The sequence below is a fragment of the Streptomyces sp. NPDC007929 genome, assembly GCF_042959065.1.
Classification (GTDB): Bacteria; Actinomycetota; Actinomycetes; order Streptomycetales; family Streptomycetaceae; genus Streptomyces.
In genome coordinates this window covers 1-114,567 of sequence record NZ_JBIBKD010000011.1, presented here as the reverse complement: position 1 = coordinate 114,567, position 114,567 = coordinate 1, and the positions used below count along the sequence as shown (strand labels likewise).

The 114,567-nt window shown below is 71.4% G+C and carries 100 protein-coding genes and 3 pseudogenes (1 of these 103 only partly in view); 56 read left to right on the top strand and 47 right to left on the bottom strand.

Features of this window, described 5'->3' with window-relative positions; translation table 11 throughout:
* The 8 genes and pseudogenes from ACFZDE_RS32025 to ACFZDE_RS31990 form a co-directional block, all read right to left on the bottom strand.
* On the bottom strand, positions 1-26 hold the 5' end (the start) of the coding sequence (locus ACFZDE_RS32025; RefSeq protein WP_391205908.1) for an ATP-binding cassette domain-containing protein. It extends 838 nt beyond the left edge of the window; 26 of the gene's 864 nt are visible here — the first part of the coding sequence; its start codon is at positions 24-26; its stop codon lies beyond the left edge, outside the window.
* A gap of 4 nt (positions 27-30) precedes the next feature.
* Positions 31-1,845, bottom strand: coding sequence for a branched-chain amino acid ABC transporter permease (locus ACFZDE_RS32020; protein ID WP_391205905.1), 1,815 nt, complete (start codon positions 1,843-1,845; stop codon positions 31-33).
* A gap of 4 nt (positions 1,846-1,849) precedes the next feature.
* The gene (locus ACFZDE_RS32015; protein WP_391002230.1) at positions 1,850-2,779 is read right to left on the bottom strand and encodes a branched-chain amino acid ABC transporter permease; all 930 of its coding nucleotides are present in this window, start codon (positions 2,777-2,779) and stop codon (positions 1,850-1,852) included.
* Between the two features lie 134 nt (positions 2,780-2,913).
* Complete coding sequence (locus ACFZDE_RS32010; RefSeq protein ID WP_391002417.1) at positions 2,914-4,143, bottom strand: ABC transporter substrate-binding protein; 1,230 nt, start codon at positions 4,141-4,143, stop codon at positions 2,914-2,916.
* Between the two features lie 555 nt (positions 4,144-4,698).
* Positions 4,699-5,157: pseudogene (locus ACFZDE_RS32005) on the bottom strand (trypsin-like serine protease); the annotation flags it as partial.
* A complete protein-coding gene (locus tag ACFZDE_RS32000) occupies positions 5,139-5,288 on the bottom strand; it encodes a hypothetical protein (protein WP_391205902.1) in 150 nt (49 codons plus the stop codon). The gene ACFZDE_RS32000 and the pseudogene ACFZDE_RS32005, both read right to left, overlap by 19 nt.
* Before the next feature lie 83 nt (positions 5,289-5,371).
* Positions 5,372-5,860: a hotdog fold thioesterase gene (locus ACFZDE_RS31995; RefSeq protein ID WP_391205899.1), complete on the bottom strand. Its 489-nt coding sequence runs from the start codon at positions 5,858-5,860 to the stop codon at positions 5,372-5,374.
* A 56-nt stretch (positions 5,861-5,916) separates the two neighbouring features.
* Complete coding sequence (locus ACFZDE_RS31990) at positions 5,917-8,196, bottom strand: FdhF/YdeP family oxidoreductase (protein WP_391205896.1); 2,280 nt, start codon at positions 8,194-8,196, stop codon at positions 5,917-5,919.
* A gap of 376 nt (positions 8,197-8,572) precedes the next feature.
* Here ACFZDE_RS31990 and polA point away from each other — a divergent pair, with 376 nt between their 5' ends.
* Positions 8,573-11,299, top strand: coding sequence for a DNA polymerase I (gene polA, locus ACFZDE_RS31985; protein WP_391205893.1), 2,727 nt, complete (start codon positions 8,573-8,575; stop codon positions 11,297-11,299).
* A 280-nt stretch (positions 11,300-11,579) separates the two neighbouring features.
* A complete protein-coding gene (locus tag ACFZDE_RS31980) occupies positions 11,580-12,323 on the top strand; it encodes a hypothetical protein (protein WP_391002240.1) in 744 nt (247 codons plus the stop codon).
* Here the strand turns inward: ACFZDE_RS31980 and ACFZDE_RS31975 are convergent.
* Entirely contained in the window at positions 12,229-13,098 is an 870-nt protein-coding gene (locus tag ACFZDE_RS31975; protein ID WP_391205890.1) for a DUF4184 family protein, read from the bottom strand. The two genes, ACFZDE_RS31980 and ACFZDE_RS31975, sit on opposite strands and share 95 nt — an antisense overlap.
* Positions 13,099-13,438: 340 nt before the next feature.
* Between ACFZDE_RS31975 and ACFZDE_RS31970 the strand changes: the two genes are divergently transcribed.
* From ACFZDE_RS31970 to ACFZDE_RS31960, 3 genes are all read left to right on the top strand, one after another.
* Positions 13,439-15,229 (top strand): lytic murein transglycosylase, encoded by a 1,791-nt coding sequence (locus ACFZDE_RS31970; RefSeq protein ID WP_391205887.1) that lies wholly within the window; start codon positions 13,439-13,441, stop codon positions 15,227-15,229.
* 149 nt (positions 15,230-15,378) lie between these two features.
* Positions 15,379-15,513 carry an SPW_0924 family protein gene (locus ACFZDE_RS31965; protein ID WP_107426737.1) on the top strand — a complete coding sequence of 45 codons (135 nt, stop codon included), beginning with the start codon at positions 15,379-15,381 and terminating at the stop codon, positions 15,511-15,513.
* 26 nt (positions 15,514-15,539) lie between these two features.
* Positions 15,540-16,532: a porin PorA family protein gene (locus tag ACFZDE_RS31960; RefSeq protein ID WP_391205883.1), complete on the top strand. Its 993-nt coding sequence runs from the start codon at positions 15,540-15,542 to the stop codon at positions 16,530-16,532.
* On the opposite strand, the gene hrpB is transcribed toward ACFZDE_RS31960, so the two are convergent.
* Both hrpB and ACFZDE_RS31950 read right to left on the bottom strand, forming a co-directional pair.
* Entirely contained in the window at positions 16,522-19,062 is a 2,541-nt protein-coding gene (hrpB, locus tag ACFZDE_RS31955; RefSeq protein WP_391205880.1) for an ATP-dependent helicase HrpB, read from the bottom strand. The two genes, ACFZDE_RS31960 and hrpB, sit on opposite strands and share 11 nt — an antisense overlap.
* A 45-nt stretch (positions 19,063-19,107) precedes the next feature.
* The gene (locus ACFZDE_RS31950; protein WP_391205877.1) at positions 19,108-19,968 is read right to left on the bottom strand and encodes a methyltransferase domain-containing protein; all 861 of its coding nucleotides are present in this window, start codon (positions 19,966-19,968) and stop codon (positions 19,108-19,110) included.
* Between the two features lie 315 nt (positions 19,969-20,283).
* Between ACFZDE_RS31950 and rpsA the strand changes: the two genes are divergently transcribed.
* The 4 genes from rpsA (at position 20,284) to ACFZDE_RS31930 (ending at position 24,066) form a co-directional block, all read left to right on the top strand.
* Positions 20,284-21,783: a 30S ribosomal protein S1 gene (gene rpsA, locus ACFZDE_RS31945; protein WP_298556888.1), complete on the top strand. Its 1,500-nt coding sequence runs from the start codon at positions 20,284-20,286 to the stop codon at positions 21,781-21,783.
* 235 nt (positions 21,784-22,018) lie between these two features.
* Positions 22,019-22,957 carry a PAC2 family protein gene (locus ACFZDE_RS31940; RefSeq protein ID WP_391205874.1) on the top strand — a complete coding sequence of 313 codons (939 nt, stop codon included), beginning with the start codon at positions 22,019-22,021 and terminating at the stop codon, positions 22,955-22,957.
* Between the two features lie 57 nt (positions 22,958-23,014).
* The gene (coaE, locus tag ACFZDE_RS31935) at positions 23,015-23,635 is read left to right on the top strand and encodes a dephospho-CoA kinase (protein WP_391205871.1); all 621 of its coding nucleotides are present in this window, start codon (positions 23,015-23,017) and stop codon (positions 23,633-23,635) included.
* Between the two features lie 50 nt (positions 23,636-23,685).
* Positions 23,686-24,066, top strand: a complete 381-nt coding sequence (locus ACFZDE_RS31930) for a tetratricopeptide repeat protein (protein ID WP_391002256.1) — start codon at positions 23,686-23,688, stop codon at positions 24,064-24,066.
* A 19-nt stretch (positions 24,067-24,085) separates the two neighbouring features.
* On the opposite strand, the gene ACFZDE_RS31925 is transcribed toward ACFZDE_RS31930, so the two are convergent.
* Positions 24,086-24,349, bottom strand: a complete 264-nt coding sequence (locus tag ACFZDE_RS31925) for a DUF6343 family protein (protein WP_391205868.1) — start codon at positions 24,347-24,349, stop codon at positions 24,086-24,088.
* A gap of 73 nt (positions 24,350-24,422) precedes the next feature.
* On the opposite strand from ACFZDE_RS31925, the pseudogene ACFZDE_RS31920 reads away from it, so the two are divergent.
* The 4 genes and pseudogenes from ACFZDE_RS31920 to ACFZDE_RS31905 all read left to right on the top strand — a co-directional run bounded on the left by ACFZDE_RS31920 (position 24,423) and on the right by ACFZDE_RS31905 (position 27,885).
* Positions 24,423-25,333: pseudogene (locus ACFZDE_RS31920) on the top strand (acyltransferase domain-containing protein).
* 211 nt (positions 25,334-25,544) lie between these two features.
* Positions 25,545-26,222 carry a methyltransferase domain-containing protein gene (locus tag ACFZDE_RS31915; RefSeq protein WP_391205865.1) on the top strand — a complete coding sequence of 226 codons (678 nt, stop codon included), beginning with the start codon at positions 25,545-25,547 and terminating at the stop codon, positions 26,220-26,222.
* Between the two features lie 9 nt (positions 26,223-26,231).
* Positions 26,232-27,293, top strand: a complete 1,062-nt coding sequence (locus ACFZDE_RS31910; protein WP_391205862.1) for a protein kinase family protein — start codon at positions 26,232-26,234, stop codon at positions 27,291-27,293.
* A gap of 127 nt (positions 27,294-27,420) precedes the next feature.
* Positions 27,421-27,885 carry a DoxX family protein gene (locus tag ACFZDE_RS31905; protein ID WP_391205859.1) on the top strand — a complete coding sequence of 155 codons (465 nt, stop codon included), beginning with the start codon at positions 27,421-27,423 and terminating at the stop codon, positions 27,883-27,885.
* A 116-nt stretch (positions 27,886-28,001) separates the two neighbouring features.
* On the opposite strand, the gene ACFZDE_RS31900 is transcribed toward ACFZDE_RS31905, so the two are convergent.
* Entirely contained in the window at positions 28,002-28,595 is a 594-nt protein-coding gene (locus tag ACFZDE_RS31900; protein WP_391205856.1) for a S4 domain-containing protein, read from the bottom strand.
* A gap of 123 nt (positions 28,596-28,718) precedes the next feature.
* Between ACFZDE_RS31900 and ACFZDE_RS31895 the strand changes: the two genes are divergently transcribed.
* The 3 genes from ACFZDE_RS31895 to ACFZDE_RS31885 all read left to right on the top strand — a co-directional run bounded on the left by ACFZDE_RS31895 (position 28,719) and on the right by ACFZDE_RS31885 (position 31,503).
* Positions 28,719-29,399: a helix-turn-helix domain-containing protein gene (locus tag ACFZDE_RS31895; RefSeq protein WP_391205853.1), complete on the top strand. Its 681-nt coding sequence runs from the start codon at positions 28,719-28,721 to the stop codon at positions 29,397-29,399.
* Positions 29,396-30,712: an MFS transporter gene (locus tag ACFZDE_RS31890; RefSeq protein WP_391205850.1), complete on the top strand. Its 1,317-nt coding sequence runs from the start codon at positions 29,396-29,398 to the stop codon at positions 30,710-30,712. Before ACFZDE_RS31895 ends, ACFZDE_RS31890 begins: the two co-directional genes overlap by 4 nt.
* A gap of 86 nt (positions 30,713-30,798) precedes the next feature.
* Positions 30,799-31,503: a uracil-DNA glycosylase family protein gene (locus tag ACFZDE_RS31885; RefSeq protein ID WP_391205847.1), complete on the top strand. Its 705-nt coding sequence runs from the start codon at positions 30,799-30,801 to the stop codon at positions 31,501-31,503.
* On the opposite strand, the gene ACFZDE_RS31880 is transcribed toward ACFZDE_RS31885, so the two are convergent.
* Positions 31,500-32,156 (bottom strand): FCD domain-containing protein, encoded by a 657-nt coding sequence (locus ACFZDE_RS31880; RefSeq protein WP_391205844.1) that lies wholly within the window; start codon positions 32,154-32,156, stop codon positions 31,500-31,502. The two genes, ACFZDE_RS31885 and ACFZDE_RS31880, sit on opposite strands and share 4 nt — an antisense overlap.
* A gap of 176 nt (positions 32,157-32,332) precedes the next feature.
* On the opposite strand from ACFZDE_RS31880, the gene ACFZDE_RS31875 reads away from it, so the two are divergent.
* Both ACFZDE_RS31875 and ACFZDE_RS31870 read left to right on the top strand, forming a co-directional pair.
* Complete coding sequence (locus ACFZDE_RS31875) at positions 32,333-33,784, top strand: cytosine permease (protein WP_391205841.1); 1,452 nt, start codon at positions 32,333-32,335, stop codon at positions 33,782-33,784.
* A 5-nt stretch (positions 33,785-33,789) separates the two neighbouring features.
* Positions 33,790-34,512, top strand: a complete 723-nt coding sequence (locus ACFZDE_RS31870) for an aspartate/glutamate racemase family protein (protein ID WP_391205838.1) — start codon at positions 33,790-33,792, stop codon at positions 34,510-34,512.
* Between the two features lies 1 nt (position 34,513).
* On the opposite strand, the gene ACFZDE_RS31865 is transcribed toward ACFZDE_RS31870, so the two are convergent.
* The gene (locus ACFZDE_RS31865; RefSeq protein WP_391002276.1) at positions 34,514-35,119 is read right to left on the bottom strand and encodes a gamma carbonic anhydrase family protein; all 606 of its coding nucleotides are present in this window, start codon (positions 35,117-35,119) and stop codon (positions 34,514-34,516) included.
* A gap of 9 nt (positions 35,120-35,128) precedes the next feature.
* Positions 35,129-35,554 (bottom strand): Rid family hydrolase, encoded by a 426-nt coding sequence (locus ACFZDE_RS31860; protein WP_391002278.1) that lies wholly within the window; start codon positions 35,552-35,554, stop codon positions 35,129-35,131.
* 152 nt (positions 35,555-35,706) lie between these two features.
* Here ACFZDE_RS31860 and ACFZDE_RS31855 point away from each other — a divergent pair, with 152 nt between their 5' ends.
* A complete protein-coding gene (locus ACFZDE_RS31855) occupies positions 35,707-36,471 on the top strand; it encodes a nucleotidyltransferase domain-containing protein (protein ID WP_391205835.1) in 765 nt (254 codons plus the stop codon).
* Here the strand turns inward: ACFZDE_RS31855 and ACFZDE_RS31850 are convergent.
* Complete coding sequence (locus tag ACFZDE_RS31850; RefSeq protein ID WP_391205832.1) at positions 36,458-37,417, bottom strand: expansin EXLX1 family cellulose-binding protein; 960 nt, start codon at positions 37,415-37,417, stop codon at positions 36,458-36,460. The genes ACFZDE_RS31855 and ACFZDE_RS31850 overlap by 14 nt on opposite strands.
* 301 nt (positions 37,418-37,718) lie before the next feature.
* On the opposite strand from ACFZDE_RS31850, the gene ACFZDE_RS31845 reads away from it, so the two are divergent.
* Positions 37,719-39,611 carry an FUSC family protein gene (locus ACFZDE_RS31845; RefSeq protein ID WP_391205829.1) on the top strand — a complete coding sequence of 631 codons (1,893 nt, stop codon included), beginning with the start codon at positions 37,719-37,721 and terminating at the stop codon, positions 39,609-39,611.
* A gap of 101 nt (positions 39,612-39,712) precedes the next feature.
* Here ACFZDE_RS31845 and ACFZDE_RS31840 read toward each other — a convergent pair.
* Positions 39,713-40,668: pseudogene (locus tag ACFZDE_RS31840) on the bottom strand (endonuclease/exonuclease/phosphatase family protein).
* Positions 40,669-40,802: 134 nt separating this feature from the next.
* Here ACFZDE_RS31840 and ACFZDE_RS31835 point away from each other — a divergent pair.
* The 3 genes from ACFZDE_RS31835 to ACFZDE_RS31825 all read left to right on the top strand — a co-directional run bounded on the left by ACFZDE_RS31835 (position 40,803) and on the right by ACFZDE_RS31825 (position 43,292).
* Positions 40,803-42,167: an amidohydrolase family protein gene (locus tag ACFZDE_RS31835; RefSeq protein ID WP_391205826.1), complete on the top strand. Its 1,365-nt coding sequence runs from the start codon at positions 40,803-40,805 to the stop codon at positions 42,165-42,167.
* Positions 42,168-42,264: 97 nt separating this feature from the next.
* Positions 42,265-42,954: a DUF899 family protein gene (locus ACFZDE_RS31830; protein ID WP_391205823.1), complete on the top strand. Its 690-nt coding sequence runs from the start codon at positions 42,265-42,267 to the stop codon at positions 42,952-42,954.
* Between the two features lie 155 nt (positions 42,955-43,109).
* Positions 43,110-43,292: a hypothetical protein gene (locus ACFZDE_RS31825; protein WP_010039591.1), complete on the top strand. Its 183-nt coding sequence runs from the start codon at positions 43,110-43,112 to the stop codon at positions 43,290-43,292.
* A 9-nt stretch (positions 43,293-43,301) separates the two neighbouring features.
* Here the strand turns inward: ACFZDE_RS31825 and ACFZDE_RS31820 are convergent, their stop codons facing one another.
* The 3 genes from ACFZDE_RS31820 to ACFZDE_RS31810 form a co-directional block, all read right to left on the bottom strand.
* Positions 43,302-45,257 carry an ATP-binding cassette domain-containing protein gene (locus ACFZDE_RS31820; protein WP_391205820.1) on the bottom strand — a complete coding sequence of 652 codons (1,956 nt, stop codon included), beginning with the start codon at positions 45,255-45,257 and terminating at the stop codon, positions 43,302-43,304.
* A 216-nt stretch (positions 45,258-45,473) separates the two neighbouring features.
* The gene (locus ACFZDE_RS31815; RefSeq protein WP_391205817.1) at positions 45,474-45,908 is read right to left on the bottom strand and encodes a hypothetical protein; all 435 of its coding nucleotides are present in this window, start codon (positions 45,906-45,908) and stop codon (positions 45,474-45,476) included.
* Complete coding sequence (locus ACFZDE_RS31810) at positions 45,905-46,702, bottom strand: ATP-binding protein (protein WP_391205814.1); 798 nt, start codon at positions 46,700-46,702, stop codon at positions 45,905-45,907. Before ACFZDE_RS31810 ends, ACFZDE_RS31815 begins: the two co-directional genes overlap by 4 nt.
* A gap of 215 nt (positions 46,703-46,917) precedes the next feature.
* Between ACFZDE_RS31810 and ACFZDE_RS31805 the strand changes: the two genes are divergently transcribed.
* From ACFZDE_RS31805 to ACFZDE_RS31795, 3 genes are all read left to right on the top strand, one after another.
* Positions 46,918-47,778: a Scr1 family TA system antitoxin-like transcriptional regulator gene (locus ACFZDE_RS31805; protein WP_391205811.1), complete on the top strand. Its 861-nt coding sequence runs from the start codon at positions 46,918-46,920 to the stop codon at positions 47,776-47,778.
* Positions 47,779-48,033 (top strand): DUF397 domain-containing protein, encoded by a 255-nt coding sequence (locus ACFZDE_RS31800; RefSeq protein WP_391002301.1) that lies wholly within the window; start codon positions 47,779-47,781, stop codon positions 48,031-48,033.
* A 79-nt stretch (positions 48,034-48,112) separates the two neighbouring features.
* On the top strand, positions 48,113-48,931 hold the full coding sequence (locus ACFZDE_RS31795) for an SAM-dependent methyltransferase (RefSeq protein WP_391205808.1): 819 nt from the start codon (positions 48,113-48,115) through the stop codon (positions 48,929-48,931).
* 221 nt (positions 48,932-49,152) lie between these two features.
* Here ACFZDE_RS31795 and ACFZDE_RS31790 read toward each other — a convergent pair whose 3' ends face one another.
* The gene (locus ACFZDE_RS31790; protein ID WP_391205805.1) at positions 49,153-50,583 is read right to left on the bottom strand and encodes an aminotransferase class I/II-fold pyridoxal phosphate-dependent enzyme; all 1,431 of its coding nucleotides are present in this window, start codon (positions 50,581-50,583) and stop codon (positions 49,153-49,155) included.
* Between the two features lie 47 nt (positions 50,584-50,630).
* Between ACFZDE_RS31790 and ACFZDE_RS31785 the strand changes: the two genes are divergently transcribed.
* Positions 50,631-51,149 (top strand): carboxymuconolactone decarboxylase family protein, encoded by a 519-nt coding sequence (locus ACFZDE_RS31785; protein WP_391205803.1) that lies wholly within the window; start codon positions 50,631-50,633, stop codon positions 51,147-51,149.
* Positions 51,150-51,228: 79 nt separating this feature from the next.
* Here the strand turns inward: ACFZDE_RS31785 and ACFZDE_RS31780 are convergent, their stop codons facing one another.
* The 3 genes from ACFZDE_RS31780 to ACFZDE_RS31770 form a co-directional block, all read right to left on the bottom strand.
* Complete coding sequence (locus ACFZDE_RS31780) at positions 51,229-52,719, bottom strand: glutamate synthase small subunit (protein WP_391205800.1); 1,491 nt, start codon at positions 52,717-52,719, stop codon at positions 51,229-51,231.
* A 170-nt stretch (positions 52,720-52,889) separates the two neighbouring features.
* On the bottom strand, positions 52,890-53,369 hold the full coding sequence (locus ACFZDE_RS31775) for an anthrone oxygenase family protein (protein WP_391205797.1): 480 nt from the start codon (positions 53,367-53,369) through the stop codon (positions 52,890-52,892).
* 238 nt (positions 53,370-53,607) lie between these two features.
* Positions 53,608-54,306: a DUF2293 domain-containing protein gene (locus tag ACFZDE_RS31770; protein WP_391205794.1), complete on the bottom strand. Its 699-nt coding sequence runs from the start codon at positions 54,304-54,306 to the stop codon at positions 53,608-53,610.
* Between the two features lie 123 nt (positions 54,307-54,429).
* Here ACFZDE_RS31770 and ACFZDE_RS31765 point away from each other — a divergent pair, with 123 nt between their 5' ends.
* Together ACFZDE_RS31765 and ACFZDE_RS31760 are read left to right on the top strand one after the other, a co-directional pair.
* The gene (locus tag ACFZDE_RS31765; protein ID WP_391205790.1) at positions 54,430-55,071 is read left to right on the top strand and encodes a uridine kinase; all 642 of its coding nucleotides are present in this window, start codon (positions 54,430-54,432) and stop codon (positions 55,069-55,071) included.
* 140 nt (positions 55,072-55,211) lie between these two features.
* A complete protein-coding gene (locus ACFZDE_RS31760; protein WP_391205787.1) occupies positions 55,212-55,640 on the top strand; it encodes a CBS domain-containing protein in 429 nt (142 codons plus the stop codon).
* A 55-nt stretch (positions 55,641-55,695) separates the two neighbouring features.
* On the opposite strand, the gene ACFZDE_RS31755 is transcribed toward ACFZDE_RS31760, so the two are convergent.
* The gene (locus tag ACFZDE_RS31755; RefSeq protein WP_391002320.1) at positions 55,696-56,823 is read right to left on the bottom strand and encodes a CorA family divalent cation transporter; all 1,128 of its coding nucleotides are present in this window, start codon (positions 56,821-56,823) and stop codon (positions 55,696-55,698) included.
* A gap of 253 nt (positions 56,824-57,076) precedes the next feature.
* On the opposite strand from ACFZDE_RS31755, the gene ACFZDE_RS31750 reads away from it, so the two are divergent.
* A complete protein-coding gene (locus ACFZDE_RS31750) occupies positions 57,077-57,868 on the top strand; it encodes a methyltransferase (protein ID WP_391002322.1) in 792 nt (263 codons plus the stop codon).
* Between the two features lie 291 nt (positions 57,869-58,159).
* On the opposite strand, the gene ACFZDE_RS31745 is transcribed toward ACFZDE_RS31750, so the two are convergent.
* Positions 58,160-59,125: a PfkB family carbohydrate kinase gene (locus ACFZDE_RS31745; RefSeq protein ID WP_391205784.1), complete on the bottom strand. Its 966-nt coding sequence runs from the start codon at positions 59,123-59,125 to the stop codon at positions 58,160-58,162.
* A 2-nt stretch (positions 59,126-59,127) separates the two neighbouring features.
* Positions 59,128-60,036 (bottom strand): pseudouridine-5'-phosphate glycosidase, encoded by a 909-nt coding sequence (locus tag ACFZDE_RS31740; protein WP_391205781.1) that lies wholly within the window; start codon positions 60,034-60,036, stop codon positions 59,128-59,130.
* Positions 60,037-60,142: 106 nt separating this feature from the next.
* Here ACFZDE_RS31740 and ACFZDE_RS31735 point away from each other — a divergent pair, with 106 nt between their 5' ends.
* Positions 60,143-60,571 carry a VOC family protein gene (locus tag ACFZDE_RS31735; RefSeq protein ID WP_391002328.1) on the top strand — a complete coding sequence of 143 codons (429 nt, stop codon included), beginning with the start codon at positions 60,143-60,145 and terminating at the stop codon, positions 60,569-60,571.
* A gap of 13 nt (positions 60,572-60,584) precedes the next feature.
* Here ACFZDE_RS31735 and ACFZDE_RS31730 read toward each other — a convergent pair whose 3' ends face one another.
* Positions 60,585-61,139 carry a methylated-DNA--[protein]-cysteine S-methyltransferase gene (locus ACFZDE_RS31730; RefSeq protein WP_391002330.1) on the bottom strand — a complete coding sequence of 185 codons (555 nt, stop codon included), beginning with the start codon at positions 61,137-61,139 and terminating at the stop codon, positions 60,585-60,587.
* A gap of 52 nt (positions 61,140-61,191) precedes the next feature.
* The gene (locus ACFZDE_RS31725; protein WP_391205778.1) at positions 61,192-62,064 is read right to left on the bottom strand and encodes a glycerophosphodiester phosphodiesterase family protein; all 873 of its coding nucleotides are present in this window, start codon (positions 62,062-62,064) and stop codon (positions 61,192-61,194) included.
* A gap of 290 nt (positions 62,065-62,354) precedes the next feature.
* Here ACFZDE_RS31725 and ACFZDE_RS31720 point away from each other — a divergent pair, with 290 nt between their 5' ends.
* The 6 genes from ACFZDE_RS31720 to ACFZDE_RS31695 all read left to right on the top strand — a co-directional run bounded on the left by ACFZDE_RS31720 (position 62,355) and on the right by ACFZDE_RS31695 (position 70,735).
* Positions 62,355-63,221: an MHYT domain-containing protein gene (locus ACFZDE_RS31720; protein WP_391002334.1), complete on the top strand. Its 867-nt coding sequence runs from the start codon at positions 62,355-62,357 to the stop codon at positions 63,219-63,221.
* Positions 63,222-63,261: 40 nt separating this feature from the next.
* Positions 63,262-65,406, top strand: a complete 2,145-nt coding sequence (gene uvrB / locus ACFZDE_RS31715; protein WP_391002335.1) for an excinuclease ABC subunit UvrB — start codon at positions 63,262-63,264, stop codon at positions 65,404-65,406.
* Positions 65,407-65,545: 139 nt separating this feature from the next.
* A complete protein-coding gene (locus ACFZDE_RS31710) occupies positions 65,546-66,124 on the top strand; it encodes a TerD family protein (RefSeq protein WP_031109141.1) in 579 nt (192 codons plus the stop codon).
* Positions 66,125-66,199: 75 nt separating this feature from the next.
* Positions 66,200-68,209, top strand: coding sequence for a TerD family protein (locus ACFZDE_RS31705; protein ID WP_391205775.1), 2,010 nt, complete (start codon positions 66,200-66,202; stop codon positions 68,207-68,209).
* Between the two features lie 222 nt (positions 68,210-68,431).
* On the top strand, positions 68,432-69,427 hold the full coding sequence (locus ACFZDE_RS31700) for a TerC/Alx family metal homeostasis membrane protein (RefSeq protein ID WP_391002340.1): 996 nt from the start codon (positions 68,432-68,434) through the stop codon (positions 69,425-69,427).
* Positions 69,428-69,634: 207 nt separating this feature from the next.
* Positions 69,635-70,735 (top strand): calcium:proton antiporter, encoded by a 1,101-nt coding sequence (locus ACFZDE_RS31695; protein WP_391002342.1) that lies wholly within the window; start codon positions 69,635-69,637, stop codon positions 70,733-70,735.
* 403 nt (positions 70,736-71,138) lie between these two features.
* On the opposite strand, the gene ACFZDE_RS31690 is transcribed toward ACFZDE_RS31695, so the two are convergent.
* Entirely contained in the window at positions 71,139-72,230 is a 1,092-nt protein-coding gene (locus tag ACFZDE_RS31690) for an LD-carboxypeptidase (protein WP_391205772.1), read from the bottom strand.
* Positions 72,231-72,332: 102 nt separating this feature from the next.
* Between ACFZDE_RS31690 and aroQ the strand changes: the two genes are divergently transcribed.
* Positions 72,333-72,806, top strand: coding sequence for a type II 3-dehydroquinate dehydratase (gene aroQ, locus ACFZDE_RS31685; RefSeq protein WP_391205769.1), 474 nt, complete (start codon positions 72,333-72,335; stop codon positions 72,804-72,806).
* Between the two features lie 47 nt (positions 72,807-72,853).
* Here the strand turns inward: aroQ and ACFZDE_RS31680 are convergent, their stop codons facing one another.
* From ACFZDE_RS31680 to ACFZDE_RS31660, 5 genes are all read right to left on the bottom strand, one after another.
* Positions 72,854-73,606: an ATP-binding cassette domain-containing protein gene (locus tag ACFZDE_RS31680; RefSeq protein ID WP_391205766.1), complete on the bottom strand. Its 753-nt coding sequence runs from the start codon at positions 73,604-73,606 to the stop codon at positions 72,854-72,856.
* The gene (locus tag ACFZDE_RS31675) at positions 73,603-74,499 is read right to left on the bottom strand and encodes an ABC transporter permease subunit (RefSeq protein WP_391205763.1); all 897 of its coding nucleotides are present in this window, start codon (positions 74,497-74,499) and stop codon (positions 73,603-73,605) included. Before ACFZDE_RS31675 ends, ACFZDE_RS31680 begins: the two co-directional genes overlap by 4 nt.
* The gene (locus tag ACFZDE_RS31670; protein WP_391002350.1) at positions 74,496-75,365 is read right to left on the bottom strand and encodes a transporter substrate-binding domain-containing protein; all 870 of its coding nucleotides are present in this window, start codon (positions 75,363-75,365) and stop codon (positions 74,496-74,498) included. The genes ACFZDE_RS31675 and ACFZDE_RS31670 overlap by 4 nt, the downstream gene beginning before the upstream one ends.
* A 296-nt stretch (positions 75,366-75,661) precedes the next feature.
* Positions 75,662-76,318 (bottom strand): MBL fold metallo-hydrolase, encoded by a 657-nt coding sequence (locus ACFZDE_RS31665; protein WP_391002352.1) that lies wholly within the window; start codon positions 76,316-76,318, stop codon positions 75,662-75,664.
* 10 nt (positions 76,319-76,328) lie between these two features.
* Positions 76,329-77,018, bottom strand: a complete 690-nt coding sequence (locus tag ACFZDE_RS31660) for a maleylpyruvate isomerase family mycothiol-dependent enzyme (RefSeq protein WP_391205760.1) — start codon at positions 77,016-77,018, stop codon at positions 76,329-76,331.
* Positions 77,019-77,240: 222 nt separating this feature from the next.
* Here ACFZDE_RS31660 and uvrA point away from each other — a divergent pair, with 222 nt between their 5' ends.
* Positions 77,241-80,294 carry an excinuclease ABC subunit UvrA gene (uvrA, locus tag ACFZDE_RS31655; protein WP_391205757.1) on the top strand — a complete coding sequence of 1,018 codons (3,054 nt, stop codon included), beginning with the start codon at positions 77,241-77,243 and terminating at the stop codon, positions 80,292-80,294.
* A 186-nt stretch (positions 80,295-80,480) separates the two neighbouring features.
* On the opposite strand, the gene ACFZDE_RS31650 is transcribed toward uvrA, so the two are convergent.
* The 4 genes from ACFZDE_RS31650 to ACFZDE_RS31635 form a co-directional block, all read right to left on the bottom strand.
* Positions 80,481-81,389 (bottom strand): PfkB family carbohydrate kinase, encoded by a 909-nt coding sequence (locus tag ACFZDE_RS31650; RefSeq protein WP_391205754.1) that lies wholly within the window; start codon positions 81,387-81,389, stop codon positions 80,481-80,483.
* Positions 81,386-82,429 carry a substrate-binding domain-containing protein gene (locus tag ACFZDE_RS31645; protein ID WP_391205750.1) on the bottom strand — a complete coding sequence of 348 codons (1,044 nt, stop codon included), beginning with the start codon at positions 82,427-82,429 and terminating at the stop codon, positions 81,386-81,388. The genes ACFZDE_RS31650 and ACFZDE_RS31645 overlap by 4 nt, the downstream gene beginning before the upstream one ends.
* A 210-nt stretch (positions 82,430-82,639) precedes the next feature.
* Positions 82,640-83,587, bottom strand: coding sequence for a hypothetical protein (locus tag ACFZDE_RS31640; protein WP_391205747.1), 948 nt, complete (start codon positions 83,585-83,587; stop codon positions 82,640-82,642).
* Between the two features lie 251 nt (positions 83,588-83,838).
* The gene (locus tag ACFZDE_RS31635) at positions 83,839-84,012 is read right to left on the bottom strand and encodes a hypothetical protein (RefSeq protein ID WP_391002364.1); all 174 of its coding nucleotides are present in this window, start codon (positions 84,010-84,012) and stop codon (positions 83,839-83,841) included.
* A gap of 252 nt (positions 84,013-84,264) precedes the next feature.
* On the opposite strand from ACFZDE_RS31635, the gene uvrC reads away from it, so the two are divergent.
* The 12 genes from uvrC to pgi all read left to right on the top strand — a co-directional run bounded on the left by uvrC (position 84,265) and on the right by pgi (position 99,989).
* A complete protein-coding gene (gene uvrC, locus ACFZDE_RS31630) occupies positions 84,265-86,412 on the top strand; it encodes an excinuclease ABC subunit UvrC (RefSeq protein WP_391002366.1) in 2,148 nt (715 codons plus the stop codon).
* Positions 86,409-87,368: an RNase adapter RapZ gene (gene rapZ / locus ACFZDE_RS31625; RefSeq protein ID WP_391002368.1), complete on the top strand. Its 960-nt coding sequence runs from the start codon at positions 86,409-86,411 to the stop codon at positions 87,366-87,368. The genes uvrC and rapZ overlap by 4 nt, the downstream gene beginning before the upstream one ends.
* A complete protein-coding gene (gene yvcK, locus ACFZDE_RS31620) occupies positions 87,365-88,459 on the top strand; it encodes a uridine diphosphate-N-acetylglucosamine-binding protein YvcK (protein ID WP_391002370.1) in 1,095 nt (364 codons plus the stop codon). Before rapZ ends, yvcK begins: the two co-directional genes overlap by 4 nt.
* Positions 88,450-89,439 (top strand): DNA-binding protein WhiA, encoded by a 990-nt coding sequence (gene whiA / locus ACFZDE_RS31615; protein ID WP_030852771.1) that lies wholly within the window; start codon positions 88,450-88,452, stop codon positions 89,437-89,439. The genes yvcK and whiA overlap by 10 nt, the downstream gene beginning before the upstream one ends.
* A gap of 151 nt (positions 89,440-89,590) precedes the next feature.
* Positions 89,591-92,545 (top strand): M14 family zinc carboxypeptidase, encoded by a 2,955-nt coding sequence (locus tag ACFZDE_RS31610; protein ID WP_391205744.1) that lies wholly within the window; start codon positions 89,591-89,593, stop codon positions 92,543-92,545.
* 227 nt (positions 92,546-92,772) lie between these two features.
* Positions 92,773-93,780 carry a type I glyceraldehyde-3-phosphate dehydrogenase gene (gap, locus tag ACFZDE_RS31605; protein WP_391205741.1) on the top strand — a complete coding sequence of 336 codons (1,008 nt, stop codon included), beginning with the start codon at positions 92,773-92,775 and terminating at the stop codon, positions 93,778-93,780.
* Positions 93,781-93,923: 143 nt separating this feature from the next.
* Positions 93,924-95,135, top strand: coding sequence for a phosphoglycerate kinase (locus ACFZDE_RS31600; RefSeq protein ID WP_391205737.1), 1,212 nt, complete (start codon positions 93,924-93,926; stop codon positions 95,133-95,135).
* 6 nt (positions 95,136-95,141) lie between these two features.
* Positions 95,142-95,918, top strand: coding sequence for a triose-phosphate isomerase (gene tpiA, locus ACFZDE_RS31595; protein ID WP_033310745.1), 777 nt, complete (start codon positions 95,142-95,144; stop codon positions 95,916-95,918).
* Positions 95,919-96,059: 141 nt separating this feature from the next.
* Entirely contained in the window at positions 96,060-96,296 is a 237-nt protein-coding gene (secG, locus tag ACFZDE_RS31590) for a preprotein translocase subunit SecG (RefSeq protein ID WP_078615370.1), read from the top strand.
* Between the two features lie 208 nt (positions 96,297-96,504).
* Entirely contained in the window at positions 96,505-96,840 is a 336-nt protein-coding gene (locus ACFZDE_RS31585) for an RNA polymerase-binding protein RbpA (RefSeq protein WP_003957010.1), read from the top strand.
* Between the two features lie 123 nt (positions 96,841-96,963).
* Positions 96,964-98,262 (top strand): MFS transporter, encoded by a 1,299-nt coding sequence (locus ACFZDE_RS31580; protein ID WP_391205734.1) that lies wholly within the window; start codon positions 96,964-96,966, stop codon positions 98,260-98,262.
* 74 nt (positions 98,263-98,336) lie between these two features.
* Complete coding sequence (gene pgi, locus ACFZDE_RS31575) at positions 98,337-99,989, top strand: glucose-6-phosphate isomerase (protein WP_391205731.1); 1,653 nt, start codon at positions 98,337-98,339, stop codon at positions 99,987-99,989.
* Positions 99,990-100,111: 122 nt separating this feature from the next.
* Here pgi and ACFZDE_RS31570 read toward each other — a convergent pair whose 3' ends face one another.
* From ACFZDE_RS31570 to ACFZDE_RS31560, 3 genes are all read right to left on the bottom strand, one after another.
* Positions 100,112-102,394, bottom strand: a complete 2,283-nt coding sequence (locus ACFZDE_RS31570; RefSeq protein WP_391205727.1) for an FtsX-like permease family protein — start codon at positions 102,392-102,394, stop codon at positions 100,112-100,114.
* 87 nt (positions 102,395-102,481) lie between these two features.
* A complete protein-coding gene (locus ACFZDE_RS31565) occupies positions 102,482-103,240 on the bottom strand; it encodes an ATP-binding cassette domain-containing protein (RefSeq protein ID WP_391002385.1) in 759 nt (252 codons plus the stop codon).
* Positions 103,237-103,752, bottom strand: a complete 516-nt coding sequence (locus ACFZDE_RS31560) for a helix-turn-helix transcriptional regulator (RefSeq protein ID WP_391002387.1) — start codon at positions 103,750-103,752, stop codon at positions 103,237-103,239. The genes ACFZDE_RS31565 and ACFZDE_RS31560 overlap by 4 nt, the downstream gene beginning before the upstream one ends.
* 122 nt (positions 103,753-103,874) lie before the next feature.
* On the opposite strand from ACFZDE_RS31560, the gene ACFZDE_RS31555 reads away from it, so the two are divergent.
* From ACFZDE_RS31555 to ACFZDE_RS31535, 5 genes are all read left to right on the top strand, one after another.
* A complete protein-coding gene (locus ACFZDE_RS31555; RefSeq protein ID WP_391002389.1) occupies positions 103,875-105,146 on the top strand; it encodes an extracellular solute-binding protein in 1,272 nt (423 codons plus the stop codon).
* A gap of 166 nt (positions 105,147-105,312) precedes the next feature.
* Positions 105,313-106,968 carry an alpha-amylase family glycosyl hydrolase gene (locus ACFZDE_RS31550; protein WP_391205724.1) on the top strand — a complete coding sequence of 552 codons (1,656 nt, stop codon included), beginning with the start codon at positions 105,313-105,315 and terminating at the stop codon, positions 106,966-106,968.
* Positions 106,969-107,033: 65 nt separating this feature from the next.
* The gene (locus ACFZDE_RS31545; protein WP_391205721.1) at positions 107,034-108,359 is read left to right on the top strand and encodes an extracellular solute-binding protein; all 1,326 of its coding nucleotides are present in this window, start codon (positions 107,034-107,036) and stop codon (positions 108,357-108,359) included.
* 6 nt (positions 108,360-108,365) lie between these two features.
* On the top strand, positions 108,366-109,727 hold the full coding sequence (locus ACFZDE_RS31540; protein ID WP_391002395.1) for an ABC transporter permease subunit: 1,362 nt from the start codon (positions 108,366-108,368) through the stop codon (positions 109,725-109,727).
* Positions 109,724-110,563 carry an ABC transporter permease subunit gene (locus ACFZDE_RS31535; RefSeq protein WP_391205718.1) on the top strand — a complete coding sequence of 280 codons (840 nt, stop codon included), beginning with the start codon at positions 109,724-109,726 and terminating at the stop codon, positions 110,561-110,563. The genes ACFZDE_RS31540 and ACFZDE_RS31535 overlap by 4 nt, the downstream gene beginning before the upstream one ends.
* A gap of 51 nt (positions 110,564-110,614) precedes the next feature.
* On the opposite strand, the gene pgl is transcribed toward ACFZDE_RS31535, so the two are convergent.
* From pgl to ACFZDE_RS31515, 4 genes are all read right to left on the bottom strand, one after another.
* Positions 110,615-111,400: a 6-phosphogluconolactonase gene (gene pgl, locus ACFZDE_RS31530; RefSeq protein ID WP_391205715.1), complete on the bottom strand. Its 786-nt coding sequence runs from the start codon at positions 111,398-111,400 to the stop codon at positions 110,615-110,617.
* On the bottom strand, positions 111,397-112,488 hold the full coding sequence (gene opcA / locus ACFZDE_RS31525) for a glucose-6-phosphate dehydrogenase assembly protein OpcA (RefSeq protein ID WP_391002401.1): 1,092 nt from the start codon (positions 112,486-112,488) through the stop codon (positions 111,397-111,399). Before opcA ends, pgl begins: the two co-directional genes overlap by 4 nt.
* On the bottom strand, positions 112,485-114,008 hold the full coding sequence (zwf, locus tag ACFZDE_RS31520; protein WP_391002403.1) for a glucose-6-phosphate dehydrogenase: 1,524 nt from the start codon (positions 114,006-114,008) through the stop codon (positions 112,485-112,487). Before zwf ends, opcA begins: the two co-directional genes overlap by 4 nt.
* 4 nt (positions 114,009-114,012) lie before the next feature.
* Positions 114,013-114,567: transaldolase family protein (locus ACFZDE_RS31515; RefSeq protein ID WP_391205712.1), on the bottom strand; the 555-nt coding region annotated here is incomplete at its 5' end.

Sequence of the window (114,567 nt, the reverse complement as noted above, 5' to 3'; positions counted from 1 at the left end):
CGTGCTTCGAGTACTGGTGTGGTCATGTTCTTACGCCCCCGCCTTGGTGACGGCCGGTTCGTCGGTCAGCGTGGTCTGTTTGGGTACGTCGAGTTGGCCGGTCTCGTGGAATTCGAGTTGGCGCCGGCGGTTGGCGATGATGCCTTCGGGGCGGAAGCGCATCAGGAGGACGAGCGCGATGCCGAAGGCGAGGAGTGACTTGTCCTGGAGGAAGACCAGCTTCTCGGGGAGCAGGTAGAGCAGGGCGGCGCCGAGGAGTGGTCCGGCGACGGTGCCCATGCCGCCGAGGACGACCGCGGCCAGGAGGAAAGCGGAGTTGGGCGGGGTGGAGCCGGCGAACTGGTACGGCGTGGGGACGACGCTGTAGGTGACGTGGGCGCTGACGGTGCCGGCGAGGCCGGCGAGGGCGGCGCCGAGGGCGAAGGCGACGAGCTTGACGCGGAAGCCGTTGATGCCCATGGCGGTGGCGGCGGTCTCGTCCTCGCGGATGGCGATCCAGGAGCGGCCGATGCGGGAGTCCGCGGCGCGTGTGTAGACGAGGACCACGATGGCCATGATGAGGACCATCAGCAGGTAGTAGTTGGCGAAGCGGCCGAGGGTGAATCCGCCGATGTCGTGGGCTTGGCCGAAGTTGAAGCCGAAGAAGTTCAGGTCGGGGATGTTGGCGATGCCGTTGGGGCCGTTGGTGACGTCCGGTCCGGAGTCGCCGTCCATGTTGTTGACGGCGATGCGGAAGATCTCTCCGAAGCCGAGGGTGACGATGGCGAGGTAGTCGCCGCGCAGTCGCAGGGTCGGGGCGCCGATGAGGACGCCGAAGACCAGGGATGCGGCGGCGCCGGCCAGTGCGGAGGCCCAGAACGGCAGGTGGACGCCGGAGATGGTGGAGAACTCGGAGCCGGAGACGAGTGCGGCGGTGTAGGCGCCGACGCCGAGGAAGGCGACGTATCCGAGGTCGAGGAGTCCGGCGAGGCCGACGACGATGTTGAGGCCGAGGGCGACGGTCCCGAAGATCAGGATGTTGACGCCGATGTTGGCGTAGTGGTCGTCGGTCTGGGTGAAGGGGAAGGCGATGGCCGCGGCGAAGCCCATGGCGAGGGTGAAGCTGCGGTTGGCGGCGACGAGTGCGGAGAAGCGGTCCATGAGGCCTGCGGTGTGCAGGGCCCACATGGCGAAGGTGACCACGAAGAGGTAGCCGATGAAGAGTTCGCCGTACTCGGTGTCGATGCCGTAGGTGAAGACGCCGAGGCCGATGATGGTGACCACGGTGATGACGGCCCGCTGGATCCAGGGCGCGGTGGACTGGGCGGCGGGGATGCGGTCGGGTTTGGCGAGGTAGGCCTTGATGGCCTCCTTGGTGCCGTCGGTGCCGGTGCGATCCTGGGGGAGGGCGAAGGCGCCGAGGACGGGCAGCAGGGAGGCGATGGCCGCGATCCAGCCGCCGGGTTCGAGGTTGACGACGCCGCCGAGGTTGGCGCTGATGGCGATGACGGTGAACCAGGTGACGCTGAAGCCGCCGAGGGCGGTGAGGGCGAGGGGTGCGTTGTTGCGGGCGGGCAGGAGCCAGCCGAGGCCTCGGATGCCGTAGGAGGCGAGGGCGAACAGCGCGGTGAGGACGCCGGCGGTGAAGGTCAGCCACTGCAGGCCACCGGGGTAGCCGTTGATGGTGAGGTTGCCGGGGAATTCGGAGGTCCAGGTCCAGGCGAGGAACGCGGAGGCGGCGGTGGCGATGCCGCCGGCCAGGAGCAGGGCGCGGGCGGCCGGCGCGGGCAGCGGTATGAGACCGCGCAGTGCGGGCGTCGGGGTGGGGACGGCGTCCGGGACTGGCGTCTTGGTCGTCTCGGTCATGTGATCACGCCCTGTCCGCGACGCGCTCGCCCAGCAGGCCTTGTGGCCTGAAGAGGAGTACGAGGATGAGGAGGCAGAAGGCCCAGACGTTGGCCCAGCTCTGGCCGCCGAGCTGCTGCATGCCCGGGATCTCGTCGATGTAGGCGGAGGCGAGGGTTTCGGCGATGCCGAGGACGACGCCGCCGAGCATGGCGCCGTAGATGTTGCCGATGCCGCCGAGGACGGCCGCGGTGAAGGCCTTGAGGCCCATGAGGAAGCCCATGCGGTAGTCGACGTTGCCGTACTTGAGTCCGTAGGCGACGGCGGCGACGGCGGCGAAGAAGCCGCCGATGGCGAAGGCGATGACGATGATGCGGTTGGTGTCGATGCCCATGAGCTGCGCGGTGTCGGGGTCCTGCGCGGTGGCCTGCATGGCGCGGCCGGTGCGGCTGCGGCGGACGAAGAGCGCGAGGGCGGCCATGCACAGGACGGCGGCGAGGATGAGGAAGATGTCGGCGTCCTTGATGGTGACGGAGCCGATGTCGTGGGTGGCGTCGAGGCCGGGGAAGGCGCGGGCGCGGTCGGCGCCGGGGTAGAAGTTGCGCACGACCTCCTGGAGGGCCAGGGAGAGGCCGATGGCGGTGATGAGCGGTGCCAGGCGTGGTGCTCCGCGCAGGGGGCGGTAGGCGAACCGTTCCGCTCCGACGGCGATGAGGATGGCCACGAGGGCGCCGCCGAGGAGCATCATCGGTACGGCGATGGCCATCGAGGTGCCGTCGGGCAGGATGTAGAAGTAGACCGTGAGGGCGCCGAAGGCCCCGGTCATGAAGATCTCGCCGTGCGCGAAGTTGATGAGCTGGACGATGCCGTACACCATCGTGTAGCCGATGGCGATCAGCCCGTACATCGAGCCGAGGAGCAGCCCGTTGGCCAGCTGCTGCGGCAGGGTGTTCACCGCATGGCCTCCATGTCGCTGGTGGTCGTGTGCACTGGATGTGTGCGTGGTCGTGTGGTGCGGGTGTGGAAACGGGCCGCGCGGTCGGGGTCCCCTTCCGCGCGGCCCGGGGTGCGGCGCTGTGGTGGGCCGGACTACTGGAGGTCGGCGGTGCCGGTTTCCACGTCGTTCCAGGCACCCTTCTCGACCTGGTAGACCGTCAGCTGCTTGTTGGTGGTGTCGCCGTACTCGTCGAAGGCGATCTTGCCGGTGAGGCCTTCGAAGTCGGACTTCTGGACACCGTCGACGACCTTGGAGCGCAGGTCGTTGATGTCGCTGGGCACCTTGCCGCCGTTGGCGTCGGCCGCGGCCTTGACGGCCTTGATGATGGCGGTGGTGGCGTCGTAGGCGTAGGCGCCGTACGCGCCGTAGTCGCCCTTGTAACCCTTGTCCTTGTACGTCTGGATGAACGTCTTGGCCGCGGGCAGGGTGTCGGCGGGGACACCGATGGCGGTGGCGAGGTCGCCCTCGGAGGACTTGCCGGCGGCCTCGATGTAGGTCGAGGCGAACATGCCGTCGCCGCCGAACAGCGGGATCTTGACGCCGGCGTCCTTGAGCTGCTTGGTGATCAGCGCGGACTCGTCGTACTGGCCGCCGTAGTAGAGCAGGTCGGCGCCGGAGTTCTTGATCTTGGTGACGAGGGAGCCGAAGTCCTTGTCGCCGGTGTTGACGTGGTCGCTGCCGACGACCTTGCCGCCGAGCTTCTTGTACTGCTCGTTGAAGATCTTCGCGAGGCCGGCGCCGTAGGTCTGCTTGTCGTCTACGACGAAGGCCTTCTTCTTCTTGAGGCCGTTGTAGGCGTAGCCGGCGGCGAAGCTGCCCTGCAGCTCGTCGGTGGTGGAGGTGCGGAAGTAGGTCTTGAACGGACGCTTCTTGTCCGTCTGCCAGTCCTTGCCCTGGGTCAGCTCGGGCGCCGTGTTCGCCGGGGAGATCTGGACCATGTTGGCCGAGGCGAAGACCTGCTGCATCGTCTGGGCGACGCCGGAGTTCAGCGGGCCGACGGCGCCGACGGCGGTCTTGTCGCCGACGATGCTGGTGGCGTTGGACTGGCCGGTGGCGGGCTGCGCCTTGTCGTCCAGGGCCTTGAGCTTGAACTTCACGCCCGGGACCCAGTTGTTCTTGTTGGCGTCGTCGATGGCTATCTGGGCGCCGTACTGGATGCCGAGGCCGGTGGTCGAGTTCTCACCGGAGAGCGGGGCGTCGATGCCGATGGTCAGCGTCGTACCGCCTCCGCTGTCTCCGCCCTTGTCACCGCTGTCGTCTCGGGAACCGCAGGCGGTGAGAGTCAGAGCTCCGGTCGTGAGAACGGAGGTAAGAATCACCAAGGAACGCTGTCGCACAATCAGTCCTTTCACAGGCAGGCCCCGCCCTGGTCGGGGGGTGAGTGCCGCGCTGGTACCGAACTCCCGATGGAGCGGTGACTGGCCGTGACTCTAAGCCCGGGGTAAGGGCAGGGTCAGCGGCGCGGGCTCGCTTGTGACTTTCTTGTTATGACGGGGTGGATGCCTGGTCTCGGCCGGTGCCCCTCTCGGCGGGTTTGGTGGATTTTCGCCGAGGTCCGCATTCTGAGAACGTGCACTTCCGGTTGGCCATGGCTGAGATCATGTGGTGCTCGGGTCGTGGGCGGTCCGGAAGGGATCGGAAAGGCCCCGGGCGTGAGCGCGGCCGAAGATGAAACCGGGGTGTTGTTTTGCGCGCGCGTTACGGAGCGTTACGTCGAGAAAAGGGAGATCGACTTCCTGGGGGAGCGCCGGGCAATCGGAAACGGTGATTTCCATTGTGATGGTGTGGGGTGTGGGGTGTGCCGGGAACGGACCCCGCTTGGGCGTCCTGGGCAGCCGGACGCCCAACCCGGCTCCCATACAGGCCGGTTCTGCGGGTTACGGCAGCTTCGTGAAGGGCGAGAGGAACGCGCGGGCGCCTGGCGTGTCCAGGCGGTGGGTCACGTTGGTCGCGTAGCAGGGGGTGCCGCCGGTGATGGTGGTGGCGGCGAGGACGCTCCGGCCGTCCAGGACAGCGAAGTTGGGGCCACCCGAGTCGCCGTAGCAGGCGCCTCCGTTGCCCTGCGGTGCGGTCATCGCGAGCCGGGCCCCAGGGGTTGTTGAGGGCGCTGAAGGTGACGGTGCCTTCGTCCTGACGCCGCCGCCCGGGTGGGACTGGCCGCCGGGGCCGTTGACGGCCTCCTGGGTGCCGTATCCGGTGACGGTCCGGTCGGTGCCGTGCAGGCCCCGTGGGCCCAGCTCGCCGGGATGGTTCGCGGTGGGCAGGGTGGCCGGCGTGCAGCTCCAGCGGGCTTTCATCTCGGCGGCGGGCAGCTGGATCACGGCGATGTCGTGGGTGTCGGAGGCGGGCCCGGGGTGGTCGGGGTGCGGGTGGGCGGTGCGCCCCGGACGGCGGCGGCGACGGCGGCGGCCTGTGCGGCCGGATCGCCCGGGTGCTTCTTCGCCGCCGCGTCGAGCCCGGAGTGCACGTCCTGGTCGAGGGAAACGTCTTCTCCGCGTCTTCTCTCTGTCGTGTCTGCGTCTTCCTCTGTGCCGAACCGGGCCGAGGGGGTCAGTTCGCGCCGCGGATGAGCTCCTCGTCGCTCGGCTTGACGTCCCGCAGAAGGCAGGTCAGCCGGGCCGTGCAGACCCTTTTGTCGTTTTCGTCCGTGATGACGATCTCGTAGGTGGCGGTCGAACGCCCCCGGTGCACGGGCGTGGCCACGCCCGTGACCAGGCCGGAGCGCACCCCCCGGTGATGGGTGCAGTTCAGGTCGACGCCCACGGCGATCTTGGAGCTGCCGCCGTGCAGCATCGACCCGATCGAGCCGAGGGTCTCGGCCAGCACCGCGGAGGCCCCGCCGTGCAGCAGCCCGTAGGGCTGGGTGTTGCCCTCCACTGGCATTGTGCCGACGACCCGGTCCGCCGACGCCTCGGAGATCTGGACGCCCATCCGGTTCCCGAGATGCCCCGCGGAGAACAGGGCCAAGAGGTCGACGCCGAGCGCGGCGTACTCGTCGATGACCTCTTGCGGGAACTTCACATGCTGCTGCTCACCCATCGGGCCCGGCTCCGTTCGTCCTCGTCACTCGGCTGCCTGTATCACTGAGCGAACGCTCAGTCGGTTGCCGATTGTTCCAGACGTACCACCACGGACTTGCTGGCCGGGGTGTTACTGGTGTCCGCGGTGGCGTCCAGCGGCACCAGCACGTTGGTCTCCGGGTAGTACGCGGCGGCGCAGCCCCGGGCCGTCGGGTAGTGCACGACCCGGAAACCGGGGGCCCGGCGCTCCACACCGTCCTTCCACTCGCCGACCAGGTCGACGTACGACCCGTCCGCCAGCTTCAGGGCCCGCGCGTCCTCGGGATGCACCAGCACCACCCGGCGGCCGTTCCTGATGCCCCGGTAGCGGTCGTCGAGGCCGTAGATCGTGGTGTTGTACTGGTCGTGCGAGCGCAGCGTCTGGAGCAGCAGGCGGCCCTCGGGCAGCTCCGGGTACTCCACGGGCGCGGCGGTGAAGTTGGCCTTGCCGGTGGCCGTGGGGAAGCGGCGCTCGTCGCGCGGGGCATGGGGCAGGGCGAAGCCGCCGGGGCGGGCCACGCGCGCGTTGAAGTCCTCGAAGCCGGGGATCACGCGCGCGATGCGGTCCCGGATCGTCGCGTAGTCCTTCTCGAACTCCTCCCACGGCGTGCGGCTGTTCTCGCCGAGCACGCGGCGGGCGAGCCGGCTGACGATGGCCGGCTCCGACAGCAGGTGCCGGCTCGCGGGCTCCAGGCGGCCCCGCGAGGCGTGCACCATGCCCATCGAGTCCTCGACCGTCACGAACTGCTCGCCGCTGCCCTGGAGATCGCGCTCGGTGCGGCCCAGCGTCGGCAGGATCAGGGCCCGCGCGCCCGTGACCGCGTGCGAGCGGTTCAGCTTCGTCGACACGTGCACGGTCAGCCGGGCCCGGCGCATGGCCGCTTCCGTGACGTCCGTGTCGGGGGACGCCGCCACGAAGTTGCCGCCCATGGCGAAGAAGACCTTCGCCTCCCCGTCGCGCAGGGCGCGGATGGCGCGTACGACGTCGTAGCCGTGCTCGCGCGGGGGTGCGAAGCCGAACTCCTTCTCCAGGGCGTCCAGGAACGCCGGGGCGGGCCGCTCGAAGATGCCCATCGTGCGGTCGCCCTGCACGTTCGAGTGCCCGCGCACCGGGCACACGCCCGCACCCGGACGGCCGATGTTGCCGCGCAGCAGGAGGAAGTTGACGACTTCCCTGATGGTGGGGACCGAGTGCTTGTGCTGGGTGAGGCCCATCGCCCAGCACACGATGGTGCGTTCGGAGGCCAGGACCATCTCCAGGGCCTTCTCGACGTCCTGGCGGGTCAGACCGGTCGCCGTGAGCGTCTCGTCCCAGTCGGCGGCGCGGGCGGCCTCGGTGAACTCCTCGTAGCCGTGCGTGTGCTCCCGTACGAACGCCTCGTCGACCGCTCCGTCCGTCTGCAGGATCAGCTTGTTCAGCAGGCGGAACAGGGCCTGGTCGCCGCCGATGCGGATCTGCAGGAACAGGTCGGTGAGCGCGGCGCCCTTGACCATGCCCTGCGGGGTCTGCGGGTTCTTGAAACGCTCCAGACCCGCCTCCGGCAGCGGGTTGACGCTGATGATCTTCGCGCCGTTGTCCTTGGCCTTCTCCAGCGCGGACAGCATGCGCGGGTGGTTCGTCCCCGGGTTCTGCCCGGCGACGATGATCAGGTCCGCCTTGTAGAGGTCCTCCAGCAGGACGCTGCCCTTGCCGATGCCGATCGTCTCCGACAGGGCCGATCCGGACGACTCGTGGCACATGTTCGAGCAGTCCGGCAGGTTGTTCGTGCCGAGCTCGCGGGCGAACAGCTGGTACAGGAACGCGGCCTCGTTGCTGGTGCGGCCGGAGGTGTAGAACAGGGCCTCGTCGGGGGACGCGAGCGCGGCGATCTCCTCGGCGATGATGTCGAAAGCGCGCTCCCAGGTGACCGGCTCGTAGTGCGAGCCGCCCTCGGGCAGGTACATGGGGTGGGTGAGGCGGCCCTGCTGCCCCAGCCAGTAGCCACTGCGGCGGGCCAGGTCGGCGACCGGGTGCGCGGCGAAGAACTCGGGCGTGACCCGGCGCAGGGTGGCCTCCTCGGCCACGGCCTTCGCGCCGTTCTCGCAGAACTCCGCCTTGTGCCGGTGCTCCGGCTCGGGCCAGGCGCAGCCCGGGCAGTCGAAGCCGTCCTTCTGGTTCACGCTCAGCAGCGTCAGCGCGGTGCGCTTCACGCCCATCTGCTGCTGGGCGATCCGCAGCGTGTGCCCGATGGCCGGCAGCCCCGCGGCCGCGTGCTTCGGCCCGGCGACCTGCGGCGCGTCCTGGACCGGATCGCTCTTGGGCGGCTTCGACGCCATCGCACACTCTCCTTCGACTGCGCTGTGAGGTATGCCTCCGATCCTCGCACGCGGCGCGGTCGGGCCGGGAGGGGCGATCAGGGGAGTGAGCAATGCGTCGGGGTGTGACAGAGGGGGTGAGGGGTGAACCCGTGGGGTGCGACGGAGAACGGTGAGGGGCGAGCCCGTGGGATGTGACAGCGGGGGCGAGTGGGTTCCCGGGGCGGCATCGTGGACGAGCGGGCCCCGGGGCGGCAGCGGGACGAGCGGGCAGCGGAGGTGGGTGCGTCCTCGGGGGCGCGACAGCGGAGGTGGCGGGGCCCGGTGAGGGTGCGTCCGAGTCCGGCAGTCGTGGGGGCGGGGCCGAGTGTCAGTGGGGCGTGGCAGGATCGGGGGCGTGGCAGAGACAGCATCGAAGACGACCGACCAGACCTCCGGCGGCAGCCGGCCGCGACTGATGCTCATGGACGGGCACTCGCTGGCCTACCGCGCGTTCTTCGCGCTGCCCGCGGAGAACTTCACCACCGCGACGGGCCAGCCGACGAACGCGATCTACGGCTTCGCGTCGATGCTCGCCAACACGCTGCGCGACGAGGCGCCCACGCACTTCGCGGTCGCCTTCGACGTCTCCCGCAAGACCTGGCGGTCCCAGGAGTTCACGGAGTACAAGGCGAACCGCTCCAAGACCCCGGACGAGTTCAAGGGCCAGGTCGAGCTGATCGGCGAGCTGCTGGACGCGATGGGCGCCCAGCGCTTCGCCGTGGACGGCTTCGAGGCCGACGACGTCATCGCCACCCTCGCCACCCAGGCCGAGGCCGAGGGCTTCGAGGTGCTGATCGTCACCGGCGACCGCGACTCCTTCCAGCTGGTCAGCGAGCACACCACGGTGCTGTACCCGACCAAGGGCGTCTCCGAGCTCACCCGCTTCACCCCGGAGAAGGTATTCGAGAAGTACGGGTTGACGCCCGCGCAGTACCCCGACTTCGCGGCCCTGCGCGGCGACCCCTCCGACAACCTCCCCGGCATCCCCGGCGTCGGCGAGAAGACCGCCGCGAAGTGGATCAACCAGTTCGGCTCCTTCGCCGAGCTCGTCGAGCGCGTCGAGGAGGTCAAGGGCAAGGCCGGCCAGAACCTCCGCGACCACCTGGAGTCCGTCAAGCTCAACCGCCGGCTCACCGAGCTGGAGCGCCAGGTCGAGTTGCCCAAGGGCGTCACCGACCTGGAGCGCGCGGCCTACGACCGCAAGGCCGTCGCGATGATCCTGGACACCCTGGAGATCCGTAACCCGTCGCTGCGCGAGCGGCTCTTCGCCGTCGACCCGGGGGCCGAGGAGGCCGAGACCACCCCGGTCAGCGCCGAGGGCGTGGAGCTGGACGGAAAGGTGCTCGGCACCGGCGAGCTGTCCGCCTGGCTCACCGAGCACGGCGGACAGCCCCTCGGCATCGCCACGGTCGACACCTGGGCGCTGGGCACCGGCTCGGTCGCCGAGGTCGCCCTCGCCGCGCCCGAGGGCCCCGCCGCCTGGTTCGACCCCTCCGAGCTCGACGAGGCCGACGAGCGTGCCTTCGCGACCTGGCTCGCCGACGCCGAGCACCCCAAGGTCCTCCACAACGCCAAGGGCGCCATGCGCGTCTTCGCCGAGCACGGCTGGAGCGTCGAGGGCGTCACCATGGACACCGCGCTCGCCGCCTACCTGGTCAAGCCGGGTCGCCGCTCCTTCGACCTGGACGCGCTCTCCCTGGAGTACCTGCACCGCGAGCTGACCCCGGCGGCCGCGGCCGACGGCCAGCTCGCCTTCGGGGCGGACGACGGCGCCGAGGCCGAGGCCCTGATGATCCAGGCCCGTGCCGTCCTCGACCTGGGCCAGGCCTTCGAGGGCCGCCTGGAGGAGGTCGGCGCCGCCGACCTGCTGCGGGACATGGAGCTGCCCACGTCCGCGCTGCTCGCCCGCATGGAGCGGCACGGCATCGCGGCGGACCGGTCCCACCTGGAGGCCATGGAGCAGATGTTCGCCGGCGCGGTCCAGCAGGCGGTCAAGGAGGCCCACGCGGCGGCCGGGCACGAGTTCAACCTCGGCTCGCCCAAGCAGCTCCAGGAGGTCCTCTTCGGCGAGCTGGCCCTGCCCAAGACCAAGCGGACCAAGACCGGCTACACCACGGACGCCGACGCCCTGGCCTGGCTCGCGACGCAGACGGACAACGAGCTTCCGGTGATCATGCTCCGCCACCGTGAGCAGGCCAAGCTCCGCGTCACCGTCGAAGGCCTGATCAAGACGATCGCCGCGGACGGCCGCATCCACACCACGTTCAACCAGACGGTCGCCGCCACCGGCCGCCTCTCCTCGACCGACCCGAACCTGCAGAACATCCCGGTCCGCACCGACGAGGGCCGCGCCATCCGCCGCGGGTTCGTCGTCGGCGAGGGCTTCGAGTCGCTGATGACGGCCGACTACAGCCAGATCGAGCTGCGCGTGATGGCGCACCTCTCCGAGGACGAGGGCCTGATCCAGGCCTTCACCTCCGGCGAGGACCTGCACACCACGGCCGCCTCCCAGGTCTTCGCGGTCGAGCCGACCGGCGTCGACGCCGAGATGCGCCGCAAGATCAAGGCCATGTCGTACGGCCTGGCCTACGGACTGTCCGCCTTCGGCCTCTCCCAGCAGCTGAACATCGAGGCGGCGGAGGCCCGCGCCCTGATGGACGCGTACTTCGAGCGGTTCGGCGGCGTACGGGACTATCTGCGCCGGGCGGTCGACGAGGCCCGGGCCACCGGCTACACGGCGACACTCTTCGGACGCCGCCGCTACCTCCCCGACCTCAACAGCGACAACCGCCAGCGTCGTGAGGCGGCCGAGCGTATGGCCCTCAACGCGCCTATCCAGGGCACCGCAGCCGACATCGTCAAGATCGCCATGCTCAAGGTCGACGACGCCCTGAAGGAAGCGGGCCTCGCCTCCCGCATGCTCCTCCAGGTCCACGACGAAATCGTGCTGGAGATCGCCCCCGGGGAGCGGTCCGCCGCCGAGGAGCTGGTCCGCCGAGAGATGGCGAACGCCGTCCACCTCCGCGTCCCCCTGGGCGTCTCGGTGGGCGCTGGTCCCGACTGGGAGTCGGCGGCGCACTAGCCCTCCCGGGGGGATTCGCGGGGGAGGCCCGGGGGCACGAGTTCCGTGGCCCGAGCCCCCTCCCGTCCCGCCCCGACCCGCCCCGTCCCGTCCCGTCCCGGCGGGCAGGGGTGCGGGGTACTGCCTTGGCCGACCCGGGGATGCCGTCGTACGGACGCAGCCAGGGGCTGGGCGCTCGCCCCGGTCACCTGCCCCGCCCCGCCTCGCCCCCCACTGATCCATCACTCGCGTGGCCCCCGAGAAGGCGCCCCGTGTCACGGGGCTCGCAAAGATGCGGGGCATGGGTATACGCACGCTCCTCAGCCGCACGGCGTCAGGCGTGGCACTGCCGCCGGTTCCGGCGTTCGAGGCCGCCGCGAGTACGGTTCGCGTCCCCGTCACCCTCACCTCGGCTCTGCGCCACGCGACGGCGGACCTCCGGCAGCGCCTGGCCCGGGGGCGGCACACCACCGGCTCCGCCGCCACCGGTGCCTTGGGCGCCGAGGCGGCATTTCCGGGTCCGGACGGCCCGACCACCGCCCCCGCCCTCGCCGCCCCCGAGGCCCTGGCCGTCCTCGCCGCGCTCGCGGGCCCCGAAGCACTGTCCGCCCTGACGGGTGTCGCCGACCCGGAAGCCCTGGCCGTCCTGGCCGGCCTCGCCGACACCGAGACCCTCGACGCCCTGACCGGCACCGACGCCCTGGCTCTCCTCGCCGGTGTCATCGGCGTCGACAGCACGACGGCCGTTGCCGATCCGGACGGTGTCACCGGCAAGGCCCCGGCCGAGGCGATGCCCCCCTGCACCCCCGAGCCCCCGCCCCCGGGCAAACCCTCCCGCCCCTGGGCCCGGCTGGCCCGCGACTACCTGGCCCTCGCCCTCACCCTGCTTCCACGCCCCCGCCCCGCGCACACCACGATCACCGTGTACATCAGGACGACCGGCGGCGCCCTCAGTGAGCGGCCGGGCGGCTCGGCTCCGACTCGGCGACAGGGGCAGGGACAGCGGCAGGACCGGCCTGGACCGGAACCGGGCGCAGTACCCTGACCCCCACGGCGTAGAGCAGCAGCGCCGGGACGAGGCCCGCGCCCGCGCCGAAACACACCGTCGGAACGATCTCCCACGGCTTGGCGGCCGAGCCCCAGTACGCCCACCACCGCGACGCCCGCTGCACCGCCCCCACCAGCGCGAAGCCGCCGACGACGGCAGCGGCCGCCCAACGGTCCCGTACCACCAGCACGGGAACACCCACCGGCTCGCCCACGGGCACCCGCCGCAGCGCCCGCGCCACGAACACGGCGATCACGACCGCTGCCACCGCCGAACCCCCGTACTGCAGGTACCAGTACAGCGGTGAGCCGGCCACCTCACGGCCCAGCACCGGAAACAGCCGCATGCCCCACCGGTCGAGATGCGTGAACGCGTCCCACACCACATGGGTCAGCGCCCCGAGCACCGCGGAGACGTACCAGCGAACCACCAGCGACGGCCGCACCCGCGCCCGGGGCGCCCCGCACCGCAGCAGGGCCGCCACTCGTCCCTGCCGGGCCCGCGGCAGCAGCGCGACGAGCGGCTCACGCATCAGCAGCCACAGCCCCACCAGTGCCCAGGCGATGAGCACATCGACCGTGACGACACCCGCAACCGAGTGCGTGACCTCGCCGAACTCCATCGCCCCGGACAGCACACTCGCCGCGTAATAGGTCATGTCGGGCGCCAGGGACCCCGCCACGAGCACGGCGGGCACCAGTGCGCCCCGGCCGGTGCCGTCCGTGCGGACGGCGGGCAGTACGGCCGCCGCGTGGCTCAGCGTGAACGGCAACTCGGCTCCTCGCGACACTCGTTGCACCAGGCGGCGAGGCCCGGCGGTCAGTGGCCCAGTATGCGGGATGCCACCAGGTCGAGGGCGTCATGAACGCACATGGCCAACTGGTGAAAAACGGTCACGAACGGGTGCCCGAGCAAAGGAAGTTGCCGTAGGGTCGCCACAGTCGCCGCGCGGGGAGCGCGTCGCACACGTGACCGCGGTGAAGAACTGAACACGCAAGAGACAGTGTCGTGGCCGTCGGAGGGCAACCACTCGGGCGGTTGGATCGTCACAACAGGGCGAACACTGCAGACGTAGACCGGACGCTCGGGCGTCCACGGGAGGGGTTCACTCTATGGCGGCGCAATTCGGCAGGAGGCTGCGCAAGGGGGCGGCGACCACCGCCGTGGCCGCGGTGGCGGTCGCGGCCCTGTCCGCCTCCCAGGCTCCGGGCGTGAACGACCACGGCAGACAGAGCGCCGCCGACGCCACCCCCTCACCCGAAGCGAGCACCTCCGACGGCAGCGCCACCGGCAACTCGCCGTACTACACGGACCTGCCCCCGCTCAAGAGCCCGAACCCGTCCCCCTCCACGGGGCCCGCCCCCGGCGGCACGGGTGCCACCGAAGCCGGTATCCCCGCGACCGTCCTCGACGCCTACAAGAAGGCCGAGGCCGCGCTGCGCGAGAAGAAGCCCGGCTGCAACCTGCCCTGGCAACTCCTGGCCGCCATCGGCCGGGTGGAGTCGGGACAGGCCCGCGGCGGCCGGGTCGACGCCGACGGCACCACCCTCAAGCCGATCCTGGGCCCGCAGCTCGACGGCAACGGCTTCGCCCTCATCAAGGACACCGACGACGGCGCGTACGACGGCAACAGCTCGTACGACCAGGCCGTCGGCCCCATGCAGTTCATCCCCTCCACCTGGGCCTGGGCCGGCCGCGACGGCAACGCCGACGGCAAGAAGGACCCGAACAACATCTACGACGCCGCGCTCGCCGCCGGGCACTACCTGTGCCGCAACAACTGGGACCTGTCCCAGCAGGGCGACCTCGACCGGGCGATACTCAGCTACAACAACTCGCGCGAGTACCTGAACCTCGTCATGAGGTGGCTGGAGTACTACCGCAAGGGTGCGCACGAGGTTCCGAACGGCACCGGCACGCTCCCCGGCAACCGTAGCGACGGCCGCGCGAACGGAAGCCCGACGACCACCGTCCCGGGCGCGACGTCCCCGGCGGGCTCGACGCCCGAGCCCGGTCCCAAGCCCGGCCCCAACCCCGGGAAGTCCGAGACACCCGACAAGCCCGGCGGTGGCGGCAGCACGACCCCGAAGCCGCCCACCACACCGCCCGGCACGCCGTCCACACCGCCCACCACGCCTCCCACTCCCACCGACACGGTGGCTCACCTGGAGGACGCCGGAACGGGGAAGCTCACCGCCATGGCCGGCGACGCGTTCGGCCGCCGGATCAGCACCCGCGCCGAGACGGAGGCCGGCAAGTCCGTCGCCAAGGTCAGGGTCCGCTTCACGATCGTCGGCGACACGGACACCACCTTCACCGGCGGCGAGCACGTGGCCACGGTCGCCACCAACAGTTCCGGTGTGGCCGTGGCGCCCGAACTGCGGGCGGGGGAGAAGACCGGGACCGTCACCGTCCGCGCCACCGTGGTGGGCCGTACCGTCCCGGGGCTCGACTACAAGGCCACGGTCACCGAGCGCGCCGCCGACGCCCTCGCTCGCACCGATGACGCCGCGCTGACCTGCACACCGGGCGGCACGTTCGCCGACCAGGTCGAGGTGAAGGCCACGTACAAGGGCGCCGTCGCCGACGGTGTCGCGGCCACCGCCACGCTGATCAAGTCGGCGGACGACCCGGCCGTCACCGACAAGGGCCCCTACTTCAAGGACGCCGACGGCAAGACCGTCCGCACCCTCACGGGCCTCAAGACGGACGCCAAGGGCCTGCTGAAGCTGCCCAAGCTGTACGCGGACGACGCGACCGGCACCTTCCTGCTCCGCGTCACCACGGCGGGCGGTGCGGCACTCACCGTCGAACTGACCGTCGCGGCGGCCGAGACGTCCTCGCCGAGCCCGAGCCCGAGTCCGACCCCGAGCACGAGCCCGTCGGACAGCCCGAGCGCGTAGCTCTCGGGTACGACAGACGACGCCCCTCTTATAAGGAGGGGCGTCGTTGTGTGTGCAACGTGTTCTCATCTCCGCCGTGCGTTGCTACGGTGCCGAACAACCTGACGGTGCATCAGTTCCGGCCGTCACGACCCGTGGGGAGGCTCCGTATGCGCGCCCTCATCGCCGCCGCCACCGGGCTCGCCCTCGCGTTCGCCGTGGTCCTGACGCTGACCGCCCTCGGTTCCCCCTCGGGCGGGACATCTCCGAAGCCGCTGCTGACGACCGTGCCCGCACACCCCTGACCGCCCCGCCCGGGAGGGAGGCCGAGATGCGCCGCAAGTCCGGCCTGGTCCTGCTCGCCCTCGCCGTGTTCTTCGCGGCCCTGTCCCCGCTGCTGCGCTGGTACGCCTTCCCCCGCCTCGCCAAGGTCCCCGCGAACCAGTACCAGGACATGGTGCTGGAGGCGAAGGACGCCACCCTTCTCGACTACGGCACGATGAAGGCCAAGAAGGTCTCCAAGGTCACCATCGTCCAGACCCTCAAGGGCGACGTGGAGGCCTCCGAGCGGATCGAGGAGTCGGCGGGCCGCGACGTCGTCGTCTGGGACGGCCTGTCCTACGTCGTCGGCCCCGACGGCAGGATGGTCTCCAGGATCCCCGAGCGCTACATCTTCGACGCCCACACCCAGGAACCCGTCCACGCCACCGGCGAGATGGTCGACGGCGACCCGGTGCGCCGCGAGGGCATCGAGTTCAAATGGCCCTTCCTGACCGAGAAACGGGACTACGAGTACTTCGACGCGCAGGCCCGCGTCACCGCGCCCATCACCTACGAGGGCACCCAGGACTTCCGCGGCCTGGAGGTCTACTACTTCGAGCAGACCATCCCCTGGACCGAGGTGAGGATCCCGAAGACCCTGCCCGTGAAGGGCCTCACCCGCGAGGCGGTGGAACGGACCGGCACGACCCGCTGGTACACCACCGTCCGCAAGTTCTGGGTCGAACCGCTCACCGGCGCCCCCGTGTACGGCGAGGAGATCCACCAGGAGGAACTGCGCGGCGGCGCCCTCCTCGGCGACCGCGACAAGGTGACCGCGTTCGCCGGACACGTGAAGATGCGCGAGGACTACATCACGCACACCGTCGACCTGGTGAAGTCCCAGCGCCTGCTCATCGCACTGATGACGTCCTACCTGCCGTGGGGCTCCCTGACCCTCGGCGTCCTCCTGCTCGCCCTCGCGCTGTACCTGGAGGCCCGCGCCCGCCGCCCCTCGGGAGCGGACCCCTCGCCGGCCGAAGAAGTGCCGTCCGTCAGCGCCTGAGCCGCGCGCTGGTGTGCCGGGTCGGCTCGGCCGCCGCCGGGTCCTCGGGCCACGGATGCTTCGGATAGCGCCCCCGCAGCTCCGCCCGCACGCCGCTGTAGCCGTCCCGCCAGAACGAGGCGAGGTCGGCGGTGACGGCCGCCGGCCGCCCGGCCGGGGACAGCAGGTGCACGAGCAGCGGCACCCCGGCGACCCGGGGCGACTCGTGCAGCCCGAACATCTCCTGCAACTTCACCGCCAGCACGGGCTGCTCGGGCCGCGAGTAGTCGATCCGGATCCTCGAGCCGCTCGGCACGGTCATCCGCTCCGGGGCCAGCTCGTCGAGGCGCCCCGCTTCCCCGGAGGCCCAGGGCAGCAGCCGGGCCAGCCCCTGCCCGGCGTCGATCCGCGCCAGGTCTGCCCGGCGCCGCGCCCGGCCGAGCTCCGGCTCCAGCCACTCCTCCACGCGCGCGTGCAGCGCGCCGTCGGACACGTCCGGCCAGGGCGCCCCGAGGTGCAGTCGCAGAAAGGCCAGCCGCTGCCGCAGGACCTCGGCCTCCGCCGACCAGCGCAGCAGCCCGAACCCCTCCCGCCGCAACCCGTCGAGCAACGCCTCGCGCACCGGTCCCGCGGCGGCGTCCCTCAGCGCCCGCACCGTCAGCTCCACGGCACCCAGCCGCTCCACGTGCCGCGCCACGACGTCCCCGCCGTCCCAGCGGACCTCGTCCCGCTCCTCCAGCAGCGCCCCCGCCGCGAGCCGGGCCGTCCCCTCGTCGACGACAGCCCCGAGCTGCACACGCGCGTGCCCCTTGCCGACGGGCCGGTCGGCCACGGCGACAGCGATCCAGGTGGCATGGTGCAACCCGCCGGCCGCACCGACCTCGGCTCGGGTGCCGGAGACCATGAGGTACGACGCCCCGTCCCGCTTGGCGACCCGTTCGGGAAAGGCGAGAGCGGCGACGAGCCCGGCCTGTGCCTCTTCCGAGGTGTTCGCCCACGCGTCGACCCGCGCCTCCGCACGCGAGATGGGCGCGGGTGGGTGGGAGACGCCCGAAACGACGGCCCGCAGCCGCCGAACCTCCGTCCGCCACCGCGAGGAATAGGCGTCACCCCCACGCCGGGCGCGACGCAGAGCACCGGCCAGATCGTCTCCGTACTCCCGCGGAGCCTCCTCGCTCAACAGCGCCACGACCTCCGCGGCCCGCTCGGCTCCCGTGAATGGGACGGAGTCGAGCAGTGCCCGCCCCAGCCGGGGATGCAGCCCCAGCCGGGACAGCGCGACACCCCGCTGTGTGGCCCGCCCGGCGGAGTCCACCGCCCCCACCGCCGCCAGGACCTCGCGTGCCGCCGCCATGGCCCCGCTCGGCGGCCCGTCCAGCAGCGCCAGCCCGGACGCCTCCGGATCCCCCCAGCACGCCACCTGCAAGGCGAACGCCGTCAGATCGGCCACCTTGATCTCCGGCGACGGATGACGCGGCAGACGCGCGTCCTCGGCCTCCGCCCAGCAGCGGTACACCGCCCCCGGCGCCTCACGCCCGGCGCGCCCCGCCCGCTGCCGCCCGGCCGCCTGGGAGGCCCGCACCGTCGTCAGCGCGCTCAGCCCGCGCGCGTGGTCCACCCGCGGCTCACGCGCCAGCCCCGAGTCCACCACCACCCGCACCCCGGGCACGGTCAGCGACGACTCCGCGACGGACGTCGCCAGCACGACCCGCCGCCGTTCCCCGGACGCCAGCACCGCGTCCTGCACGGCCGCCGGCGCCCGCCCGTGCACCTGGAGCACCTCGACGTCACCCGGCGCGCCGAGCTGCCCGGCGACCCGGGCGATCTCGCCCACGCCCGGCAGGAAACACAGCACGTCCCCGTCCCGCTCGGCCAGCGCCCGCCGCACCACGGACGCCACATGGGTCAGCAACGCCGGGTCGACCCGCATCCCGTGCGGCGGGCGCACCGGCCGCGCCGGGGGCGTCCACACCGTTTCCACCGGGTGGGCCGTGCCGTGCGCCTCGACCACCGGTGCCCCGCCCAGCAGCCGCGCCCACCCCTCGGCGTCGGTCGTCGCCGAGGCGGCCACCAGCCGCAGCTCCGGACGCAGGGTCTCGCGCACGTCCCACAGGAATGCCGCCGCCGTGTCCGCGTCCAGGTGCCGCTCGTGGCACTCGTCGAGCACCACCACATCGGCACCGGACAGCTCCTGGTCACGTTGCAGCCGCTGCACCAGCACACCGGTCGTGACGACCTCCACGCGCGTGTGCCGCCCGACGACCCGTTCCCCGCGCACGGTGTAGCCGACGCTCTCGCCGGGCTTCTCGCCCAGCAGCCACGCCATCCGCCGCGCCGCGGCCCGGGCCGCGATCCGCCGCGGCTCGGCCACGATCACCCGCCGCCCGGGTCCCTCCCCGAGCAGCCCCGCCAGCGCCAGCGGCACCAGGGTGGTCTTGCCGGTGCCGGGCGGCGCCACGAGGACGGCGGTGCCGTGCCCCTGCAAGGCGTCGTCCAGGGCGGGCAGGGCAGCGCGTACGGGCAGGGACTCCAGGGCGTCGTAACGGATCACGCCATCAGTGTCGTACGCCGGGGGCGAGGCCCCACGCGCGCGTGCTCAGTCGCGCTCGCACACGAAGATCGCCGTACCCGGGATCAGGTTCCCGCGCAGCGGCGACCAGCCGCCCCACTCGGAGGTGTTCCACGCGGGCCACTCCGGTTCCACCAGGTCGACGAGGCGGAAGCCCGACGCGGCGACATCGCGGACGCGGTCGCCCAGCGTGCGGTGGTGCTCGACGTAGACCGCCCGGCCCTCGTCGTCCTGCTCGACATAGGGAGTGCGGTCGAAGTACGAGCCCGACACCGACAGCCCCTCCGGTCCCGGCTCGTCCGGGAAGGCCCAGCGGATCGGATGCGTCACCGAGAAGACCAGACGGCCCCCGGGACGCAGCACCCGGCGCACCTCGCGCAGGACCAGGCGCGGATCGGCGACGAAGGGCAGCGCCCCGTACGCCGAGCAGGCCAGGTCGAAGGAGCCGTCCGCGAAGGGGAGCGCGCCGGCGTCGGCGCACACCAGGGGGAAGGAGCCGCCGATGCGCAGCGCGTGCTGCAACTGCCGGTGCGAGATGTCCAGGGCGACCGGGCGCGCACCCTGCGCGGTCAGCCAGCGCGAGCACTGGGCGGCGCCGGCCCCGATCTCCAGGACGTCCCGGCCCTTCAGCTCCTCCGGCGGGCCGAGCAGCTCGGCCTCCACCTCGTCCAGGCCCTCGGGGCCCCACACGAAGCGGTCGTCGCCGAGGAACGTGCCGTGCTCGACCTGGTACTCGTCCGCGTTGCGGTCCCACCAGCCACGATTGGCCCGGGAGCTCTCCGTGACATCGGCTTCGCGCCGGGTGGCCTCGGGTTCGGACGCTTCGGACTCTTGGATGATCGGCTCCCTCGTCGTACTCTTCCGTCCAGCCGGCCCCGGCGGTGGCACAAAGGGGGCGTCGTACGGCCTGTGTGGCCTCGAACGACAGGACTTGTGCCGGGTATGCGGCGATCCGCCCCGCGTGGGCGGCTTCGCGCATTGACCCTGCCCGGCTGCCCCCGTATGCTACAAGTTGCGCTGCGGGCCTGCGCACCTCAGACGTAGCAGGCTGCGCTCGCATCTGTATGTATGTCCCCTCGGTTGTCGAGGCGCCACCGTTTTTTGAGTGGCGCTTCCTTGGCTGTCCGGCTTCTGCAGAGCGAAACGGGCTCCCGGCGTAGCAGTACCTACGACTTCAATGTCCGTACCGGAGCCCTTTCCCACATGACGAGCAGCACCGAGACCACCGCCACCACCCCGCAGGTAGCGGTCAACGACATCGGTAACGAGGAAGCCTTCCTCGCCGCGATCGACGAGACGATCAAGTACTTCAACGACGGCGACATCGTCGACGGCGTCATCGTGAAGGTCGACCGGGACGAGGTCCTGCTCGACATCGGTTACAAGACCGAAGGTGTGATCCCGAGCCGCGAGCTCTCGATCAAGCACGACGTCGACCCGAACGAGGTCGTCGCCGTCGGTGACGAGATCGAGGCCCTCGTCCTCCAGAAGGAGGACAAGGAAGGCCGCCTGATCCTCTCGAAGAAGCGCGCCCAGTACGAGCGTGCCTGGGGCACCATCGAGAAGATCAAGGAAGAGGACGGGATCGTCACCGGTACCGTCATCGAGGTCGTCAAGGGTGGTCTCATCCTCGACATCGGCCTCCGTGGCTTCCTCCCGGCCTCCCTGGTCGAGATGCGCCGCGTTCGCGACCTCCAGCCCTACGTGGGCAAGGAGCTCGAGGCCAAGATCATCGAGCTGGACAAGAACCGCAACAACGTGGTCCTGTCCCGCCGTGCCTGGCTGGAGCAGACCCAGTCCGAGGTCCGCCAGACGTTCCTCACGACCCTCCAGAAGGGTCAGGTCCGTTCCGGCGTCGTCTCCTCGATCGTCAACTTCGGTGCCTTCGTGGACCTGGGTGGCGTCGACGGCCTGGTTCACGTCTCCGAGCTCTCCTGGAAGCACATCGACCACCCGTCCGAGGTTGTCGAGGTCGGCCAGGAAGTCACCGTCGAGGTCCTCGACGTCGACATGGACCGCGAGCGTGTCTCCCTGTCGCTGAAGGCGACCCAGGAAGACCCGTGGCAGCAGTTCGCCCGCACCCACCAGATCGGCCAGGTCGTGCCCGGCAAGGTCACGAAGCTGGTTCCGTTCGGTGCGTTCGTCCGCGTGGACGAGGGCATCGAGGGTCTGGTCCACATCTCCGAGCTGGCCGAGCGCCACGTGGAGATCCCGGAGCAGGTCGTCCAGGTCAACGACGAGATCTTCGTCAAGGTCATCGACATCGACCTCGAGCGCCGTCGCATCAGCCTCTCGCTGAAGCAGGCCAACGAGTCCTTCGGTGCCGACCCGGCCTCGGTCGAGTTCGACCCGACCCTGTACGGCATGGCCGCGTCCTACGACGACCAGGGCAACTACATCTACCCCGAGGGCTTCGACCCCGAGACCAACGACTGGCTCGAGGGCTACGAGACCCAGCGCGAGGCGTGGGAGACCCAGTACGCCGAGGCGCAGCAGCGCTTCGAGCAGCACCAGGCGCAGGTCATCAAGTCCCGCGAAGCGGACGAGAAGGCCGCTGCCGAGGGTGGCGAGGCTGCCGCTCCGGCCGCGTCCGGCGGTGGCGGCGGTTCGTACTCCTCCGAGGGCCCGGACAACTCCGGTGCGCTGGCCTCGGACGAGGCGCTTGCCGCGCTGCGCGAGAAGCTGGCCGGTGGGCAGAGCTGAACGCCCACTGAGCTGTAGCTCCTGACCGAGGGGCCGTACCTTTCGAGGTGCGGCCCTTTGGCGTTGCTGTACGCAGGCCCTCGGTCGGCTGCGGGCCGACGGGGGCTCGTCGCGCCGTTCCCGCGCCCCTTCAGTGCGCTGTCCCGAGCCACAAGATCAATGTCCGCCTCCTTTCCGGGAATGCCCGCGCCCGCAACGACGTTGTGAGGTGTGAACACGAGGAGGAGCGGTCACTGTGCTTGATCCGCAGGGTTTGTACGCCTGGGAGCCGAAGGGGCTGGCCGTCGTCGACATGGCGCTCGCCCAGGAATCGGCCGGACTTGTCATGCTCTACCACTTCGACGGATACATCGACGCCGGCGAGACGGGCGATCAGATCGTCGACCGGGTGCTCGACTCCCTGCCCCACCAGGTCGTCGCCCGCTTCGACCACGACCGGCTCGTGGACTACCGCGCCCGCCGCCCGCTGCTGACCTTCAAGCGCGACCGCTGGACCGACTACGAGGACCCCGCCCTCGAGGTGCGGCTCGTCCAGGACGCCACCGGCGCGCCCTTCCTGCTGCTGTCCGGCCCCGAGCCGGACGTGGAATGGGAGCGCTTCGCCGCCGCCGTGCAGCAGATCGTGGAGCGGCTCGGCGTCCGGCTCTCCGTGAACTTCCACGGCATCCCCATGGGCGTCCCGCACACCCGACCCGTGGGCCTCACCCCGCACGGCAACCGCACCGACCTCGTCCCGGGCCACCCCAGTCCGTTCGAGGAGGCGCAGGTGCCCGGCAGCGCCGAGTCCCTCGTCGAGTACCGCCTGCTCCAGGCGGGGCACGACGTGCTGGGCGTCGCCGCCCACGTCCCGCACTACATCGCACGCTCCCTGTACCCGGACGCGGCCCTGACGGTCCTGGAGGCCATCACGGCGGCGACCGGACTGGTCCTGCCCGGCATCGCCCACGCCCTGCGCTCGGACGCCCACCGCACCCAGACGGAGATCGACCGGCAGATCCGCGAGGGCGACGACGACCTCAGCGCGCTCATCGAGGGCCTGGAGCACCAGTACGACGCCGTCGCGGGCGCCGAGACCCGGGGCAACATGCTCGCCGAACCGGTGGACATCCCGTCGGCGGACGAGATCGGCCAGGAGTTCGAGAAGTTCCTGGCGGAGCGCGAAGGCGACAGCTGATCGCGTCACCCGGCCCGGGCGAGGGCCCTGTCGGTGGCAGGGCCTAAGCTGCGGAGCATGCTGAAGGTGGGCCTGACCGGCGGCATCGGTGCCGGCAAGAGTGAGGTGTCACGGCTTCTCGTCGCGTGCGGGGCCGTGCTGATCGACGCGGACCGCATCGCGCGGGAGGTCGTCGCACCGGGGACGCCCGGGCTCGCCGCGGTCGTCGAGGCCTTCGGGGAGGAGATCCTCGCCGCCGACGGCAGCCTGGACCGCCCTCGCCTCGGCGCCATCGTCTTCTCCGACGCGGAGAAGCTCGCCACCCTCAACGCGATCGTGCACCCCTTGGTGGGCGCTCGTTCCCGCGAGCGGGAGGAGGCCGCCGCCGAGGACGCGGTGGTGCTCCACGACGTCCCGCTCCTCACGGAGAACGGCCTGGCGCCGCTCTACGACCTGGTGATCGTCGTCGACGCCGCCCCCGAGACCCAGCTCGACCGGCTCGTCCGGCTGCGCGGCATGACCGAGGAGGACGCCCGGGCACGCATGGCCGCCCAGGCGACGCGCGAGCAGCGCCGGGAGATCGCGGACATCGTGATCGACAACGACGTGCCGCTGGAGGAGCTGGAGCGGCGCGTGAAGGACGTGTGGGCCGAGCTGGTGCGCAGGTCACAGGCGTCCGGGCCGTCTGACACGGAATAGCGGCACCGCGCGGGGGCGTTGAACCGGTGCAGTGAGGGAAGGACTTCGCCGTGCCCGAAACCAGCGGTTCCACCGGACGTACCCCGGAGACACACGTCATCGACTTCCGTGCCGCCGAGCAACTGCTCGCGGCCCGGGACCCGCGGGGCGCGGTGAAGCTGCTCGACGGCGTCATCGCCACGCACCCGGAGAACACCGCGGCCCGGCTGCTGCGGGCGCGGGCCTTCTTCGCCGCGGCGCAGCTGAGGCCCGCCGAGCTCGAATTCCAGATCGTGCTGGAGCGGGAGCCGGACAACGCGTTCGCACACTTCGCGCTCGCCCGCACGTTCGAGCGTCAGGGTCGTCCAGACCAGGCGAGGCGGCACTTCCGGCTGGCGGCCGCGCTGGATCCGAACCCGGAGTTCCTGAAGGCCGCGCGCTTCGACTCATGACCAGCGGCTTTCGCCCTGGTCAGGGGCGCTCGTCCGGCGGCCGGTAGGGCGGGATGTCCCGACCCGGCTGGTAATGCGGGCCCTGGCGGATGTGCCGCAGGACGACGGCCATGTCGATCGTGACGATCAGGAGCAGCACACCGCAGGCGATGGCCCAGCCGCTCCGCCCGGCGATCGCGAACGCCACCGTCCCGAAGAACGCCCACACCAGCCCCCACAGGCTCAGCCAGAACCGCGCCCGCAGGGCACTGCGCGCGGTCCGCGGTTCACTGCCGGTACGCATCGCCGATCACCACTCCTGCTTGCAACGTACTCTTCGTGGCGAGGGATCACCAAGGTCGACTGGGGGGTCGCGCATGCTGCCGGACGCCGACGCACTGCCCGAGATCCTGCTCGATCTGGCGGTGCCGCACGAGGACATCAACGACCTGGTCGCCCTGCGGCGGACACTCACCGCCGATGTCCGCGCCATGGGGCTCCTGGCGGAGTGCGTCGAAGACCTGGTACGGGACATCGGCGAGGTCGGCATCGAGGTGCCGCTCGCCGAGCGCGTCGCCGAAGCCCCGGCCGCGCTGGGCCGGTACTTCGCCGTGTTCGTGTTCGTCGCGGCGTTGCCCCACACGCGTGCGTATCACCGCGAGCGGGGTGTCACGGCCGACGTCAGCCGTCGGACCCTCGCCGACCTGGGGCGGAACATGGCATTCCACCGCGGCGGCGCGGCAGCGGAGGGGTGGAGGTCCCCCAGTGGCTCACGCACCACTTCCGTGGCGAGCTGTACCAACTGGGACGGCTCCAGTTCGAGCGTGCCCGCCTCGGGCAGCGGTCGGGGCGGGCGGTGGCGGCGGCCGGGCTGGACGCGGCACCGGGGGAGCCCTGTCTCAACCTGCACATCCCGGACTTCCACGGGCCGCTGTCACCGGCGGCCTGCGACCGTTCCCTGGAACTCGCGCGGGAGTTTTTCGCATGTCATTTTCCGCGGGAGCGGCATCGGGTCGCGGTGTGCCACTCCTGGCTGCTCGACCCGCAGCTGAAGCGTCACCTCGACCCCGAGTCGAACATCGTCCGGTTTCAGGGACGCTTTGAGCCCGGGTGTGACCCCGGTGAAGAGCCGGAGCCGGCGGACGGCGAACCGGTCCGCTTCGTCTTCGGGGACCCGGACCTGCCGGTGGCCGGGCTGCCGAGGCGGACGTCCGTGGAGCGGGCGGTGGGGGATCACCTGCGGGCGGGCGGTCACTGGCACATGGGGCACGGCTGGTTTCGGCTGTAGCCGATGGGTCCGCTGTAGCCGACGGGGTCCGCTGTAGGCGACGAGGTCCGCTCTGGCCGACGGGGTCCGCGGGGCTTCGCTGTGGGGCCACCTCGTCGGCGGTGTGCCTCAACTCCCCTCCCGCCCCGTCTCGTTCACTCGGACGGGTGAAGTGGGGCGTTGCGGGAACGGGTGTGCGGATGCGGTCCGTTGGACGGGCATGGAGATGAAAATGCGTGAGGGGTACGAGGGGACGGGACCCGGGGCCATCACCCCGGACGGCTGCGCGGTGGAGCTCTACTCACGGCTGCCCGTCGGGCACGAACCGGAGATCATCGCCGCCGCGGTCCCCGAGGGCGCGCGCATCCTGGAGCTCGGCAGCGGGGTGGGCCGCATGACGCACGCCCTGCTGGAGCGCGGGTTCACGGTCACGGCGGTGGACGAGTCCGCGCCGATGCTGGAGCGCGTGCGCGGCGCGCGGACGATTCGCAGCCCGATCGAGGACCTCGACCTGGGGGAGACGTTCGACGTGGTGCTGCTCGCGTCCTTCCTCGTGCACGCGGGGGACGTCGAGGTGCGGCGGGGTCTGCTGCGGACCTGCGCGCGCCATGTCGCGGAGGGCGGCTGCGTGCTGATCCAGCGGGAGGGCGAGGACTACCACGACAACGTGCCGCGCGAGCGCAAGGACCCCACCGGCTTCACTCTGCGGATCGCGTCCGCGGAGCCGCTCGGCGACGGGGTCAACTCGGTCCGCGCGGAGTACGAGTTCCCGGACGCGGTCTGGACCCATACGTTCCGGGCACGGCCACTGACCAAGGAGCAGTTCGAGGAAGCCCTGGCGGAGGCGGGCCTGAGAGTGGACCGCTACCTGACGGAGGACCGGATATGGGTGCGGGCGGTGGTGGTCTAGGCGGGCCGGATGCGTGGGATCCCTCCTGCGGGAACGGAGCCGGGGCGTCTGAGCGACTACGACACGGTCGCGACCTCCCTGGCTCTGCTCGGGGACACCGAACTGCGCGAACTGCTGGACCTTGCTGTGCCGTTGGGTGCGGGCATCGGCGGAACGTCGGCCCGGCTGGACGTGTCCGGCACGCCGGTCTTCGTGAAGCGCGTACCCCTCACGGACCTGGAACAGCGGCCGGAACACCGCCGGTCCACGGCCAACCTGTTCGGGCTGCCCATGATCTGCCAGTACGGCATCGGTGGGCCCTCGTTCGGGGCGTGGCGGGAGGTCGCCGCCCACGCCATGACCACGAACTGGGTGCTCTCCGGGCAGTTCCAGGGGGCTCCGCTGATGTATCACTGGCGGGTGCTGCCGGACGAGGCACCCCGTCCGGCGGAGGAACTCGCCGAGGTGGAGAAGGTCGTGGCCTATTGGGGAGGCAGCGCTGGCGTGAGACGGCGGGTCGAGGCCCTGCAGCAGTGCTCGGCGAGCATCGCTCTCTTCCTGGAGTACATACCCCAGACCCTGCACACGTGGCTCACGGTGCGGGTGAGAGCCGGCGGCCAGGAACTGGACCGGGCGTGCTCGCTGGTGGAGAAGGAACTGGCCGCCGGCACCTCCTTCATGAACAGCCGTGGGCTGCTCCACTTCGACGCCCACTTCGAGAACATCCTGACCGACGGCCGGCTCCTGTACTTCGCCGACTACGGCCTGGCCCTGTCCACCCGCTTCGCCCTCACACCCACCGAAGCCGACTTCTATGACCGGCATCGCGCCTACGACCGCTGCTACACCGCCAGCTGGCTCGTGAACTGGCTGACCAGCGCACTGTACGGAGAAGACTGGGAGACACGTGGAGAACTGATACGAGCCTGGGCCCAGGGAAGGCGACCCGCCGGGGCGCCACCAGGGACAGCGGAGATCCTCACCCGCAACGCCCCCGTCGCGGCCGTGATGACCGACTTCTACCGCACTCTCCAGAGGGAAAGCCGGACGACTCCCTACCCGGAGGAGAGGCTCCAACGGCTCTGCCCTTGACGGGCGGTGAAGTAAGAGGGCCGGAGTGACACTCCCCTCGACGTCTCCCCAGCGGCGATGAGTTCAGGGACGCGGACCGGTCTACCTCTCCGACACCAGCACGGACCGCTTCCCCCAGGAGACCTTCATGCCGGAGACCACCGTCACCGCCGACCGCACCCCGGCCGGCGTCGTCATCGCCGAGTCCGCTACCGCTCGCGGACGGCGTGCCCGGATCGCGCTGCGCACGCTGCAGGTGCTCATCGCCCTCTTCTACGCCATTCCGAGCGCCCTGCCCAAGCTGATCGGGCACCCGTCGGCTGCCGAGTCGTTCGAGCGGCTCGGCTGGGGCAGCGCGGGTATGTACACCATCGGCGCGCTCGAACTGGCCGGTGCGATCGCCCTGTTGATCCCGGTGCTCCAGTCGGTGGCGGCGATGGCACTGAGCGGGTTGATGGTGGGAGCGTTCGTCGTGCAGATGGCCGTCTTCGACGGACAGTACGCGGCGACGCCGTTGATCCTGATGGTGCCGCTCCTCCTCATAGCCTGGGCGCGCCGGGGGCACAACGCGGAGCTGCTGCGGCTGATGCGCCTGCCGCGGCGACGGGGGTGACCAGGCGTGACCGGGTGCGCCCGGGGTGCCTTCGAGACTCCGGCTGCGTCCGGAGTGGGGCCGAGGGCCGGTCCCCGGACGCCGGACCGAGGGGTATTGCGGGCTCCTCGCCCTGCTCAGGGCCTCGGTTTGCCCGGGGCGCTGCTGAATCCCTTGCCGGGGACAGGGCCGGGGCCGGACACGCTGCCCGGCCCGGTCACTCCGCGCAGGCGTTCCATCTCGCGGCGGTCGCGCTTCGTCGGACGGCCCGCGCCGCGGTCGCGGATGCCGGCGGGGGCGACGGCCTCGCGGGGCGGGGGCGGCGGGGAGTTGTCGATGTAGCACTGGGTGGCCACGGGAGGCCCGACCCGTTTGCGGATCAGCCTTGTGACGACGACGACCCGCTCCCGGCCCTCGTGCCGCAGCCGGACCTCGTCGCCGACGCGGACGCCGTGTGCGGGCTTCACGCGCTCGCCGTTGACGCGTACGTGGCCGCCCCGGCAGGCGGTGGCGCCCATGGAGCGGGTCTTGACCAGGCGGACGGACCAGATCCAGCTGTCGACGCGGACGGTCGAGGCGCCCTGCGGGCCCGCGGCCTCGGCGGCGGCGATCGCGGCGGCGACCTTCGGGTCCAGGGGCTTCGGGTCCACTGACTGCGAGTCGACGGCCTTCGGGTCGGTTCCGTCCGTGGTTCCGTCCGTCTCCTTGTGCGGTGCACCTTCAGAAGCCATGTTCCCGACCTTAGTCCTCCGGGACGCCCCGTCAGGCGGAATATCGGTTCCTCGTTCAACTCTGCCAAAGTAGTTTTGCAAAAAGTCTTTTGCTAACTGGGTCGGGCGGCCTAACCTCCCCCCATGGACAGCGACGAGCACAAGCGCGTACTCGATCCCGAGCACGACACCGCCGCCCTGAAGGCCCTCACCCACCCCCTGCGCATCCAGCTGCTCGGGCTGCTGAGGCAGGACGGGCCCGCCACGGCGAGTGAGCTGGCCGCGCGGACGGGGGAGTCGTCGGCGTCTGCCAGCTACCACCTGCGGGTGTTGGCGAAGTACGCGTTCATCGCCGAGGCCGAGCATCGCGACGGGCGGGAGCGGCGCTGGCGAGCGCTGCACACCGTCACGTCCTGGAGCAACGAGACGATGGAGGCCACCGCGGCCGGCCGGGCCTTCGTCAGCCTGGCGCGGCGACGGCAGATCGAGCATCTGGAGAAGTCCCTGGTCCGGCACGAGGCCGACATGGCCGCCGGGCGGCTCGGCGAGGAGTGGGTGGAGCCGTCGGGCATCAGCGACCTCATGCCCCGGCTGACGGCAGCGTCGCTCACCGAGCTCTTCGACACGGTCGCCGCGAAGCTGGAGGAGCTGACCGCCCGGGACGCGGAGGATCCGCGCGCCGAGAACGTGGTGTTCGTCGCCGCCGGGCTGCCCCTCGCCCCACACCATCCCGCCGACTCCGACTCCGCCTCCTCGTCCGACTCCGACGATCCCGCACCCACAGCCCCTGCCCCCGCCCCCGTTTCAACGGACCTCAACGCATGACCGGGCTCGTGACCGAGTCCCCGGCCGAGGAGCGGATCGCTCGGCGGCGGTACGTCACCGTCAGCGCGCTGCTCTGGCTGCCACCGGGCCTCGGTCTGGCCACGATGGTTCTGCTGTTCGGCGAGCGGGGCATGTCGCTCGCCGCGATCGCCGGGCTGTTCGCCGTGCACTCGCTGACCGTGGCCGCGCTGGAGCTGCCCACCGGAGGGCTGTCCGACGTCCTCGGGCGCCGGCCGGTCCTCGCCGCGGCCGGTGTGCTCAACATCGTCGCCTTCGCCCTGGTCGGCGTCGGCACCACCGTCTGGTCGCTCACCGCCGGCATGGTCCTCATGGGCGCGGCCCGGGCCGTGGCCAGCGGTACGGCCGAGGCCTGGTACGTCGACACCGTCCAGGCGTGTTCCGGTCCCGACGCCGAGCTGCGCACGGGCCTGGCCCGTGGCGGCACCGCGTCCTCCGCCGCGCTCGCGGCCGGCATTCTGCTCGGCGGCGCCCTGCCGTGGCTGCTCGGTCTGGGACCCGACCTCGGTGCCCGGCTGAGCGAGGCGACCTCCGGGACGGTGCTGCCCCTGTCCGTCCCGCTGCTGCTCGGGGCCGCGCTGCGGATCGTCTTCGTCGCCTATGTGCTGACCGCTCTGCGGGAGCCCCCGCGGCCACCGGCGACCCTGCGCTCGGTGCTGCGCGGCGTCCCCGTCACCGTGCTGGACGGACTCCGGATGGGCGGCCGGGACACGGTCGTGCGCCGGGTCCTGCTCGGCGCCGCGGCGACCGGCAGCGCCCTGGCCGCGATCGAACTGCTCGTGCCGGGCCGTACCGCCGCACTGACCGGCGCGACCGGCTCCGCGGCGATGGTCTACGCCGCCCTGTCCTGCGCGGGGTTCGTCTGCTCCGGCGTCGGCAGCCACCTCGCTCCGCTCACCGCCCGGGTGGCGGGCAGCGGCGAACGGGCCGTGCTGGTCAGCCTCGCGGCCGGTGCGGGTGGTCTGCTGCTGCTCGGCGTCACCGCGTCCTCCGTCCACCCGGTGGCCACGGCCCTCGCGGTCGTCGGCTTCGGCCTGGTCTACCTCGGTCTCGGCGCGGCGGCCCCGAACGAGAACGACCTGCTGCACCGCAGAGTCTCCGGCGCGGGCCGCGCCACCGCCCTGTCCGTGCAGTCCCTCGCCCAGCAACTGGTCGGAGCGCTCACCGGCCTGGCCGTCGGCGTGCTGCGCCCGGGCCCGCTGCCCTGGCTGCTGACCAGTGCCGTACTGCTGTCCGGGGCCCTGCTCTGGCTCCGTCGGAGCGGTGAGCGGGCCGTGCGGGTCACCGGCGTCTGAGCCCATGTGCGGGGCAGCTCGCGACCGCTCCCCGTGGATCTCGCCCCCGTGACGACGGTGACCTCACCTGCGCCTACGGTGGAGTGATGGACGCCAGCGGTCTCCCCCTCCTCGACCAGCGCATCACGGACTGCCGGGCCTGCCCGCGGCTGGTCTCCTGGCGCGAGGAGACGGCCCGTGCCAAGCGGGCGGCTTTCGCGGACTGGACGTACTGGGCCCGGCCGGTCCCCGGTTTCGGGCCGGAGGACGCCCGTCTGCTGATCGTGGGGCTGGCCCCCGCCGCCCACGGGGGCAACCGCACCGGCCGGATGTTCACCGGTGACCGCTCCGGGGACGTCCTCTTCGAGGCGCTGTACGACGTGGGCCTCGCCTCCCAGCCGACCGCCGAGCACGCGCACGACGGTCTGGAACTGTACGGCGTGCGCGTCACCTCGCCCGTGCACTGCGCCCCGCCCGCCAACAAGCCCACCCCCGAGGAGCGGGACACCTGCCGTCCCTGGCTCGTGCAGGAACTGCGGCTGCTGCGCCCGACCCTGCGGGCGGTGATCGTGCTCGGCGCCTTCGGCTGGCAGGCGGCGCTGCCCGCGTTCGCCGAGGCGGGCTGGCCCGTGCCCCGGCCGCGCCCCGCCTTCTCCCACGGCGCCCGCTTCCGCCTCGACGGACTGGAGCTCTACGGCTGCTACCACGTCAGCCAGCGCAACACCTTCACCGGCCGACTCACGCCCGCCATGCTGCGCGATGTCCTGCGGACGGCCGGGCGGGCGGCGGGCCTGGCCACCGGAAGCGGCTAGGGGGCCGCCTCCTCGCCGAAAAGGTGGCGGACCGTGGAGCGGTAGTTGGTGCGTACGTGGCGCAGCGCGTGTGCGCGGGCCCGGTCCGGGTCGCCCGAGGCGATCGCCTCGTACAGCTCGCGGTGTTCCACGAGGAGCTGGGGCCATTCCTCGTTGCGCCGGGTCATCCAGCGCAGCCGCCCGGCGACGGGTTCCAGGGCCTCCGTCAGCAGGCTGTTGCCGGCCATCGCCATGATGCGGTCGTGCAGTCGGCTGTTGATGTCGGTGATCACCTCGGCGTCCCCGGCGTCGGTGGCGGCGGCGGCGCGGTCGATGAGTTCCTGGACCTCGGCGAGATCCTCCCGGGTCGCGCGGGACGCGGCGAGTCCGGCGGCGTAGACCTCCAGGGCTTCTCGCAGTTCGAACAGTTCCTTGACGTCGGTCGGGGTGAGGCGGCGTACTACGGTGCGGCGGGGTGTCTCGAAATGGACGAAACCCTCCGCCACGAGTGACCGGATCGCCTCCCGGACCGGCACGCGCGACACACCGAAACGCTCCGCCAGTTCACGTTCGACCAGCCGGTCGCCCGGGCGGAGGCTGCCCGCGATGATCTCCTGGCGCAGATCGGCCGTGACGCGTTCGCGTACCGCTCCGAGGGGTTCGATCTTCGTCATGCAGCCCATCTTCGTCGACGGGAGGTGTCTTTTACGCAGCGTTAACCAGAGCGACATCGGTCAGAACGGTTGACGGGGAGACCATGACGCAGTTTGGTATACCAAACGCCTCGCAGGGTGGCCGTCCGCAGCCCTGCGGAGCAGTCCTCCGTCGTCCCCTTGCTCTGGAGGCCCCCGTGTCCCTCGCCGACCGTGCCGCGACCACCGGCACCCCAGCGTTCGTCCCCGATCCCAGGCTCACCAACGAAGACCTCGCGCCCGCCAAGAAGCGCAACTGGAAGGTCTTCGACCTCTTCGCCATGTGGATGTCCGACGTCCACAACCTCGGCAACTACACCTTCGCCGCCGGACTGCTCTTCCTCGGCATGAACGTCTGGCAGATCTTCACGTCCTTGCTGGTCGGGTTCGTGATCATCTACATCGGCATGAACTGGATGGGGAAGATCGGCCAGCGTCACGGCGTGCCCTTCCCCGTGGTGAGCCGGATCGCCTTCGGCATCTGGGGCGCCAACATCCCGGCGCTGATCAGGGCCGTGATCGCCATCATGTGGTACGGCATCCAGACCTACCTCGCCTCCGTCGCCGTCAACGTGATGCTGCTGGCGGCCTGGCCCGGCCTGGAGTCGTGGACGCACAACTCGTTCCTCGGCCTGGACGCGCTCGGCTGGGTCTCCTTCATCGCCCTGTGGCTGGTCCAGGCGGCGATCATCAGCCGGGGCATGGAATCGGTCCGCAAGTTCCAGGACTTCTGCGGCCCGGCGATCTGGCTGGTGATGATCGCGCTGGCCGGGTGGATCCTCTACAAGGCCGGCTGGACGATCTCGCTCACCTCCACCCCGCACCCGGTCTCCGTCGGCGAGCAGTGGCGCCAGTGGTTCGGCGCGATCGGCCTGGTCCTCGCCACGTACGGCACCCTGATGCTCAACTTCTGCGACTTCTCCCGCTTCGCCCCCGACTACAAGTCCGTCAAGCGCGGAAACTTCTGGGGTCTGCCGATCAACTCCACGGCCTTCGTGATCGTCTCCGTCATCGTCACCGCCGGCGCCTTCGAGGTCTTCGGCAAGGAGATCACCGACCCCGCCTACCTGGTCGCCGAGATCGGCAACACCTGGGTGCTGGTGGTGGGTGCGCTGACCTTCGCCATCGCCACCATGGGCGTCAACATCGTCGCCAACTTCGTCTCACCGGCGTACGACCTGGCCAACGTCTGGCCGCAGAAGATCACCTTCAAGGTCGGCGGCATGATCAGTACCGTCGCGGCGCTGCTCGTCACGCCCTGGAACCTCTTCTCCAACCCGACCGTCGTCAACTACTTCCTCGGCGGCCTCGGCGCCTTCCTCGGCCCGCTGTTCGGCGTGATCATGGTCGACTACTACTGGGTCAAGCGCGGCCGCGTGAACGTGGACGAACTGTTCGACGCCTCTCCGGGCGCCCGCTACCACTACCGCAAGGGCGTCAACCCCAAGGCGCTGTGGGCGTTCCTGCCCGCGGCCGGTGTCGCGGCGGTGCTCGCGCTGGTGAAGACCTTCAGCGACGTGGCGCCGTACTCCTGGTTCATCGGCACGGCCATCGCCGCCGGCGTGTACGCGGCCCTGTGCCGTCCCGAGCGTGCCACCGCGGAGGTCTGAGAGACGTGCGAATCGTCGTCACCAACTGCAACACCACGCAGGAGATGACCGAGGAGATCGTACGAGGTGCCCGGGCCGCCGCAGGCCCGGGCACCACCGTCGACGGACTGACTCCGGCCTGGGGGCCGGCGTCCGCGGAGGGCTGGCTCGACAGCTACCTGTCCGCCGCGGCCGTCCTGGACACGCTGCGGACCTACGACGGACCGCCGTACGACGCCGTGGTGATGGCCGGATTCGGGGAGCACGGCAGGGAAGGGGTACGGGAACTGGTCGACGCGCCGGTCGTCGACATCACCGAGGCCGCGGCACACCTGGCCTGCCTGCTGGGCCGCCGCTACGGCGTGGTGACCACGCTGGAGCGCTCGCGCGGCCAGATCGAGGACAGCCTGGAGACGGCGGGCGTGGCACGCAACTGCGCCGCGATCGTCGGTACGGGCCTGAACGTGCTCGACCTCGGCGACGAGGAACGGACCGAGACGGCGTTCCTGGCCGCCGCCGAACGCGCCTGCGCCGCCGGTGCGGAGGTCCTCGTCCTGGGCTGTGCCGGCATGACCGGCCTGCAACGGGTCGTCGGGGAGAAGCTCGGCCTGCCGGTCGTCGACGGGGTCGCCGCCGCGGTCAAACTCGCCGAGTCGCTGGTGGCACTGGGCCTGACCACCAGCAGGACCGGCACCTACGCCGAGCCGCTGCCCAAACGGCGGGTGTGGGGGAGGCCCGAACGGCGGTAGCTCAGGCCGGGCCGTCGAGGGTGACGTCGTCGTGATGGGCCCCGTAGAGCCGTGTCTGCCGGGCCATCACCTCCCGCATCGACGCACCGCGCGGGACGCCGTACACCGTCCCGGGGAAGTCCAGCGCCTCCTGGATCTGCCAGAGTTCGTCGTGTTCCCCGGGAGCGAAGAGCCGGGCCCGGGGAGCGCCCGCCGCGATCCAGCCGATGGGCAGGACGGTGCCGGGCGTCAGCACCGAGTTGACGTGCAGCACGCTGTGGATCCGCAGTTCCGAGCCGGCGCCCGCGACGGCCCCCGGGAAGACACAGGCGCCGGTGGCCACGAACACCTCGTCCTCCAGGGTCGCCCCGTTGACATGGGCGTGCGGGCCGACGAGCACCGCGTCCCCGATCACGGTGGGATGCGCCGACCGCCCCCGCACCAGCGCGTTCTCCATGACGACGACGTCCGACCCGACCCGCACCTCGCCGTCCTCCGCCGTGAGCACGGCGCCGTGCAGCACCCGGCTGCGCTCACCGAGGACGACGGCACCGCACAGGACGGCCGTCGGGGCGACGTAGGCGGACTCGGGGACGACGGGACGCCGCCCGCGGTGCTCGATCAGCATGGACTCTCCTCAGGCGGACCCCTCGGCGGAGGACCCCTCGGGTACGACGGCTGTCGCCGTAATCTCCACCAACTGCCCCGTGTACCCCAGGCACGCCACGCCGATCAGCGTCGACGAGTGCGGACCCGTACTGAGACCGGACGCCTCCACCACACTCCACACGGCCGACAGCATGGCGGGCTCACCGCTGACGACGTACACCTCGGTCGCCACGACCTGGGACAGATCGCTTCCCACGGCCCTCAGTTGTTCCTCCAGGTTGGCGATCACCTGCTCGGCCTGGCGCACCGGATCCCCGGGGCCGACCAGTTCGCCCCCGGCGTCCAGCGGCACCGACCCGGCGAGGAAGGCCAGACGGGTACCGGCTTCGACGACGGACGCGTGCGCGTAGGTGGGCGGCGGGAAGAGGCTCGGGACGGTGACGCGGCGGATCACGAGGGGTCTCCGATCTGCGGACGGCGACTGGGGCAACCCACCGATCATGCGAGGCCCGGCGCACGGACGCACCCGTATTTCGTTTCACGACGGTCGAGCCGCCCCCTTACGCTGGCCCGGCCCCCATCGTCCGCCCGCCCGGGAGCCGCACCGTGCCCGCCTTCCTCGACACCGTCGCAGACCGGCTCGCCCTGCTCCCCGCCGTAGAGGCTGTCACCCTCGGCGGATCCCGGGCCCAGGGCACCGAACGGCCCGACAGCGACTGGGACCTGGCGGTCTACTACCGCGGCGCCTTCGACCCGGCCGATCTGCGTGCGGTCGGCTGGGAGGGCGAGGTCTGCGAGATCGGCGCGTGGGGCGGCGGTGTCTTCAACGGAGGGGCCTGGCTGACGATCGAGGGCCGCAGCGTGGACGTCCACTACCGCGATCTGGACGTCGTCGAGCACGAGTTGGCCGAAGCGGAGGCGGGCCGCTTCCGTGTCGAACCCCTGATGTTCCACCTGGCGGGCATCCCGACCTATCTGCTCGTCGCCGAACTCGCGATCAATCAGGTGCTGCGGGGCGAACTGCCGCGCCCCGACGCCTATCCGCGGGCCCTGCGCGACAGCGCCCCGGCGCACTGGCACGGCATGGCAGCGGCCACCCTCGCCTACGCCAGGGCCGGACACGCCCCGAAGAACGCCGTCACCCAGGTCGCCGGGGCGATCGCCCTCGCCACGACCCAGACCGCGCACGCGGTGCTGGCGGCGCGCGGGGAGTGGGTCACCAACGAGAAGGGGCTGGTGGCGCGGGCGGGCTTGGCGGAAGTGGACGCGGTCGTAGGCGATCTGACGGGCGGTCCGGACGCGCTCGCCCGGGCCGTCACCGACGTGGAGACGCTCCTCGCCGGGGCCGTGGCGGCCGTCACCGCCGGGTGAACTGGACGCGGGTCGGCTGGACGGTGTCCGGACGGACCGCGATGCCGTCGACCGTGAGCTGTTCGCCGTAGATGTCGGTGAGCCTGAGGGAGCCGCCGCAGCCGGTGCCGTCGGGGGAGAGGAAGTAGTTGTACTCGGTACGCGTCAGCCGGCTCCAGCCGCTGCCCGACCTGACCTCCAGCCGGGCCAGCGGGTTGCGGTGGCCCAGTGCCTGGATGCCGCACCAGTGGCGGCTGGAACCGGTCTTGTAGCGGACCGAGACCGTGTCGGACGTGCCCGGGCTCAGCAGACTCCAGGTGATCGGTATCCGCCCCGCGGAGAGACCGGCGAGCTTCGCGAACGCCTCCTTGCTGAGGTCGAGTTGTCCCGGGGCGCAGGGCAGCGGGCATTCGTTGGTGATCCGGACGGTGACGGAGGCGCCGCTCGCCGCGCGGACCAGGAGGTACGCCCCGCACGCCTGGGACGTCTCGTAGTCGGCGTGGTTCATGGCCGCGACCATGAGGTCGGGGCTCGGGCCGTACAGGCAGGCGCCGTCGCCGTCCTCGGCGTCGTAGTGAGTGGCGACGCCGTCGTAGGTGGTCCCGGGCTTGATCCGGCCCGCCAGGGGCGCCGCGCCGGACGCCGGACGCGGTGCGGACGGCCGGGTGGCGGCCGGCGAGGGCCGCGCCGGCGCGGTGGTCGCGGGGGCTTTGGTGGCCGGGGTGCGCCGCGCGGTCGGGGAGGCCGTGGCGGGTTTCGCGGCCGTCGCGGGCCGGTGTGGGGTCGGCGAGGCGCTCGGGGCCGTGGCGGTGGCCGTTCCGGTGGCCGTCCGTACGGTGTCCGGTTCGCCGCCCGGGCGCAGGGCGACCATGAGGGAGACGAGCAGTGCGACCGCGGCCACGGCGACGGTCCAGACGAGGGCCGTGCGCCGCTTGCGGAGGGGACGGCGGTGGGATGCGGATGCCACGGATGAGTCCTTCGGGTCCTTGCGTGGTTCTGGAGAACGCGCGCTCACACCCACCAGTGGCCGCCGGGCCGGAAAAGGTTGCCGGGGGCAGGGCCGTCGCCCTGGTTCTCGATCGCCCGGTTCCTGACCGCGTACGCCCCGGTTCTTGATTGCGTACATAAAGAACGCCGGTTCCGAGCCGTCCGACACGTTCCGGAAACCTATCCTCCAGGAACCCCGCCTACCGTAGGCAGCCACACCCCGCCCCGGCCACCGTCGCCCGAAGGCTCACCCCTGCCCTCGTCGAGACGATAGGAGCCCCGTGTCCCGCCGCATCGCCCCCCGTCTTCCGCCCTGGCTCGCGCACGCCCTGCACGCCCAGCGGGGGCCGGTGCCCTGGAGCGCGGTGACGCGGGGGGCTCTGTCCGCCGGGCCCTTGCTGCTCATCGCCGTACGGACCGGACTCACCTCCCTCGGTGTCGTCGCCGCCGTCGCCGCCATGCTCGCCGGGATCAACGACCGGCCCGGCAGCCGGCGCGTCTCCGTCAAGCGGATCGGCGTGCCCGCCCTGGGCGGTGCGGCCGGGCTCGTCATCGGCACGTACACCGGGCAGGGCACCGGCGCGGTCGTGCTCACCCTGGTGCTCACGGCCGTCGGACTCGTCGCAGGGGCGATGAGCGCCGTCGGGCCCGTCGCGTCCGCCGTCGGGACGCAGTTGCTCGTCGGCGCGGCGATCGGTGCCGGGATGCCCCTGCCGGAACCGGGGTGGCAGCGGGCGCTCGCCTTCCTCGCCGGGGCGGGCTGGCTGCTCGTGCTGCGGCTCGCCCTGCCCACGCCCGGTTCCCTCGCCGGTGACTTCCGGTTCGACGGGGAGCGGGCGGCCGTCGCCGGTGTGTACGAGGCCGTCGCCGAGCTGCTCGACGCCGTCGGCGGACCGGACGCCATCCGCCGCCGGGCCGCGCTGACCGCCGCCCTCGACCACGCCCAGGACGCCCTCGCCGGGCCCCGGTTGCGCAGGTACGCCGCGTCCTCCACCGAGCGGCGGCTGCACGCGCAGTACGCCGCGGCCCTGCCCCTCGCCGAGGCCGCCACCGCCCTCGCCTGGGCCGAGGAGACCATCGCCGAGCGGGCCTCCGAAGGCCCCCGGCGGCTCGCCGCGGCCGTACGGGGCAACACCCACACCGGGCCGCTGCCCGCACCGTCGCGTTCGGCGCCTGCCCTGCGCGCCCTCGACGACGCCCTCCTGCACGCCGCCGAGGTGTTCGACCAGGGCCGGGGCGGGGACCTGCACATCCGGCCGCGCGGCGCCCGGGACCGGCTGCGCGCCGCGTTCGGCACCGCCGGACGTGAGTACGGGCTCCGCGTCGCCCTCTGCTTCGGCGCGGGCTCGGCGGTCGCCCAGGCCCTGCACCAGACCCGGTGGTACGGGCAGCACGAACACTGGTACTGGCTGCCCGCCACCGTCGTCTTCCTGGTCAAGCCCGACCTCGGGCCACTGGTCTCGCGCGTGCTCAACCGGGCCGCCGGGACCGTCCTCGGGGCGCTGCTCTTCGCCGGGCTCGCCGCCGTCCTGCCCCGCCCGGAAGGCCTCGTCGCGCTCGTCGCCCTCAGCGGCGCCCTCATACCCGTCGCCACCCGGCACTTCGCCGCCCAGACCGCCGTCGCCACCGTCCTCGTCCTCGCGCTCGTCATGGTCGGCGGCGAACCCCAGGCCTCCGCGGGGCGGATCGGCGAGACGCTGCTGGCCTGCGCGATCGTGCTGATCACCGGGCACCTGCCGATGCCCGGACAGCGCGGCGGGACGGTGCGCGCCCGGCTCGCGGCGGCGGGGGACGCCGCGTACGCCTACCTCACCCACGTCCTCGACGAGGCCGACGCCCCGCGCATCGGGAGCTCCGGCACCCCCTCCGGCCACCGCGCCACCCGCTGGACCCTGCGCCGCGAGGCCTACCGCACCCTGTCGGAGGCCCGTTCGGCCATCTCCCTCGCCGCGCACGAACTGCCCGCCCTCGCCCGCCACGCCGAGGGCGCGGACGAGGTCGCCGACCTCCTCGAACGCCTCGTCGACACCACGACCGCCTGCGCCGTGCACCTCGACGACACCGGCCGGATCGGCCCCCGCCACCAGGAGCGCCTCGCGGCCGTCCTCGCCGAACTCGCGGGACGCGGAGAGCGGGTGGGACTACGGCCGCCCGAGGCGCTCCTGGCCGTTTAGACCGTCCGGCGCCCTCTGTCGTTCAGACCGTCCGGCGCGGTAAGACCAGACCGTCCGGCCCTTCCCGTCGGCCGGTACGGCAAGGGGCGTCGCGGCGGCGCTCAGCCCTCGATCCGCACCCACACCGGAGCATGGTCCGAACCGGGTGCGCCCCGGCGCTCCGACGGATCCGGGCCGACCGAGGGCAGGCCGGGCGGGCCCTCGCCGGGCAGACCCGTGCCCGCCCGGGTCGCCCGGCGCACCAGGCGGTGGCTCAGCAGCACATGGTCGATCAGCTCACGCCGCCCGGAGTTCACCCGGGACCAGCGCTGCCCGGGCGGGATGAGCGGGGCCACGTCCCACAGCCGCGTCGCATCGCCCCGGTCGGGCCGGTCGTAGCCCGGGGTGCCGATCTCCGAGCCGGGCGGGCCGAGCAGGATCTGTGTGGTCGCCGCCTGCACCTCGTCGTTCAGGTCGCCCAGGACGGCGACGTCCCGCACCCGCCCGTCACCGGCCAGCAGCTTGTCCGCGAGCGCGCGCAGCGCCGTCGCCTCGGCCGCCCGGCGGTACAGGGCGTACGCGCCGTAGCGGGCCCGTTCGCCCTCGTCGCGCGGCTGGAACCGGCCGTCCGGATACGACAGCAGCTTCGACTTCAGATGGCAGACCGCCACCCGCAGCGGCCCGCCCCCGCCCTCGACCTCCACCGCCAGGACGCCCCGCCCCGAGTGCCCCGCCGTCAGCCCCGCGTCATCCGCCTGGACGGGCCGCAGTTCCGCCGGGAACGCCCGCGTGTCGGCCACTACCGTCAGGGGCGTACGGCTCAGGAACCCGACCCGTATGCCCCGGATGTCCGCATGCTCCGAAAGGGCGACGTGCCAGTCGTCGTCGAGCATCCCGGCCAGGTCCTTCAGGGCCTCCGGGTCGCCCACCTCCTGCACGCCGAGCAGGGTCGGATCGAGTTCGGTGACCGCGGCGGCGAGCGCGGCGAGTTTCGCCTCGTACCCGGCCTCGTCCTGCGGGCCGTACGGGCCCCCGGGCCGGTAGAGATTCTCCAGGTTCTCCAGGTGCCGAGGAGCATGCCGGGCTCCTTTCAGAAGCCGACAGTCGGGGTGGTACGGCCAGGGTGCGCGCCCGGCCGGCCCCACGACAGAGCCGTGACGGGAAGTCCGGTTCGGATCATGCCGCCCTACGACGCCGTCGTACGTTGGCGTGATGACGCCTTCTGCCACGGACCGTCCCGTCGACCTCATCATCAGCGCATGTACCGTCCTCGTGCACGACGATCAAGAACGGATCGGGTTCACGGAGGACGCCGCGATCGTCGTACGGGACGGGAGCGTCGAGGCCGTCACGACCACCGCGGAAGCCGCCGGACTGACCGCCGCCGAGCGGATCGACGCCCGCGGCCAGGTCGCCCTGCCCGGCCTGATCAACTGTCACACGCACGCGCCGATGGTCGCGCTGCGCGGTCTCGCCGAGGACCTCCCCACCGAGGAGTGGTTCAACGACGTCGTCTGGCCCGTCGAGTCCAACCTGACGGAGCGGGACGTCGAGCTGGGGGCGCGGCTCGCCTGCGCCGAGATGCTCCGCGCGGGCGTCACCTGCTTCGCCGACCACTACTTCGCCATGGACGCGGTGGCACGGGTGGTCGCGGACTGCGGCATGCGGGCGCTGCTCGGTGAGGCCTTCTTCTCCTCGCAGGGCCCCGAAGGCCTGGAGCGGTCCCTGGAGTTCGCGCTGCGCCACCGCGCGGCGGCCGGCGGCCGGATCACCACCGCGCTCGCACCGCACGCCCCCTACACGGTCGACGACACCGACCTCGCCACCACCGCCGAACTCGCCCGCACACACGGCCTGCCCGTGCACCTGCACGCCGCCGAGAACCGCGACCAGACCGAGACCAGCCTGGCCCGCCACGGCATCACCCCGATCGGGGTCCTGGACCGCACCGGCATCCTCCACACGGACCTGCTGCTGGCCCACGGCACCGGCATCGTCGACAGTGACCTCCCCCTCCTTGAGCGGGCCGACGGCCGTACGGCGGTCGCCACCGCGCCCCGCGGGTACCTCAAGTTCGCCTGGCCCGACACCACACCGGTCCGCGCCCTGCGCGACATCGGCGTCGACGTCGGACTCGCCACCGACGGCGCCGCCTCCAACAACTCCCTCGACGTGTGGGAGTCCATGGCCCTCACCTCGCTGGTCCAGAAGTCGGCCGAGGGCGACCCCCGCCGGCTCACCTCCCGCGACGCCCTGCACCACGCCACCCTGCAGAGCGCGCGGGCCGTGGGTCTCGGGGACAGCGTCGGCGGCATCGCGCCGGGCCGGCGGGCCGACATCGTCCTGGTCGACCTCACCGGGCCGCACACCCGGCCCGTCCACGACCTCGCCGCCACCCTCGTGCACAGCGCCCGTTCCGCCGACGTCCGCACCACGATCGTCGACGGGCGGATCCTCATGCGCGACCGGGAACTGCTGACGATCGACGTGCCGGAGGTGGCCCGCGAACTGGAGGAGCGCCTGCCCGCGCTGATCGACCGCGGCCATGGCCGCCGCATCCAGCGGTACGACACCTGAGGGCACACGAACTTCTCGAAAATCCTCCCGGGCAGCGATGAGTTCCGCGGCTCCCGCCGGTCACCACCCCGGACGGACCGTTGTCACAGGAGGGCCCATGTCGCTTCCGGAGATCGTCTCGCGCGGTGCATGGCGCGCGGCGCGCGCGGAACTGCTGCTGAAGGAGAAGGCCGCCACCCGCGCGCGGGACGCGCTCAACGCCGAGCGTCGCGGACTGCCCATGGTGGAGGTCGACGAGGAGTACGTGTTCGAGGGCGGGGACGGCAAGGCCACCCTGCTCGACCTGTTCGACGGCCGGCGCCAGCTCGTCGTCTACCACTTCATGTTCGCGCCCGAGTGGGACGCGGGCTGCCGCAGCTGCTCCGCATTCCTGGACCAAGTGGGGCACCTCGCCCATCTCCACGCCCGTGACACGTCGTTCGCCGCCGTGTCCCGCGCGCCGTACCCGAGGATCCTGCCGTTCAAGGCGCGGATGGGCTGGACGCTGCCCTGGTACTCGTCGTACGGCGGCGACTTCAACCACCACTTCGAGGTGACCCTGGAGCGGGCGGGCGAACTCGTCGAACGGCCCGGCCTCAGCTGCTTCCTGCGGGACCGCGACCGGGTCTTCCACACGTACACGACGTACGAGCGCGGCCTCGACGGCCTGGGCTCGACGACCAGCCTGCTGGACCTCACCGCGCTGGGCCGGCAGGAGGAGTGGGAGGAACCCAAGGGGCGCGCGTCGGCCTTCGGGGCGCCTGCGGGAAGTGAGGGCATCCGGTATCACGACGAGTACGACGACTGATACGGAAAGTGAACACATCCGCCAAGAGGCTGAGAGGTTGGTCACACTTGGCGGTGAACGCGTGTCAACTACGTCTCAGAACCGTCACTTCGCGAGCCGTTCACCCCATCGTTGGCGTTTAACTCTACGAGTACAGCGCTACATGGAGGTGCAGGGTGAACGGGCGAACGGTGCTCGAGCGCTTTCCCGCCGGTGGGCCGCGCGGCTCCTGGCCTGCGGAGGAGTTCGCGCAGGCGCGGCGCAGCGAAGGCCTGCCCGCCGAGGTCGTCATGGACCTCGCCACGGACATGTTCCTGGTGATCGTGCGCAGCGGGGACGTGGCCGACGCCACCGCCTGACGTGTGCCCTCAGCCCGCCTTGGGCGCCGGCACCTTCCGGACCGGCTTGGGCGACGGGGCGAACTGCTCCGCCTGGAGCGCGTACAGCTCGGCGTAGAGCCCCCCGGTCGCCAGCAGCTCGTCCGGTGTGCCGGACTCCACCAGCCGGCCCTGGTCCAGCACGTGCACCAGATCCGCGTGCCGTACGGACGCCAGCCGGTGTGTGATCAGCACGACCGTCTGGCCGCTGTCGGCCAGGGCGCGGATCCGCTCGAAGACCTCCAGCTCGGCCCGGGCGTCCAGGGCCGCCGTCGGCTCGTCCACGATCAGGATGCGGCCCCTGCGGTAGGCCGCCCGGGCGATGCCGAGCCGCTGCCACTGGCCGCCCGACAGCTCGTGCCCACCGCTGAAGTTGCGGGCGAGCAGCGTGTCCAGACCGCGCGGCAGGTCCGCGATCACCGCCTCCGCCCCGGCCTCGGCGACCGACGCGGCCAGCCGGTCCTCGCACAGGGGCACCGAGGGGCGGCCCAGGGCGACGTTCACCCGGGCCGTGAACGGCCACCGCTTGAAATCCTGCGCGACCATCGCGATCCGCTCGGCCAGCCGGTGCCGGTCGGCGCTCGCCGCGTCCACGCCGTCCCACAGGATCCGCCCCCGCTCCGGCCTGTAGAGCCCGGCGAGCAGCTTGACCAGGGTGGTCTTGCCGGAGCCGTTCTCGCCGACCAGCGCGATGATGCGGCCGAGCGGCAGGTTCAGGGTCACGTCGTCGAGGGCGGGCCGGGCCGAGTCGCCCGGGTAGCGGAACGTGACGTTCTCGAAGCGGATCTCGCGCGGGTCCTCCGGCAGCGGTGCGCCTCCCGCCGGGATCGCCCACTGGTCCGCCTCGGTGTACAGCCGTTGCAGATCGCCGACGAAGAGCGCCTCCTCGTGCAGTGCGTTGACCTCCACCACGAGCGTGTCGAGGCTCTGCGACCCGGTCCGGATCGCGATCACGGCCGTACCCGCCACCGACAGGGCCATCGCGCCCGCCAGCAGCAGCCCGCCCAGCGTCGCGTACGTCGCCACCGTCGCCAGGCCCGTCAACGCCGCAGCGATCAGGCCGGTGCGAGCGGCGAGCCCGGCCAGGCGGGCCTGCTCGGCCTCCGCCGTCTCGGACATCGCGCGAAAGTGCCGCAGCAGGAAGGAGCCCACCCCGTGCACCCGGATCTCGGGTGCCGCCTCGGGCTCGATCAGCAGGTTGCCGAGCAGCCGGCCCGCGCGGGCGTGCTGCACCCAGGCGTGGAAGGACTCGTAGCGCCGCCGGGCGACGGTCAGCGCGCTCCAGGCGCTCGGCAGGGTCATCGTCACCAGCAGCGGCAGCAGGGCGGGGTGCAGCACGGTCAGCACGCCCGCCGCCGCGACCAGGGAGATCATCGCGTTGATCACGCGGGTGCCGTAGGAGATCATCCGGCGCGCGGAGGCGGCGCCGTACTGCGCGGTGTCGAGCAGCTTGTGGAAGGCGTGATCCTCGATCGCGGCCAGCTCCACGGCAGCGGCCCGCTCCAGGTACCGCTCCGTCGCCACCCGCTCCACCTTGGGCTCCAGCCGGCCGGTGGCGTAGGTGCTCGCGGCCCGCAGCAGGGCGGCGACGAACATCACGGCTGCCACCGTGACCAGAGCGGGTACGGCACCGCGCAGCCGGTCCTCGATCGAGCCGCCGCCCATCAGCCCGGCCAGCACACTGTTGACGGCGAGCAGCGCCACCGCCTGTGCCACGCCCCGGCCGGCCTCGGCGGCCAGCACGATCCGCGCGGCGGCCCGGTCGGCCTGCCGGGCCAGCTCCAGGCTGGACGCGAGCAGGGACGGCAGCCGGGTGATCATGGCGCGGAAGTTCAGCTCCAGGAACGCGTCGGCGTGCTGGTTCCAGCCCATGTCGTAGCGCAGAGGCCCGCCGAAGAGCAGCCGCTCCGACTCGGACACCTCCGGCGCGGTCCGCTTCTTCGCCACCGTCGACCGACCTCCCCGCTCGACCCGCACCTGCACGAACGGCCACTATCGCGGGGCGGGCGCCGGACCGGGCAGGGCGCGGGCCGGGGCGCCGGATGCGCGCGGTCGCACGACCTGACCCGGGGGAGGTGCGGGGCGGCGCGGGGGTGCGGGGTGGTGCGGGGGTCCTGCGTGAGGGACCCGGAGGGCTACGGCGTGAGCGGGGGCGCGTGCTGCCTACGCGCTGACCGGGCGGGACCAGGACGGGGCCGTTCCCGTCGCGCGGCACAGTGCCAGGTAGAGGGGGATCGGCGGGGAGTACGGAAGGGTGCCGTCCGGGCGGTGGATCAGCTCGGGGACCTCCAGCAGGTCCGGGACGACCGCGCCGGTGACGTACCGCGCCGGGGCGGGCCACTCCAGGGCGTGGTCGGAGTCGGCCGGCACCAGCCACCACCAGTGCGCGTCATCGGCGTAGACGCAGCCCACCCGGGGCAGCCGGGGCATGATCATCGGGCCGAACCGGGCGGGGACGGCGACCGCGTCGCAGCCGAGCGGGGCGGTCATGCCGTCGGGCACGGGCAGCCGCAGGGCGGGGCCCGGCGTACGCAGTCCGCGCCGGACGCGCACCAGCGTGTCCAGGTTCAGTACACGGCCTCCCCGCACCGGGCTCATGGGTGCCTCCGCTCTCGGCGGCGCCCCTGTGGGGGAACCTCCGGGGCACGGCGCTGGTGGTGAGCCTCGGGGGCGCGGCGTTCGAGGTGGGCCCGAGGGGGTTCGTCACCGTCGTCCGAGTCGTCGGACGGGCCCCGCTTGGGCCGGGCGCCCCAGCCCAGGTCGCTCCGGGGGCCGGACGGACCGTCCGCGGTGCCGGGGGCTTCCGTGGCGTCCAGGGGATCCGTGACGTTCAGGGCATCCATGGCATTTATGGATTCCGGGGCATCCGCGGCGTCCGCCGTGCGGGGCAGCTCGGCCCAGACCAGCAGCCCGGGGCCGTCCTCATGGGCACCCCAGGAGTGACAGAGGGCGTCGACGAGGAGCAGCCCCCTCCCGTGCTCCTCCTCCGGCCGTGTCCGGCTCGCGGCGTGAGGCTGGCCCGGGGCGCAGCCCTCGTCGCGCACGGCTATGCGCACCAGGTCGTCGTCGTCGAGCAGCTCGCACACTATGTGGGTGCTCGCCGTGTGCACGATGGCGTTGGTGACCAGCTCGGAGACCACGAGCTCCGCGCTGTCGCACGTGTCCTCGCACACCGACCAGCCTGTCAGCCGAGCCCGCGTCAGATGTCTGGCCTGGGCGGGGGAGCCCGGATGTGCGGCCAGCTCGAAACGGAACCGGCGCTCGGCGGTGGCCCCGAGCGGGGTCTGAGCCGTAGCGGCGCCAAGCCCGGAGGGGCTCGCGGCGGCGTCTGTTCCTAAGGGCGCGGGCGGAATCACGCTTGCCACTATCGCCCCGCCGTGAACACTTGGCAAGTGTCACTCTGAAAATTGCAGAGTGCTGTGTGACGGTCTGGAAGGCCGTGGCACACTGCTCGCAACAGCACCCCGCGCGGCGCCAGTTGAGATCGTCGAAGATTAGTTCGAAACGAGTGTTCGGATCGGTTCTTCGAATAGGTCTTCGAATGGCGCCGCCCGGCTGTCAGCGTTCTTTCCCGCCGGCTCGTCAGAACTCTTCGTGGAGGTGGAGCGTGAGTGAACCGCGGTCCGCGCCGACGGTCGGTCAGGTCGTACTCGGCCGACGCCTGTTGGACCTGAGGGAACGCGCGGGCATGCGGCGGGAGGAGGCCGCGCGCATTCTGCGCGTCGCCCCCGCAACGGTCCGGCGCATGGAGATGGCCGAGGTCGCGCTCAAGATCCCCTATCTGCAACTGCTCCTCAAGGCCTACGGGGTCTGTGACGAGGAGGCCGAGGCCTTCGTCCAGCTGGCCGAGGACGCCAACAGGCCCGGCTGGTGGCAGCGTTTCCACGACATCCTGCCCGGCTGGTTCTCGATGTACGTGAGCCTTGAAGGCGCGGCCAGTGTCATCCGCAGTTACGAGCCCCATTTCGTCCCCGGGCTGCTGCAGACCGAGGACTACGCGCGCGGGGTGCTCCGGTCGGGCGCCATCGGCCAGACCAGCCCCGAGGACATCGAGCGCCATGTCGCCCTGCGCATGCAGCGCCAGGACCTGCTCACCCGTGAGGACGCGCCCCGGCTCTGGGTCGTGATGGACGAGACCGCGCTGCGACGCCCGGCCGGTGGCCCGGAGGTGATGCGCGCCCAGATCGACAAGCTGCTCGACGCCACGAAGCTGCCCAACGTGACGTTGCAGATCGCCCCGTTCGCCGCCGGGCCGCACCCGGGCACGTACGGGCCGTTCGTGCTGTTCCGATTCGCCGTGCCCGAACTACCGGACATGGTCTACAGCGAGTACCTGACCGGCGCGGTCTACCTGGACGCGCGCACCGAGGTGGCGACCCACCTTGAGGTCATGGACCGCATGGCGGCGCAGGCCGCTACGGCACATCGCACGAAGGAGATCCTCCGGGACCTCCGCAAGGAGCTGTGAATGGATCGCATCAAGCCGCGCAAACACGTCTACAACGGCATGCCCGCGCGCGACTTGGGCAGCGAAGGCTGGCACAAGCCGTGGAGCGGCGGAAACGGGGGCAACTGCCTGGAGGCGATGAAACTCGCCGACGGCCGCATCGCCCTGCGGCAGTCCACCGACCCGGACGGGCCGGCGCTGATCTACACCACCGACGAGATGACCGCCTTCATCCAGGGGGCCAAGGCGGGGGAGGCGGACTTCCTGCTGTCCTGACGTGATTGCCGTTGCTGTTGTTCGACTTTCCTAATGCGGTGCTGAATCGACCACCCTCTGTGCCCTTACGGAGTGCCTCATGACCGGGCAGGACCCCATGCCGGCCGTCCAGATCGACACGACCAGACCCCATCCCGCGCGGATGTACGACTGGTACCTCGGCGGAAAGGACAACTATCCCGTCGACGAGGAGATGGGCCGGCAGATGCTCACCCTCGACCCCCGGGTGCCGGTCATGGCACGCGTCAACCGCGCGTTCATGCACCGGGCCACTCGCTGGCTGGCCCGCGCGGGCGTACGCCAGTTCCTGGACATCGGCACCGGCATCCCGACCGAGCCCAACCTCCACCAGGTCGCCCAGGAGATCGTGCCCGGCGCCCGGGTCGTCTACTGCGACAACGACCCCATCGTCCTGGCCCACGCGGCGGCGCTGCTGCGCGGCACGGACGAGGGCGCGACCGAGTATCTCCAGGCCGACGTGCGCGACCCGGACGCCATCCTGGAGGGCGCGCGGAAGGTCCTGGACCTCACCCGGCCCGTCGCGCTGTCGCTCATCGCGCTGCTGCACTTCGTCCCCGACGAGGACGGCGCCCACGACCTCGTCCGGCGGTTGCTCGCCGAACTGCCCTCCGGCAGCTACCTGGTGATGACCCACGCCACCGCCGACTTCACCCCGGAGGAGTCCGAGGCGGCCACCGAGAAGCTGCGTGCCGCGGGTGTCACCCTGGCCCTGCGCTCCCGCGAGGAGTTCACCCGCTTCTTCGACGGCCTCGACCTCGTCGAACCCGGCGTCGAGGTGCCGCACCACTGGCACCCCGAGCTGGGCGAGCCGGTGCCCGGCCAGGACGACGGGGTGATCCCGGGCTACGGCGCGGTCGGGCGCAAGGTCCAGGCCTAGGGCCTGTCGTTTGGATCAGCTCGCAGACGCGGGGCCTGGCACGCGCATCTGCCGCGTTGTCGTCACTCGCCGATGCTCCGCATCGACTCGCTCCTCCGCCTTGCAGCTACCCGCACCAGGCCCCGCTCACCGGCGTTGACCAGCACCGCCGACTCCCTGCGACCTGATCCAAACGACAGGCCCTAGGTCGACCGGCTCCCTCCGGCCTCGCCTCGGGCCGGTCACGGCGGCGGCAGCGCACCGCACAGCGCTTCCAGGGCCGGCCCGTAGGCGTGCTCGGAGGGGGTCGCGTAGCCGACCACGAGACCGTCGTCCGCCGGCAGGTCCGTCTCCGGGTGCCGGAACGCGGCGAGGCCGTCGAGGGCGATGCCCTGCCAGGCGGCGGCCTTGAGCGCGGAGGCCTCGGTGCCGGGCGGCAGCCGCAGCACCGCGTGCAGCCCGGCCGCCACACCGCTCACCTCGATGTGCGGGGCATGCACCGCCAGCGCCGCGACGAGCCGGTCCCGGCGGCCGCGGTAGCGCTGCCGCATCCGCCGTACGTGCCGGTCGTACGCCCCCGAGACGATGAAGTCCGCCAGGCTCAGCTGCTCCAGGACGCTCGCCCACGCCTCGCGCTCGCCCTTGGCGGCCAGGACCGCCCCGACGTACCGCTCGGGGAGCACCATCCAGCCCAGCCGCAGCGCCGGTGACAGGCTCTTGCTGACCGAGCCGACGTGGATCACGCGCTCGGGGTCGAGCCCCTGGACGGCGCCGACGGGCTTGCGGTCGTAGCGGAACTCCCCGTCGTAGTCGTCCTCCAGGACCAGACCGTCCCGCGTGCCCGCCCAGTCGATCAGGGCGGCCCGGCGCCCGGGGTGCAGCGGGCCGCCGGTGGGGAACTGGTGCGCCGGTGTGAGCAGCGCCGCCCGCTCGCGCCCCAACCGGTCCACCCGCGCCCCGTGTTCGTCGAGGGGGAGCGGCACTGTCCGCACACCGGCGGAGGCCAGGACCTCACGGTGGAAGCCGAGTCCGTACGCCTCCACCGCCAGCGGCCCGCGCAGGACGCCGCCCCCGAACAGCAGCCGCAGCGCGTGCACGAAACCGGAGCAGATCACGATCCGGTCCGGCGCCGTCCGTACGCCACGCGCACGTGCCAGGTACTCGGTGAGCGCCTCCCGCAACTCCCGCCGGCCGGCCGGGTCGCCCGGCCCGAACACCTCGTTGGGCGCCTGTTGCAGGGCCCGGCGGTAGGAGGCGAGCCAGGCCGTGCGCGGGAACGCCGAGACGTCCGGCGTGCCCTGCCTCAGGTCGTGCCGGGGGCCACGCGCGCGTGGGGGCGCCATCTCGCGCAGGGGCGCCCTCTTGGGCACGCGGGCGAGTGGCCGCAGCGGCTCGGCCCGCTCCGCGACCCTGGTCCCCGAGCCCTGCCGGGCGGTGAGCCAGCCCTCGGCGACCAGCTGCGCGTAGGCGTCCGCCACCGTGTTGCGGGCGACGCCGAGGTCCGCCGCGAGCGAGCGGTACGGCGGCAACCGCGTGCCCGGAGCGAGCCGCCCGCCGCGCACCGCCTCACGCAGCGCCCGGATCAGCGCCGCCCGTCTGCCGCCCGGCCCGGTCAGCTCCAGATGCAGGTCGACACCGATCCGCTCCGCCGCATTGACCCATGAATCAGCCATGGAAATGCACCCTACAGTGGGTCTTTCCGGCTCGTAGGTTGAAGGGCATGACGACGCACACGAGCACGGGAAGCACCCCTGTGACCAGCACCACCCATGTGACCAGCACACTTGGCACGGCGGCCCGGCTGGACTTCGGCAGGACCGCGCCGAAGGCCTTCCGGGCCCTCATCGCCTTCGACGCCGCTGCCCGCGACGGTCTCGACCCGGCCCTGGTCGAGCTGATCCAGATCCGCTCCTCGCACCTCAACCACTGCGCGTACTGCCTCCACATGCACACCAACGACGCCCGCAAGGCCGGCGAGAGCGAGGACCGGCTGCACATGGTGGCGGTGTGGCGCGAGGCCCGCCACTTCTTCACCGAGCGGGAGCGGGCGGCCCTCGCCCTCACCGACGCGGTGACCCTCGTCGCCGACACCGGCGTCCCCGACGACGTCTACGCGCGGGCCGCCGCGCAGTTCGAGGAGCGGGAACTGGCCCAGGTCCTCGCCCTGATCTGCACGATCAACACATGGAACCGGGTGGCGCTGGCGACGGGGAAGACGGCGGGGGCGGATGAGCGGTGACAGGCGGGGCGGATGAGCGGTTGATGCCCGTGGGGCCTTGATGTGAGGGGCTGGTCGTAGGAGCCCGGCCGCGGGGGTGCTACACCGCCATGGGCCGGTCATACGGCCCGATCGGGGCCGGCAGCCTCGAACTGCCCGTCAGATGACGATCGACGGCCGCCGCCACCGCCCGGCCCTCGGCGATCGCCCACACGATGAGCGACTGCCCCCGGGCCGCGTCCCCCGCGGCGAACACCCCGGGCACGTTCGTGGCGAAACCGGAGTCCCGCGCGATCGTCCCGCGGGGCTCCATCTCCAGCCCCAGCTGGTCGACGAGGCCGTCCTCCCGGTCGGGCCCGGAGAAGCCGAGGGCCAGCAGCACGAGATCGGCGGGGAGCGTCCGTCCCCTTCCCTCCACCGGGCGGCGCCGCGCGTCCACCCCGGTCAGGTACAGCGACCGCACATGCCCCTGCGCGTCACCGTCGAAGCGCAGCGTGGACGCCGAGAACAGCCGTGCGTCCGCGTCGGCGACCGGGGCGGTCCGCAGGTCACGGGCCTCCTCATGGGCGGCGGACAGCCGGTAGACCCGCATCGGGTACGTCGGCCAGGGCTCGGTGCTCTCGTCGCGCACCGTGCCCGGCAGTGCGTAGATGTCCAGCTGGGTCACGGACGCGGCGCCCTCCCGGACGGCCGTGCCCAGGCAGTCCGCCCCGGTGTCGCCGCCGCCGACGATGACGACGTGCTTCCCCGCGGCCGACAGCGGAGAGGTCTCCAGATCCCCCTCGCGCACCCGGTTGGCCAGCGGGAGGTACTCCATCGCCTGGTGAATGCCCGTCAGCTCACGCCCCGGCACCGGAAGTTCCCGCCATGCCGTCGCCCCGGTGGCGAGCACCACGGCGTCGTAGCGGGTGCGCAGTTCGTCGGCCCCGATGTCCCGCCCGATCGCCGTCGAGGTACGGAACTTCGTCCCCTCCGCCCGCATCTGCTCCAGCCGCCGCTCCAGATGGCGCTTCTCCATCTTGAACTCGGGGATGCCGTACCGCATCAGCCCGCCGGGCCGGTCGTCCCGCTCGTACACGGCGACCGTGTGCCCGGCCCGGGTCAGCTGCTGGGCCGCGGCCAGGCCGGTGGGGCCCGACCCGATCACCGCCACCGTCCTGCCGGACAGCCGGTCCGGAGGCCTCGGCGGCGCGAAGCCCTCCTCCCAGGCCCGGTCGGCGATCGCGCACTCGACGTTCTTGATGGTGACGGCCGGCTGGTTGATCGCCAGCACACACCCCGCCTCGCACGGCGCCGGGCACAACCGGCCGGTGAACTCGGGGAAGTTGTTCGTGGCGTGCAGCCGGTCGGCGGCCGCCCGCCAGTCCTCTCTGGACACCAGGTCGTTCCACTCGGGAATCAGGTTGCCCAGCGGGCACGCGTCGTGGCAGAAGGGGATGCCGCAGTCCATGCAACGGTCGGCCTGCTTGCTGATGATCGGCAGCAGCGCCCCGGGGACGTAGACCTCGTCCCAGTCCTGCGCCCGTTCCTCCACCGGCCGGCGCGGCCAGTCCTGGCGGGGCGTGGTCATGAAACCCTTGGGATCGGCCATGGCCGTCTTCCTTGCGTGCGCGTGTGACAGGCCGTGCGTCGTCGGGCGGCGCTCTTGTCGGAGGTGGTGCGGCACTCGTGCGGCCGCGTCCTCTTGCTCGTGGTGCGGCGGTCTTTTCGCCACGATACGTCCGCCTCCGGGCCGCTGCCTGTCGCCCGGGGACCCGGCTGTCAGGTGAGCGCCAGTACGTACGACAGCGCCGCCCCGGCCGAGGCAGCCGTGCGGACGTGGTTCCACAGCGTCCACTCGCGCACATACGCCGGCCAGTACGCCGCCGCCTCCGGAGTGCCCGGCTCCAGCTCGGCCAGCGCGTCGTTGCGCGGCACGTTCGCGACCATGGTCAGCCCGAACGACCCGAACAGGTACAGCGCGCTGCCCACCAGCAGCGCCACGGTCCCCTCGTCCGGCCACAGCACGAACGTCACCACGGCGATCACCGCGCACAGCACGGCCGACCCCAGGAACACGATCATGAACGGCGGTCTCACCGCGGCCACGTTGATCGCCTTCATCGCGGCCACCCCCTGCGCGGGCGGCAGCATGCCGAGGCCCCGCATCACGAAGGTCGAGAAACCGCAGAACACCCCCGCCACCAGCCCGGTCCCGAGCACGCCCAGCACCGTCAGCACGAAGTACGGTCCGTCGATCATGTCCCTCTCCCGCCGTCGAGCCGGGATCCTGCCCGGCGCCCTTCCTCACCACAAGTGAATTGCCGTACGAGCGCAGTGACCATGGCCGAGGGGCGCGGCGTCATGAGCGGACGTCCATTCCGCACGCGGACGTCCATTCCGCACGCGGACGTCCATTCCGTACGCGGACGTCTATTCCGCCCGCGGACGTCCAGCCATGCTGAGACGTCCGTCCATGCCGCGGGCACCCCCTCCCGCCTCACCCCGCCGAATCGAGCCTCGCCTCGGTCCAGCCCCTCAGCACCGTGGCCACCGCCGGCGCGATCCGCCGCCGCGCCTCGTGCCGGGGCACGCCGCTCATCAGCAGCCGGTCGTACGGCGTGTCCAGGTGCCGTACGGACGCCACGACCGCCGCCGTCACCGCACCCTCGGACAGCGCACGGCCCGCCGCGCTGCGGCCCACCCGCCCACTGCCCCGCTCCGAGGCGTGCAGGGCGATCTCCCGTGCGCGGCCGGCCGGACACCCGGGGTACAACCGGCGTATCTCCGCCGCGAACGCCTGGGCGAACAGGGCGTCCTGAGCCGCCCGCCGCCGGGCGTCCCGCACCCGGCGCCGCCGTCTCGCCTCGGCGTCCGCCAAGCACCTCAGCTCGGCCCGCGCGAGCGCCTCCTCCTCCACCAGGACGCCCTGCCGTTCGTACCGGCTCTTGCGCCGGTTGAACCGCACGACCACCGCCGACAGGGTGCTCTCCTCCCGGGACCTGCGGGTCAGCGCGGTGTCGCCGCTCGGCAGGAACACCAGATGCCCGAGGTCGGCGCAGTCGAGGCAGCGCGGGGCGCCGTCCTCGATGATCAGCAGCGGCAGCGGTCCGCTGCGGCACTCGGCGCAGTACCGCCGCTTGAGGGGCTGGAAGACGAGGAGTCCGGTGCGGGGCGGGAGCGTCACACGGGAGGCCATACAGGGTTCATTCCCTCTGAGAGCGGAGCGAACTGCGCACTTCCCGACAGACCCTGGCGAGCCTCTCACCGCCCCGGGGAGGCATCCGCGGCCGGACCCGCTCCCACCCCGGCCTGACGCATCATGGGCCGTGTGCGACTCGAAGCGATCACCTGGGAACGGCTCGGCGACCTGCTCGCCGAACGCCTGCTCGACCTGAAGCCGGCCGACGGCAGCCCCTGGTCGCGCATCGCCTTCGACGGCGCCCCGGCAGCCCGCCCGCACGACCTCGCCCACCGGGTCTCGGAAGCGCTGCGCGTACGCGGTCGCCCCTCGCTCGTCGTCGGCACGGACGGCTTCTGGCGCCCCGCCTCCGTACGGCTGGAGTACGGCCACCAGGACGTCGAGTCCTACTACAGCGGCTGGTACGACACCGGCGCGCTGTGGCGTGAGGTGTTCGGGCCGCTCGAAGCCGACGGCACCGGTCGCGTCCTGCCCGACCTGTGGGACCCGGCCGCCGACCGCGCCACCCGCAGCGCCTACGTCGAACTCCCTCCCGGCGGCGTGCTGTTGCTGCACGGACCCTTCCTCCTCAAGCACTGGTTCCCCTTCGATCTGAGTGTTCACGTCCTCCTCTCCCAGGGCGCCCTGCGCCGCCGCACACCCGAGGCGGAGCACTGGACCCTCCCGGCCTTCGAGCGCTACGCGCGCGAGTCGGACCCGGTGGCGACGGCGGACGTGCTGGTCCGGGCCGACGACCCGCGTCATCCGGCGTGGGGCGGCTGAAGCGGGCCGAGATTCGCCGCCCGGCCGACGGGTGCCCGGCCTCCGTGTGCGGGCATCCGGTGGCACGGCGAGAATGAAGGGCGCCGGGACTCGCGGTGCGTCCCGCTCCGCGCCGGCCGTCCGGCACCGGGAGGTACTCCATGACCACCGCCGGAGACATCATGCACCGCGGCGTCCAGTGGATCCCCGCCCATGAAACCCTCGATCGCGCCGCCCAGCTCATGCGCGAGCTGAACGTCGGCGCCCTGCCCATCAGCGACGAGAGCGAGCGGCTCTGCGGCATCCTCACCGACCGCGACATCGTCGTCGGCTGCGTCGCCGTGGGCCACGACCCCGCCAGGATCACCGCGGGCGAGATGGCCAAGGGCACGCCCCGCTGGATCGACGCGGACGCCGATGTCGGCGAGGTGCTGCACGAGATGCGGGAGCACCAGATCCGCCGGCTGCCCGTGATCAAGGACAAGCGTCTCGTCGGCATGATCAGTGAAGCCGACCTGGCCCGGCATCTCGCGAAGGACCAGATCGCCTCCTGGGCGGAGAGCGTCTACGCCACGAACGCGATGCACTGACCCCGTATGCCGACCCACCCGTCGCCCACCGGCTCCGTACGGGGCACCGCCCGCGTCAGAGCCAGCCGCTGCGCCGGAACCCGCGGTACAGCGCGAGGCACGCCACGGATATGACGCCGATGACCATGCCGTAGCCGTACCGCCAGTGCAGCTCCGGCATGTGCTCGAAGTTCATGCCGTAGACCCCGCAGACCATCGTCGGCACGGCGACGATCGCGGCCCACGCCGTGATCTTCCGCATGTCCTCGTTCTGCGCGACCGTGACCTGCGCGAGGTGCGCCTGGAGAATGGAGTTGAGCAGCTCGTCGAACGCGGCGATCTGCTCCTTCGCCCGCAGCAGATGGTCCGAGACGTCGCGGAAGTACGCCTGTATCTCCGGGTCGACCACCCGGATGGGCCGGGTGGCGAGATCCTCCAGCGGCCGACTGAGCGGCGCCACCGCCCGCTTCAGCTCCAGCAGTTCACGCTTGAGTTGGTAGATCCGCCCCGGGTCGGTCCGCGCGCCGGCTTCCGAGAACACGTCGGTCTCGACCTGGTCGATGTCCGCGTGCACCGCGTCCGTGACCGTCAGGTAGTCGTCGACGACGTGGTCCGCGAGCGCGTGCAGCACCGCCGACGGGCCCTTGGCGAGCTGGCCGGGATCGGACTCCAGCTCCTCGCGCAGTGGGCCCAGCGAGCCGTGGCGTCCGTGCCGCACCGTGATCACGAAGTCGGCGCCGACGAACACCATGATCTCGCCGGTGTTCACCACCTCGCTGGAGGCCGTCAACTCCTCGTGCTCGACGTAGCAGACCGTCTTGAAGACAGCGAAGAGCGTCTCGCCGTAGCGCTCCAGCTTGGGACGCTGATGGGCCTCGATCGCGTCCTCGACGGCCAGCGGGTGCAGGTCGAAGAGCTCGGCGATGCCGGCGAACTCCTGATCGGTCGGCTCGTGCAGACCGAGCCAGACGAATCCCTCCCGGCTCTTGCGGACCCGCTCCACCGTGTCCACCAGATCGCCGCGCTCGGCGGTACGGACGCCCTCCCGGTACGTCACGCAGTTGACCACCGAGGAGCCCAGCGGGGAGCGGGCCGGGTGACTCAGGTCGACGCGCGGGCGCCGCCGGGCCAGCCGAGCCACCTTGCGAAGACCGCCGACCCCGCCGAGGCTCGTGACCTTCCGCAGATTCCCTGCCATGGACATCCGGATCTCCTTGCGTGGAACCATCACGCCGTTCCCGTGCCGTGGCGCGCCAGTCTGCCAGGCCTGCGTGAGCTGCGGGTAAGCCTGTGGAAACGACTCGCTCCGCTTGGTTCCCGGCTGTGGACGAACCACCGTGCCGATGCCACGCCCCTGCCCTGACGACGCCTGCCCGCGCCGGACGGTTCTCCGTACGGACGCACGCGCCGGAGCGTCGACCCGTACGGATAAGTCGGACAACTGGGATGATCGCGGCATGACGCGAACCGACGGGTACCTCCTGGACAACCGGCAGACCGAGGCGGCAGAGCACTTCAGCGCGTTCGCCGCTCTCTTCGACCCCACGACGTTCCGGCACCTCGAAGCGCTCGGCGTCGGATCCGGCTGGCGGTGCTGGGAAGTCGGCGCCGGCACCACCGTGGTGTCCTGGCTGGCCAAGAAGGTCGGCCCGACGGGCCGCGTCGTCGCGACCGACACCGACACCGCACGGCTCGCCTCCGCCGCCCGGCCGCCCGTCGAGGTGCGGGCCCACGAACTCGGCGGGCAGGAGCCGCCGGGGGAGGGGTTCGACCTGGTGCACGCCCGTCTCGCCCTCGTCCACGTCACCGACCGCGGGCGGGCACTGCGGTCCATGGTCAAGGCTCTGCGCCCCGGAGGCCGGCTCCTCGTGGAAGACGCCGACCCCGCGCTCCAGCCACTCCTGTGCCCCGACGAGCACGGCCCCGAGCAGCAACTCGCGAACCGGCTGCGGCACGGCTTCCGCGGACTCCTCGCCGATCGCGGCACCGACCTGCCGTGCGGGCGCACCCTGCCGCGGCTGCTCCGGGAGGCGGGGCTGACCCGGGTCCACGCCGACGCGTACTTTCCCCTCGCCTCGCCGGCCTGTGCGGCCCTGGAGTCGGTCACGATCCGTCAGATCCGCGACCAGCTCGTCACGGCGGGCCTGGCCACGGACCAGGACATCGACCGGCACCTGGCGAACGTCACGTCCGGCGCGCTCGATCTGACGACCGCCCCGATGATCTCGGCGTGGGGGCGCAAGCAGTAACCGTCCCTTCCGGCCGGGCCAGCCCCGGTCCGGGTCGGGCCGGTTCGGGCCAGTCCCGGTTCGGGCCAGTCCGGTTCGGGGCTGGCCGGTCCCGGCCAAATCGATCCAGGCCGGGCCGAGCTGGGCTGAGCTGGGCCGATCCGATCCGGCCCGACCGATCCGGGCGGACCGATCCGGGCCGATCCGAGCCGGGCCGATCCGAGCCGGTTCGGGCCGTTCCTTGCCGAGCCGACCCGGGCCGTGTCAATCAGGGCCGCGCCGGTCAGGGCGGGGCGCTCCGGGGCAGGTCGGTCAGTTCGGCGTGGGCGGTCTGCCCCCCACCCGTTCCACCGCTCGCGCACCCGCCCGGCACCCCTCCACCGCGGCGGCCCGCGGCCCGGCGCCCGCGAGCAGGGCCGCGAGGAACGCGCCGGTGAAGGCGTCACCGGCGCCGGTGGTGTCCCGCGGAGTCGCCGGTACGGCCGGGACCCGGGCCCGCACCTTCCCCGAGCGGGCCACGAGCGCCCCTTCAGAGCCCTGCTTGGCGACGACCAGCGGCACCCGCCGGCTCAGCTCGGCCGCCGCCTCGGCCGCGTCCACCAGCCCCGTCAGCAGGCACGCCTCGTCCCGGCTGGGCAGCAGGACGTCCACGCCCTCGACGAGCGAGAGGAATCGCTGCGCGCCCAGCTCCGCGAGGAACCCAGCCGACGCCGGGTCCAGACTCACCGGCACGCCACGCGCGCGTGCGGCCTTCAGGGCCATCGCCACCAGGTCCCGGCTCGGCCCGGAGAACAGGAGGTAGCCCGACAGATGCAGCCGGGCCACGCCGTCGAGCAGCCCGTCCGACCAGTCGGCGGGCCCCAGCCGCAGGGCCGCGCCGCTGTCGGTGAGGAACGTCCGCTCCGCCGCGGCGCCCTCGTCGACCACGCAGATCACCGTGCCGGTCGGCGCGAGCGGGTCGACGACGAGCCGGGGTCGCACTCCCTGGGCGGCCAGCTCCCGCTCGTGCCAGGCCGCCGCGTCCGCCCCGACCCGCCCGAGCAGCCGTACGTCCGCCGCGCCCCGGTGCGCCGCCCAGCACGCCACATTGGCGCCGGCCCCGCCCGCCACCGTCCGGATCGAGGCAGCCGTGTCCGTGCCGGCCGCGAGCGGTCCCCGGTGCCGGGCGACGACATCGGTGATGACATCCCCGACGACCAGCAGCCCCCCGCCCACCGCCGAGCCCGTGCCCGCGCCCCCGGATCCGGTTCCCGCTCCCGGCTCCGCCCCGCCGGCCACCGTCACACCCGGACCCGGGCCGCCGCGATCCGGGCCGCAAGGCGGACATTGCCGCGGACCGCGGCCAGATTGGCGCTCAGGGAAGCTCCGTCCGTGTGCCGCACGAGATAGCCGAGCAGGAACGGCGTGACCGCTTGGCCGGTGACGCCTTCCTCCTCGCACGCGTGCAGCGCGTCGGCGAGCACACGCGCGTGCAGGTCCGGATCGAGTTGCTCCTCCTCGGGGACGGGGTTGGCGACGATCAGCGCCGACTCCGGCCCGCCGAGCGCGTCCTGCGCCCGCATGACACCCGCCACCTGCTCCGGCGTCTCCAGCGTCCAGTCCACCGGACAGCCCGAGTCGCTGAGGTAGAAGCCGGGGAACCGGCCGGTGCCGTACCCCGCCACGGCGACCCCCAGGGTCTCCAGCCGCTGCAGGGTCGCCGGGACGTCCAGGATCGACTTCACCCCGGCACACACCACCGTGATGCGCGTGCGGGCCAGCAGCCCCAGGTCGGCCGACTCGTCCTGCGTCACGGTCCACTCCCGGTGCACTCCGCCGAGCCCGCCGGTCGCGAAGACCCGCACGCCCGCCCGCGCGGCCAGCAGCGCGGTCGCCGACACCGTGGTCGCCCCGCTCGCCCCGGACGCCACCGCGAGCGGCAGATCACGGTGGCCGAGCTTGCGGATCCCCTCCTCGTTCGCGACCCGTTCCAGTTGCTCCTTGTCCAGGCCGACGCGCGGGCGCCCGTCCAGCACGGCGATCGTGGCGGGGACCGCGCCCTCCTGCCGTACGGCCGTCTCCAGCTCCAGCGCCACCTGGAGGTTGCGCGGCCGGGGCAGCCCGTGCGCGATGATCGTGGACTCCAGGGCGACGACGGGCCGGCCCGTGTCGATCGCCTCCCGCACTTCCTCGGACACCGCCAGCACCACGCGCCTGCCTCCTGTCAGTCGGTCAGTCGTCTTCCCTCATCTCTGGCGGGCGGCGAGCCGGGCCAAACCCTTGCGGGCTGCCCGAGTCGTCACGAGCCTGGGGTGCATGACGGACCACACACCACGCCTCGACCATGTCGTCCTCTGGGTGCGCGACCCGCTCGCCGCCGCAGACTTCTACACGAAGGCCGTCGGCCTGGAGGCGGTACGGCTCACGGAGTTCGCGGCGGGTGAGGCGCCGTTCCCCTCCGTGCGCGTCAACGACGAGACCATCCTCGACCTCATGCCGCTGAGCTTCGTGCAGCGCATGACGATGCTGCCCGGCTCCACCGAGAGCGCGGGGCATCCCGTCAACCACGTCTGCCTCTCGCTGCCGCGCGGTGACTTCGACGCCCTCCTCAGCCGCCTCGAGGAGCGCTCCGTACCGATGTCCGGCCTCGCGCACGACTCCTTCGGAGCCCGGGGCAAGGCCACCCGCAGCTTCTACTTCCGCGACCCCGACGGCAACGTCTTCGAGGCCCGCCACTACGACTGACCGGACCGGACGCTCAGAAGAGCGGCTCCGGAAGCACCCCTTCCAGGGCGAGCAGCCTCCGCTTGGTCTCCAGCCCGCCCCCGAAACCGCCGATGCCGCCGTCGCTCTCGACGACCCGGTGACAGGGCACCACCACCGGCAGCGGGTTGGCGCCCATCGCCATGCCCACGGCCTGGGCCGCGCCGGGCTGACCGACCCGTCCGGCCAGGTCGCCGTATCCGACCACCTGGCCGTAGGGCACGCCCGAGGCCAGCTCGCGCAGGACCTCCCGGTTGAATCCGGAGATCAGCGACCAGTCCAGCGGCAGGTCGAAGTCGCGTCGGTCACCCGCGAGGTACGCCTCGACCTGGCGTATCGCCTCGGCCAGCAGCGGGGAGCCGGGCGCCTCGACGGGCTCGGTGCCCAGCCGCGACGCCAGCCGCTCGACGGCCTTGTCCCGCACCGCGTCCGTGGCGTGGAACACGACGTTGACCAGGCCGTCCCGGCTCGCGGCCAGCAGCAACGGCCCGATGCCGCTCTCGACGACCGCCCACACGACCCGCGGCTCGACCTGCTCTCGGCTGTCCATGCGCCCACACTAGGACCCACCACTGACAACGCGGCCCGGACGGACCGCCCGATCAGCCGCCCACGGCGTCCCGCACCACGTCCGGCCTGTTGGTGATGATCCCGTCGACCCCGTACCCGGCGACCCGCTGGGCCGTCCTCGCGTCGTCGACCGTCCAGGCGAAGACCTCCATCGGCTCGCCGTGCGGCCCGTCGAACGCCTGCACCGAGGACACGTACGCCGGGGACAGCGAGCTGTACGAGGGGTTGATCTGGTCGGCGAACTCGGAGCAGTCGAGCAGGTCCGACACCGGCGGCGTTCCCAGCAGGCCCGTCTTCACCGCGGGCTTCAGCTCGTGCACCGTACGCACGCTGTCCGCGCTGAAGCTCTGCACGATCAGCCGGCCCGCCACATGCGACCGGTCGAGCCAGCCCTCGTTGCTGAGGACCTTCAGCGTCTGCCCCTCGATGCCCGGGTACAGCTCGGGATTCTTGATCTCCAGGAGCAGCTTCTGGCGATGGCGCTCCAAGCGCCGCACGAACTGCTCCAGCGTCGGCACGCGGGCGCCCGCGTACGCGGGTCCGAACCAGCTGCCCGCGTCCAGCCGGGCGATCTCCGCGGCGGTGAAGTCCTTCACCTTCCAGGGAGCCCGGCCGGGGAAGACCTCCTCGGCGTCGGTCGTGCGGCGCAGATTGTCGTCGTGCAGGACGACCAGCTCACCGTCCCGCGTGCGCTGCACGTCGTTCTCCACCCAGCCGATGCCCAGCGCGGCCGCCCTGTCCACGGCGGCCAGGGTGTTCTCGGGCGCGTACGCCGAGGCGCCGCGGTGAGCGATGACCGACGGCGAGGTCCCGGCCTGTGCGGCACGGGCGGGGGAGACGGGGAACAGCAGGGCGACGGTCCCCAGGAGTGCGGTGGTCGAGGCGGCGACAGCGCGCGCGTGCATGCGTACTCCTCGCGACGAACGAACGGCGACATCACGGACAGCGCAACTGTGACAGCAGAGGGTCAACGCGAGAGGGGTGCGGGATGGCCACACGTTGAACGGAGGTCGCCCAACTCCGCTCACTGGTACCGCACAACTGCGGCAAGGCCGTGTTCATTTGCCGGAAAGTCGTTCGACCATTCCGGTGGGAGTCATACTCTCTGCGTCAACCCTGACCGCTCGTGGCGGTCCTGGGAGGGGGCGCACATCGGGAATTCCGGGACGTACGAGGGCGGGAAGGGCAGCCGCGCATGCAGGGCACGGTCGACGGATTCAGCTATGGCCTGGTCACACCCCTGGTCGCCTACTTCATGGCCTTTCTCGGCGGCGCGCTGGGCCTGCGCTGCACCACCCGACCCATGCTCGTCGCCCAGTCCTGGCGCCCCGGCTGGCTGGCCCTCGGCGCCGCCGCCATCGGCTCGGGCATATGGACCATGCACTTCGTCGCGATGATGGGATTCACGGTCCGCGGCACCCCGATCCACTACGACAAGGCGATGACCTTCGCGAGCCTGGCCGTCGCCATCGTCATGGTGGGCGTCGGGATCTTCATCGTCGGCTACCGCGGAGCGCGCGGAACGGCCCTGTTCACCGGTGGCACCATCACCGGCCTGGGCATCGCGTCGATGCACTACCTCGGCATGGCCAGCATGAGCCTGGACGGAAAACTGGAGTACAACACCGTCACCGTCGGCATCTCCGTCGCCATCGCCATGGCCGCGGCGACCGCCGCCCTCTGGGCCGCCGGCCAGGTCAGGGGCTTCCTGTGGAGTGTGGGCGCGAGCCTCGTCATGGGACTGGCCGTCAGCGGCATGCACTACACCGGCATGGCCGCCCTCAGCGTCCACCTGCACGGCACGTCCGAACCCGCCACCGGGGACTCGCCCGCGAGCCTGCTCGCACCCATGCTGATCGGGCCGCTGGCCTTCCTGCTCCTCGCGGGCGTCGTGGTGATCTTCGATCCGCTGATGGTCATGGGCAAGCCCCGCGTGGTCCCCGCCGAGCCCAAGCCCGGCATCCCCGCGCACAGCCACGTCCGGCACTCCGCCGCCCGCCTGCGGTTCCGCCCCCGCCGCACCGTGGAGCACAGGGGCTCCCGCACCCCGCAGAACCGCTGATCAGAGCCCGTTGTCAGTGGGGGGTCGTACGGTGGACCCCATGCGGCCCGTTTCAAAGATCGAACGCACGGTGGCGCCCTTCGAGGTCGTCAGCCCCTACCAGCCCAACGGCGACCAGCCGACGGCCATCGCCGACCTCGCCCGGCGTATCGAGGCCGGTGAGAAGGACGTCGTGCTGCTCGGCGCGACCGGCACCGGCAAGTCCGCCACCACCGCGTGGATGATCGAGAAGCTCCAGCGCCCCACCCTCGTGATGGCGCCGAACAAGACCCTGGCCGCCCAGCTGGCCAACGAGTTCCGCGAGCTCCTGCCGAACAACGCCGTCGAATACTTCGTCTCGTACTACGACTACTACCAGCCCGAGGCGTACGTCCCGCAGTCGGACACCTACATCGAGAAGGACTCCTCGATCAACGAGGAGGTCGAGCGCCTGCGCCACTCCGCGACCAACTCTCTGCTCACCCGCCGCGACGTCGTCGTGGTCGCCTCGGTCTCCTGCATCTACGGCCTCGGCACCCCGCAGGAGTACGTGGACCGCATGGTCCCCCTCAAGGTCGGCGAGGAGATCGACCGCGACGAGCTGCTGCGCCGCTTCGTGGACATCCAGTACACGCGCAACGACCTGGCCTTCACCCGAGGCACCTTCCGCGTCCGCGGCGACACCATCGAGATCTTCCCGGTCTACGAGGAGCTGGCCGTCCGCATCGAGATGTTCGGCGACGAGATCGAGGCGCTGTCCACGCTGCACCCGCTCACCGGCGAGATCATCAGCGACGACGACCACCTCTACGTCTTCCCGGCCTCCCACTACGTCGCGGGACCCGAGCGCCTGGAGCGGGCCGTCAACGACATCGAGAAGGAGCTGGCCGAGCGCCTGACAGAGCTGGAGAAGCAGGGCAAGCTGCTGGAGGCCCAGCGCCTGCGCATGCGGACCACGTACGACATCGAGATGCTGCGCCAGATCGGCAGCTGCTCCGGCGTGGAGAACTACTCGATGCACTTCGACGGCCGCTCGCCCGGCTCCCCGCCCAACACCCTGTTGGACTACTTCCCGGACGACTTCCTCCTCGTCATCGACGAGTCGCATGTCACCGTCCCGCAGATCGGCGCCATGTACGAGGGCGACGCCTCCCGCAAGCGCACCCTCGTCGACCACGGCTTCCGGCTGCCCTCCGCCCTGGACAACCGCCCCCTGAAGTGGGAGGAGTTCCAGGAGCGCATCGGCCAGACGGTCTATCTGTCGGCCACCCCGGGCACCTACGAGATGTCCCGCTCGGACGGCTTCGTCGAGCAGATCATCCGCCCCACCGGCCTCGTCGACCCGGAGGTCGTCGTCAAGCCCACCGAGGGCCAGATCGACGACCTGGTGCACGAGATCCGGCTGCGCACCGAGAAGGACGAGCGCGTCCTGGTCACCACGCTCACCAAGAAGATGGCCGAGGACCTCACCGACTACTTCCTGGAGCTGGGCATCCAGGTGCGCTACCTGCACAGCGACGTCGACACCCTGCGCCGCGTCGAACTACTGCGTGAACTGCGCGCCGGCGAGTACGACGTCCTGGTCGGCATCAACCTCCTGCGCGAGGGCCTCGACCTGCCCGAGGTGTCCCTGGTGGCGATCCTGGACGCCGACAAGGAGGGCTTCCTGCGCTCGGGCACGTCCCTGATCCAGACCATCGGCCGCGCCGCGCGCAACGTGTCCGGTCAGGTCCACATGTACGCCGACAAGATCACTCCGGCGATGGAGAAGGCCATCGAGGAGACCAACCGGCGCCGTGAGAAGCAGATCGCGTACAACACGGAGCGGGGCATCGACCCCCAGCCGCTGCGCAAGAAGATCAACGACATCGTCGCCCAGATCGCCCGCGAGGACATCGACACCGAGCAGCTGCTCGGCTCGGGTTACCGCAAGGCGAAGAAGGACGGCGGGGGCACCAAGGCGCCCGTGCCCTCCCTCGGCAAGGCCGCAGGGGCTGCCAAGCCCGCCAAGGGCAAGGGGAAGGCCGAGGAGACGGTGCCGACCGACCGTCCCGCGGCCGAACTGGCCGGGCAGATCGAGGAGCTCACCGCGCGGATGCGGGCCGCAGCCGCGGAGCTCCAGTTCGAGATCGCGGCCCGACTGCGCGACGAGGTCTCCGAGATGAAGAAGGAACTGCGCCAGATGAAGGAGGCGGGTCTGGCCTGACAGCGTGCCGCGTACGCGCAGTGTTGCAAGACCGACACAAAGTGCGGACCGGGGTACGTCGCTGTCAGTGCCCCTGCGTAAGGTGCTGGTCAACCGCGACTTCGCGGCAACAGGGGACGTTCGAGAGGGGAATCAGCGCGTGACCGTCAACATGACCAAGGGTCAGGCCATCAGTCTGCAGAAGAACGACGGCGGCAGCCTGACTGCGGTTCGTATGGGTCTCGGCTGGCAGGCGGCTCCCCGGCGCGGGCTGTTCGGCTCGCGCACGCGAGAGATCGACCTCGACGCCTCCGCCGTCCTGTTCGCGGACAAGCAGCCGGTCGACGTCGTCTTCTTCCGCCACCTGGTGAGCGACGACGGCTCGGTGCGCCACACCGGTGACAACCTCGTCGGCGGTGTCGGCCAGGGCGGCGACGACGAGGCGATCCTCGTCGACCTCGCGCGCGTCCCGGTCCACATCGACCAGATCGTCTTCACCGTGAACTCCTTCACGGGACAGACCTTCCAGGAGGTGCAGAACGCGTTCTGCCGCCTGGTCGACGAGACCAACGGCCAGGAGCTCGCCCGCTACACGCTCGCCGGCGGCGGCCAGTACACGGCCCAGATCATGGCCAAGGTCCACCGCGCGGGCCAGGGCTGGTCGATGACGGCCCTGGGCAACCCGGCCAACGGCCGTACCTTCCAGGACCTGATGCCGGCGATCCTGCCGGTGCTCTGACGCACCCCGGGCCCGGACCGGCGGGCCCGGCGAGCAGCACACGACCTCACACAACGACACAGGGGGACGAAGGCGATGACGGCCGAGCTGGTGCGGGGGCAGAACCACCCGCTCTCCCAGGCCCGTCTCGAGATCCGGATCTCGGCCGGTACGCCGATCGTGGCCGTGGCCGCGCTCGGTGACGAGAACGGCCGGATCCACGGCGTGGAGTGGGTCGCCCACCCGGGCGCACCCACCCAGCCGGGTCTCGAGGTCTCCCGGCAGGCCGCCGCCGACCATCGCCTCGCGGTGGACCTGGACGCCGTGCCGGAGGCCGTCCACCGTGTCAGCGTGCTGCTCGCCCTGCCCGTCGGCGGGGCGGGCCCGGCCCGTTTCGGCGCCGTGGCGGCCCCGTTCGTCGCCGTCACCGGCCTCGACGGCGACGAGGTCGCCAGCTACACCATCACCGGCCTGGAGGCCGAGTCGGCCGTCGTCGCCCTGGAGCTCTACCGCCGCCAGGGCGCCTGGAAGGTGCGCGCCGTAGGCCAGGGCTACGCGGGCGGCCTCGCCGAACTCCTCGCCGACCAGGGCCTGCCACAGGCCCACCAGCTCGCCGGCACCGTCCACGACGCGGTGGCCCAGGGACTCGCCCGCTCGGTGCAGGCGCCCCCACCGCGCACGGCGGACGGCGACCGCTCCCGGCAGACGGCGGCCCCCGCCCTCGGCCCGGACCAGAGCGGCACCGCACCCCAGCCCGGCCCCGTGCCACCGGTGTCCCCGTACGGCGGCCAGACCTCCGGCGGCCCCGGACAGCCCGCGCCGCAGCAGCCGTACGCCGCGCCGGACTCCAGCGCCGTCACCCAGCCGTCCGCGCCCACGGCGGGCGGCCCGATCGACTACAGCCACCCGCGCCGGCAGAACGCCGCCCCGCCCCCGCCTCCGCCCACCGCGCCCCCGGCCGCACCCGGGCAACCCGCACAGCCCGTCGCGGGCGACGCGACCGGCTGGTCCATGGAGGAGCGGCTCTACAACCAGGTGTGGGGCATGTTCGAGGACCTGGCCCGCACCACCGCCGCCTACCGCAGCGCCGTCGACTTCGCCGAGTCGCGCATGGACAAGGAGCTGGAGCAGGTCCTCTCCGATCCGCGCAGCCGGATCGGCGGACAGGGCGACGCCGCCCGCGAGGCCGCCCGGGCCCGGCACGCCCAGCTCGTCGACCAGGCCCGCGAGGCCCTCGACCGCGACCTCACCCAGCTCGCGGCCGAGGCCGACGTCGTCGAACCGGCCCTGCCACCGGCGTACGCCCGCTGGGACAACCCGGCGTGGCACGCCTACCGGGTGCCGATGGAGATCCCCATGGCCCTGCGCCTGGGCGACCTCCATCTCCCCGAGGCCGACCGGATCCGCATCCCGATGCTGGTCCGGCTGCCGCTGGAGCGGGGCCTGTGGATCGACAGCGGGGCGGCCGGGGGGTTCGACGGTTCGTTCACCGACTCGCACACCATGGGCCGTCTCGCCATGGAGACGGCGGTCGCGCACGCGGCGCGGCTGCTGGCCGTCTATCCGGCGGGCGAGTTCACCGTCCACGTCATCGACCCGGCCGGCTCCGGGGCCCAGCCGCTGGTGCCCCTGGTGCAGTCCGGGGTGCTCGCGGCCCCGCCCGCGCTCGGCGCCGCCGGGGTGGCGGACGTGCTGGGCCGGCTCACCCAGCGGGTCGATCTGGTGCAGATGGCGGTCCGGGGCGGCGCCGCCGACGCCCTCCCGCCCGGGTTCGACACCTCGCAGCAGCTCCTGATCGTCAACGACTTCCCGCACGGATTCGACGACCGGGCCGTGAACCAGCTGCGCTACCTGGCCGACGAGGGTCCCGCCTTCGGCGTCCACCTGATGATGGTGGCCGACCGTGAGGAATCCTCCGGCTACGGGCCGCTGCTCGACCCGCTGTGGCGTTCGCTGCTGCGGCTGACGCCGGTGGCCGACGATCACCTCGCCGACCCGTGGGTCGGTCATGCCTGGACCTACGAGCCGTCGCTCGTGCCGCCCGGCAGCCAGGTCCTCCAGCAGGTGCTCGCGCAGGTCGCAGCGGCCCGCACCAAGTTCACGTAAAGCCCTCTGACCAGGGATTTTGGTCTTTCTTTTGCCAAGCGCTTTACCAGTTCTTGGTGATTGGGTACTGTTGACCGCACGGAGGGGAGTACTCCCTGTCTGCTGCGACGTACCCGTCAATACGGATCAGGCCAGATCCCGGGGCGTCGGCCCATCATTGGGTGGAAGAGACCTCCGGCAGCGACGACGCTGACATTTGCCGTTACGACTGCCGGAGGCGCAGTGGATGTTTCCGTGACCCTATGGGTCCTGACGATCGTGGGCCTTGCCGCCCTCATCGCGGTCGACTTCTTCATCGGCCGCAAGCCGCACGACGTGTCGATCAAGGAAGCCGGGATCTGGACGGTCGTCTGGATCGTGCTGGCCGCGCTCTTCGGGCTCGGCCTGCTTCTGTTCGCCGGCGGCCAGCCGGCCGGTGAGTTCTTCGCTGGCTTCATCACCGAGAAGTCGCTCAGCGTCGACAACCTCTTCGTCTTCGTCCTGATCATGGCGAAGTTCGCGGTGCCGTCGCAGTACCAGCAGCGGGTGCTGCTGATCGGTGTCCTCATCGCTCTGGTCCTGCGAGCGATCTTCATCGCCGCCGGCGCGGCGATCCTCGCCAGCTTCGCCTGGGTCTTCTACATCTTCGGCGCCTTCCTCATCTACACCGCCTGGAAGCTGATCCAGGAGGCCCGGGCCGACGAGGAGGAAGAGGAGTTCGAGGAGAACAAGCTCCTCAAGGCCGCCGAGCGCCGCTTCGGAGTGGCGGACCGGTACCACGGCACCAAGCTGTGGATCGAGGAGAACGGCAAGCGGGTCATGACGCCGATGCTGGTCGTGATGCTCGCGATCGGCACCACGGACGTGCTGTTCGCCCTCGACTCCATCCCCGCGATCTTCGGCCTGACGCAGGACCCGTACATCGTCTTCACCGCGAACGCCTTCGCCCTGATGGGCCTGCGCCAGCTGTACTTCCTCATCGGCGGCCTGCTGAGGAAGCTGGTCCACCTCTCCTACGGCCTGTCGATCATCCTGGGCTTCATCGGCGTGAAGCTGGTGCTGCACGCCCTGCACGAGTCCGGGGTGTCCGTCCCCGAGATCAGCATTCCGGTCTCGCTCGGCGTGATCTGCGCCGTTCTGATCGTCACCACGATCACCAGCCTGCGCGCTTCCAAGAAGCAGGCGGAGGCCGAGGCGGCGCAGAGCGGAGACGCTCCGAAGGACAGCATCGACGTCTGACGGCGTCGAGCCCAGAAAGAACCATCACCGGGACCGGTGCTCGTCGGACTTCCGACCACCGGCCCCGGTGCTTGCCTGCCCCCCTGAGCGCGTTCCCCTGCCCGGGGCGCCGCGGCCGACTGGAGGTGCCATGAAGTTCGTGCGGATCACCGACTCCGAGACCGAGCCTCGCGTGCGGGGCCCCCGCAGGTCTGCGACCATCTCTTCATGATCGCTCGGCGCAGGCGGCTCGCGGCACAGTGGACGACTCTGGTGCCCCTGCTCGCCGTCGTGCTGCTGATCCTGACCTGGGGGCGGGATCTTCCGGTCGCCGTCGTCGTCCTGGTGACCCTGGTCCTCGCGGGAGCGGTCCTGGCCGCGGTGCACCACGCCGAAGTGGTGGCCCACAAGGTCGGAGAACCGTTCGGCTCGCTCGTGCTCGCGGTCGCCGTCACGATCATCGAAGTCGCCCTCATCGTCACGCTGATGGTCGACGGCGGGGACAAGAGCGCGACCCTGGCGCGGGACACGGTCTTCGCGGCCGTGATGATCACCTGCAACGGCATCGTCGGCCTGTGCCTCCTCGTCGCGTCTCTGCGGCACGGCACGGCCGTCTTCAACCCGGAGGGCACCGGCGCCGCACTCGCCACCGTCGCGACGCTGGCCACCCTCAGCCTGGTGCTGCCGACCTTCACCACCAGCAAGCCGGGGCCGGAGTTCTCCACCGTCCAGCTGACCTTCGCGGCGCTGTCCTCGCTGATCCTGTACGGCCTGTTCGTCGCGACGCAGACCGTGCGGCACCGTGACTACTTCCTGCCGATCACCCGGCACGGTGAAGTGATCACCGCCGACGAGCACGCCGAGGCTCCGACCGCCGCCACCGCCCGGATCAGCCTGACGCTGCTGGGCCTGGCCCTGGTCGGCGTGGTCGGACTGGCCAAGGGGGTCTCACCCACCATCGAGTCCGGCGTGGAGGCGGCCGGGCTCCCGCACGCGGTCGTCGGCGTGATCATCGCGCTGCTGGTGCTGCTCCCGGAGACCATCGCCGCGCTGCGCGCCTCCCGCCGCGACCGGGTGCAGACCAGTCTGAACCTGGCCCTCGGCTCGGCCATGGCCAGCATCGGCCTGACCATCCCGGCCGTAGCACTCGCCTCCCTGTGGCTCTCCGGCCCGCTCGTCCTCGGCCTCGGCGCCACGCACATGGTGCTGCTCGCCCTGACGGTGGTGGTCGCCTCCCTGACGGTGGTACCGGGCCGGGCCACGCCGCTCCAGGGCGGGGTCCATCTGGTGCTGTTCGCGGCGTATCTGGAGCTGGCGATCAATCCGTAACGCCGCGTAAACGCTCACGCAAGCGTTTACGCGGCGCTGGGCCGGCGAGAGGTCGTCACCCCAGCCCGCAAACGCTCGCGTAAGCGTTTACGCCCCCGTACCCACGCCCCCGAACCCACGCCCCCGTCACCCACCCCAGCTCACCCTGCCCCGGCCGCCTCCGCAGCCGCGCCCACCCCCACCGGACGCGTCTCCGGCAGCAACGCGAAGCACCCCAGGCTGGGCCGCCGCCGTGCCGTAGACGAAGAAGTCGTAGAACTCGATGGCCGTTCCGGCCAGTGAGGCAGCCGCGAGGCGCGGCATGGAGGGCGCGGGCGCCCTCACGTTGCGTACGTCGTGCATGCCGCGTCAACTACCCACCGTGATCAGCGGTTACGGGGGCGCGCGGAAGGCCCGGGGGTCTTCAGTACGTGACCGTGATGCGCCGGGCGGGCCCGTCCACGCGCACGGTTCCCCCGTACGGGATCACCAGTTGCGGATCCGTGTGCCCGAAGTCCACGTCGAAGACGATCGTGCTGCCGGGCGCGTAGGTCCGCATGGCGCGCAGGACGGCCTCCCGCTGCTCCGCCGCGTAACGGACGGCCTCCTGTGGGGTGTTGGGCCGCTCGAAGGACCACGTCTTGGGCCGGCCCATCAGCAGGGCCGGGAAGCGCCCCAGCAGCCACCGCTCACCCATGCTCCGCAGGATGCGGAAGACCTCCGTGGCGCTCGGCATGTCCTCGGAGGTCTCCAGGAGCAGCACGCCGCCGTCGTACGCGGACAGGTCGCGCGCGATCTCGCGGTCGGCCATCAGCAGCTCGGCGAAGATCTCCAGGCAGCCGCCCCAACTGCGGCCCTCCACCACCCGGCCGGGGTTCACCCAGGTCCAGCCGGACCCGGGCCGGGTCTCCGGCTCCGCGGCGAAGGTCGCCGGATCCGCCCAGTCCCGGTCGATGTCGCGCCACCGCGCGGCGGGCCTCAACTCGTACGGCCCGGTGGTGAACAGGGCCGCGCGCAGGGACTCGGCGGTCTGCGGGTGCATGGCGCCGGGGCGGCCGAGTTCGCACATCACGCTCCCGCCGTGGAAGCCGACGATGCCGCAGGTGCGCAGGAACGCGAGCAGGTTGGTGTTGTCGCTCATCCCGAAGAAGGGCTTCGGGCAGGCCCGGATCAACTCCCGGTCCAGGTACGGCAGCACGGTGATCTGGTCGTCCCCGCCGATCGACGCGATGACGGCCCTGATCTCCGGATCGGCGAAGGCGGCGTGGATGTCGTCGGCCCGCTCCTGGGGCGTGGAGCCCATCGTGCGGGTCGCCGGATACTCGACCGGCTCCAGTCCGAATTCCTCGCGCAGCCGCTTCAGGCCCAGCTCGTAGGGGAGCGGGAAGAGCCCCGGCAGACCGGAGGAGGGCGAGATCACCGCGATGCGGTCGCCCGGGGACGGCTTCGGCGGGCAGACCGGGCTGGCCGGGGCGGACCGGCTGGTCCGGCTGGTCGGGCTGGTCGGGCTCGTCATGCCAGGAGGCTACGGCCGGACGGACCGGCGACGCACCGTGATAAACCGGCAGTGAGCAGCGGTCCGCCCCGGGCCGCCCGCCCCGAACGGACCGGAGGAACCGTGCCCCGCACCCTGGCCCACGCCCCGATCATGATCCTCAACGGCCCCAACCTGAACCTCCTCGGCCAGCGCCAGCCGGAGATCTACGGCTCCGACACCCTCGCCGACGTCGAGGCCCTGTGTGCCAAGGCGGCGGCCGCGCACGGGGGCACGGTCGACTTCCGCCAGTCCAACCACGAGGGCGAGCTGGTCGACTGGATCCACGAGGCGCGGCTCAGCCACTGCGGCATCGTGATCAACCCCGGCGCGTACTCGCACACCTCCGTCGCCATCCTGGACGCCCTCAACACGTGCGACGGCCTGCCGGTGCTGGAGGTCCACATCTCCAACATCCACCAGCGCGAGTCGTTCCGGCACCACTCCTACGTCTCGCTGCGCGCGGACGGGGTCATCGCGGGCTGCGGGGTGCAGGGCTACGTGTTCGGCGTGGAACGCGTCGCGGCGCTGGCGGGGTCGGGCAAGGCGGACGCCTGAACGGCTGCCGACAGGCCCCCGGGGAGCCGCCCAGCGCGCCGGGCTCCCTACAGCCGCCCCGCCTCCACGATCCGCCGCAGGAAGCGCCGTGTGCGCTCCTGTTGCGGATCTTCGAAGACCTGCTCGGCGCTGCCGCGCTCCAGCACCACACCGCCCTCCAGGAAGCACACCTGGTCGGCGACCTCGCGGGCGAAGCCCATCTCGTGCGTGGCCACCACCATGGTCATGCCCTCGTCCTTGAGGTCGCGGACGACGGTGAGCACCTCACCCACCAGCTCGGGATCGAGGGCCGCGGTGATCTCGTCGAGCAGCAGCAGCCGGGGCCGTACGGCCAGGGCGCGGACGATCGCGACCCGCTGCTGCTGGCCCCCGCTCAGCCGGTCCGGGTACGCGTCCGCCTTCCCGCCGAGCCCCAGCCGCTCCAGTAGTTCACGCGCGCGTGCCTCGGCCTCGGCGCGGGCGACACCGTGCACGCGCCGTGGGGCGAGCGTGATGTTCTCCAGAACGGTCATGTGCGGGAACAGGTTGTACGCCTGGAAGACCACGCCGATCCGGCGGCGCACGGCGTCCTGGTCGGCGCGCGGGTCGGTGATCTCCTCGTCGTCCAGCCAGATGGCCCCGTCGTCGATCTCCTCCAGCAGGTTGGCGCACCGCAGCAGCGTGGACTTGCCGGAGCCGGAAGCGCCGATCAACGCGGTGACCGTGTGCGCGGCGACCTCCAGGTCGACGTCCCGCAGGACGACCGAGCCGCCGAAGGTCTTGCGTACGGACTCCATGCGCAGCACGGGCGTCTGGCTCATACGGCTCCTCCCTGGGCCTGCCGGCGGTCCATTCGGGCCGTCACCCAGTCCGTGAAGCGGGTCATGGGGATCGTCAGCGCGACGAAGACCAGCCCGGCGACGATGTACGGCGTGTAGTTGAGGCTGCGGCCCACGATGATGTCGGCGGCCCGTACGGCGTCCACCGCACCGCCGATCGAGACCAGCCCGGTGTCCTTCTGCAGCGACACCAGGTCGTTCAGCAGCGGCGGCACCTGGCGGCGCACCGCCTGGGGCAGTACGACGTACCGCAGCGTCTGCCGGTTGTTCAGCCCCAGTGAGCGGGCCGCGGCGCGCTGCGAGGGGTGCACGGACTCGATTCCGGCGCGGAACACCTCGGCGACGTACGCCGAGTACGTCAGGGTGAGCGCCGTGCCGCCGAGCAGCACCGGGTCGACGGTCACCCCCTGGAGCCGCAGCGCCGGGACGCCGAGGACCACGATCATCAGGTTGATGATGAGCGGCAGCCCCCGGAAGAAGTCCGTGTACGCGGCGGCCAGGAAGCGCAGCGGGAAGAACACCGGTCCGCGCAGCGTGCGGGCGACGGCGATCAGCATGCCCAGGACGAGCACCGCGGCCCCGCAGATCAGCAGCAGCCGGACGTTCAGCCACAGGCCTTCGAGGACCTTGGGGAACGCCTCGCGGGCGTACCCCAGGTCGAAGAAGGTCCCCTTGGTGCGCTGCCAGCCGGGAGCGTTGACGACGACCAGGTAGAGGACGACCGCGGTGACGAGGGTCGAGAGCGCGCCGATCGCCGTCGCGCGCCGGGCGCGGGCACGCTTGTGGCGCTCCCGTTCCAGCCGTCGCGCCGACGGTACGTAACCGTCCGCCTCCTCGTGCTCGCCGGAGCCCAGCTCCTCCTTGTGGACGGTCACTTGAGCACCGGCGCGTCGACGGCGTCCGACAGCCACCGCTGCTCGATCCTCGCGAGCGTGCCGTCCGCACGCAGGGCGTCCACGGCCCGCGAGACGCAGGAGGTGAGCGCGCTGCCCTTGTCCAGCACCAGGCCGAACTGCTCCGGTGTGCCGCCCTGGTGCGCGAACTGGCCGACGATCGTCGCGTCGGTGATCTCGGCCCCGGTGATGTAGAAGGCGGTCGGCAGGTCGACGACGATGGCGTCGACCTGTCCGTTCTTCAGCGCGGACTTGGCCTGGTCGTTCTTGGCGTACACGGCCGCCGCCTGCTTCGGTTTCACCACGTCGTCGATGTAGTTCAGGCTGGTGGTGCCGACCTGCGCGCCCAGCTTCACGCCCCGCAGGTCGGCGACGCTCTTCGCCTTCGCGGCCTTGGAGCCCTTCAGCGCGACGACGGCTTGGCGCACGTCGTAGTAGCCGGAGGAGAAGTCCACGGCCTTCTTGCGCTCTTCGCTGACGGAGACCTGGTTGATGTCGAAGTCGAAGGTCTTCTCGCCGGGCGCGAAGGCCTTGTTGAAGGGGACGGTCTGCCAGGCGACCTTGGCCTTGCCGTAGCCGAGTTGTCCGGCGACGGCGTAGGCGACCGCCGACTCGAAGCCCTTGCCGTTGGCCGGCTCGTCGTCCTTGAACCACGGCTCGTAGGCGGGCTCGTCGGTGGCGATCGTCAGCTTGCCCGGGGTCCGGGTGGCCAACTCGCCCTTCTCGCACGCGTTCCCGGCGGACGACGAGGGCTTGTCCGCCTCCTCGGGCTGAGGCGCGCAGCTCACGGCGGCGAGGACGGCGACGGCGACGGCGGCGCGGCGCAGGGCACGCGGGGCAGGATGCATGGCGGGAGATTGGCAGCCGACGGACCCGTTTGTCGAGGTCACGGCAGCACCTGTCCGGATGGTGGGAACGGGTGTTGCGGGTGTGTGAACGGGGCCCGGTTCAGGCGGTGTTGGTGTGTGCCGGGGGCCGCCGGCCGAGGGCGGGGATCGACAGGCCGGCGACCCGGCCGCACAGGAGCCGTCATCCCGCGCGGGCTGTACCAGTTGACTGCGCAACTACACGCGAGGGGAGCGCGCGTGCGGCACCGGCGTGCGCGAACGATTCACACCCGGCGCGCGCCGAGGAGGGGAGCGTCTCACCACCCGCGCGCGTGCCACTCCGGCAGGTGCGGGCGCTCCGCGCCCAAGGTCGTGTCGTTGCCGTGTCCGGGGTAGACCCAGGTCTCGTCCGGGAGGGTGCCGAAGATCTTGGTCTCGACGTCGTGGATGAGGCTGGCGAACGCCTTCGGGTCCTTGTTGGTGTTGCCCACCCCACCAGGGAACAGGCAGTCCCCGGTGAACACATGGGGATGCCCGTGCGGGTCGTCGTAGACCAGGGCGATCGAACCGGGCGTGTGCCCGACCAGGTGGCGCGCGGTGAGCTCCACGCGCCCCACCCGGATGGTGTCGCCGTCGTCGACCGGCACATCGGTCCGTACGGGGATGCCCTCGACGTCCTCCCGGCCCGCGTAGGTGCGGGCGCCGGTGGCCGCCACGACCTCGGCGAGCGCCTGCCAGTGGTCGCCGTGCCGGTGGGTGGTGACGACGGACGCGATGCCGTCGCCACCGATCATGCCGAGCAGGGTCTCCGCCTCGTTCGCGGCGTCGATCAGCACCTGCTCGTCCGTGGCCCTGCAACGCAGCAGATAGGCGTTGTTGTTCATCGGACCCACCGCGATCTTGGTGATCATCAGGTCCTTGAGCTCGTGCACATCGGCCGGTCCGCCGACCGTCACCTCTCCGCTGTACGTCATGTCAGCCAGCCTATAGCGGGGGCAGGGCCGGCAGCGGGCCCCCGTCCACCGCCAGTCCGGCGCCGTCGCGGCGGCCGGCGAGCCAGCCCAGCAGGTCCGCCGGGGAGCCCGTGACGGTCACCTCCCCCGCGCCCTCCGTGTCCCGTCCGGTGCGCCACGCGCGCGTGCCGTCGGTGAGGCGTGTGGGCGGTACGTCGGGGTGCCCGGCGAACCGGTCGGCGAGGAAGGCGATCTCCCGCTCGGTGAAATCCGCCGGAAGATCCTCCAGCTCGTACCCGATCCCCAGGTCCACGTGGTGCAGCTCCACCTCGACCCACCGCCGGAACGGCACTCGGGACGCGGAGTCCGTGACCCCGTTGCGCAGCTCCACCGTGCGCGCCCAGTCGGCGGGGGCGTTCCCGGCGTCCTGGAAGCGGGCCGCGCTCTCGCGCAGGTCGGCGAGCTGGACGTCGAGGCCGCGCGGGGCGTCCCGCTCGATGTCGGCGTCCCGGGCCTCGCCGGAGACGTACATGGGGCGGCCCTGGAGCACGTTCACGAGGGCGTCCGCGTTGCGGGCGAGGTGGGCCAGGACATGGCCGCGGCTCCAGCCGGGCAGCCGTGACGGGTGGGTCACAGAAGCGTTGTCCAGTTTGCCGACTGCGGTCAGCAGCCGTTCCGTCGCGTCACGTACAGACGCCAGGTCATGAGCGTGATCAATCATGGTGCTGACCCTAGCTCCACCACTCCTTCGGGTGAAGGTGGTGAAGCAGTGCCGTAATTCGAAAGCACGTGCTATATGGTCGGACGTGGCGTCGGGCATGCTGGAGAGCCGGGGTTTGTTGGCAACCCGTGAACCCGACCGGCGTTGTCAGTGGCTCCCCCTAGTCTGAGAAAGACGGGGGCCCCGCCCCTGTCACTTCTCTCAAGAAAGGTGCGGACCGGCGTGGCCGACCGTCTCATCGTTCGTGGAGCGCGCGAGCACAACCTCAAGAACGTCTCGCTCGACCTCCCGCGCGACTCGCTCATCGTCTTCACGGGCCTGTCGGGGTCGGGCAAGTCCTCGCTGGCCTTCGACACCATCTTCGCGGAGGGACAGCGGCGCTACGTGGAGTCCCTCTCCTCGTACGCCCGGCAGTTCCTCGGCCAGATGGACAAGCCGGACGTCGACTTCATCGAGGGCCTCTCCCCGGCCGTCTCCATCGACCAGAAGTCGACCTCGCGCAACCCGCGCTCCACGGTCGGCACCATCACCGAGGTCTACGACTACCTGCGTCTGCTCTTCGCGCGCATCGGCAAGCCGCACTGCCCCGAGTGCTCCCGCCCGATCGCGCGCCAGTCGCCCCAGGCCATCGTCGACCGGGTCCTCGAGCTGCCCGAGGGCAGCCGCTTCCAGGTGCTGTCGCCGCTGGTGCGCGAGCGCAAGGGCGAGTTCGTCGATCTCTTCGCCGACCTCCAGACCAAGGGCTACTCCCGCGCGCGGGTGGACGGCGAGACGGTCCAGCTGTCGAACCCGCCCACGCTGAAGAAGCAGGAGAAGCACACCATCGAGGTGGTCGTCGACCGCCTCACGGTCAAGGACGGCGCCAAGCGCCGCCTCACCGACTCCGTCGAGACCGCCCTCGGTCTGTCCGGCGGCATGGTCGTGCTCGACTTCGTCGACCTCCCCGAGGACGACCCCGAGCGCGAGCGCATGTTCTCGGAGCACCTGTACTGCCCGTACGACGACCTGTCCTTCGAGGAGCTCGAACCCCGCTCCTTCTCCTTCAACTCGCCCTTCGGCGCCTGCCCGGACTGCACCGGCATCGGCACGCGCATGGAGGTGGACCCGGAGCTGATCGTCCCGGACCCGGACAAGAGCCTCGACGAAGGCGCCATCCACCCCTGGTCGCACGGCCACACCAAGGACTACTTCGGCCGTCTGATCGGCGCCCTCGCCGACGCGCTGGGCTTCCGCACGGACATCCCCTTCGCCGGTCTGCCGCAGCGCGCCAAGAAGGCCCTGCTCCACGGCCACAAGACCCAGGTCGAGGTCCGCTACCGCAACCGCTACGGCCGTGAGCGCCGGTACACCACGGCCTTCGAGGGCGCCGTCCCGTTCGTCAAGCGACGGCACAGCGAGGCCGAGAGCGACTCCAGCCGCGAGCGCTTCGAGGGCTACATGCGCGAGGTGCCCTGCCCGACCTGTGAGGGCACGCGGCTGAAGCCGATCGTCCTCGCGGTCACGGTCATGGACAAGTCCATCGCCGAGGTCTCCGCGATGTCGATCAGCGACTGCGCGGACTTCCTGGGCGAGCTGAAGCTCACCGCCCGCGACAAGAAGATCGCCGAGCGCGTGCTGAAGGAGGTCAACGAGCGGCTGCGGTTCCTGGTCGACGTCGGCTTGGACTACCTCTCACTCAACCGCGCGGCCGGCACCCTCTCCGGCGGCGAGGCCCAGCGCATCCGCCTGGCCACCCAGATCGGCTCCGGCCTCGTCGGTGTCCTGTACGTGCTCGACGAGCCGTCCATCGGGTTGCACCAGCGCGACAACCACCGGCTGATCGAGACCCTGGTCCGGCTGCGCGACATGGGCAACACGCTCATCGTCGTCGAGCACGACGAGGACACGATCAAGATGGCCGACTGGGTCGTGGACATCGGTCCCGGCGCCGGTGAGCACGGCGGCAAGGTCGTGCACAGCGGCTCCCTGAAGGAGCTCCTCGCCAACGCCGAGTCGCAGACCGGTCAGTACCTGTCCGGCAAGAAGGCCATCCCGCTGCCCGACATCCGCCGCCCGCTGGACCCCTCCCGGCAGCTCACGGTGCACGGCGCCCGGGAGAACAACCTCCAGGACATCGACGTCTCGTTCCCCCTGGGCGTGTTCACCGCCGTCACCGGCGTGTCCGGCTCCGGCAAGTCGACGCTGGTCAACGACATCCTCTACACACACCTGGCCCGCGAGCTGAACGGCGCCCGGAGCGTGCCCGGACGGCACACGCGCGTGGACGGCGACGACCTCGTCGACAAGGTCGTGCACGTGGACCAGTCGCCCATCGGCCGCACCCCGCGCTCCAACCCGGCCACGTACACCGGCGTCTTCGACCACATCCGCAAGCTGTTCGCCGAGACCACCGAGGCGAAGGTCCGCGGCTACCTGCCCGGCCGCTTCTCCTTCAACGTCAAGGGCGGTCGCTGCGAGAACTGCTCCGGCGACGGCACCATCAAGATCGAGATGAACTTCCTCCCGGACGTCTACGTCCCGTGCGAGGTCTGCCACGGCGCCCGGTACAACCGGGAGACCCTGGAGGTCCACTACAAGGGCAAGTCCATCGCCGAGGTCCTGAACATGCCGATCGAGGAGGCCACGGCGTTCTTCGAGGCGGTCCCCGCCATCGCCCGGCACCTCAACACGCTGAAGGACGTCGGCCTCGGCTACGTCCGCCTCGGCCAGGCCGCGACCACTCTGTCCGGCGGTGAAGCACAGCGTGTGAAGCTCGCCAGCGAGCTGCAGAAGCGCTCCACCGGCCGCACCGTCTACGTCCTGGACGAGCCGACCACCGGTCTGCACTTCGAGGACATCAGCAAGCTGCTGACGGTCCTGTCCGGACTGGTCGACAAGGGCAACACGGTCATCGTCATCGAGCACAACCTCGACGTGATCAAGACAGCCGACTGGATCGTCGACATGGGCCCCGAAGGCGGCGCCGGTGGTGGCCTGGTCGTCGCCGAGGGCACGCCCGAGCAGGTGGCCGGGGTCCCGGCCAGCCACACCGGCAAGTTCCTGCGAGAGATCCTCGGGGCCGACCGCGTCAGCGACGCGTCCTCGGTGAAGGCGCCCCGGAAGACAGCCGCCCGCAAGACGGCGGCTCGCAAGACGGTCGCCGCCAAGACGGCGACGGCGCGCAAGACGGCCACCGCGACGGTTGACAGCAAGACCGCCAAGAAGACGGCGACCAAGAGCACCAAGGCCGTCAAGACCGCCACCGCGAAGAAGACGGCCCGGACCAGCAAGGGCTGAGACCCCCGCTGCCGAAAGCGCCGTGCCCCGCAGGCCACGACCTGTGGGGCACGGCGCTTCGCGTGCGCGGTCAGCCCGCCTTCGGCCCCACGAACTGCACGTCGGGCCGGCTCTTGATCACGTCACCGAGCAGACCGGCTGAAGCACCCCCGGCACGCCCTGCGCCACCAGGGGACCCCGCCGGAGTCAGCCCTCCAGCTCGTGCGCGTACGGCGGCTCAGCCCCGGCCCGCGAGCAGGTCACCGCGGCCGCACGCGCCGCGAAGCCCAGCAGCTCCGTCCAGCCCGCGGATCCCAGTTCGGACAGCGCGCGGGTGCCCAGCGCGTCGCGCACCGCGAGCCCGTGCAGCAGGGCCGCGTTGACCGTGTCGCCCGCGCCGATCGTGTCCACGACCTCCACGCGTTCGCCGGGCACCGCGTATTCGCCGCCGTCGGCGGTGAAGGCGGTCAGCCCGTCGCCGCCCCGGGTGATCACGACCGCCGCCGGACCGGCCGACAGCCACTCCTGAGGCGTGCCGCCCAGCCAGGCGGCGTCCTCCGCGGACAGTTTCAGCAGCGACACCGAGGGGAGCCAGCTCTTGAACCGCGCCCGGTAGGCGTCCGCGTCCGGGATCAGCCCGGCCCTGATGTTCGGGTCCAGCGCGGTGAACACGCCCTGCGCGGCCGCCCTGCGCATCAGCGCCTCGTACGCGCTCGCGCCCGGCTCCAGCACCAGCGAGCAGGTGCCGAAGGAGATCGCCCGGGTCCCGGGCGGCAGCGTGGAGGGCGCCTCGAACAGCCGGTCCGCCGTCCCTTCGACATGGAAGGAGTACGCCGCCGAGCCGTCCGCGCCGACCGTGGCGACGGCGAGGGTCGTGGGCTCGGAGCCGCGCTGCACCGAGGTCACGTCGACCCCGCTCTCCCGCAACCGGTCCAGCAAGGCCTCTCCGAAGGCGTCCACCGACACCCGGGAGCAGAACGCGGTGGGAGAGCCGAGGCGGCCCAGGGCCACGGCGGTGTTGAACGGGCCGCCGCCGAGCGCCGGCCGCAAGGCCGCCAGGGCACCGGTGCCCTGCGGTACCAGGTCGATCAGTGCCTCACCTGCGACGACGATCACGACGGGGTTCCTTCCTCGGACGGGCTGGTACAGCCGCACGACGTGCGGTGGACGAAGGTGCAGGGCAGACGCACGGTCCGGGCGGGCCGCTCCGGCTCGGCGAGCCGCTGAAGGAGCACATGGACGGCCCGCGCGCCGATGTCCCTGCTGGGCTGTGCGATCGCGGTGAGCCGGGGCGAGAACAGATCCGCCCACGCGAAGTCGTCGAAGCAGCACAGCGCGATGTCGCCCGGCACGGACAGGCCGTGCGCGCTCAGGGCGCGCAGCACGCCGATGGTCATGGCGTTGTTGCCGGTGATGAGAGCGGTGGGCGGCACACCCAGGGACAGCAGGGCCTCGGTGGCCTGCTCGGCGCCGACCGACTCCGAGTCGCCGTGCACCAGCAGCCGATCGTCGTACGCCAGCCCCGCGAAGGCCAGACCGCTGCGGTAGCCGGTGATCCGCTCGCTCGTGGTGCTGAGCCCCGGCCGCCCCGACACCAGTCCGATCCGCCGGTGCCCCTGCCCGGCGAGATGGGTGACCAGCCGGGACACCGGTTCGGCGTTGTCGGAGCACACCTGGTCGAACCGCGGAGCGCCGTCCGCCCCCGGCGCGTCCACCAGCCGGTCCAGGAACACGGCCGGCACGTCGTGCCGCTCGAGGTAGGCGAGCAGGTCGCGCGGTTCGGCGGAGGGGGCGACGATCATGCCGTCCACCCGGCGCTCGTGCAGCAGCTGGACGACCTTGCGCTCGTGCACCGGGTCGTCGTGCGGATCGGCGATCAGCAGGCTGTAGCCGGCCTCCAGCGCGGCGGCCTCCACGCCCTGGAGGATCTCCGTGAAGTACGGGTTGCTGATCGCCGACACCGCCAGCCCGATGGAACGGGTGCGGGCCGTCACCAGGGAACGGGCCAACGTGTTCGTGGTGTAGCCGAGCTCCTCCACGGCGTCCAGGACCGCCTGGCGGGTGTGCGGCAGCACCGGCCGGGTGGCGTTCAGCACGTGCGAGACCGTCGCCACGGAGACACCGGCGCTCCGCGCGACGTCGGCCATGGTCGCCATACCGCTCCCGCCTCCTTCCTCAGGGGTTCAGGCAGGGAACGTATCGCATCCCGCGGCGGACGTAAACGATTGCGTAAGCGTTTACGTCCACCCGGGGCAGCCGTCCGACAGCCGTCCCATGGAGGCCCACGTCCCACTGAGGCCCACGCCCCACCGAGGCCGACGCCCCACCGAGCCCACGCCCCGGGCGGGACGCCGCCCGGCGACCCCCTACTGCCAGTCCCAGCCGATCCCCAGGAACCCGGCCCGCAGCCGAGGCTCGACCAGATGCACCGACCGGTGCCGTCCGCTCAGCGGCAGCTCCTGGCACCCGCTGCGCGGCGCCGCCGCCGAGTGCTGGGCGAAGCGGTGGCAGCGCACCGGAACGGCCGCGGCGTCGAAGCAGACCTGGAGGGCGTACTGGCCGCCGGGGGAGCCGAAGCCGCGCACGTACTCGCGTGACACACCCGCCGTGCCGTCCTCGACGCCGTAGCGGAACAGGAAGGTGTCCCCGGCCCGCAGCCGGGTGTCGAAGAGCAGCTCGGCCGCGAGCACCCCCGTGTCGCGGTGCCAACGGACGCGTCCGGTACGGCAGTTCTCCAGCGCGTGCACGCGCATCAGCTCCGGCGTGGCTCCCCGGTCGCCGTGGTGGACGGCCACGAATCGGTCGACGCCGTCCCGGTGCGCGCGCACGATGTGGTGCGACTCGCGCCCTGCCAGCTCGCGCCGCGCGCCGATCCGGATGCGTTCGTGATGGCCGAGGGTGTGCAGGCCCCCGTCCGGCGGGCAGTCCAGCTCGGCCAGCAACTGGTCCAGGACCCCGGAGGCCTCGACGAGGGAGCGGTAGGAGCGGGCGGCGGACCGGTGCCCGGACGGGTTTTCCCCGGAGTCGGCGAGCAGCCGGATCAGCGACTCCTCGGGAAGCTCCAGGATCTCCTCCAGCGCGCGCACGGCCCGCAGCGACTCGGGCCGCTGCGGCCGCCGGGCTCCTTGCTGCCAGTAACTCAGGCTGGTGACGCCGACCTTCACCCCGTGCCGGGACAGATGGTGCTGCACACGCTGCAGGGGCAGTCCACGGGCGGCGATCGCGGCCCGCAGGGCGACGTGGAAGGGGCCGCCTCGCAGGGCCGAGTCCAGTTCCGCGGTGGCGACGTCCACGTGCTGTGTGGCGTGCGGCATGCAGGGGCCTCTCTCTGAGTCGGCAACGGCTGGTCAGACCGTTCGCGCGGGGCCGTCCCAGCGGCGCAGGGCAGCTCTTCACATCCGTACGCCGTCGTTCAGGGCCCCGAGTTCCCCCGCATTGAAGCGTGTTGACCTGGTCCCGACAACACCTGATGCCGGACAGTGACGTACGCGCTTCCGGCCGGTTCCGTCCGGACATGCGAACGCCCGGGGCGCGCGCCCCGGGCGTTCACGGTCGACGTGTGCTTCTACGTGTGCTTCTGGGAGCGGTCGCTTCCGCCCTGTTCCCTCAGGGCCAGGCGCTTGGCCCGCGCGATGTCGGGATCGCGCGGGTCCAGGGCGTCGCGCAGCGCCAACGGTTCGTCCGTGTACGTGCGGGCACGGACCGCCCGCCGGGTCTTCTCGATCCGCATCCGCTTCATGTGCGCAGCCCTCCGACCCGTGGCCCGCCCGCCCCTACCGGGACGACGGTCCGCACCGACAACACGTGCCTGCACCCGGGACGGGCCCCGCCCGCCGGACGCCGCCATGTCCCGTGGGTGAGCCACATTCCCGCTCCCGGGGGCCCGTAACCCCGGGGCGGGACATGCCGTTGGAAACTGCCTCCCGGCCGGGCCCTGATCGTGGCCCGCGGCCGCGCCGGACTGTCGGTGCTCGCCAGTAGGGTGTGAGACATGGCCGACCCCTCCAGCTACCGCCCCAAACCGGGTGAGATCCCCGACTCACCGGGGGTCTACAGGTTCCGCGACGAGCACCGCCGGGTGATCTACGTCGGAAAGGCGAAGAGCCTGCGCCAGCGCCTGGCGAACTACTTCCAGGACCTCGCGGGCCTGCACCCGCGCACCCGCTCCATGGTCACCACGGCGGCGTCCGTGGAGTGGACGGTGGTGTCCACGGAGGTCGAGGCGCTCCAGCTGGAGTACTCGTGGATCAAGGAGTACGACCCCCGGTTCAACGTCAAGTACCGCGACGACAAGAGCTACCCCTACCTCGCGGTGACGATGAACGAGGAGTACCCGCGCGTGCAGGTGATGCGCGGTCACAAGAAGAAGGGCGTGCGCTACTTCGGGCCGTACGCGCACGCGTGGGCGATCCGCGACACCGTCGACCTGCTGCTGCGCGTCTTCCCCGTGCGCACCTGCTCGGCCGGGGTGTTCAAGAACGCGGCCCGCACCGGCCGCCCCTGCCTCCTCGGCTACATCGGCAAGTGCTCGGCCCCTTGTGTGGACCGGGTCTCCGCGGAGGAGCACCGCGAACTGGCCGACGAGTTCTGCGACTTCATGACCGGCCGGACGAACACCTACATCCGCCGGCTGGAGAAGCAGATGGCGGAAGCGGCCGACGAGATGGAGTACGAGCGGGCGGCCCGGCTGCGCGACGACATCGGGGCCCTGAAGAAGGCCATGGAGAAGAGCGCGGTCGTGCTCGCCGACGCGACCGACGCCGACCTGATCGCGGTCGCCGAGGACGAGCTGGAGGCGGCCGTCCAGATCTTCCACGTACGCGGCGGGCGCGTGCGCGGCCAGCGCGGCTGGGTCACCGACAAGGTGGAGGAGATCACCACCGGCGCCCTCGTCGAGCACGCCCTGCAGCAGCTGTACGGGGAGGAGACGGGCGACGCCGTCCCCAAGGAGGTCCTGGTCCCGGCCCTGCCCGACCCCGTCGAGCCGGTCCAGGAGTGGCTCACCGGGCGGCGCGGTTCCGGCGTCTCCCTGCGCATCCCGCAGCGGGGCGACAAGAAGGCCCTGATGGAGACCGTGGAGCGCAACGCCCAGCAGGCGCTCGTGCTGCACAAGACCAAGCGTGCCTCCGACCTGACCACGCGCTCACGCGCCCTGGAGGAGATCGCCGACGCCCTCGACCTGGACAGCGCCCCGCTCAGGGTCGAGTGCTACGACATCTCCCACCTCCAGGGCGACGACGTCGTGGCCTCCATGGTCGTCTTCGAGGACGGACTCGCCCGCAAGAGCGAGTACCGCCGCTTCCAGATCAAGGGCTTCGCCGGGCAGGACGACGTCCGCTCGATGCACGAGGTGATCACCCGCCGCTTCCGCCGCTATCTGGCCGAGAAGGAGAAGACGGGGGAGTGGACCGACGGCGACGCCGCCGAGACCCCTGGGGAAGCCGAGAACGCCGAGACTCCCGAGACCTCCGAGACCCCTCAGAACGGCGAGATTCCCGAGACCCCCGAGATCGACGCCAACGGCAAGATCGTCGGGACCGGCCCCACCGAGGACGACGGCCGCCCCAGGAAGTTCGCCTACCCGCCCCAGCTCGTGGTCGTCGACGGCGGCGCCCCGCAGGTCGCGGCCGCCCGGCGCGCCCTGGACGAGCTGGGCATCGACGACATCGCCGTGTGCGGCCTCGCCAAGCGCCTCGAGGAGGTCTGGCTGCCTGGAGACGACGACCCCGTGATCCTGCCCCGCACCAGCGAGGGGCTGTACCTGCTCCAGCGCGTCCGTGACGAGGCCCACAGGTTCGCGATCACCTACCAGCGCGCCAAGCGGTCCAAACGTTTCCGCTCCAGCCCCCTGGATGACGTCCCCGGCCTCGGGGACACCCGTAAGCAGGCACTTCTGAAGCACTTCGGTTCGTTGAAGAAACTGCGATCCGCCACGATCGACCAGATCTGCGAGGTCCCCGGCATAGGCCGCAAGACGGCCGAGACGATCGCCGTGGCCCTCGCCCGCTCGACCCCGGCCGCACCCGCCGTCAACACGGCGACTGGAGAGATCATGGAAGAGGAACCGGGCACCATGGGTTCCAGTGGGGAGCCCGTTGCAGCGGGCACCCCGGACGAACGACGGGGGCAGGAGACATGAATGTGAACGAGCACCACGGGCAACGAGAGCAAACCGGAGACGGAGCACAGGTGAGTACGGGCACGCCCAACGACAAGGCCCAGGTCCCGGACGCGGCCATCCCCGAGCTGGTGATCATCTCCGGCATGTCCGGGGCGGGCCGTTCGACGGCCGCGAAGTGCCTGGAGGACCTCGGCTGGTTCGTCGTGGACAACCTGCCGCCCGCGCTGATCCCCACCATGGTGGAGCTCGGCGCCCGCTCCCAGGGCAACGTGGCGCGGATCGCCGTCGTCGTCGACGTGCGCGGCCGTCGCTTCTTCGACAATCTGCGCGAGTCCCTCGCCGACCTGGAGGCGAAGAACGTCACGCGGCGGATCGTCTTCCTTGAGTCCTCCGACGAGGCGCTGGTGCGCCGCTTCGAGTCGGTGCGCCGCCCGCACCCCCTCCAGGGCGACGGCCGCATCGTCGACGGCATCGCCGCCGAGCGCGAGCTGCTGCGCGAGCTGCGCGGCGACGCCGACCTGGTGATCGACACCTCCAGCCTGAACGTGCACGAGCTGCGCGCCAAGATGGACGCCCAGTTCGCCGGCGAGGAGGAGCCGGAGCTGCGGGCCACGGTCATGTCGTTCGGCTACAAGTACGGCCTGCCGGTCGACGCCGACCTCGTGGTCGACTGCCGCTTCCTGCCGAACCCGCACTGGGTCCCGGAGCTGCGCCCGTACACCGGCCTCAACGACGAGGTCTCCGGGTACGTCTTCAACCAGCCCGGCGCCAAGGAGTTCCTGGACCGCTACACGGAGCTCCTCCAGCTCGTCGCCACCGGCTACCGCCGCGAGGGCAAGCGCTACGTGACCATCGCGGTGGGCTGCACGGGCGGCAAGCACCGCTCCGTCGCCATGTCCGAGAAGCTCGCCGCCCGGCTCGCCGCCGAGGGCGTGGAGACGGTGGTCGTGCACCGGGACATGGGACGCGAATGACACCACGTACACCGCGGCTGAGCCGGCTGCGCCGGGTGGTGCCCGAAGGCAACGGCGGGAAGGGCACCCCCGGCGGCAAGGGCGGCCGGCCCGCCGAGGCCCGGGGCGGCAAGCCGCGCCGCCGGGGCACCCAGCCCAAGGTCGTCGCCCTCGGCGGCGGCATGGGCCTGTCGGCGTCGCTCGCCGCGCTGCGCCGGATCACCGGCGACCTCACCGCAGTTGTCACCGTGGCCGACGACGGCGGCTCCAGCGGCCGACTGCGCGACGAGCTGGGTGTGCTGCCGCCCGGTGACCTGCGCAAGGCGCTGGCCGCGCTGTGCGGTGACGACGACTGGGGCCAGACCTGGGCCCGGGTCATCCAGCACCGCTTCCAGTCCCAGGGCGACCTGCACGAACACGCGGTCGGCAATCTGCTGATCGTCGCCCTCTGGGAGCAGCTCGGCGACCATGTGCAGGCCCTCGACCTGGTCGGACGCCTGCTCGGCGCCCAGGGGCGCGTGCTGCCGATGTCCGCCGTGCCGCTGGAGCTGCAGGCCCTGGTCAAGGGGCACGACCCGGACCGCCCGGACGAGGTCGACACCGTGCGCGGCCAGGCCACCGTCGCCCTCACCCCGGGCGAGGTGCAGTCCGTGCACCTCGTACCGAACGACCCGCCGGCCGTGCCCGAGGCGGTCGAGGCCGTCCTGGACGCGGACTGGGTGGTGCTGGGCCCCGGCTCCTGGTTCTCCTCGGTCATCCCGCACCTGCTGGTGCCCGAGCTGCTGGACGCGCTCACACAGACGAAGGCCCGCCGGGTACTCTCCCTGAACCTCGCGCCGCAGCCCGGAGAAACCGAGGGCTTCTCCCCGCAGCGTCATTTGGAGGTTTTGGGACGACACGCCCCTAAACTCGCCCTGGACGTGGTGCTGGCCGACGAGGCCGCCGTGCCCGACCGCGACCTGCTGACCGATGCCGCCAAACGGTTCGGGGCCGCGGTCGAGCTGGCGCCCGTGGCCAGGCCCGACGGGACCCCGAGGCACGACCCGGAGCTGTTGGCCGCCGCGTACGACCGTATTTTTCGGATGCATGGAAGGATCGGCCCATGGCGATGACGGCAGCGGTGAAGGACGAGATCTCCCGGCTCCCCGTCACCCGGACCTGCTGCAGAAAGGCGGAGGTCTCCGCCATTCTGCGGTTCGCCGGCGGCCTTCACCTGGTGAGCGGTCGGATCGTGATCGAGGCGGAGCTGGACACGGCGATGGCGGCCCGCCGTCTCAAGCGGGACATCCTGGAGATCTTCGGGCACGGCTCCGAGCTGATCGTGATGGCTCCGGGCGGGCTGCGAAGAGGCTCGCGCTACGTGGTGCGCGTGGTGGCGGGCGGCGACCAGCTCGCCCGCCAGACCGGTCTGGTCGACGGGCGGGGCCGCCCGATCCGCGGCCTGCCCCCGCAGGTGGTCTCGGGGGCCACCTGCGACGCCGAGGCCGCCTGGCGCGGCGCCTTCCTGGCGCACGGCTCGCTCACCGAACCCGGCCGTTCCTGCTCCCTCGAGGTGACCTGCCCCGGGCCCGAGGCCGCGCTCGCCCTCGTCGGCGCCGCCCGTCGCCTGTCGATCCCCGCGAAGGCCCGCGAGGTGCGCGGCGTGGACCGGGTCGTCGTCCGTGACGGTGACGCGATCGGCGCCCTGCTGACCCGCCTCGGCGCGCACGAGTCGGTGCTGGCCTGGGAGGAGCGCCGGATGCGCCGTGAGGTGCGCGCCACGGCGAACCGGCTCGCCAACTTCGACGACGCCAACCTGCGCCGCTCGGCCCGCGCGGCCGTCGCCGCCGGTGCCCGGGTGCAGCGCGCCCTGGAGATCCTCGCCGACGACGTGCCCGAGCACCTCGCCGCCGCGGGCCGGCTGCGCATGGAGCACAAGCAGGCCTCCCTGGAGGAGCTGGGCGCCCTCGCCGACCCGCCGCTGACCAAGGACGCGGTCGCCGGCCGGATCCGTCGCCTGCTGGCCATGGCCGACAAGCGCGCCTCCGACCTCGGCATCCCGGGCACGGAGGCCAACCTCAGCGACGAGCTGGCCGACAACCTGGTCGGCTGATCCCACAACACGTCAGAAAGCCGGTTCCGGCGCCCACTTGGGTGACCGGAACCGGCTTTCGCGTGTCGCTGAGGCGCCCTTGACTCGATCATGGTCTGTCATGAGCCTGGCATCTGTTCGCTGCTGTGGCGGACCCACGCTAGGGGGGTTCATGAGACGAAGAGCGAGATCGATCCTCGCTGTCGGCGCGCTCCTGATCGGCGGAGCGAGCTTCGCACCCATCGCCCAAGCACAACCGGGTAGTTCGACCCCGTCCGACCCGGACGAAGTCAAGGTCTTCCGCGCCGAGGTCACCCAGAAGCAGGTACCCCTGCTGCTGGCGGCCGGGCAGGACGGCCACGAACTGAGCGAGCGGGTGCCCGAGAAGGGCACCGCGACCGTCGAGGTCTACCTGACGGACCAGCAGGCCAAGAAGCTGGAGAAGCAGGGCGTCGGCCTCACCGAGCACGAGCTCTCCGCCCGGGCGGAGGCCCGGGTCGAGGACGCGGCCGAGGGCGTGTTCCGCCCGTACAGCGGCAAGGGGGGCCTGCGGGAGGAACTCCTGCGCACCGCCCAGGAGAACCCGAACCTCACCAAGGTCGTCTCCATCGGCAAGACCGTCAACGGCCAGGACATCCTCGCGCTGAAGCTCACCAAGGGCGCGAAGAAGGCGAAGGACGGCTCCAAGCCCTCCGTCCTCTACATGTCCAACCAGCACGCGCGCGAGTGGATCACGCCGGAGATGATCCGGCGCCTGATGCACCACTATCTGGACAACTACAAGAAGGACCGGCGCGTCAAGAAGATCGTCGACTCCACCGAACTGTGGTTCCTGCTGTCGGCCAACCCCGACGGCTACGACTTCACCTTCGCCGACCCCGCCAACCGCCAGTGGCGCAAGAACCTGCGGGACGTCAACGGCGACGGCACCATCACCACCGGCGACGGCGTCGACCTCAACCGCAACTTCGCCTACAAGTGGGGCTACGACGACGAGGGCTCGTCCCCCAACCCCACGAGCCAGACCTACCGCGGCGCGGGCCCGAACTCCGAGCCGGAGACCCAGGCCCTGGACGCCTTCCAGAAGCGGATCGGCTTCACGTACGGCATCAACTACCACTCCGCCGCCGAACTCCTCCTCTACGGGGTCGGCTGGCAGGTGGCCACGCACACCCCCGACGACGTCCTGTACGAGGCGCTCGCCGGGACGCCCGAGAACTCCGCCATCCCCGGCTACCACCCCCAGCTCTCCTCCGAGCTGTACACCACCAACGGTGAGGCCGACGGCCACGCGGCGAACGTCAACGGCCTGGCGATGTTCACGCCCGAGATGTCGACCTGCCAGACCGCCTCGGATCTCGACCCGAACGACGCGTGGAAGGCGTCCGACTGCCAGTCGGTCTTCACCTTCCCGGACGACGAGAAGCTGATCCAGCAGGAGTTCGCCAAGAACGTCCCGTTCGCGCTCTCCGTCGCCGAGTCCGCCGCCCGCCCCGACCGGCCGTCCTCGTCGGTCGGCCTGAGCGCCGCCGACTTCACCCCGGCAGCGTTCGGCACGTCGTACTCCCGCGGCGCCGACCAGGAGGTCTCCGTCGTCGTCCGGAAGTCGGTGCGTGACAAGGAGCTCAAGTACCGCGTCAACGGCGGCCGCACCCTGGACATGGCGCTCAAGCCCTGGAAGGGCGGCGAGACCTACGGCGGTGAGGACAACCTCTACTTCGACGAGTACCGGGCGAAGGTCAAGGACGGCGAGCCGGGCGACAAGGTCGAGGTGTGGTTCACCGGCGAGGCGAAGAACGGCAAGAAGCTCTCCAGCGAGCGCTTCACCTACACCGTCGCCGAGCGGCCCCGGGCGAACACCCTCGTCATCGCCGAGGAGGGCGCGAAGGCCACGCAGGCGCAGACGTACGTGGACGCGCTCAAGGCGAGCGGCCGCAAGGCGGTCGTCTGGGACGTCGCCGAGCGGGGGGTGCCGGACGCGCTCGGCGTGCTGAGCCACTTCGACACCGTCGTCCACTACACGGGCGCGAGCGTCCCGGGTGTCGCCACCCAGCTCCAGCTGCGGGCCTTCCTCAACGAGGGCGGCCGGCTGATCGAGGCCGGTGAGCAGGCCGGCGGCAACGTCGACCTCGGCGGTGGCGTGCCCTCGGACGACTTCAGCCAGTACTACCTGGGCGCCTACACCCGCACCACCACCCCCGGGGCCACCGGCTTCACCGGCTCCGGCGAGCTGGGCGGCGTCACCGGCCCGCTGGGCGCGGCCCCCGGCAACCCGCTGGACAAGGCCGGCACCTACAGCGTCACCTCCGACGAACTGGGCACCGGCGAGTTCCCGCAGTTCGCCAGCAAGGGCGCGGGGCAGTTCGCCGGCACGGTCAACCCGTACGGTCCGTTCGCGGGCTCCGCGATGGCCGCGGCCGTCCACAGCGACGACGCCTACAAGCGCCTCACCCGCACCGTGGACCTCACCGGCACCACCGCTGCCGAGAGGCCGACCCTGCGCACCCAGCTCCTGTGGGACACCGAGGCCGGCTACGACCACGCCGTCGTCGAGGCCCACACCGCGGGCGGCGACGACTGGACCACCCTCCCCGAGGCGGGCGGCGCCACCAGGACCGCCGTGCCGACGGAGTGCCAGGCGGGCTTCTACGCCAACGAGCACCCCTGGCTGAAGCACTACCTGACCGTGGCGGACGACGGCTGCACCGCGACCGGCACCACCGGCGCGTGGAACAGCCTCACCGGCGCCTCCAACGGCTGGCAGCAGGTGAACTTCGACCTGAGCGCCTACGCCGGCAAGACGGTCGAGATCTCGATCAGCTACGTCACCGACCCGGGCAGCGGCGGGCACGGCGTCCTCGCCGACGACGCCTCGCTCGTCGTCGGGGGCACGGCCAAGGAGACCGAGGGCTTCGAGACCTCGCTCGGGGCCTGGAAGGTCGCCGGACCGCCCGAGGGCAGCCCCGCAGCCCTCAAGGACTGGGCCCGCACCGGCGCCCTTTTCCAGACGTACGGCGCGGTCACCACGGAGGACACCGTGCTGCTGGGCTTCGGCCTGGAGCACGTCACCGCACCGGCCGCCCGGACGGCGCTGATGAGGAAGGCGCTCGCTTCCCTCGACGGGTGACGTCCCAGGTCAATGGGACACACCAGGGGTAGCCAGTTCGAGTGATCCTGCTCTCGGCGGTGGGCGGTCCGTACCCCTACTGGCGGGTACGGACCGCCCTGCCGTGTATGGGGCATCTGGATGTCACCACCGGAGCTCCAGGGAGGTAGGGTCGTAGGCGGTCGGGGACATCCCAAACAGAGCTCGCCGGCACTTCATGGCCGGCGTACCAACGAGGAGATCGGTTCGTGACGATCCGCGTAGGCATCAACGGCTTCGGCCGCATCGGTCGTAACTACTTCCGCGCGCTCCTGGAGCAGGGTGCAGACATCGAGATCGTGGCTGTCAACGACCTGGGTGACACCGCGACCACCGCTCACCTGCTGAAGTACGACACGATCCTGGGCCGCCTCAAGCAGGAGGTCACCCACACCGCCGACACGATCACCGTCGACGGCAAGACGATCAAGGTCCTGGCCGAGCGCAGCCCCGCCGACATCCCGTGGGGCGAGCTGGGCGTCGACATCGTCATCGAGTCGACCGGCATCTTCACCAAGAAGGCCGACGCCGAGAAGCACCTCGCCGGTGGCGCGAAGAAGGTCCTCATCTCGGCTCCGGCCAAGGACGAGGACGTCACCATCGTGATGGGCGTCAACCAGGACAAGTACGACCCGGCGAACCACCACGTCATCTCCAACGCCTCCTGCACCACCAACTGTGTGGCGCCGATGGCGAAGGTCCTCGACGAGAACTTCGGCATCGTCAAGGGCCTGATGACGACGGTGCACGCGTACACCAACGACCAGCGCATCCTGGACTTCCCGCACAAGGACCTGCGTCGCGCGCGTGCCGCCGCCGAGAACATCATTCCGACCACCACGGGCGCCGCCAAGGCCACCGCTCTGGTCCTGCCGCAGCTCAAGGGCAAGCTGGACGGCATCGCCATGCGCGTCCCGGTCCCGACCGGCTCGGTCACCGACCTGGTTCTCGAGCTGTCCCGCGAGGTCACCAAGGAAGAGGTCAACGCCGCCTTCCAGAAGGCCGCGGAGGGCGAGCTGAAGGGCATCCTCGAGTACACCGAGGACCCCATCGTCTCCTCCGACATCGTGAACGCCCCGGCGTCCTGCACCTTCGACTCCTCCCTGACCATGGTCCAGGAGGGCAAGAGCGTGAAGGTCATCGGCTGGTACGACAACGAGTGGGGTTACTCCAACCGCCTCGTGGACCTTACGGTCTTCGTCGGCAACCAGCTCTGATCAACCCAGTAGGCACGTCCATGTGAGAGCAGGGCTCGGGCGGCGCGAGGACGCGCCGTCCGAGCCCTGACTCACGTACAGATCAGAGCTGTTCGATCACGAGCGCTTTCGACAGATCACGAGCTCTTTTCAGGAGTCCCCTCATGAAGACGATCGACGAACTCCTCACCGAAGGGGTCGCGGGCAAGCGGGTCTTCGTCCGCGCCGATCTGAACGTGCCGCTGGACGGCACGCGCATCACCGACGACGGCCGTATCCGCGCCGTGCTGCCCACGGTCAAGGCCCTCGCCGACGCGGGCGCCCGGGTCGTCGTCGCCTCCCACCTGGGCCGGCCCAAGGGCGCCCCGGACCCGGCCTTCTCCCTGGCCCCCGCCGCCGCGCGGCTCGGTGAACTCCTCGGGTCGGACGTGGCCTTCGCGACCGACACGGTCGGCGAGTCCGCCCGGACCACCGTCGGCTCACTCGCCGACGGCCAGGTCGCGGTCGTGGAGAACCTGCGTTTCAACGCCGGTGAGACGAGCAAGGACGACGCCGAGCGCGGCGCCTTCGCCGACCAGCTCGCCGCCCTCGCGGACGTCTACGTCGGCGACGGCTTCGGCGCGGTGCACCGCAAGCACGCCTCCGTCTTCGACCTCCCGGCCCGCTTGCCGCACTACGCCGGCTACCTCATCGCCACCGAGGTCGGCGTCCTGCGCAAGCTCACCGAGGACGTCAAGCGGCCCTACGCCGTCGTGCTGGGCGGCGCCAAGGTCTCCGACAAGCTCGCCGTCATCGACCAGCTGCTCGGCAAGGCCGACCGGCTGCTCATCGGCGGCGGCATGGTCTTCACCTTCCTCAAGGCCAAGGGGCACGAGATCGGCTCGTCCCTGGTCCAGGAGGACCAGCTCCCGGTCGTCCTGGAGTACATCGAGCGCGCCGAGAAGAACGGCGTCGAACTGGTCCTGCCGGTGGACGTCGTGGTCGCGCCGGAGTTCCCCGACCTCAAGACCAAGGCCCCGGGCAAGCCCAGCACCGTCGCCGCGGACGCCATGCCCGCCGGCCAGATGGGCCTGGACATCGGCCCCGAATCCCGCAAGCTGTACGCCTCGAAGATCGCCGACGCCGCCACCGTCTTCTGGAACGGCCCCATGGGCGTCTTCGAGCACCCCGATTTCGCCGAGGGCACCAAGGCGGTCGCCCAGGCCCTCCTCGACTCCCAGGCCTTCACGGTGGTCGGCGGTGGCGACTCCGCCGCGGCCGTCCGCATCCTGGGCTTCGACGAGAACGCATTCGGCCACATCTCGACCGGTGGCGGCGCCTCCCTCGAATACCTCGAGGGCAAGACGCTCCCCGGCCTCGCCGCACTGGAGGACTGACCCTCAATGAGCACGCGTACGCCCCTGATGGCGGGCAACTGGAAGATGAACCTCAACCACCTCGAGGCCATCGCGCACGTCCAGAAGCTCGCCTTCGCCCTGGCCGACAAGGACTACGAGGCCGTCGAGGTCGCCGTCCTGCCGCCCTTCACCGACCTGCGCTCGGTGCAGACCCTGGTCGACGGCGACAAGCTCAAGATCAAGTACGGCGCCCAGGACATCTCGGCGCACGACAGCGGTGCCTTCACCGGCGAGATCTCCGGCCCCATGCTGGCCAAGCTGAAGTGCACCTACGTCGCCATCGGCCACAGCGAGCGCCGGCAGTACCACGCCGAGACCGACGAGCTGGTGAACGCCAAGGTCAAGGCCGCCTACAAGCACGGCCTGACCCCGATCCTGTGCGTCGGCGAGGAGCTGGAGGTCCGCGAGGCGGGCAACCACGTCTCCCACACCCTCGCCCAGGTCGAGGGCGGTCTGAAGGACCTGCCCGCCGAGCAGGCCGAGACCGTCGTGATCGCCTACGAGCCCGTCTGGGCCATCGGCACCGGCAAGGTCTGCGGCGCCGAGGACGCCCAGGAGGTCTGCGCGGCGATCCGCGGCAAGATCGCCGAGCTGTACTCGCAGGACCTGGCCGACAAGGTCCGCATCCAGTACGGCGGCTCGGTCAAGGCGGGCAACGTCGCGGAGATCATGGCCCAGGCCGACATCGACGGCGCCCTGGTCGGCGGCGCCTCGCTGGACGCCGACGAGTTCGTCAAGATCGTGCGCTTCCGCGACCAGTGAGCCGACCGGCACGGATCGCCCCCGAGGCGACCCGGCGACTCGCGAGTATGCGGTAGCGGCGATCCGTCGTACCCTTGCGGGGTCCAGCCCTGTGGCTGGGCCCCGCGTCGTCCATCCGAATCCGAGGAAGTTGGTCCAGCCGTGGTTTTGGGGTTCTCGATCGCCCTGATCGTCTTCAGCCTGCTGCTGATGCTGCTGGTGCTGATGCACAAGGGGAAGGGCGGCGGCCTCTCCGACATGTTCGGCGGCGGCATGCAGTCCTCCGTCGGCGGCTCCTCGGTCGCCGAGCGCAACCTCGACCGCATCACCGTCGTGGTGGGTCTGGCATGGTTCGCCTGCATTGTCGTGCTCGGCATCCTGATGAAGGTGAACAACTGACCGAGCCGCAATCCGCACGGAACTCGCACGTAAGGCCCCATGTTCGGTACGCGCAGCACAGCGCGGCCTATCATGGGGCTTGCGTCTAGGTGTGAGGGTTGTAACTCCAATCACTGGACGCGCGTTGGGCCTTACGTAGACTGAGGCGCTCGCAGCGAAGCGGAACGCCGACTCGCTTCGCGGCACCATCACGCAGGGAGTTACGACCGTGGCAAGTGGCAACGCGATCCGGGGAAGCCGGGTCGGGGCGGGGCCGATGGGCGAGGCCGAGCGCGGCGAGTCCGCGCCGCGGCTGCGCATCTCCTTCTGGTGCTCCAACGGACACGAGACCCAGCCGAGCTTCGCCAGCGACGCGCAGGTGCCCGATACCTGGGACTGTCCCCGCTGCGGCTTTCCGGCAGGCCAGGACCGGGACAACCCCCCGGACCCGCCGCGCACCGAGCCCTACAAGACGCACCTGGCGTATGTGCGGGAGCGGCGCAGCGACGCCGACGGCGAGGCGATCCTCGCCGAGGCGCTCGCCAAACTGCGGGGCGAGATCTAGAAGTCGAGACCGGCCGGGCACCAGCAGGTGCCCGGCCGGAGCTGCTTGAGCGGGCCGCTCGCGGACCGATTGTCAGTGGTGCCCTCTACGGTTTGTGCATCGGGCGAACCATGAGGGGGAGCGGTGGCGACGGGCGACGTGGGTGGGGGCACCTCCCTGCTCGGCAAGCGTGGGGGAGTCCGCGCACCCGCGTGGCGCGGGGGGTTCGGGCGGCTGTGGAGCGCGGCCGTCCTGTCCAGCTTCGGTGACGCCCTGCGGACGGCGGCCCTGCCCCTGCTGGCCGTCACCCTGACCGACGATCCGCTGCTCATCGCCTCAGTCACGGCCTGCGGCTATCTGCCCTGGATCGTCTTCGGCCTGCTCGGCGGAGCGGTCGCCGACCGGGTCGACCAGCGGCGGGCCATGTGGATGGTGGACGCCCTGCGCGGGGTGCTGGTCGTGGCCTTCGCGGTGACCGTCGCCCTCGGCCACGCCTCGATCGCCCTGCTGATCGTGCTGGCCTTCGCGCTGACCACCCTCCAGACGCTGTTCGACAACGCCGCCACCGCGCTGCTGCCCACCCTGGTCGACCGGGACGCGCTGGGCAGCGCCAACGCCCGGCTGCTGACCGGCCAGCGCATCGCGGGCGGACTGCTGGGCGGACCGGTCGTGCCGCTGCTGCTGGTAGCCGGGCCGGCGATGCCGTTCGCGGCGGACGCGGTCACCTTCCTGGTGGCCGCCGCGATCATCGCCACGCTCCCGGCCGCCGAGCGGGACCGCGAGCCGCGGCCGGCGGGCAGCACGCTGCGGCGCGAGATCGCCGAAGGGCTCCGCGTCCTCATCCGCGACAAGGCCCTGCGCGGACTGTGCACCGCCACCGCCCTGTGCAACATCGGCATGGGCGCCCTCGTCGCCACCCTCGTGGTCCTGGTGACCGGCTGGCTCGACGCGGGCAACACGGCATACGCGGTGGCGATGACCGCGTACACGGTCGGCAGCCTGGCCGGGGGAGCGGCCGGCGGCCGGCTCGTCACCCGCTTCGGGCGGATGCGCCTGGTGCTCGCCGCCGGGACGGCGCAGACCGTCGCCCTCCTCGTCATGGGCTCGGTGCGCAGCATGGCCGCGCTGGTGTGCGCCCTGGCCGTCTTCGGGTTCATGGGGATGGTGTGGAACGTCAACACCACGACGCTGATGCAGCAGCGCAGCCCCGCCGAGCTGCTGGGCCGCGTGAGCTCCGCCTTCCGGACGCTCGCGGTCGCCGGCGCACCGCTGGGCGCGCTGCTGGGCGGGGCCGTCGCCGGTGCCTGGGGGGAGAACACCCCCGCGCTGCTCGCGGCCGCCTTCTTCGTCCTGTCCGTCACCGCGCTGATACCCACGCGCCGGTCGGACGTACCTGTGGGTGCGCCCGGAGAGGGCGCGACGACAGGCCACGGCGACCGCTGATCAATTAGGTTGGACCGGCAGCGGGGCAGGTACGCAGCAGCACAGGCAGGCAAGGAAGAAGGCTGAAGTCCCAGATGAACGCAGACGGCCGTACCAGGCTCAACCAGACGCCCGAGTGGACGGCACTGGCCAAGCACCGTGAGGAGCTGGGCGGAGTCGGGTTGCGCGAGCTGTTCGCCGCCGACTCCGGCCGCGGCACCGCGTACACCCTCCGGGTCGGCGACCTGTACGTCGACTACTCCAAGCACCTCGTCACCGACGACACCCTGCGGTTGCTGCGCGAACTGGCCGCCGCCACCGGTGTCTTCGGGCTCCGGGACGCCATGTTCCGCGGCGAGAAGATCAACACCACCGAGGACCGGGCCGTGCTGCACACCGCGCTGCGCGCGAACCGGGACGCCGTCGTCGAGGTCGACGGCGAGAACGTGGTACCACAGGTGCACGCCGTGCTCGACAAGATGGCCGCCTTCGCGGACCGGGTCCGCTCCGGCGAGTGGACCGGGCACACCGGCAAGCGCATCCGGAACATCGTCAACGTCGGCATCGGCGGCTCCGACCTCGGCCCCGCGATGGCCTACGAGGTGCTGCGGGCCTTCACCGACCGCTCGCTGACGGTGCGTTTCGTGTCGAACGTGGACGGCGCCGACCTGCACGAGGCGGTGCGGGACCTGGACCCGGCTCAGACGCTGTTCGTCATCGCCTCCAAGACCTTCACCACCATCGAGACGGTCACCAACGCCACGTCCGCGCGGTCTTGGCTGTTGGAGGCGCTCGGAGACGAATCGGCCGTCGCCAAGCACTTCGTGGCGCTGTCGACGAATGCCGAGAAGGTGGCCGAGTTCGGCATCGACACGGTCAACATGTTCGAGTTCTGGGACTGGGTCGGCGGCCGCTACTCGTACGACTCCGCGATCGGCCTCGCCCTGATGATCGCGATCGGCCCGGACCGCTTCCGGGAGATGCTCGACGGCTTCCGCATCGTCGACGAGCACTTCCGCAACGCCCCGGCCGAGGCCAACGCCCCGCTGCTGCTGGGCCTGCTGGGCATCTGGTACGGCAACTTCCACGACGCCCAGTCGCACGCGGTCCTGCCCTACAGCCACTACCTGTCCAAGTTCACCGCCTACCTCCAGCAGCTCGACATGGAGTCCAATGGCAAGTCGGTGGACCGCGACGGGCAGCCCGTGGAGTGGCAGACCGGGCCGGTGGTGTGGGGCACGCCCGGCACCAACGGGCAGCACGCCTACTACCAGTTGATCCACCAGGGCACCAATCTCATCCCGGCGGACTTCATCGGCTTCGCGCGGCCGGTCGGTGAACTGAGCGAGCAGCTGAAGGCGCAGCACGACCTGCTGATGGCCAACTTCTTCGCGCAGACGCAGGCACTCGCGTTCGGCAAGACGCCGGAGGAGGTCCGGGCCGAGGGCGTACCCGAGGAACTGGTGCCGCACAAGACGTTCCAGGGCAACCACCCGACGACCACGATCCTCGCGCCCGAACTGACCCCGTCGGTCCTCGGCCAGCTGATCGCCCTCTACGAGCACAAGGTGTTCGTGCAGGGGGCCGTCTGGAACATCGACTCCTTCGACCAGTGGGGCGTGGAGCTCGGCAAGGTCCTCGCCAAGCGCGTCGAGCCCGCGCTGACCGAGGGCGCCGACGTCGAGGGCCTGGACGCCTCCACGAAGGCGCTGGTGGCGACCTACCGCGAGCTGCGCGGGCGGGAGTAACACCCCCCCACACACACAGAGCGGCTGAGCGGCGGACGACGTCGCTCGGCCGCGGCGGGTGATGCGGCTCGGTCGTGACGGGGGTGATGCCGCTCCGTCGCGGCTGGGCTGATGCCGCTCGGTCAGGCCACCGCGCTGAGCGTGTCCGCGAGGCGCCGTCGGGCCGCGCGGGCCGCGGGCACGGCCGCCAGGGCCGCCGCACACAGCACCGCGGCCACCCCGAGCAGCAGCATCAGCGCGGTCGACGGCCACTGGGCGATCCCGGCGCCGATGCCGCTGGAGCGGCCCTGGGCGTCGATCAGCCAGCGGGCGAGCGGCAGGCCCAGGGCGGTTGCGGCCAGGACGGCCGCCAGCGCAGTGAGCCCGGTGGCCGTGACGGTGATCGCCGTGATCTGCCGAGGGGACAGCCCGATGGCCTTCAGAGCCAGCAGGTCCCGTTCGCTCTCGCGCACGGTGCCGCCGATCGCGGTCAGCAGCTCGATGAGCCCGATGAGGGCCAGCACGGCGATCAGCCCGGCGACGACGGCGCGCAGCGGCGAGAGCCCGTCGGCCGGGTTGATCACCATGTGCACGTCCAGGCGGCCGCCCCCGGCGTCGGCGAGCCGGTCGGCGACCTCGCGCGGGTCCGCGCCGGGGGTCAGGCGGAGTTCGTAGACGGTCGGGCGCAGGTCCGGGTCGTTCTCGCGGAGGGTGTCTAGGGAGGTGGAGATGACCCGGCCGGCGTTCTCCGGCTCGATGCTGCGGCCCACGATGTGCAGGATCTGCGGCTGGTCGCCGACGGTCATCCGGACCCAGTCGCCGACGCGCACGTTCAGCAGGTCGAGGAACCCCTGCCCGGCCACGGCCTCGTCGGCGCCGCGGGCCGGACGGCCCTCGGCGAGGGTGTACGGGTAGGGGTCCTGGTGGGTGCCGAGGCCGCGCAGCGCGATCGTCGCGGTCTGACTCGCTCCCAGTGCCGCCGTCTCCACGCCCGGGTAGGCGGCGGCGACGTCCGGGTCGCGTTCCAGGAGGGAACGGGTCTGCTGCTCGCTCAGGCCGGAGTCGTCGGCGCGGACGCTGAGCGTGGTGGGCAGGCCGATCCGCTCGGGCTCGCTGTGGAACCGGTCCAGAGTGGTCCAGGCGCTCATCGCCACGACGATCAGCAGCAGCGGCAGGGTCAGGCGGGCGACGGTCGCCAGGGACCGGGGGCGGCGGGTGAACGCCTTGTGCCAGCCCAGCACCAGCGCGGGCGGGATGCGCACGCCGAGGGCCCGGCGCGCCACGCCGGACAGCCGTCCGCCCGAGGGCGCGGCGGGGCGCGGCACGGGAACCGGCGGCACGCGTCCGGCCCGCCAGGCGGCCAGCCCGGTGGTCGCGCCGATGAACAGGACCGCTCCGGCCGGGACCACGAGCAGGGCCACGGTGTGCCCGGGCAGCCCTTGCCACACCCCCACCGCGTCGCCCAGCCGCCCCGGGATCCGGCTGCCCAGGGCCTCGGCGAGACCGGCGGCGGCCAGGGCACCCAGCAGGGCGTAGGCGAGGTGCTGGAGCAGGAAGATCCGGACCACCTGGCCGGGGGTGAAGCCGATGGCCTTCAGGACGGAGAGGTCCCGCAGGTGACCGCGGATGCGGGTGCCGATCGCCCCGTGCACGGCGAACCCGGCGGCGACCAGTGCGCCCAGCCCGAACAGGCCCAGCACCTGGCCGAGCAGCCGGTTGTCGCCCTGCGCCTCGGCGCGGGCCTGCTGCCAGGTGGAGACCTCGCCGATCGCCCCGGAGCCCAGCACGGTCACCGCGCGCTGGACGACGTAGGACGTGTCGCCCGGATCCGTCAGCCGCAGCCCGATCACCTGGCCGCCGGGATCCGGCACCGCCGACGGCAGTGCCCACACCAGGCCGGGCTGCTCACCGGGCCGGTAGCGCGGCTCGGCGCTGTCGGCGAGACCCACGACGGTCATATCGCGGGCGGTGCCCGGCACGGTGAGGGTGTCGCCGGGCTCGGTCAGCAGGGCGCGGGCCAGACGGCTCTCCAGGACCACGCCGTTCGGGGTCGAGGGGTCCAGCCAGTGACCGGAGACGATCGGCGGACGGTCGGCGGGCCGCTCCGGGGTGGCACGCAGCTCGACGGCGGCGCGGCTGCCGCGGGAGGAGACGGTGGTGGCGGCGGTCGGGTAGGGGCCGGTGACGGACTCCACGCCGGCCAGACCGGCCAGCTTCCCGGTGTCGGCGGCCTTGTCGGTGTGCAGCCACACGTGGGCGCCGTGCGACTGCGTGAACACCCGCTGCCAGGGGTTGGTCGCGTACCCGAACAGGGCCGTGGCCAGCAGCAGGGACGCGACGATGCCCGCGGTGGCGAGGACGAGGAACAGCGCCTCACCGCGGTGCGTGCGCAGATCGGAGTGCGCCCAGCGCAGGGTGGCTCGCACGGGCCTCAGCCCCTCGGTCCGGACACCGGGCCACGGACATGGCAGTGATCATGGCCGTGGTCAGGGCAGTGGTCGTGGACCCGCATGTCAGTCCTTGAGTTCCAGCACACCGGATATGCCGGCGCGGCGGGGCGGGGTGCTGCCGCCGTCGAGTTCCGCGTCGTCGGCGATCCGGCCGTCGAAGAAGCTGATCACCCGGTCCGCGGCGCTCGCCAGCCGGGCGTCGTGGGTGACCAGCACGATCGTCTGGCCGCGCTGGTGGAAGCGGGACAGCAGGCGCATCACCTCGCGGGTGCCCTTGCTGTCGAGGCTGCCGGCCGGCTCGTCGGCCAGCAGCAGGGGCGGATGGTTGACCAGGGCCCGGGCCAGCGCGACGCGCTGTTGCTCGCCACCGGACAGCTCGCCCGGCATGCTGCGTTCCTTGCCCGTCAGGCCCAGCTCGGCCAGCAGCGCCTCACGCTCGGCGCGGGCCTGCTTGGGCGCGGTCCCGGCGAGCAGGGCGGGCAGCTCCACGTTGTCGGCGACGGACAGGTTGGAGACCAGGTTGAAGAACTGGAAGACGATCCCGATCCGCTTCCTGCGCTCCACCGCCCAGCGGGCCTCGCTGTAGGTGTCGGTGGACTCGCCGTCGAGCAGGATGTGGCCCGCGTCCGGCCGCTGGAGCCCACCGAGCAGATGCAGCAGCGTCGACTTGCCGGCGCCGGACGGGCCGGTGATCGCCACGAACTCGCCCTGCCGTACGCACAGGTCCACCCCGCGCACGGCATGCGCCGGGGCGCCCTCGCCGTGGTGGGTCTTCACCAGCCCCTCGGCGCGCAGCACAGGAGCGGGACGGTTGTCGCTCACTCCAGCTCCTCCAGCTCTTCCTGGCACCGTTCCAGCCAGTCGAGGTCGGCCTGCAGGTGCAGCATCGCGCCTTCGATGAGCAGATGGGCGATGCGGTTGTCGCGGTCTTGGGCGGCGGCCAGTTTCGACATCTGCCGCATGGTGTTCAGGTACTGGCGCCGCTGCTGGTTGATCAGGGTGATCTGCTCGGCGAGGCCGGTCTGCGGGGCGAGCGCCAGCTTCATGAAGAACTCGTCCCGTACCCGGGGCTCGTCCTCGGGCTCCTCGAACCAGGCGCGCAGCGCCTCCCGCCCGGCGTCGGTGAGGTGGTAGACCTTTTTGTTGGGCCGGCTGGACTGCGCCACGTCCTCGCCCTCGATCAGTCCCGACTTCTCGAGGCGGCCGAGGGTCACATAGATCTGGCCGACGTTCGGCTGAGGGTACGCGGAGCCCAGCAGTTGCTCAAGGTCCTGCTTGAGCTCGTAGCCGTGGGCGGGTCCGCGGGCGAGGAGTGCCAGGAGGGGCAGACGCACGCGTGCAGTCCTCCTGTCTGGTCCAATGTGCTCCAGGCCCTAGTATCGCCCATACCTAACAGGTATACATGGCCTCTGATTCCGGGCAAGGAAGCCCAGCGCCGGTGTACAGGGAGGAACCTATGCGGTGGATCCATGCCGCGGGTAGGGGCCTCCTCGTTCTCGTCGTGGTCCTGACCGGCTACGTCACCGCCGGAGCCCGGGCGGGTGAGCCCCCCGCGGGCAGCCGCGGCCCCCTCACCCTGGCCACCGCCGGAGACCTCACCGGCTATCTCGGGCCCCTGCTCGAAGGCTGGAATCGTACCCACCCCGGTGAGAAGGTCACCCTCGTCGAGCTGCCGGACTCGGCCGACGAGACCCAGGCCCAGATGGTCACCGATCTGCGCGACGGCGACCGCAGCCGGTTCGACGTGCTCAACATCGACGTCAACTGGACCTCGGAGTTCGCGGCGGCGGGCTGGATCAGACCGCTGCCCCGGGACCGCTTCCCGCTGAAGACCTTCCTCCAGCCGGTCGTGGACACGGCGACCTACGAAGGGCAGCTCTACGCCGTCCCGTACGTCACCAACGCGGGCCTGCTGCTGTACCGCAAGGACATCCTCGCCGAGGAGGGCGTCGCCCCGCCGCGCACCTGGGCGGAGCTGGAGCGCTACGCGAAGACCATCGCCCCGAAGCACGGCCTCGACGGCTACGCCGGACAGTTCCTGCCCTACGAGGGCCTCACCGTGAACGCGGCCGAGGCCGTCTACTCGGCGGGCGGCTCGATCCTCGGCGACGAGGGCGAGAAGGTCACCGTCGACTCGGCCGCGGCCCGCGAGGGCATCGGGTTCCTGGCCCGCGGAGTGCGCGAGGGCTGGATCCCGAAGGAAGCGCTGACCTACAAGGAGGAAGAGTCCAAGCAGGCCTTCCAGGACGGCCGGCTGCTCTTCCTGCGGAACTGGCCGTACGCCTACGTCGGCGCCTCCGCCCCCGGCTCGAAGATCGCCGGGAAGGTCGGCGCGGTCCCCCTGCCCGGACCCGACGGTCCGGGGACCAGCGTCCTGGGCGGCTCCAACCTGGCCGTCAGCGCGCACGCGCGGCACCCCGACTCGGCGGCCCGTCTGATCGCGTACCTCACCAGTGAGCGCGTGCAGCGCCAGGTCCTCACCCGGGGCGCGCTGCCGCCCGTGCGGGCCGATCTCTACCAGGACCCCGCGCTCATCCGCAGGTTCCCGTACCTGCCGACGCTGCGGACGAGCGTCCTCGCGGCCCAGCCGCGTCCCAAGAGCCCGCGCTACGACCAGGTCAGCCTCGTCGTGCAGGCGGTCGTGCGGGACGCGATGGCCGGGCACCAGACGCCTGCCGCGGCGACGCGCCGTCTGGCGCGCGAGCTCGCCGCCGTCTCGCGCGGCTAGCCGCCCCCGCGTCGCCCCGCTCCGCGAGGCTCCTACTTACTTGTTAGGTAACGCGGGCATCTCGAAAGACTGAATATCGCCCCGGTCTGTCCGGATTCAGTATCCCAACCGCTCGGTAGCTTCGGCCTTTTCATTGACACCCTCTCGACACGCCTACTTAACATGCATGCATAACCGCTGCCCTTCTCAGAGACAGGTCGATGGGTTGAACAGGCACCACTGGTGGCGTGACGCAGTGATCTATCAGGTCTACGTCCGCAGCTTCCTCGACAGCACCGGCGACGGCATCGGCGACCTCGCCGGCGTCCGCGCCGGACTGCCGTACCTCAAGAAGCTCGGCGTCGACGGGATCTGGCTGAGCCCCTTCTATCCCTCGCCGCAGCACGACCACGGCTACGACGTGGCCGACTACTGCGGCGTCGACCCGGTCTTCGGCGACCTCGACGAGTTCGACCAGCTGATGGGCGCCGCCCGGCGGCTCGGCGTCAAGGTGCTGCTCGACATCGTCCCGAATCACTGCTCCAGCGAGCACCCCTGGTTCCGCGAGGCGCTCGCGGCGGCTCCCGGCAGCCCGGCCCGGGCCCGCTTCCACTTCGCCGACGGCCGCGGCCCCGACGGCGCCGAGCCGCCCAACAACTGGCACGCCATGTTCGGCGGCCCGGCCTGGAGCCGGGTGACCGAGGCGGACGGCCGGCCCGGCCAGTGGTACCTGCACATGTTCACGCCCGAGCAGCCCGACTGGAACTGGCGCTGCCCCGAGGTCGCGGCCGAGTTCGACCGGGTGCTGCGGTTCTGGCTTGACCGGGGTGTCGACGGCTTCCGCATCGACGTCGCCGCCGGCCTCTACAAGCACCCCGAGCTGCCCGACTCCGACGACCCGGAGGCCGACGCCCGCACCCGCGACTCGGTCAACCCGCTCGCCTGGAACCAGCCCGAGGTGCACGACGTGTGGCGCCGCTGGCGCTCCATATGCGAGGAGTACACCGAGCGCGACGGCGGCGAACGCCTCCTCGTCGGCGAGGTCTCCGTGCCCACCGCCCGTGAGCACGCGCAGTACGTCCGCCCCGACGAACTGCACCAGGCCTTCTTCTTCGACCTGCTGAGCGCCTCCTGGGACGCCGACGCCTTCCAGAAGGTCATCTCCGAGGCCATGGACGACATCGCCGGCACCGGCTCGACGGTCACCTGGGTCCTCAACAACCACGACCAGGTCCGCACCGTCACCCGCTACGGCGAACCCGCCACCGAGGGCAGCGGCCTCGGCGCCGCCCGGGCCCGCGCCGCCGCGCTGCTCCTGCTGGCCCTGCCCGGTGCCGCGTACATCTACCAGGGCGAGGAACTGGGGCTGCCGGAGGTCGTGGACCTGCCCGACGACGTGCTCACCGACCCGATCTTCCGCCGCACCGGCAGCCGGGCCCGGATCCGCGACGGCTGCCGCGTGCCGCTGCCCTGGTCGGGCCAGGCCTCGCCGTTCGGCTTCACCCCGGGCGTGGAGAGCGCCAAGCCGTGGCTGCCGCAGCCCGAGTACTTCGCCGAGTACGCCACCGACCGCGCCCTCGCCGACACCCGCTCCTTCTGGCACCTGTACCGCGACGGCCTGCAACTGCGCGGCACCCTGCCCCAGCTGGGCGAGGGCACACTGCGCTGGCTGGACGCCCCGCCCGGCGTCCTGGCCTTCGAACGCGGCGACCTGGTGTGCGCCGTCAACTTCGGCACGGCCCCCACCCCCGCGCCGGTCCCCGGCACCCCCCTGCTCGCCAGCGGCCCCTGCCCGGCCGGAGTGCTCTCCGGATCGACGGCCGCCTGGTGGATCCGTTCCTGACCGCCCCGCACCACGGCATCCCGCAAGCGAACGCACACCAAGTCACCCCCGAAGGGACATCAACGATGATGAGACGACGTACCACCCTGCTGACCGGCTGCACCGCCCTCGTCCTGGCACTCGGCGCGACCGCCTGCGGCGGCGGGCCCGTCTCGGCCGGCGGCGGCGACAAGGCGCTCGACGGCCAGACGATCACCGTGGCCGGTGTCTGGTCCGGCACCGAGCAGAAGAACTTCCAGAAGGTGCTCGACGCCTTCACCGAGAAGACCGGCGCCAAGACGCAGTTCACGTCCACCGGTGACAACGTCTCCACCGTCGTCGGCAGCAAGATCGAGGGCGGCAACGCCCCCGACGTCGTGATGGTCCCGCAGGTCGGCGTGCTCAAGCAGTTCGCGCAGAAGGGCTGGCTCAAGCCGCTGTCGAAGAAGACCGAGCAGGCCGTCGACGCGGGCTACGCCCCCGTGTGGAAGAAGTACGGCAGCGTCGACGGCAAGCTCTACGGCCTGTACTTCAAGGCCGCCCACAAGTCGACCGTCTGGTACAGCCCCGACGCCCTCGAACAGGCCGGCGTGAAGCCCCCGACGTCCTACGACGACATGCTCAAGGCCGGACGCACCGTGTCCGACTCCGGGCTCGCCGCGTTCTCCGTCGCCGGACAGGACGGCTGGACCCTCACCGACTGGTTCGAGAACGTCTACCTCTCCCAGGCCGGCCCCGAGAAGTACGACGCGCTCGCCACGCACCAGCTGAAGTGGACCGACGCCTCCGTCGTCGACGCCCTCACCACCCTCGGCAAGCTCTTCAAGGACAAGCAGCTCATCGCCGGCGGCCAGAAGGGCGCCCTGAACACCGACTTCCCCGGCTCGGTGGAGAAGGTGTTCGGCCCCGAGCCCGAGGCCGGCATGGTCTACGAGGGCGACTTCGTCGCCGGTGTCGCCAAGGACCAGTTCGGCAAGAAGGTCGGCGAGGACGCGAACTTCTTCCCGTTCCCGGCGGTCGGCGGCGGCGAGGCACCGGTCGTCAGCGGCGGTGACGCCGCCGTCGTCCTCAAGGACGGCAAGAACCAGAAGGCCGCCCAGGCCCTCCTGGAGTACCTGGCGACGCCCGAGGCCTCCGCGGTGTGGGCCGAGGCCGGCGGCTACCTCTCCCCGAACAAGAAGCTCGACCTCGCCTCCTACGGCGACGACGTCACCCGCGCCACCGCCAAGTCCCTCGTCGAGGCCGGGGACTCGGTCCGCTTCGACATGTCCGACCAGGCCCCGGCGTCCTTCGGCGGCACCAAGGGCGCCGGCGAGTGGAAGCTCCTCCAGGACTTCCTGCGCGACCCGTCCGACCCGAAGGGCACCGCGGCGAAGCTGGAGGCCGCCGCGGCCAAGGCGTACCAGGACTGATACGCCATGACAGCGACCCTCGTGAAAGAGACGAGCCCCCCACCGCCCGGCCCGATCGCCGACCGCACCCGGCGGCTGCGCCGGCGCGGGAAGATCATCGCCCTGCTGTTCGTGCTCCCCGCACTGCTGCTGCTCGGCGCGCTCGTCGTCTACCCCGTGCTGTTCAGCGTCGGCCGCAGCTTCTTCGACGCCTCCGGCACGAGCTTCGTCGGCGGCGACAACTACGCCGAGATGTTCCGCGACCCGACCACCCTCAAGGCCGTCCGCAACACGGCCATCTGGGTCGTCATCGCCCCGGCCCTGCTCACCGGCCTCGGGCTGATCCTCGCCGTACTGGTGGAGAAGGTCCGCTGGGCCACGGCCTTCAAACTGCTCCTGTTCATGCCGATGGCGGTCTCCTTCCTCGCCGCGGGCATCATCTTCCGGCTCGCCTACGACGAGGACCCCGACAAGGGCGTGCTCAACGCCGCCGTCGTCTCCGTCCACGACGCCTTCAAGGGGGAGTCCTCCTATCCGACGGCCCGGGCGCGTGACGCCCAGGGCCTGACGAAGGACAAGGACGGCTCGTACCGCACCAGTTCGAGCGTGGCGCCCGGGGACGCGGTGGCGTTGGGCCTGGTCGGCGTGCAGCCCGGCGACCTGCCGGACGGCGCCGAGCCGGCCCACGCGGCGGCGGGGCGCAAGGCCGCCGCCGACGAACTGCGCGGTGTCGTCTACCTGGACTTCACACCCGGCGGGGGAGGGGAGCAGGGGAAGGTCGACCAGCGGGAGAGCGGACTGCCGCAGATGAAGGTCGAGGCGGTCCGCGACGGCGAGACGATCGCCACGACCACCACGGCCTCCGACGGCTCCTTCCGCTTCCAGGGCCTCGCATCGGGCTCCTACGAGGTGCGACTGCCGTCGTCCAACTTCGCCCCGCCCTATGAGGGCGTCTCCTGGCTCGGGCCGGCGCTGGTCACCCCGGCGATCATCGGCGCCTACCTGTGGATCTGGACCGGATTCGCCATGGTGCTGATCGGGGCGGGCCTCTCCGCGCTGCCGCGGGACGCCCTGGAGGCGGCGCGGATGGACGGAGCGAACGAGTGGCAGATCTTCCGGCGCATCACGGTGCCCCTGCTGGCCCCTGTCCTCTCGGTCGTCTTCATCACCCTCGTCATCAACGTGATGAAGGTCTTCGACCTCGTCTACATCATCGCGCCCGGGCCCGTGCAGGAGGACGCGACCGTCCTCGCGACGCAGATGTGGCTGGTGTCGTTCGGCGGCGGCAACAACCAGGGGCTCGGCAGCGCGCTCGGCGTGCTCCTGCTGCTGCTGGTCGTCCCGGCCATGGTGTTCAACGTCCGCCGCTTCCGAAGGAGTCAGCGATGAACGCGGTTCGGCGCGGGTTGGGCAACTCGGTCGTCCAGGCCTTCCTCGTACTGGTCGGGCTGGTCTGGATGACGCCCCTGGCCGGGCTGTTCCTGTCCTCCCTGCGGTCCGCCGAGGACACGGCGAAGGGCGGCTGGTGGACGGTGTTCTCCAGCCCCGGGCAGCTGTCCTTCGACAACTACTCGTCGCTGCTGGGGAACGCCGGGATCACGCAGGCCTTCTGGAACACGGTGCTGATATCGGTGCCGACGACCGTGCTGGTCGTGGTCGTCGCGGCGCTCGCCGGGTACGCCTTCGCGTGGCTGGACTTCCCCGGGCGGGACGCGATCTTCCTGATCGTCGTCGCGCTGCTCGTGGTGCCCGTGCAGATCGGCCTGCTGCCGGTCGCCAAACTCTTCGGGCAGCTCGGCCTGTTCGGGACGATCCCCGGTGTCGTGCTCTTCCACGTGGCCTACGGCCTGCCGTTCGCGGTGTTCCTGCTGCGGAACTACTTCGCCGAGATGCCGAAGGAGATGCTGGAGGCCGCCCGCATGGACGGCGGCACCGAGTGGCGCATCTTCACACGGCTCGTCCTGCCCGTGGGGCGGCCCGCGATCGCCTCCCTGGCCATCTTCCAGTTCCTGTGGGTGTGGAACGACATGCTGGTGGCGCTGCTGTTCGCGGACAGCTCCTCGCAGCCGCTGACCGTGCAACTCCAGTCCCAGATACGCCAGTTCGGGAGCAACATCGACGTCCTGGCCCCGGGCGCGTTCGTGTCCCTGGTCGTCCCGGTGGTCGTGTTCTTCGCGTTCCAGAAGCACTTCGTGCAGGGTGTGATGGCGGGTTCGGTCAAGTAGCGCCTACGCCTCGGGCCCCCACTTCGCCACGAAGTGGGGGCCCGAGGACGTTCACGGGGACGCGGGTGGATACAACGACCGCGGCAGTTGGGATGCCGCTGCCGCGTCCAGGAGCCACAGGGTGCGGCTTCTGCCGTACGCGCCTGCCGCCGGGGCCTGGATCTCGCCCGCGCCGGACAGGGCGATCGCCGCCGCCCCGGCCTTGTCCTCGCCCGCGGCCAGCAGCCACACCTCCCGCGCCGCCCGGATCGCCGGCAACGTCAGCGTCACCCGGGTCGGCGGCGGCTTGGGCGCGCCATGGACGCCGACCACCGTGCGGTCGGTCTCCCTGACCGCGGGCAGCTCCGGGAACAGCGACGCGACATGCGTGTCCGGTCCGACGCCCAGCATCAGCACGTCGAACGTGGGCACGGGCCCGTGGTTCTCCGGGCCCGCCGCGGTAGCCAGCTCCCGCGCGTACGCGGCAGCCGCCGCGTCCACATCGGTGCCGTGCGGCCCGTCCGACGCGGGCATCGCGTGCAGCCGCTTCGGATCGAGCGGCACCGAGTCGAGCAGAGCCTGCCTCGCCTGGGTGACGTTGCGCTCGGGGTCGCCCTCGGGCAGGAACCGCTCGTCACCCCACCACAGGTCGAGCCGGCCCCAGTCGATCGCGTCCCGGGCGGGCGCGGCGGCCAGCGCGGCCAGCAGGCCGTTGCCGTTGCGGCCGCCAGTCAGGACCACGGACGCCGAGCCCCGGGAGGCCTGCGCGTCCACGATCCTGGTGATCAACCGCGCCGCCGCGGCCTGCGCCATCAGCTCCTTGTCGCGGTGCACGACCAGCTGCGGTGCCGTACTCACTTCGTCGTCGCCTTCCGTACCGGCTCCAGCTCGGGCGCCTCCCGCCTCACCGGTGCCTGCGCCGCCGCTGCCGCAGCGGGTGCTTGCGCAGCCCTTTCAACGGGAGCGGGGAGGGCGAGTCCTGCTCGCCCCTCACTTTTGGGCACCGCCGGCACCGCCGACGCGGACTTCAGCCGGTCCACCCCGTACCGCAGGGCCGACGCGTAGGTGTCGTCCGGGTCCAGGCGCCGCAGCTCCTCCGCCATCAGCTCGGAGGTCTCCCGGCGCTTGAGCGCCACCGCCCGGTCCGGCTGGCCCTCGATGGACAGCGTCGCCAGGGAGCCGTCGGCGCGGTCCAGCTCGATCGGGCCGCAGTTGGTGTCCATCCGGACCGCCGTCAGACCGGGCCCGCTGGACAGCGACCGCTTCACGGGCACGTCCAGCCGGTCCGCGAGCCACATCGCCAGCAGCTCACAGCTCGGGTTGAACTCCTCGCCCTCCACCTCCACGGCCCGCACCTCGCAGGCCACCTGGTCGAGGGCTGCCGCCAGCATGGAACGCCAGGGCGTGATGCGGGTCCAGGACAGGTCCGTGTCGCCGGGCGTGTAGGCCCTCGACCGGGTGGCCAGGTCCCGCACCGGCTGCTCCGAGGCGTACGTGTCGGTGACGCGGCGCTGCGCGAGGGCACCCAGGGGGTCCTTCGCCGGGTCGAGCGGCGCGTTCACCGGCCACCACACCACCACCGGCGCGTCCGGCAGCAGCAGCGGCAGCACCACCGACTGCGCGTGGTCCGCGACCTCGCCGTACAGCCGGAGCACGACCGTCTCGCCGGTGCCCGCGTCCGCGCCGACCCGTACCTCCGCGTCCAGCCGGGACTGCGTACGGTCGCGGGGCGAACGGGAGACCCGCTTGATGACCACGAGCGTGCGCGAGGGGTGCTCGTGCGCGGCGTCGCTCGCGGCCTTCAGCGCGTCGTAGGCGTTCTCCTCGTCCGTCACGACGACCAGCGTGAGCACCATGCCGACCGCCGGGGTGCCGATCGCCCGGCGGCCCTGGACCAGGGCCTTGTTGACCTTGCTGGCCGTGGTGTCCGTGAGGTCTATCTTCATGGCCGGCGCCAGCTCCGTCCGTGTCGCTCGAGCATTTCGTCCGCCTCGACGGGCCCCCAGGTACCGGCCTGGTACTGGGCGGGCTTGCCGTGCTTGTCCCAGTACTGCTCGATCGGGTCGAGGATCTCCCAGGACAGCTCGACCTCCTCGGTGCGCGGGAAGAGGTTCGAGTCGCCGAGGAGAACGTCCAGGATGAGCCGCTCGTACGCCTCCGGGCTGGACTCCGTGAAGGACTCGCCGTACGCGAAGTCCATCGACACGTCCCGGATCTCCATCGAGGTGCCCGGCACCTTGGAGCCGAAGCGGACCGTGACGCCCTCGTCCGGCTGGACGCGGATGACGATCGCGTTGGAGCCCAGCTCCTCGGTGGCGGTGGAGTCGAAGGGGGAGTGCGGGGCCCGCTGGAACACGACGGCGATCTCCGTCACCCGGCGGCCCAGCCGCTTGCCGGTGCGCAGATAGAAGGGGACACCCGCCCAGCGGCGGTTGTCGATCTCCAGCTTGATCGCGGCGTAGGTGTCGGTCTTCGAGGAGGCGTTGATGCCGTCCTCCTCGAGGTAGCCGCGCACCTTGGTGCCGCCCTGCCAGCCCGCCGCGTACTGGGCGCGCACGGTGTCCCGGCCCAGATCCTGCGGCAGCCGCACGGCCCCGAGCACCTTGGTCTTCTCGGCGGCCAGCGCGTCGGCGTCGAAGGAGGCCGGCTCCTCCATGGCCGTCAGGGCCATGAGCTGGAGCAGGTGGTTCTGGATGACGTCCCGGGCGGCGCCGATGCCGTCGTAGTACCCGGCCCGGCCGCCGATGCCGATGTCCTCGGCCATGGTGATCTGCACATGGTCCACGAAGGACCGGTTCCAGATCGGCTCGAACATCGTGTTGGCGAACCGCAGCGCCAGGATGTTCTGGACGGTCTCCTTGCCCAGGTAGTGGTCGATGCGGAAGACCTGGTCCGGGGCGAAGACCTCGTGGACGACCTTGTTGAGCTCCTCCGCCGAGGCGAGGTCGTGACCGAACGGCTTCTCGATCACCGCGCGCCGCCAGGAGCCGCCCGTCTGGTCGGCCAGCTGGTGCTTCTTCAGCTGCTGGATGACCACCGGGAAGGACGACGGCGGCACCGACAGGTAGAACGCGAAGTTGCCGCCCGTGCCCTGGGCCTTGTCCAGCTCCTCGATCGTGGAGCGCAGCCGCTCGAACGCGTCGTCGTCGTCGAACGTGCCCTGCACGAAGCGCATGCCCTGGATGAGCTGCTGCCAGACCTCCTCACGGAAGGGCGTGCGGGCGTGCTCCTTGACCGCGTCGTGGACCTCCTGAGCGAAGTCCTCGTGCGCCCACTCGCGGCGGGCGAAGCCCACCAGCGAGAAGCCCGGCGGCAGCAGACCCCGGTTGGCGAGGTCGTACACGGCGGGCATGAGCTTCTTACGGGACAGGTCGCCCGTGACGCCGAAGATGACCAGGCCCGACGGCCCCGCGATACGCGGGAGCCGTCGGTCCGCGGGGTCACGCAGCGGGTTGCTGCTCGACACCTGTTCAGCCCTCCGAGGGGGCGAGGCGCTTGAGCTCGGCCTCGGTCGACTTCAGCAGGTCGGTCCAGGACGCCTCGAACTTCTCGACGCCCTCCTCCTCCAGCAGCTGGACCACGTCGTCGTACTTGATCCCGAGCTTCTCGACCGCGTCGAGGTCGGCGCGGGCCTGCTCGTAGGTGCCGGCGACGGCGTTGCCGCGGATCTCGCCCTGCTCCTCCGTGGCGAACAGGGTCGCCTCGGGCATGGTGTTGACCGTGTTGGGCGCGACCAGTTCGTCGACGTACAGGGTCGGCTTGTAGGCCTTGTCCTTGACGCCGGTGGACGCCCACAGCGGACGCTGCTTGTTGGCGCCCGCCTTCTCCAGGGCGCTCCAGCGGTCGGAGGAGAAGACCTCCTCGTAGGCCTGGTAGGCCAGCCGGGCGTTGGCGACGCCGGCCTTGCCGCGCGCGGCCTTGGCCTCGTCGGTGCCCAGCGCGTCGATCCGCTTGTCGATCTCGGTGTCCACGCGGGAGACGAAGAACGAGGCCACGGAGTGGATCTGCGACAGGTCCAGGCCGCG

Bases quoted from the DNA above. Each gene is read 5' to 3' on its own strand.
- ACFZDE_RS32020 (WP_391205905.1), bottom strand. From the start codon at position 1,845: ATGACCGAGACGACCAAGACGCCAGTCCCGGACGCCGTCCCCACCCCG.
- ACFZDE_RS31995 (WP_391205899.1), bottom strand. From the start codon at position 5,860: ATGGGTGAGCAGCAGCATGTGAAGTTCCCGCAAGAGGTCATCGACGAG.
- ACFZDE_RS31990 (WP_391205896.1), bottom strand. From the start codon at position 8,196: ATGGCGTCGAAGCCGCCCAAGAGCGATCCGGTCCAGGACGCGCCGCAG.
- ACFZDE_RS31980 (WP_391002240.1), top strand. From the start codon at position 11,580: ATGGGTATACGCACGCTCCTCAGCCGCACGGCGTCAGGCGTGGCACTG.
- ACFZDE_RS31970 (WP_391205887.1), top strand. From the start codon at position 13,439: ATGGCGGCGCAATTCGGCAGGAGGCTGCGCAAGGGGGCGGCGACCACC.
- ACFZDE_RS31965 (WP_107426737.1), top strand. From the start codon at position 15,379: ATGCGCGCCCTCATCGCCGCCGCCACCGGGCTCGCCCTCGCGTTCGCC.
- ACFZDE_RS31960 (WP_391205883.1), top strand. From the start codon at position 15,540: ATGCGCCGCAAGTCCGGCCTGGTCCTGCTCGCCCTCGCCGTGTTCTTC.
- rpsA (WP_298556888.1), top strand. From the start codon at position 20,284: ATGACGAGCAGCACCGAGACCACCGCCACCACCCCGCAGGTAGCGGTC.
- coaE (WP_391205871.1), top strand. From the start codon at position 23,015: ATGCTGAAGGTGGGCCTGACCGGCGGCATCGGTGCCGGCAAGAGTGAG.
- ACFZDE_RS31925 (WP_391205868.1), bottom strand. From the start codon at position 24,349: ATGCGTACCGGCAGTGAACCGCGGACCGCGCGCAGTGCCCTGCGGGCG.
- ACFZDE_RS31915 (WP_391205865.1), top strand. From the start codon at position 25,545: ATGCGTGAGGGGTACGAGGGGACGGGACCCGGGGCCATCACCCCGGAC.
- ACFZDE_RS31910 (WP_391205862.1), top strand. From the start codon at position 26,232: ATGCGTGGGATCCCTCCTGCGGGAACGGAGCCGGGGCGTCTGAGCGAC.
- ACFZDE_RS31905 (WP_391205859.1), top strand. From the start codon at position 27,421: ATGCCGGAGACCACCGTCACCGCCGACCGCACCCCGGCCGGCGTCGTC.
- ACFZDE_RS31900 (WP_391205856.1), bottom strand. From the start codon at position 28,595: ATGGCTTCTGAAGGTGCACCGCACAAGGAGACGGACGGAACCACGGAC.
- ACFZDE_RS31895 (WP_391205853.1), top strand. From the start codon at position 28,719: ATGGACAGCGACGAGCACAAGCGCGTACTCGATCCCGAGCACGACACC.
- ACFZDE_RS31890 (WP_391205850.1), top strand. From the start codon at position 29,396: ATGACCGGGCTCGTGACCGAGTCCCCGGCCGAGGAGCGGATCGCTCGG.
- ACFZDE_RS31885 (WP_391205847.1), top strand. From the start codon at position 30,799: ATGGACGCCAGCGGTCTCCCCCTCCTCGACCAGCGCATCACGGACTGC.
- ACFZDE_RS31880 (WP_391205844.1), bottom strand. From the start codon at position 32,156: ATGACGAAGATCGAACCCCTCGGAGCGGTACGCGAACGCGTCACGGCC.
- ACFZDE_RS31865 (WP_391002276.1), bottom strand. From the start codon at position 35,119: ATGCTGATCGAGCACCGCGGGCGGCGTCCCGTCGTCCCCGAGTCCGCC.
- ACFZDE_RS31835 (WP_391205826.1), top strand. From the start codon at position 40,803: ATGACGCCTTCTGCCACGGACCGTCCCGTCGACCTCATCATCAGCGCA.
- ACFZDE_RS31830 (WP_391205823.1), top strand. From the start codon at position 42,265: ATGTCGCTTCCGGAGATCGTCTCGCGCGGTGCATGGCGCGCGGCGCGC.
- ACFZDE_RS31815 (WP_391205817.1), bottom strand. From the start codon at position 45,908: ATGAGCCCGGTGCGGGGAGGCCGTGTACTGAACCTGGACACGCTGGTG.
- ACFZDE_RS31800 (WP_391002301.1), top strand. From the start codon at position 47,779: ATGGATCGCATCAAGCCGCGCAAACACGTCTACAACGGCATGCCCGCG.
- ACFZDE_RS31795 (WP_391205808.1), top strand. From the start codon at position 48,113: ATGACCGGGCAGGACCCCATGCCGGCCGTCCAGATCGACACGACCAGA.
- ACFZDE_RS31790 (WP_391205805.1), bottom strand. From the start codon at position 50,583: ATGGCTGATTCATGGGTCAATGCGGCGGAGCGGATCGGTGTCGACCTG.
- ACFZDE_RS31785 (WP_391205803.1), top strand. From the start codon at position 50,631: ATGACGACGCACACGAGCACGGGAAGCACCCCTGTGACCAGCACCACC.
- ACFZDE_RS31780 (WP_391205800.1), bottom strand. From the start codon at position 52,719: ATGGCCGATCCCAAGGGTTTCATGACCACGCCCCGCCAGGACTGGCCG.
- ACFZDE_RS31775 (WP_391205797.1), bottom strand. From the start codon at position 53,369: ATGATCGACGGACCGTACTTCGTGCTGACGGTGCTGGGCGTGCTCGGG.
- ACFZDE_RS31770 (WP_391205794.1), bottom strand. From the start codon at position 54,306: ATGGCCTCCCGTGTGACGCTCCCGCCCCGCACCGGACTCCTCGTCTTC.
- ACFZDE_RS31765 (WP_391205790.1), top strand. From the start codon at position 54,430: ATGGGCCGTGTGCGACTCGAAGCGATCACCTGGGAACGGCTCGGCGAC.
- ACFZDE_RS31760 (WP_391205787.1), top strand. From the start codon at position 55,212: ATGACCACCGCCGGAGACATCATGCACCGCGGCGTCCAGTGGATCCCC.
- ACFZDE_RS31755 (WP_391002320.1), bottom strand. From the start codon at position 56,823: ATGTCCATGGCAGGGAATCTGCGGAAGGTCACGAGCCTCGGCGGGGTC.
- ACFZDE_RS31750 (WP_391002322.1), top strand. From the start codon at position 57,077: ATGACGCGAACCGACGGGTACCTCCTGGACAACCGGCAGACCGAGGCG.
- ACFZDE_RS31735 (WP_391002328.1), top strand. From the start codon at position 60,143: ATGACGGACCACACACCACGCCTCGACCATGTCGTCCTCTGGGTGCGC.
- ACFZDE_RS31730 (WP_391002330.1), bottom strand. From the start codon at position 61,139: ATGGACAGCCGAGAGCAGGTCGAGCCGCGGGTCGTGTGGGCGGTCGTC.
- ACFZDE_RS31725 (WP_391205778.1), bottom strand. From the start codon at position 62,064: ATGCACGCGCGCGCTGTCGCCGCCTCGACCACCGCACTCCTGGGGACC.
- ACFZDE_RS31720 (WP_391002334.1), top strand. From the start codon at position 62,355: ATGCAGGGCACGGTCGACGGATTCAGCTATGGCCTGGTCACACCCCTG.
- uvrB (WP_391002335.1), top strand. From the start codon at position 63,262: ATGCGGCCCGTTTCAAAGATCGAACGCACGGTGGCGCCCTTCGAGGTC.
- ACFZDE_RS31705 (WP_391205775.1), top strand. From the start codon at position 66,200: ATGACGGCCGAGCTGGTGCGGGGGCAGAACCACCCGCTCTCCCAGGCC.
- ACFZDE_RS31695 (WP_391002342.1), top strand. From the start codon at position 69,635: ATGATCGCTCGGCGCAGGCGGCTCGCGGCACAGTGGACGACTCTGGTG.
- ACFZDE_RS31690 (WP_391205772.1), bottom strand. From the start codon at position 72,230: ATGACGAGCCCGACCAGCCCGACCAGCCGGACCAGCCGGTCCGCCCCG.
- ACFZDE_RS31680 (WP_391205766.1), bottom strand. From the start codon at position 73,606: ATGAGCCAGACGCCCGTGCTGCGCATGGAGTCCGTACGCAAGACCTTC.
- ACFZDE_RS31670 (WP_391002350.1), bottom strand. From the start codon at position 75,365: ATGCATCCTGCCCCGCGTGCCCTGCGCCGCGCCGCCGTCGCCGTCGCC.
- ACFZDE_RS31665 (WP_391002352.1), bottom strand. From the start codon at position 76,318: ATGACGTACAGCGGAGAGGTGACGGTCGGCGGACCGGCCGATGTGCAC.
- ACFZDE_RS31660 (WP_391205760.1), bottom strand. From the start codon at position 77,018: ATGATTGATCACGCTCATGACCTGGCGTCTGTACGTGACGCGACGGAA.
- ACFZDE_RS31645 (WP_391205750.1), bottom strand. From the start codon at position 82,429: ATGGCGACCATGGCCGACGTCGCGCGGAGCGCCGGTGTCTCCGTGGCG.
- ACFZDE_RS31640 (WP_391205747.1), bottom strand. From the start codon at position 83,587: ATGCCGCACGCCACACAGCACGTGGACGTCGCCACCGCGGAACTGGAC.
- ACFZDE_RS31635 (WP_391002364.1), bottom strand. From the start codon at position 84,012: ATGAAGCGGATGCGGATCGAGAAGACCCGGCGGGCGGTCCGTGCCCGC.
- uvrC (WP_391002366.1), top strand. From the start codon at position 84,265: ATGGCCGACCCCTCCAGCTACCGCCCCAAACCGGGTGAGATCCCCGAC.
- rapZ (WP_391002368.1), top strand. From the start codon at position 86,409: ATGAATGTGAACGAGCACCACGGGCAACGAGAGCAAACCGGAGACGGA.
- yvcK (WP_391002370.1), top strand. From the start codon at position 87,365: ATGACACCACGTACACCGCGGCTGAGCCGGCTGCGCCGGGTGGTGCCC.
- whiA (WP_030852771.1), top strand. From the start codon at position 88,450: ATGGCGATGACGGCAGCGGTGAAGGACGAGATCTCCCGGCTCCCCGTC.
- ACFZDE_RS31610 (WP_391205744.1), top strand. From the start codon at position 89,591: ATGAGACGAAGAGCGAGATCGATCCTCGCTGTCGGCGCGCTCCTGATC.
- ACFZDE_RS31600 (WP_391205737.1), top strand. From the start codon at position 93,924: ATGAAGACGATCGACGAACTCCTCACCGAAGGGGTCGCGGGCAAGCGG.
- tpiA (WP_033310745.1), top strand. From the start codon at position 95,142: ATGAGCACGCGTACGCCCCTGATGGCGGGCAACTGGAAGATGAACCTC.
- pgi (WP_391205731.1), top strand. From the start codon at position 98,337: ATGAACGCAGACGGCCGTACCAGGCTCAACCAGACGCCCGAGTGGACG.
- ACFZDE_RS31555 (WP_391002389.1), top strand. From the start codon at position 103,875: ATGCGGTGGATCCATGCCGCGGGTAGGGGCCTCCTCGTTCTCGTCGTG.
- ACFZDE_RS31550 (WP_391205724.1), top strand. From the start codon at position 105,313: ATGCATAACCGCTGCCCTTCTCAGAGACAGGTCGATGGGTTGAACAGG.
- ACFZDE_RS31545 (WP_391205721.1), top strand. From the start codon at position 107,034: ATGATGAGACGACGTACCACCCTGCTGACCGGCTGCACCGCCCTCGTC.
- ACFZDE_RS31540 (WP_391002395.1), top strand. From the start codon at position 108,366: ATGACAGCGACCCTCGTGAAAGAGACGAGCCCCCCACCGCCCGGCCCG.
- ACFZDE_RS31535 (WP_391205718.1), top strand. From the start codon at position 109,724: ATGAACGCGGTTCGGCGCGGGTTGGGCAACTCGGTCGTCCAGGCCTTC.
- opcA (WP_391002401.1), bottom strand. From the start codon at position 112,488: ATGAAGATAGACCTCACGGACACCACGGCCAGCAAGGTCAACAAGGCC.